Below are 115,343 nucleotides of genomic sequence, written 5' to 3'. Positions count from 1 at the left end.
ATCATTCTGAAGATATCTTACAGCATATTCCAAATTCAGAAAAAAGGAGGTTGTATAAGGGAAATTGAAAAAGTAACTATATGAAGATGATTATTTTAAATTTAGTACGAATCATTGGATTAGCCATTAAGAAAGTCGGATAAGCATCCGACTTTTTTAATTCTTTATTTCCACGGTCATTTTATCTACGGAAAGAAATTTCCTTTTCGCTCCCTGCATTTATCTTTTTAAATGATCTAATCAATAAAAAGTAAAACAGGATATTGAACAGAAGCCCGATGCTGAATTCTTTGAAATCGCTACCAGCCGCAGAATTTAAAAGATCTAATCCAGTCTTTTCCACCGCGAACTCAAACATGAGATTGAAAAAAAGGGCAATGATGAAAACCAGAACCGCCAGCCTGACTCCATGAACGAAAGACAGCGAAAAATATCTTTTTAGAAAATCTCTGTTATCACCTTTGGCATTGATCTTAAATGCCGTTCGCAGACCAAATACCATAATAAGAAAGCCCGTTACTATATCTGCTAATCTCCAGTACTTATCCTGGATGTCTGGACCATCATTATTGTTTAGTGCCAGCGAGAGGATTATAAAAAAGGCGAGTAAGTAGTAGTAACCGGTCTTTTCAGAAATTTCATTTCGAATTAATTTTTCCTCGAGACTCCTGATGTTAAACCATATCATACTTTTGTTATTGAATCTCCGCTGAGGTTAAGGTTTCTTGATTATGGTGAGTCCATAAAAGCATAACCTTTTTCACAGCGAAGCCTGTTGATAAATTGATAGGTAGGGATAGAGATTTTAAAATCCAGGCAAATTTGAAAATACCAGACCAGAAGCCAGCAAACCGACCCTACTCAATAAGCCAACCTCCAATTAGGCCCGGTATTTATAAAATGCTTTGAATTCTTTATATCTTCGACAAACAAGTAGGCCCTAAACAAGAATTGTTACATTTAAATCCGGCTAATTTTAAAATAATTCTGGAGAATCATAAAATAGGACTGGCAATCAAAGCCTTAGGTTTTTGGCTGAATTCGAAAAAATTTCTGGTTCTTTCCTCTCGCCCCGTTCCTGTAATGGGCAGTCCTGTTTCTATTTCCGGAAGAGGAAAAATGAATACTTTCTTTCTTGCAGCTGGTCACGAATTATTTTTTTGAAAGCCTGAATATTCCCTAAAATAAAGGCAGGTATTATGATTTAAATTTACTTTTTAAAATTAATAACCATCTTTATTAAGGAATATGTAATTCTGGCTGCTTCAAGAAAAAAATCTGTTTTTAAATGCTCCAAAAAGCTTTAGTTTTATTGGTTCAAATAAAACAGGTATTCAATACTATTATGGAGAACAACCGGCACTTTGTAATAGATTTCGATAGTACTTTTACTCAGGTGGAGGCCCTGGATGTACTTGGAGAGATCTCGTTGGCCAACAACCCGAATCGCAAACAAAAACTACAGGAACTAAAAGACCTTACAGACCTGGCCATGGGTGGTAAGCTGGCCTTCAGGGAATCCCTGGAAAAGAGGCTGGAGATCCTCGAAGCTAGCAAAGACGAGATTCCCGAATTGGTGGAGAGATTAAAGAAAAAAGTTTCCGTTTCCTTTGTGCGGAACGAAGAGTTCTTTACCGAATATAAAGACCGGATCTATATTATTTCCAATGGTTTTAAAGAGATCATAGTTCCTATTGTCAAAGAGCTTGGCGTAAAGGAGGAGAATGTCTATGCCAATACATTCGTGTTTGATGATGCCGGAAAAATTGCCGGTTTCGACCAGGACAATGTGCTGTCCTCGAATAATGGGAAAGTAGAATTACTGAAACAGCTGGACCTTAAAGGAGATGTGTATGTGATTGGTGATGGCTATAACGATTACGAGATTAAAGCCGCAGGTCTGGCCAATAAATTCTACGCCTTTACCGAAAATGTTGAACGTGGTGATATCCTGGATAAAGCAGATCATATCACTCCCAGTCTTGACGAATTCCTATACTTACATAAAATGAACAAAGCTATTTCCTATCCTAAGAATCGTATCAAAGTCCTGTTGCTGGAAAATGTACATGCAGACGCGGTAGCCATCATGAAAAATGAAGGCTATAATGTTACGACCATTTCGGGCGCGCTCGATGAAGAGGAGCTAGCCGAGAAGATCAAGGACGTGTCGGTACTAGGAATTAGGTCTAAGACCCAGCTTACCGCAAAGGTGCTCGAAAATGCAAACAGGCTGATCGCTGTTGGTGCTTTTTGCATAGGTACCAACCAGATAGACCTGGAAGGCTGCCTTAAAAAAGGAGTAGCAGTATTTAATGCTCCCTTCAGCAATACCCGTTCTGTGGTAGAGCTGGCCATTGGGGAGATCATTTTGCTTATGCGTAACCTGCCAGACAGGATCGCTGAAATGCATAATGGCACCTGGAACAAATCGGCCAAGGGAAGCTATGAGATTCGTGGAAAAAAACTTGGGATCGTGGGCTACGGTAATATAGGTTCACAGCTTTCGGTCGTTGCTGAAGCTATTGGCTTTGATGTGTATTATTACGACCTGGTAGAAAAACTTGCCCTTGGGAATGCCACTAAATGTAACAGCCTTAAGGAACTTTTTGAAAAAGTAGATATTGTGACCCTGCATGTTGATGGCCGAAAGGAGAATAAGAACATGATTGGTGAAAAGGAATTTGGCTGGATGAAAGAAGGCAGCATCTTTTTAAACCTTGCTCGTGGGCAGGTAGTAGATGTAGAAGCACTAAAGAAGAACCTTGCATCTGGTAAGATAAGAGGAGCGGGAGTAGATGTATTCCCTAAGGAGCCTAAAACCAACCAGGAGGAATTCGAATCGCCGCTAAGAGGCTTGCCTAACCTTATCCTTACTCCGCATATCGGGGGAAGCACCGAGGAGGCCCAGGAAAATATTGGCAATTTTGTTCCGGGTAAGATCATTAATTATATAAATACAGGAAGCACTACTAATTCGGTGAATTTCCCGAACCTGCAATTACCAATCCTGGAGAATGCCCACAGGCTTATTCATATTCACCACAATAAACCCGGGATCATTGCCCATATTAACAGGATCCTGGCGGCGCATGATATCAATATTGTAGGTCAATATTTAAAGACCAATGAAACCATAGGTTATGTGATCACAGATATCGACAAGGAGTATGCTGCAGATGTGATCAAGGAGCTTAAAGGAATCGAGGGAACGATCAGGTTTAGAGTTTTGTATTAATATTCTTATATAGATTTAAATTTCATTAGCTTTTTATTGTATTTCGTCGATGAAAAGCGTTAATAAACTATTAATAAGTATTTTATTGTCATCTTCCACTTTGGTTGTCGATTAGATAATTTCGGGACCTAAACCCCTTATCTAATAATTAAACCAAACAATGAAAAACCCGAATTTTTTTAAATACCTGCTTTTGTTGCAGGTATTTCTTTTTATCAACGGATGTTCAACCGATGAATCCGAAATTTCTGATGAATCCTTTTCAGAAATTAATTTTACCCTGAATCAGGCAGGTAATTACGAAGAGAACTTTGAAAGTGGCTTTAAATCTGCTTATGCTGGCGGCATGATAAGCTTGGACGGTGGTGACTGGTATTTTACAGATGCACTAACTGGAAGTTTAAATTCAGATCTTAAAAATGGAAATCAGTCTGTAAGAATGGTTTCTAATGCCGTGATCAGTATGAACTATGATCTACCTGAAGGAGCCAAGTCTTTAAGCCTTCAGTATGGAAAATTTGGTCGCGATAAACAAACCTCTTTTCAGGTTTATTACTCGTCAGATTCAGGTAGTTCCTGGCAAACTCTTGGGGATGAAATTTTAGTCAAAAAGTCATTCCTGGAAACGGCTAGCTTTTCACTGAATGCAGTTGGAAATGTAAGATTTGAGATCAGAAAAACCGACGGTTCAAATGAAAGGCTGAATATTGATGATATAGTGGTAGAACCGAATCCTGTAACTTCCACAGGAAATATCATTAATGTTACAGAGGATTATGAAGCTGGTTCAAAAGGAAGCTATTCTGCAGGAACTGTTGACCTTCCATCGGGGATTTGGTATTTGGAAGAGGCGCTGTTAGGTTCTCTGGATAATGATAGAAAAACCGGAACTAAATCTGTAAGAATTAGAGATTACGGTATTCTGGAAATGAATTATGATGTCCTTGGAGCTCAAACTGTAAGTTTTAATCACGCAGTTTACGGCACAGATGGTTCGAGTACCTGGGAATTCCAGATGAGTACAGACCAGGGAAGTAGCTGGATTTCTCTGGGAACTCAGAATTCAACTTCCACCAATCTTCAAACCGCAAATTTTGATATTAGTTCCTCTGAGAATGTTAGGTTTAGAATTGTAAAATTATCGGGAAGCGGTGACAGGATCAATATTGATGATTTTACGATCTATGGCACCGGGGAAACGGGAGAAGGAACCGGCGGAGGAAATCCTACCATTTCAGGAGCGGTTCATTTAACCATGGGAAATCCTTCAGCTGCAATAACCGATGTTAATTACCCAAATAATTATCTGTTGGAAAAGGAAGAATATGTCATGTCTTATAGTAGAGACAAAGGTACGGCGAACTGGGTAAGCTGGCACCTGGATGAAGCTTGGTTGGGAAGTGCTTCCAGGCAGGATGATTTTAGATCAGACAGCAGTTTACCTTCTTCATGGTATCAGGTTGGTGCTACAGATTATCAATATAGTGGATTTGATCGCGGGCATTTGTGTCCTTCGGCGGACAGGACATTATCTGTAGATGATAATTCTAATACTTTCTACATGACCAATATGATGCCACAGGCTCCAAGCAATAATAGATATGCCTGGGCCAATCTGGAGAGCTATTGCCGTTCCATGCTGGATGGAGGAAATGAGATTTACATCATTTCAGGAGGTTATGGCCTTGGAGGAGATGGCGCTAATGGATATGCTGAATACTTAGCCGGAGGTAAGATTCAGATACCTTCTAATACATGGAAAGTGATTATGATCATCCCTGATGGCACAGATGACGTTAACCGCGTTACAACTTCTACAAGAGTGATAGCTATAGATATGCCTAATAGCAATTCTGTAACATCAGACTGGACTCAGTATCTAACAACTGTAGATAATATTGAAGCTGCTACCGGTTACGACTTCTTTAACCTGGTACCAGATTCTATTGAAAACGTAATTGAATCCAATATCGACTCTATTTAAATACAACACAATTCACAACTTAGATAAGGTAAAAGCCACGCATTAGTCGTGGCTTTTTGCTTAACGATTAATTATACTTTTAAATAAACGGGCTTAATATTCAATAAGTTGATCTATGGTATATTTGGAATAAATAGCTAAGAAAGGGAGAAAAGGGTCAATTCTGAAATGAGAGTCACGGCCCTTTTTTTATTGGCTATCCTCATAAAATAACTTCTAGAAAAAATTTCAGAAAATTCTTACGTTGGGATTCCCTGTTATTAGGGTTTATATTGTTAAAGTAATATTAAATGACTGTTATTCAGAGTGCTGCATATTTCAGATAATTTATATTTGACGCCCCCCGATTCACTTCTTTTATTAACTCTTTTAATTTTCACAGGATGGATGAAATGCTTTTTTATTTCGTTGTGGGTGCTTCCTTAGTTATTGTATTAGGGATATGGATAAAATTACGTTTAGATAATTCTGAACAGGAAAAATTGATAAAGAAATATCTCTCAGATCTTTCTATTCTAAAAAGTAAGAATCGGTAACTTTTAAGATTTTGAATGGAAAAGGATTACTTCTAGCAAGTATTATAAAAACTTGAAGGTATGGGTTAATTTTGGGATTCATTTAACGTATAATTACCTGAAAATCATATATATTTACATAGTAATTATTGGTTAAACAATAGTTGCGAGGGGTAACTAAGAAATGGTTTAAATATTTTAGTTACCCTTTTTTTATGCACTTTTTCTAAAGCCTTCCAGCCTATCCCTTATTTCAAATCAAAAGCAATCCTCCTACATAAATTATTATTCCCACAACCATCATGATCAGGGTATAAGGTAATATTTCCCTGGCCTTAAGCCGGGTAATAGCCAGTAAGGGTAAAGCCCAGAAAGGTTGTAACATATTGGTGATCTGGTCTCCATAAGCAAAGGCCATGATGGCCTTATTTAAAGGAACACCAAGTTTAATGGCACTTTCCAGAACTATCGGTCCCTGTATGGCCCATTGCCCGCCGCCACTGGGAACAAATATGTTTACCAGGCCGGCACTGAAAAAGGTAAAAATTGGCAGACTGGTTTCTATTGCCATACTGCTGAAAAAACTGGCGATATCCCCAACCACACCTGTATCTTTCATGATTCCCATGATCCCGAAATATAATGGGAATTGAATAAGTATGGCCGCGGCTCCCAAAATAGCTTCATCTAGAGCTTTTAGGAATGAAACAAAAGACCGGTGAAGCAGGATACAGAGCCCGAGCATGAAAAAATTCAGCATATTAGGGGTCAGCCTGCCCGCCAGTAGTTCAGAATAATATGAGGCAAAGAAGGCGCCCAGCAGTAATAAAGCGAAAATGAGGCTGAGGTATTTTGAGTGATCCAGCTTTTCAGCGCCAGAGACCATTATACTTTTTTCCCTGTGCCTTGTCTTGGGTAGGTCTACCCTGCTTGTACCCGCACTTTTACTAATCAGCCATAGGACCAGTGGTATTAAAAGCAGCATTATTCCAAAAAGCGTCATATTCCAGTTCGAGAATATAGTGGTGTCTGTAGGGATGGCATCAGGTAACTGGCTTAGCAGGCCGGGATCGTAATTACCCGAAAATAAACTGGCTATATGTCCGTTTTCAGCCACCTTAAGAGGTGCGCTTCCGCTAATCCCGCCATGCCAGACCATTAATCCTACATAACCGGCCGCACCTACCAGGGGATAATTTATCTTAAAATTACGTTCCTGCGCAGCTTCTCCAACTTTCCTGGCCATAATGGCTCCAAAGATCAATCCCAGGCCCCAATTGAAGAAAGCGACGATCATAGTTGAAAAGGAAACCAGTATTACTGCGCTGGAATTTCCCGTAACCAGGTTAGTGAGCTTTTCTGTTAACCAGGCAGCAGGCTTACTTAACACCAGAACGTGACCAAGGACAAGAATTAGCATCATTTGCACAGCAAATACCAGCAGGCTTGGTTCCCACATTCCGTTTTGCCAGTAGGCGAGAATGTCCAGGAAATAACCGGTGTCCTGAGAACCGGTAAATACGAATGCCAGTAGGATGGTAATGAGGCTAAGTAGAACGGCCAGGGTGAAAGGGGCCGGGATCAGTTTTTTGAAAGCGTTCTCAATACTTTGGGTAATATTCATAAGATCAAATATCCAGAAATCTTATAAAACTCTAAAAATAAATTCAAAGTAAAATATTCTGTTTTTTAATAAAAACCCTAAGGATTATTCATCAAAATCCGGCAATTCATTTGTTTTTTGCGGCGAATGGCTTCCAGGGGCGGGCGAACGTCAAAAATTCAGCTTAAAGTGTTTAGAGACAGGCCTTTTCAGACTTCATATCTTTAATCATGCTATTCGTTATCAAACTTAGGCTAACCGGTTCATTCCCCCAGAAATAGGGCTTTTCTCCTGTAATTTAGTGGTGTTATTAATTCATTGATCAATTAATCAACAGTTAAATCATTAATCATTTTAAAAACATTCATCATGAAAACTTTAATTTTTTCTTTACTGTTAATCGCTGTGACATCTTTTGGTCACGCACAAGAAGTTACTCAACTTGAAGAGGCAAAAGTAGGATTCGGTTCCTTAGACTCTAAAATTACTCGCGACGGAGATTCCTTCTCATATGATGTAGAAGAGGCTTATGCCGGAGAATTTTCAAAGGATGCTATCGCGTTTATGCAAGCTAACTTTGATATCCAGGACTTTATCAATGCCACCGCAGGTGAAGGTTATACCTCTTATATTGTAACCTTTAAGAGTGGAGATGGATTCCTTTCCGCAGACTTTGACAAAGAAGGAAATCTTGTGAAAACATATCAAAAATTTCAAGATATCGCATTGCCTCTAGATGTAAGAAGAGAGGTTTATATGGCCAACAAAGGCTGGACTATGACATCTAACAAGTATATCGCTTCTGGAAAAGGAGACATTCTGGACAAGGAAGTGTACAAGATCAAGCTTGAGAATGGCAATCAAAAACGAACCATGAAATTAGATCCTAGAGCTACAGGTTCATCGGTAGCACTAAACAATTAAGAAGTTGTGAAATATTTAATTTAGTTGTTTGAATTATAGGAAAAGGCTATCAAATGAAAATTTTGATAGCCTTTCATGGGATAGGGAAAAACTGAAATTAAGAAATAAAAATGCTGAAACGAAGACTTCCAAATCCATGAAATTCAGATTTTTTCAGAAATAATCTTGAAATAGTTTTAAATTGGAAGTAACTAACTACAAAAAAATGATGAAAGCACTAGTTATCGATGATGAAGAACTCGCCAGGAGAAGAGTACTCAACCTGCTGGAAGATGTTGGAGAGATCGAAGTTATCGGAGAGTGTTCTAACGGGCGTACTGCCATAGAAAGGATAAATGCAGATAAACCCGACCTGATCTTCCTCGATATCAATATGAAAGATATGAATGGCTTCGAGGTACTAAAGCGGGTAGAGGTCGCCAATAAACCGGTAGTGATCTTCGTGACAGCTTACGATAATTATGCTTTAAAGGCCTTCGACGTAGAAGCTTTCGATTTTCTGCTGAAGCCTTTCAAAGATGAAAGATTTTATAAAACCATCGATAAAGTGCTTAAAACTACTAAGACCGAAGCGAACGAAAATTTTGAAAAACGAATGGTAGAATTTTTCCATGAGTATTCAAAAGGAGGAATTCAGCTGAACTCGGTTTCAAAGATTCCCATTAAACAGGGAAATAAGACTGCACTGGTAGATCCCAAGGAGATCATGTATATACAGGCTTCAGGATACTATGCCGAGATCTTCGTGAACTCCAAAAAATATGTACTGCGGGAATCCCTGAATAACCTGGAGGAGATCCTTGACGATAATGTCTTTATAAGGATACACAGGTCTACGATCGTTAACCTGAATTTTGTGGAGGAGATCATACATTCAGAATATTCAGAGATCGATGCAAAAATGACCGACGGGAAATTGCTGCATATCAGCAAATCCCATAAAAAGGAGTTTCTTGAAAAAATAGGAATCTAATGACACTCTCAAAACTAAAACAGAAGTATATCGATTTCAGGCTGGTTCTCCTGCTTGCAGGTTTCTATTTGTTATTTGACCTGGTGGTCATCGCCAAGATCGCCTATATGAGGGCCTATATGCCCGCAATGAAGGAAGAGTTATTTGTATGGAGCGATTTCCTGCTTAATAATCTGCTCTTCGATTATATCATCGTTATCGCCTATATGACCATGATCGCGATTAGCACCAAACGATTTTTGAATAAGAACTATTCATGGGTCAAGATCATTTCCATCCACACCATATTTTCCATCTTAATAGGGCTTATTATTCGTTTCCTATTTGATTCCTATTCCATACTAATTGGTAAGGTAAGCCTAGCGGAGTTTGACCTGCGCAGAAGTATCAATGCCTTCATTTATGTACTGGACCTCAATTTTCTTATATACTTTGCCATGGTGTTCATTATTTACACCTACTACTATCTAAGGCAGGTAAAAGAAGCGGAAAAACGACACTCCAAGCTGGAATCCCAATTGGTAAATACGAGAATGAAGATGCTTTCTTCGCAGTTGCAGCCGCATTTCCTTTTCAATACCCTGAATTCCATTGCCGTACTTACAGATATGGATAAGGAAAAGGCCAAGGACACCATCGCAGATCTTAGCGACTTTCTCAGGGAGATCCTTTACAACAGTGACAGGAACAGGATAAGTCTCGATGAGGAATTAAGGATTCTCGAATATTACCTGAATATCGTGAACGTAAGGTTCTCTGACCATCTAAGCATCAAAAAGGATATTAAGGAAGAGCTTCTGCTTAGAAAAGTACCGGCTATGTTATTGCAACCGGTGATAGAAAACTCTATTAAACATGGTTACTCTTACGATCATACCCACCTTAATGTACTGGTATCTGTTTACCAGGAAGACGATATGCTGGTCATTAAAGTAGAAAATGACGGAGCCCCCGTTTCCATGACCCATGCTGAACTTATGGAAAAAGGTGTAGGCCTTAAGAATATCAATGACAGGCTGCATAACCTTTACCAGGATAATTTCTTCTTTGAAATACGGAATAAGTCTAATGACGAAGGGGTTGAGACCATCATTAAGATTCCGGAATAGGACAAAATCAATATTTATTTTCTAAATGATGAGCCTAAAAAATTAAACCTTTTTTGGGTGTATATCCTATTGCAGTTCTATAATTTTTCAAGTAAATTAATAGAACTATTACTACCTGAGATGGGACGAATCAAAAAACCTAAATATTATCCCCCCAAGGAAGAAAGACTCAATATCCTGTCTCATGGGATAGGGTTCGCCCTGAGCATTCTTGCCCTGGTACTACTCATTCTTAAAGCCCGCAAACTGGGGGAGCAGGAACACCTGGTAAGTTTCAGTATTTTTGGAGCCAGTATGGTGCTGGTCTATGCCGCTTCTACTTTCTATCATAGCGCTAAGGCAAGCCGCCTGAGAATAAGACTTAATATCTTAGATCATGCCGCCATCTATATACTCATTGCCGGCACTTACACTCCCTATGGGCTGGTTACTCTGGCCGATAAATCTGGATATACTATTCTATGGATCGTCTGGCTAATGGCATTGGTTGGGGTCATCCTGAAATTATTCTATGCCGGGAGATACCAGCTATTATCTACCATCATGTATGTGGCTATGGGCTGGCTTATTATCTTCGCCATAAATCCGCTTCTGGAAAATCTTTCTGAAGCCGGCCTCTGGTGGTTGTTCGCCGGTGGCGTTTTTTATACGATTGGAGCCATCCTTTTTATGCAGAACAAGATTCCGTTTAATCATGCCATATTTCACATTTTTGTGCTTCTAGGAACCTTCGCTCATTTTATAAGTATTTATTTCTATATCTTACCAACTACCAGTTAATTTCGATCTGGTCTTAAACATTTCTAAACTGGAAGCTTAACCAACCAGAACCTATGGAATATTTTCTTATTACCACTCTTCTTGTATGCCTTGCGGCCGTGTTCAGCTTAATAAACGTTGAATTCGAAACTTCCCAATAGTCTGGGGCCAATGCTTATCACCTTTTTGTACTGATAGGAATGGAAATGCCTCTGGATGGTGATTTTATAATTGCTGGCCTGCTGACGATCCCAATTGTTCTTATATACAGATATGCCTCACTTTTACTGCGAATACAGTTTTTTAGAAAATTCTGGATTTTGTTCCCAATAACAACCTGATCATTACCTGGGGAGGTTTACTTGGAGGGATTTCCGTTGCCCTGGCTTTTAGCCTGAATTCTGAAATTCACCGGAAACTTTTCCTGATGACCATTTAATTTATCATGGTATTTTCTATTCTGATACAAGGTCTTAACCTGGGTAAAACCGTTGAAAAACTAACTTTATCAAAAAATTAAAATTTCACTCCCTTTGGTTGATACCAAAGGGAGTATTAGGATCATGCTTTCGGCTGAATATTCTGGTTAACCCTGAAAAAATTAGCAGGATCATATTTTGTTTTGATCTCTCTTAATTTTTCGTAATTATTTTTGAAGGAGGCTTTTATCCTTTCCTGGCCTTCTTCCATCATAAAATTGGAATAAGATCCACCCATAGAGAATGGATGCAGCGCATTCCAATATTCTTTGCACCAATCTGTAATGATTCTGGCATTTTCAGGATCTGGATCCACGCCCACAATAACACCAGCATATTTTGCGTCGCGATAGGCCCACGCGGTATCTTCTGGAGATACTCTTCCCGCAGCTCCGCTAATTGGATATAGATGCATTTGAGAAAGGCTGGTTGGAATCTTAGATCCAAAATCCTTATGTACTTTAGAAGCTTCAGGAGGAATTTTGTTAAAAAAATCACCGCGCCAGTACCATTGTAAACCTGTAGGCATAAGACCGTCAAAAAGGGTTTGGATCGCGGGATAAGGCATTTCACCAACATGCTCAAAAATAGGTTCAAGATCTCTTGCAGGCTGGATCAACCCATCAAATTTATCTGGGTCTCCGGTATAACACCATACCACTGCACAGAATTTCTTTTTATGAAGGAATTCTGGAAATGGATCTCCCGGGATCACCATAGTCGCAATAAATCCGTTCAGGTCATCTGGTTGTTCGTGAATAAAACCATCATACCATTTCATGATCTCTTCGGTACGTTCTATCGGCCATAAAGTGGGGCCGCCTATTACTGTTTTTAATTTGTGAGCCTGGAAAAGGAAGGAAGTAACTATACCAAAATTTCCTCCACCGCCTCTTACAGCCCAGAAAAGATCTTCATTCTGTTTTTTGTTTGCGGTCACTATGCTACCGTCTGCAAGCACCATATCTACTTCCAGCAGGTTATCTATGGTAAGTCCGAATTTTCGTGATAAATGTCCCACTCCGCCACCAAGGGTAAGACCACCTACACCTGTAGATGAAATTATCCCTGCGGGAACAGCCAGGCCGTAGGCATGCGTTGCGTGATCAACCTCACCCCATAGATTACCACCGCCTACTCTCACCGTGTTATTCGAGGTATCAACACGTACATTTTTCAATAAAGAAAGATCAATTACGAGCCCTTCATCACATATCCCCAGGCCGCCTCCGTTGTGACCTCCACCGCGAACAGCAGTAAGGATCTTATTTTTACGACCAAAATTTACAGCGGCTACCACATCTGCCACGTCCACGCATTTTGCGATCATCGCTGGCTTTTTACTGATCATGGCATTGTATACCTTACGGGCATCTTCATAATTAACATCACCTTCAAGGATGAGTTCTCCGCGAAAAGAATGTCGGAGTTCTTCCACCTTGGAGGTTTCCATTTTTAGCGTACTCATAATCTTTGATTTAGAAATTTTTGATTTGAATTTTAAAACCGGGGAGATACTTCCTGATGATACAGGTAATGGGGGTGTTACGAAGCGGGAAATTTTTATGGCAGGTTGCCTTTAACAGGCATGATTATTTGGTTATGCAAAGTTACTTAAATATGCTTTAAATACGGGTGAATCAGTGTTTTAAAAAGTGTTATTCTGGGAGTAAAAAACTTTTTAAGACCTCCCAGTTCTCTCCATCATGTCTGAAGAGAGAAATATCTCTGGCCAGAAAAGAAGCTTTATAATCCCTGTCTTTAAAATCTTCCCAAACTGCCGGAAATTCTGACCTTTTGAGGTCCCTGGTCGCAATGGTTAAATGAGGGTGCATCTTAGATGCGATCTCATGTTTTTTGAGATCTATGAAATTCAATATTAACTGCTGAAGATCGTCATGCAATCTTAAGTATGGTTCATGGTCTTCGACCTTGATGAATATAACCTGTTTGGAGAATCTGCCAAAGCCGTTCAATTTGGTTAGGAAGGCTTTGTGGTTAAGACAGAACTCATCTAATCTTTCAATCAGGATCTTCAACTCACTTTCAGATATTCTAAAGGGTATTTGCAGAGTGATATGTGCCGGTAATTTCAGCGCATGTTTTATCCCGTGTTTAGCCTTGATCTCTTCTTTAAAAGTTTCAACTTCCTTTCTAATGCTTTCAGGAGGCATAAGAGCAATGAAATAAAGGGGGGTTCTGGTTTTTGCAGACATTCTTTATCTTATTGCAATGATCCTTAGAGGACCGCCGCTTCCTCCTTTTAGCTTCATAGGCAAAGCAATAACCTGGAATCCGGTGGCCGGCAATTTCTCGAGATTTGCCACATTCTCAAACGCAGGCACGTTTTGCGTCATTAAAGCCACGTGTGTAGCAAAATTGGTAGATTGCCCATAATCTATACTAGCAGTATCCAGCCCTACGGCTTTAATATTTCTGTTCTTAATTAACCAATTCGCGGCTTCGGGAGAAAGACCTGGGAAGTGAAGTTTTTTAACCGCATCTGTTCCACGCTCATTTGTACCTAGATATTTTTTCGCATCGGGATAGAACTTTCCGAATCCGGTTTGGAATAGAATGATACTTTGCTGAGGTATTTCTGAATTTTCCTTTTCCCAGTTTTTAAGATCTTCGATACTAATCAGATAATCTGGGTTTTTCAAAGCTTTAGCCGAAACATCTATTTTAACCCCAGTGCCAATAAGGTTTTCGAGAGGGACCAGGTCTACGGTCTGCTTGTTTTCAGCGAAATGTATGGGAGCATCCATATGGGTTCCGCCATGCTCAGCCGTAGAAAAATTATTTGCCGAATAATAAAAGCCAGCATCGGTTTTTCCCTGGGCCACTTTTTCCAGTTGAAATTCTTTAGCGGTTACCCAATAAACACTTTCTTCAGAAAAGGCATGGGTAAGGTCGATGAACTCTCTTTCAGAAAGTGAATTGTCCTGACCAAAAATGTTTTGGAAAATTAAAATGCAGAGGAGGAAAGCAATAGTTTTCATAGTTCCGGTTTTTAGAACCATTAAATTAAGGATTCAATTCCAGTTAATTTCGGTATAAGAACCAATTCTTTTGGTGAAATCGGCCGGGTCCTCAGCATAGATAAGCTCACCTTTGGTCCTGGCATTCCTGCGGAGGATCTCACTGTATTGATGAGTTATGGCATCCATAAGCTCCTTTCTGGACTCATCATTACCTAGTATTTTTTCAGACCCGAGTTTTTGCCTAAAGACCATTAGATCATGATCATTTCCCAGGAAGTCTGCCAGTAAATGAATTTCAGCTTCCATGGTTTCGAAAAACTGTGGCCATGTTTCCTGAAGCAGCAAGGTCTGGTACCACAAGTATTTCACTCTCTTTCTCCACTCATGGAAATTCTCCTTGGAAGGATTGGCATAAGCGGTTTCCAGAGCTTTTTTTCCCCTCCCGTAAACCCTTTCTATACTGGGAAGGATGATCTGGATATCATTAGAGCTAACCGGCCATTTTACCAGGTCTTTTTGAGCATATTCCAGTTTTTCCACAAGATGTTCTGAAAAGAAGTTTTTTTTCTTGAGTTCTTTTTCCATCGCATCTCTTTCTTTTTCAAGTTGACTGCTAACGGGCTTGAAAAAATTTACATACAGAAACTGTCCATAGCGTTCCCGGAGCAGTTCTATGGTTTCCAAATGCGCCGTAAGATCCCTGAAATCTGAAAGCTCCCTGCCCAGGTCCCGGAAATATATATTGATGTGTTTATAATTTTCTTCACCCATCTCGTCACGTACTATTCTCGCCAGGGCACGAAGTTTTTTAAGCCGTTTCCTGATATCGTGCACGGCCTCGTGAATGTTCAGGTTCTCCAAAGAATACAGGCAGCCCTGTAGTTCTTCCGAAGCAATAGCAGTAATGTTCTTTTTTAGTGGAAGGCTTTTGTCCAGTTGATAGGTCATTTTCTCCAATTTGCTCTTAAGGTAATTATTAGGCAGGATAAATAATCTTAGTGTTTTATTAAAAATAATTAGGATTAAAATATTTCAAAACAATCATAATCAGATAATTACGTTAAATTTTTGTAAATTTATAATTAGTTTAAATCAAACAACTTCCCTACAAGTTTTCTAAAAATTCTATTATGAGACCATTTTTATTATTGGGTCTCTTTGTATCTATGGTTTTAGCAGGATGCTCAGGAGACGATGTTATCAATTCTCAAAAAGAGGATCAAAGTAAAATTGATCCAAATAGCCCGGCAGTTTTGACTGAGGATGGTTATGGAATTCATTTCCTTACCACGATTTCTAATTATTTTGCCAGAGATCTTGGCACTTTTGTATATAGAGGTGCATCCCTTAACGGTACCTGGGAGCATGAATATGATAATGATGACAGGTTGTTTAAGTCAACTTATTATGAAAATTATCCAAAAAGAATTCTCAAGGAGATAATTTATTCCAATTATTCTTCGGATAATCTGGAAATGGATATTAGAGTTAAGACTAACTACTACTCTTATTGGTTTACGACAACTTATAATCAGAATTTCAGACTTGTATTACATGGCGACTTCTCGGCAGACAGGCTGATTCGGGATCATGGTGATGGTCATTTAAGTTTTGATGAACTTACCCAAGATGGTTTCGTGACTAAAATGGGAGACTTTACCGGGAGCGGTTCAAAATTGTGGACCACTAATTATGAATATGATGAGGAGGGAAATGCAACTAAATATTATACAACTTACCACCAGTATTATATAGAAGATGCTTCTGTAGATTATAGCTATACTTCTTTTGGTGATCCGTATAGTTACTATTTTCATAATGAATTAGGAGCATTCAGTGAAGTTAAATATCATTATCGCCAAGATAAAACCCTTGAAAAACTAGAGGAAACTTTTGATTGGGGAGATGGAGACGCAGGAACTAAGCTTGTAATTTTTAATGAATCTGAAGCTTTGGAAAGTGAACTGATAAAATATGAAGATGGCTCAACCTTCAGTAAAGCTTTCGAAAGTGATATGATCATTGAAAAATATTACCGGCCGGGTGATATCCTGAGGAAAGTGATTAGGTATAGGGTAAGTGAAAACCATATCTGGTGTGAACAGGTTGAATATTACGATGAGGAAGGTAATTTAGAATATACTGAGTTCTATAACCAAAATGGAGATTTGGTAGAAACCATTTACGAATAAAACAAAAAAAGACAGCCAACTGGCTGTCTTTTTTAATTTTAAAGGCATAAGAATTTACTTTACATCAGTATTATCTTCGTTTTCCTCTACTTCAATATTTCCTACATATTCTACTTTTAATGCATCGTAGCCTCCGGAGCGAATACCTATAAGACCATATTTTTCCTGGCCCGGATTAATGATTTCTCCATTAAGGTTATACTCTTCTAATTCCTTTTTAAATTTCTTATTGGCTGAAGAAGCTCTTAATAGATTATAACCCGCCAGTCCAGGACCCAGGATGAGTCCAACAGGGAAAACACTTTCACTTGTGGTATACCCATTACGGGTTTCGGTTGTATAAATATTGGTAGGGGTAAGAGCAAGATAGAATAGATGATATGCTCCCTGTTGTTTTAGTTTGCTAAAAACTTTTTCCTGGGAAAGCAACATCACGCTTTTGCCATTTTCAAAACTGAGTTTAAAATCCCTGCCAAAAGTAAGCGGTTTGTCTGTATTGTTCTTAAGCCCTACGGCCACCAGTTTGATTCCGCTCTTTTTCTCTTTTTTAGCATATTTCTTTGGAAGAAGGTCATAACGATATTCCAGCGAGACTCCTTTTTCAGAAACATTTTGGGAATTGTAATCAAGGTTCTGGGGTTCGATCATTTTATAACCGGAGGCACAGCTCGTTAAATAGATCATTCCGAGTAAAGCTAAGGCTAGCTTATAAAACTTCATAGTAAATAGGTTTTGTTAAAAATTTTAACAAAAAAAGGAAAAACAAACGGTTAGTACTAAAAATAAATATTCTATTTTTAAAAATATTTCACAGGTGTTTTACTTTCAGGTAATTAGGTTTAGGGAAATGAGAAGTAAAGTGTCTATTTACTTTGTTTACGTTTTCGATCAATAATTTATACTAACCAGATGACCTCCCTACAGTCTTCGCAATTTTTATAAGATGAAAAGAAGATTGATTTTCTCCTGTTTAATTTCAATTATTTTATGTGCCTGTTCCAAAGATGATGATCCTAATCTGCAGGAGGAGCCACAAGGTACTCTTCAAGGTGTTTTTATTGATTCTCCTGTGTCTGGCCTTCGATATGAAACCGAAACACATTCGGGATATACCGACGAGAATGGAAAGTTTGATTATGAAGAGGGTGAGACGGTCACTTTCTTTGTAGGTGATATTAAACTGGGTAGTGCGCCGGCAGCTGAAGAAATTTCACCAATTTCAATTGCTTCAACCTTAGATGCTGATATAAATACCTTAGAGGTTCAAAACATAGCTGCCTTTTTACAAAGCCTGGATGAGGATGGGAACCCCGAAAATGGAATTCAAATTTCCCAGGAAGTGTCAAATGCAATTTCAGGAACAGAAATCGATTTTACTCAGCCACTAATTCAGATAATGGGTGAGATTATTCTCGAGTTGTTTCAGACTACAGGGATAAGCCTGAAGGCAGCATATCCGCAGGAGGCGGCGACACATCTTGCCGGTAGTCTGGGGTTAAATTTTGAGCCGGTTCCATCTTTCGCTTTTAATTTCTTACCAACTTTTACAAATTATTTTGGCAAAGATAATAACAGCTATGTCTACAAAGGAAGTTCGCTGGCATTAAATTGGATCCATGAATTTAATGATGAAGGAGTTTTGATAGGATCTACTGCTTACGAGAAATATCCAGACAGAGTTTTATTTAAATATAAGTTTTACAATTATGATAATTCATTATTAAAAGTTGACCTGGAAATTATCCGTTATAATTATAATAGCTACAGTGATCCATCCAGACAGTTTTTTACCATAAATTATAACGAAGAATTTATCATCCAGGAAGTAATTCCCCAGGAACTGACCTGGAACACTACAGTGTTTAAAGAACTAAATGATTCCAAATGGATAATTCGAGCTGAAGCTTACAATAGAGATGGCGATTTTAAGTATGAGGATAAATTTGATTATGATCAGGATGGAAACCTTCTCAATTTAACCAGAATCACCCCAAATGGAGATCAAATTTTTAGTGCAGACTATACCTATACTGCTTTTGGAGATCTTGAAACCTATAAGTATACTAATGCCGATGGTTTCAGAAATAGAATATACAACTATAGGGAAAACAAAACCTTAGAAAAATTTGAAAGTACCTTTTCTGGAGGTACAGATCAAATGGAATTTAATGAAGACGAGGGCTATCAGAATTGGACTTCCTGGTACGATGATGGCGAAACCATTATTTACACTTATGGAGAGGAAAAGGTGGAAATGGATTATTACAATGATGTTCTATATTACGTCTATTATTACAGGTTTGAGGAGGGATTTGGATATAGCGGGTACCCATATAAATGGGAGTGGTTTGAAGACGGAATTTTAAGGGAAAGATATACCCTAGATGAAAATTATAATCAGAAATCCTACGAGTATTTTTATGATAATGGAAATCTGGAATACAAGGATGTATATGACGAGGAGGGAAACTGGATTTATAGGGAATATTATGATGAAGATGGAAATCTTACAAACACCGAATATCAATAGAATAAAAAAGCAGCCATTTGGCTGCTTTTTTATTTATTTCAACTTAACTTATTTCCTTTCTGCCAGTTCTTTTGGGGCAGAGTCAAAATTTACTTCCACCTGGTGCCTGGTAAGATCTTCAAATGTTTCTCTTTCTCTTATCAAATGAGCTTTTCCATTATACCATAAAACTTCAGCAGGGCGATACCTGGAGTTAAAATTGCTGGCCATAGAGAAACAATAAGCCCCGGCATTGCTGAAACTAAGAATATCTCCTTCCCTTATCTCTGAGATCCTGCGGTTGTTACCGAAGGTATCGGTTTCACAGATATATCCTACCACGCTGTAAAACCTTGGTTTTGCCGTGGGATTGGAAATATTGCTGATCTCATGGTGAGACCCGTAAAACATGGGGCGAATCAAATGATTGAATCCCGTATCTATCCCGGCAAAAACGGTGGAGGTGGTTTGTTTGATCACGTTCACCCTGGCCAGGAACTTGCCAGATTCGCTTACCAGGTATTTACCCGGTTCGAAAGCAAGTGTAAGCTGCCTGCCGTATTCTTTACAGAAATTATTAAATCTTTCAGTTAACTGAGCACCCAGGTCTTCGATATCGGTTTCTATATCTCCTTCGCGGTATGGTACTTTAAATCCGCTGCCAAAATCTATGAATTCAAGTTCCTTAAAATGACGGGCAGCTTCAAAGAGAATTTCAGAAGCGTGAAGAAAAACACCAATATCCAGGATATCACTACCGGTGTGCATATGAATTCCGTTAATATGCATTCCCGTATTTTCAACTATTCTCAACAGGTGAGGCATCTGGTGAATACTAATCCCAAACTTCGAATCTATATGCCCAACAGAGATCTTTGAATTTCCACCGGCCATCACATGGGGATTTATACGGATGCAAACCGGGATCTCGGGATGCCTGCTACCAAATTGTTCCAGGATAGAGAGATTATCAATATTGATCTGGGCTCCCAGTTTTACTACCTCTTCAATTTCCTCCAGGGATACCCCATTAGGAGTGTAAATGATCTTTTCTGGAGCTACTCCCGCCTTTAGGCCAAGCTTTACTTCCTGTACAGAAACAGTGTCAAGTCCGCATCCAAGAGAATTCAGAAGCTTCAGAATAGATATATTAGAGAGGGCTTTAACGGCGTAGTGTATCCTAAGATCGTCAACCTTAAATGCGTTGGTAAGTCGTTTATATTGTGAGATGATCTTTTCCGCATCGTAGACATAGACCGGGCTTCCAAATTCTTCAGCAACCGAAAGTAGTTCCTTATTTGTCATTTCTAGTTTTAAATTTAGAGCAAAAATATATTTCTCAGCCTTTGTTAAATAAGGCATGTATCAAATATAACCGATTTATGTTATTTGTTAATTCTGAAAATTGAAAATTATGAACTGCTCATTTCCAGTTCCGGGCTGGCCTGTTTTCTAATATAAATAACGCCTATCCCGATAAGTATCCCGATCCCGGCCATGGCTGCTCCTACGTATTGGGCAGAAACTATTCCATGTCCATAAGCGATGGGAAGCCCTGCGAGGTAAGCTCCGCTGGCATTACCCATATTAAAGGCGCTCTGGTTAAGTGAGGAGCCCAGCATTTCAGACCCCCTGGCAGAATTGATGACCGCCATTTGTATAGGCGTGGCGATACAAAAAGCGATCACCGGGATAATAAAGGTCATCACTAAGACACCAATCTGATCATAAGCCAGGAAGGTATTGCTCAGTAAGGCAGTAACCATAAGGATCAGTGCTATAATTACCGCGTTTATAGGGCTAAACCACTCTGCCAGCTTTGCACCCAGAAAGTTTCCTGCCACCATCCCCAGACCGGCCAGGATCATGGCGTAGCTAACTATCTCCTCATTATGCCCGGCAACTTTTGTGATCAATGGGGCGATATAGCTGTACCAGGCAAAGAATCCGCCGGTTCCTATAGTAGTTAATAAGATGACCATCCATAGTTCAGGTTTTTTTAAGACCTGAAGGTCTTTTTTAAAACCATTAGATTCTGATGCTGGCAGATCGGGCATCCAGAATTTGATACTTAGCACAGCAAGCACCCCAACGATGCCCACCGCCAGGAAAGCTACTCCCCATTCAAAATTCTGTCCGAGCCAGGTTCCAAGAGGCACACCGATTACGTTAGCCACCGTTAACCCCGTGAACATCATAGCAATGGCCTGGGCATCCTTGCCGGGTTTCGCGAGCTTGCCTGCCACTACCGCGCCTATTCCGAAAAATGCTCCATGGGGCAGGCCAGAGAGGAACCTCGAGATCAATAACAGGCTATAGGAATTTGAAAAAGCGGAAAGGGTATTGAAAACGGTGAACCAGAGCATCAAGGCCAGAAGCACTTTTTGTGCCGGCCATTTATTTCCGAAAGCGGTTAGAAGTGGAGCACCTACAACAACACCTAGAGCATAGGCCGAGATAAAGTGACCTGCCCTGGGAATTGAAATATTCAGTGCTTCAGAAACTTCGGGTAGAATTCCCATTATCACGAATTCCGTCATTCCAATTCCAAATCCACCAATTGCCAGTGCCAGTAATGCCTTTTTCATCGCTCAAAAATTAAACGCACAATTTACAAGAGATCAATCTTTTACGGTAGGATTTAAGATTTTTTAACCGATAACCTTTTCGTTAGAATTCCTTAATGAAGAAAGGTCTCGATAGTATTGGATTCACCTGAGATGCCAAGCGTTAAGAAGCTCAAAAAAGATTGGTACAATAGTATGTATTTGTTACTTTTGCCTTCCATAATTAATACAGAAGAAATAGCTGATTATGAATATACACGAATATCAAGGAAAAGAGATTTTAAGCAGCTTCGGCGTTCGCATTCAGCGAGGGACGGTAGCAAGAAACGCTAAAGAAGCAGTAGATGCTGCGAAAGAACTAACCGAGCAAACCGGAACCGGGTGGCATGTGATCAAAGCACAGGTACACGCCGGAGGCCGTGGAAAAGGTGGTGGTGTTAAACTTGCAAAGAACCTTAAGGAAGTAGAAGAAATCGCAGGAGAGATCATCGGGATGAACCTGGTAACTCCGCAAACTTCTGCTGAAGGAAAGAAAGTACACCAGGTACTTGTTGCTGAAGATGTATACTATCCTGGAGATAGCGAGCCTGAAGAATACTATATGTCTGTTCTTCTTAATCGTGCTACTGGTCGTAACATGATCATGTATTCTACCGAAGGAGGTATGGATATCGAAACTGTTGCTGAAGAAACTCCAGACCTTATATTCACAGAAGAGATAGATCCTGCAACTGGACTTCTAGGTTTCCAGGCTCGTAGAATCGCGTTTAACCTTGGACTAAGCGGAACGGCATTTAAAGAAATGACCAAATTCGTGATGGCTCTTTACGAAGCTTTCGAAAAATCTGATTCTTCTTTATTCGAGATCAACCCGGTATTGAAAACAAGTGATGATAAGATCCTTGCTGTAGATGCCAAGGTGACCTTAGATGATAACGCGTTGTTCCGTCATAAGGACTATGCCGAAATGAGAGATATTCGAGAGGAGAACCCAACCGAAGTAGAGGCTAGAGAAGTTGGTCTTAACTATGTAGACCTTGATGGAAATGTAGGATGTATGGTAAATGGTGCTGGTCTTGCTATGGCTACCATGGACCTTATCAAGCAGGCAGGTGGTGAACCAGCGAACTTCCTTGATGTTGGAGGTACAGCCGATGCAAAAAGGGTAGAAGAAGCTTTCAGACTTATTCTTAAGGATGATAAAGTTGAAGCCATCCTGGTAAATATCTTTGGAGGTATTGTTCGTTGTGACCGTGTGGCGCAGGGGATCGTTGATGCCTCTAAGAATATGGGAGATGCGATGAACGTGCCAATTATTGTTCGTCTGCAAGGAACAAATGCAGATATCGCCAAGGAACTAATAGACAATAGCGGACTTAAAGTATATAGTGCGATCCAGTTCCAGGAAGCAGCAGATAAAGTTCAGGAAGTACTTTCATAGTTTTCCCTTAAAGCTTTAATAATTATAATTGAAAGCCCCGTGCGATGCACGGGGCTTTTTTTATTACTGTTACTGGGAACGTATTAGTATTGACTCTTCTAATTATTTATAAATCAAAATGTTAAAATGTAAATTAAAGTGTAACGAAGACTTTTTAAGCTCGTCTTTTAAATAGAACAACTAAGTAAATATTATGAAAAAGGTCCAGGTTTTACTCCTATTGGTCATTTTGGGTGCTATTGCGGGAAAAGTAAATTATGCACCTGCCCAGCAGGCAGATATCGCAGCCCTTTCTACAGAGACTAATCTGGAACATGTTCAACAGTTTTTCAAGTATAAAGTGAATCACATACAGTCTAATAAAGTATATAGAGTAAGAAGTTGCAGTATTGAGACGGCGGTTTGTTGCCACACCTGATTTCGAAGCCATCAGGCATAATCTAATGATAGAATTTTATCTAGGTTTAAATTTCACAATTCTTAAAAATTCATAAAACTTACTGATAACTAATTAATTATATCAATTAAATTTTGTTAAATGTAAAATGTATCTTTATATTTAAGTAAGTTTAATTAAGGATATTAAAGTCGTCTTCTCTTTATGTTCGTATGTGTTGAAATACTACTGTTAAATTTGAATTAGCCAAAATAAAATTTACAAACAAATTCACGCACACATATAGGGAAGATGGCTTTTTTAATTTAAGGGAAGTTATTTTTCAGGATACCAATCCATTAATTGGACTTCAATCGAATTGTCACCCCCATTCACCAGGCTTTTGAATTTCTCTACATCTGCAAGCCCGTTCTTACCACGATAGTGATATGGTATCACCTTTTTAGGTTTAAATGCCAACACTCCTTCCGCAGCTCTTTCTACCGGCATGGTGTAAGGCAGGTTCATCGGTATTAAGGCCACATCTATATTCTCCAGCTTTCTCATTTCAGGAATATCTTCAGTGTCTCCGGCGATATATAATCTTTCTCCGTTCTTTTCCAACACATATCCATTCCCACGTCCTTTCACGTGCATTGCATCATTAGACTGAGGTAGATTATACATTGGAATGGCTCTAATATTAAAACCAGAATGCTGAAGGGTTTCCCCATTATTCATTACTACAAGTTTATCCTGCAGTTCTTCAGGAAGTTCTTCCTGAACGGCCTTAGGCACTATGATCTTAGATTTGTCTGTTTGTACCGCCATTAAGGTTTCGGCGTTCATATGGTCCCCGTGAATATCTGTCACCAGAATGAAATCTGGTTTTTTTTGAGATTTAAAGGCTTCTGCGCCCCCAATAGGGTCTAGATAGAAGACAGCGTCTCCCCATTTCACCACCGCAGTTGCGTGAGAGATCGGGATGATCTCTATATTGGTAGCTTCAGATTTATTGATTTCTTCTTTCGTATTTTCAGCTAATTGAGGTTCTGCATTCTCCCCAGACTTTTTTTCGTTCTTACATGCTGTGAAAATAAGCACCACGGCGACAAGCGTAATCAGTCTTTTCATCATCTATATTTTACTTAAATGTAAAAAACCTTAAAGGCAGAAACCTTGCAATTAGTAAAGTTTTAGGAAAGGTTTAATTCCATTTTAATATCTCCCCTGGAGTAAGGCCCGTTTTCCTCGATCGGGATTTCTACGAAGCCCGATTTCTTATATAGGTGTATGGCATTTTCTAGTTTCCTGTTAGAATATATGATCAATTTTTCCCAGCCTTTTTTTCTTGAATATTCCAGGGTATGCTCCAGCAGTTTCTGGCCTATTTTCTTTCCGCGGAAGGCCGGCTTAACAGCCATCTTGGTAAGTTCAAAAGTGCCTTCCTCTATTTTCATTAGGGCTACACAACCAACTATCTCTTCTTCAAGTTCCACGAAAAAGATCATGCCGCCAGGTTCTATGATATGTTTTTTAGGATTTCCCAGTACCTCCCGGTCATGTGGTTCAACCCAAAAGAACTCTTCCAGCCAGTAAAGGTTCATTTCTTCAAAATCTTTGGCATACTTATCTTTCCAGGAAATTATTTGCATTAGAAAACGATTTTTGAAAAGTAAATGTAGCAGAAATTTGAAAATCATGGAATAGAGGACTCCTTTTCAATTTCCTGTATATTTATAAAGAATTAAAACTCCGGTATATGAGATCAGAAATTTTAAGCAAATTCAGTTACCTGTTAATCGTACTTTTCTTTATTTCCTGCAAGATCGGGCCAGACCCGGAGCAGGAGATCGAGCAGTTGGAAAAAGAAATTGAAATTCTCCCGCCAGATGAGCTGTACGGCGATCTTTTTTATGATGTTCAAACCAAGGAGATATTCGAGGATAGTAAAACCTTTGTAGACGTGGTCCCGCAATACAACGTAGGTCTCATCAGGCAGCGCTATAATATGCTGGACGATACGACCAGGGCCGTGGTTTCAGATTTTGTTGAACAACACTTTAATATGCCCGGGAACGATTTTGAATTTGAAAAGGATTCCTCAGATATTAATACTCATATTACCAAACTGTGGCAGGTATTAAAGAGACCTTCCGATGACCGGATTTCAGGGACTTTGATTCCTCTTCCGGAACCCTACATAGTTCCGGGTGGAAGGTTCAGGGAGATCTATTACTGGGACAGTTATTTCACCATGCTGGGCCTTGCTGAAGATGGTGAGCTAAAGACCATTGAAAACATGGTAAATAATTTCGCATTCCTGATTAATGAGTACGGCTTTATTCCTAACGGAAATCGTACCTATTACCTGGGCAGGTCACAACCTCCGTTTTTTGCCATGATGGTCAAGGTGCTTGCTGAAGCAAAAAATCAGAAAGTGCTGGCCGAATACCTGCCGGAACTGGAAAAGGAATACAATTTCTGGATGGACGGGGCTAAAGGCCTGGAGGATCAGGCCTATCGCAGGGTGGTTAGAATGCCCAATGGTGAGATCCTGAACCGCTACTGGGACGATAATGCCACTCCAAGGCCTGAAAGTTACCGCGAAGATATTGAGACTGCAGAAGCAGCCGTTTCCGCTAATCCTGAATTAACAAAAGAGGAGGTGTATCGTGACCTACGGGCCGGGGCAGAGTCTGGCTGGGATTTTTCCAGCAGGTGGTTGGAAAAGAATGAGCAGGGAAGATTTGACCTGGCAAGCATTCACACTACCCAGATCGTTCCGGTAGACCTAAATTCCCTGATGTATAACCTGGAAATGACCATAGCCCGTGCGGCAGGAATGGCCGGAGATTCAGAAAAATCAGAAAAATTCAGAAAACTTGCTGAAGACAGAAAACAAGCGGTCCTAAAATATCATTGGAATGAGAAGGAAGGCTTTTTTATGGATTACAATTTTGAAAGCTCTGAGCAAACCGACAGGTTTTCCCTGGCCGGGGTATACCCATTATTTTTTGAGATCGCAAACCAGCAGCAGGCTCAACAGGTATCAGCAAAGATCGAAAGCATTTTCCTAAAGCCGGGAGGCCTGGTTACCTCTCCTTATGATACCGGCCAGCAATGGGACGCTCCGAATGGCTGGGCTCCTTTGCAGTGGCTGGCATATAAAGGTTTAAAGAACTACGGTCTGGAAGATCTGGCAAATGAGGTGAAAAAGCGCTGGCTGAGTTTGAACAGGCAGGTATATGAAAGCACCTATAAAATGCTGGAAAAATATAATGTGGAAGACCTGAGTAAGAAAAGTGGCGGGGGCGAATATCCCACACAGGATGGATTTGGATGGACCAACGGGGTCTACCAGAAATTATCAGCCGATTAAATCATTGCCTTTTGAAAAATGAAATCTAAACAGCCAAGCAAAGGAACTCCGCTGGCAGATTCAGAATACCTGTTAGAGAAATTTCCCGGGAAGGGAGGCTGGACCTATGCTAAGATCCCTGAAATAAGCCAGGATAAGAACAATCCTTTTGGCTGGGTGCTGGTTAAGGGAAATATTGATGATTTTCAAATTAGAAATTTCAAGTTGATGCCCATGGGAGAGGGAAAGGTTTTTTTACCGGTTAAAACCGAGATCAGGAAAAAGATCGGGAAGCAGGCCGGAGATTATGTCAGGATCACCCTTTACCCTGATGATACTAACATTGAGATTCCAGAGGAGATTATCGATTGTTTTAAGGATGAACCGGAAGAAATAAAAAGGAAATTCATATCCCTTTCCGAAGGTCAGAAAAAGGCCTATCTGGATTGGATTTACGAGGCTAAAACCGATGATACCAAGGCGACAAGGATCCTGGAGATGATGGAAAAACTTCGGAGGAACCTGGGTTTTTATGACAAAACCTGATTGCTCATTTATTGCTCAATAAATTGAAATACAAGATTTTACCCTTCTCTGGGTATTGAACTGCTTTAAGTAGCTTTTTATTATTACTTCTAATTATAAAAACTTAATTATGAAGTTAAAAAGCTATTTATTTCTATTAACTGCCTGTCTTTTGCTTAGCTGCAGCGACGACGAGCAGGAGCAAATTGAGGAGCAGCAGGTTCAATTGCCTGAGGTTGTTACAGAAACCAATTCCAGTGAGGCAGTAGTTACGTTAACATCTATTGAAATTAAAGGTTCTATAGTAAAAACTGAAGATCCTTTGCAATCCTATGGTGTGGTTTGGTCTAATGATCCAGATCCTACAATAAATGACAATATTATTGAAGTCGATGTGGAAGCTCAAAATCTTCTGAAAACTCAGCAATCTGCAAATTCCAATTTAGAGTTCAGCGTTGTTGTAGACGATCTCGACCCCGGAAAAAACTATTATTTCAGAATATATGCGCAGAATGAGGCAGGGACAGCCTATGGGGAAGAATTAGCTATAGAGACTTTATCACTTGCTGGTACCAAATGGGACTTTCATTTTGTGCACTCTAACTCCCAGACAAGTGGGGTACAGGTGGAATGGGATGCAGTAGTGGAATTTTATGAAGATGGTACCGCCTTCTATACAGAACCCGCTTCCGGGGATATGTATGATTTTAATGGATTTTATAGTCTGGATGGAAATACTTTGACCTATAATCTAACGGGTGATCCAGAAAATACTGCCTATATTTTAAATGGTACAATTGAAAAGGATTCCATAACTGGAACCTTTTGGGAAGGCGAAGAAAATTTCACAGCTCAGAAACAATAAATGAAGTATCCGGGCCTCAGAAATTAATTTTAGCTTGGGACCCGGAGCTTTTTTAAGACAGAAAATCACTTATAAAATAGCTTAATGCCTTGGCCACCTGTGGAGCATTAGTTTCATCTGGTGCCGCTTCACAGATATGGAAATAGCAGCAGTCATCATTTTTTGATACTTTCCTGATAAAACTTCTTACCTGTTCTATATTAAATCCTGAAGGCGATTTTGCACTGCTGGGGAAATTGGCGATCGCATCGCAGTCCAGCTCAAAACCAAATTTTGAAGCGCCAATATTTTCCAGTTCTTTTGAGAAGGTATGAGATAAATCGCCGGGAGATTCCAGAAGTTCTTCCACCAACCTGTACTGAAGGTTCTCAGTAGCATCCATTTCTTTAAATATATATTCAGGGGTGTAATTCTTATGCAGCCCAAAAACACAATATTTATTTAGAAATCCGCCTTCTATGGCATAACTAAAACCATTCCCGCTGTGACGATGCTCCAGTTGCCTCAGGTCTGTATGGGCATCGATGTTCATTGCATTTATTGGGGTTTTAAGTGCTTTAGCAGCGCCCTTTATATTTCCGTACGCATTGTTATGTCCACCTCCTATGATCACCGGGACCTTACCAAGGGAAATGATCGCTTCCACCAGATCTGCGACCAGTAGGTCTAATTTTTTAACCAGGTCCCCAAGTTTTGGGAAATAATTGGGATCTGATTCATCCATCCAGGATGCTTTTTCCATTAGCTCCTCACAATCTAACTGACCAAGTAGGATAAGGTTTTCCGGATCGTTGAACCGGTTAACCTGAATATTAACCAGGGCATTTATAAGGCTTTCCCAGGCGCGGGAGGTTCCAGCTTTTCCATGGTTTGCGCGTACCCCGATATCCTCGGGAATACCAAAAATAACGTACTTCGCCGGATGGCTTGCCAGTTCATCAAAATTATCGATAAGCTGGATCTTTTCTCCAAATTTGGTCTCTCCCTTGCGTTTGGAGATCAGTTTCTCGAAATGCGACTTTTTATAAAGTTTTAGACCTTTCATCCTAAATTGCTTTTCCGTTGATATATACAGATTCTATAGAATTGGTTCCAAAAGCATAAGGAAGGTAGGTATAGGATGGGATCTTTTTTGTAAGGATAAAATTAGCCTTTTTCCCTTTTGTGATACTACCATGGGTTTCGCTCAGTTCCATAGCAAAGGCACCGTTTATGGTGGCGGCATTAATAGCCTCTTCCGGAGTCATCTTCATTTTGATGCAAGCAAGAGAGACCACCAGGTTCATATTTCCGCTGGGAGTGCTACCCGGGTTAAAATCTGTTGCCAGGGCTAATGGTAATCCTGCCTTAAGGATCTCCCTTGCCGGAGTATAAGGGATGCTCAAAAATAAGGAGCAGGAGGGAAGTGCTACAGGCATAGTTTCAGATCCTTTAAGGACCTCGATATCCTCATCTTCCATCACCTCCAGATGATCTACACTAAGGGCCTGATGTTCAACCCCAGCTTTTACCCCTCCAATAGCATTGAACTGATTCACGTGGATTTTGGGCTTGAGGCCATATTCTTTGGCCGCGCTCAAAAGCCTGTTGGTATCATCCACACTGAAATATCCTTTTTCGCAAAATATGTCGATATACTCGGCTAGTTTTTGTTCAGCAACCTTAGGTAATATTTCTTTTATAACCAGGTCCATATAGGCATCTGGTTTTTCCTTGTATTCTTTTGGAATGGCATGGGCACCTAAAAAGGTCGATTTCACCGGCAGATCATAATTTTCCCTTAGCTTTTTGATCACCCGGAGCATCTTTAATTCTGCTTCTTCGGTAAGACCGTAACCAGACTTGATCTCTACGGCCCCAGTACCTAATTGCATTACTTCTTCCAGGCGTTTGGCCGACTGTTCGTATACTTCATCTTCAGGGGTTTTCTGAAGTGTTTTGGCACTATTCAGGATTCCGCCACCGCGGTTGGCGATCTCCTCATAACTTAATCCGTTAATACGGTCTGCGAATTCAAGTTCCCGGTTACCCGCATAAACTATATGAGTATGAGAGTCGCACCAGGTTGGCAAAACGATCTTTCCCGTGGCATCTAGCTTTTCGTCTGCATCTAATTCAGGCAACTGATCCATAGGGCCAAAATCTGCGATCTTATCATTTTCAATAAGTAGCCAGGCGTTCTTAATTGAGGGCAGTTCCTTCATTTCGGCTCCAGAAACCTTAAGGATATTAGGTTCCCTTACCTGAAGTAATTCTTTGATATTGGTTAGTAGTAATTTCATTTTTTTGTGTTCAGTAATCGTTCAACAATTGCTAAAAAACAAAGATAAAAACTCGGGGAGGATATCTTCCTTTAAGACAAAATAATAAAAGCCATCAATTTGGAATTGATGGCCTTTGTTATATTATCGGTCTTTCTATAAGGTGAATTCTGCCAGCAGTTTCTGAACCTCGTAAATGTCAACCTTTTTGTTGAAGCGCTTGGAGATAGATGGATTCTGCTCCCCGGAGATCCAGATCTTTAATTCGGCATCCAGGTCGAAACTACCCGCCGTCTCTACGCTGAACCTGGTGATACTCTTGTAGAGTACAGAAAAATACTCCACCTTGTTACCGGTTAGACCCTGTACATCTATCAGGATCAGGCGTTTGTTGGTGAAGATGAAGGTGTCTCGAATTATCTTGAAGCCAGCTTCGATCTCTTCCGAAGGGATGAGCAGTTTACCATATTTCTCCTGAAGCTTTTCTGTTTCTATCGCTCCGGCATTTCCTAAAATAGAAGAGAGTATGCTCATATTAATTCTTTATAGATTTCATATCGATCACGAATCTGTATTTCACGTCAGAGTTCACTACGCGCTCGTAGGCCTCGTTGATGTTCTGCATGTCGATCATTTCGATATCTGAAACTATATCGTGCTCTCCACAAAAATCGAGCATTTCCTGGGTTTCCTTAATTCCTCCAATAAGAGAACCGGCAAGTCTTTTTCTGCCCATTACAAGTCCGCCGCCATGAACATCCACTTCATCGATCGCACCAACAAGGGTCATGGTCGCATCTCTCTTTAGCAGAGCAATATAAGGGTTAGTGTCGTGGCCTACAGGTACAGTATTCAGAATAAAATCGAAACTGCCCTGGTGCTTTTTCATTTGATCTTCATCTTTTGAAATTAGGACTTCATCTGCACCAAGTCTTTTGGCGTCTTCGGCCTTTGAAGGGGAAGTGGTGATCATCACCGTATGCGCTCCCAGGGCATGGGCAAATTTTATTCCCATATGGCCCAGGCCTCCAAGCCCAACAACACCAACTTTATCGCCTTTTTTTACATTCCATTGTCTAAGTGGCGACCAGGTGGTGATTCCGGCACACAACAGGGGTGCAACCGCAGCCGTATCAAGGTTCTCAGGTACTTTCAGTACGAATTTTTCCCTTACCACGACCATTTCTGAATATCCGCCGAAGGTATGTCCGCCCAGGTGTTTATCCTGCCCATTATAAGTGGCTACCATTCCATTTTCGCAATACTGCTCCAGGTCTTCCTTACAGGCATCACATTCCTGGCAGGAATCTACCATACAGCCCACGCCAACAAGGTCACCTTTCTTAAAGTTTTTAACTTCATCTCCAACCTCTACCACGTGACCAATGATCTCGTGACCCGGTACAACCGGATATTTACTGTTTCCCCAGTCATTTCTTACCTGGTGGATATCACTGTGACAAACTCCACAGTAGTCGATCTCTATCTTAACGTCATTGGGGAGAATGTCTCTCCTGTCAATGTTCATCGCTTCCAGGTCGGCGTCGCTCGCCTTGGCTCCGTATGCATTTACTTTCTTCATCATTTCAAATTTTATTAGTTTTAAAGTTACCGAAAATGAAGACACTCACAGTGACCGGGTGGAAGGTTTAACTTTAATTAACGTCTGTCTGAAAGCATATCTTCAGCGGGGGCCGGCGGGAATGACTTTAGCAGAATTCTTAGTACATTAGGGCTCAATTTTCTTAAAAACAGTTTATGAGCAAAAACATAGGGATCAATACCATTTGCACCCATACGGGAGAACTAGAAGATAAAGAATTCAAAGGAGCGGTTTCGCCATTGTATATGGCCACTTCTTATGCTTTTGAAGGTGTTGAGACCAAAAGATATCCAAGGTATTTTAATACGCCTAACCAGGTAGCACTTGCAAAAAAGATGGCCGCGCTCGAGCATGGCGAGGCTTCCCTGATCTTCGGGAGCGGGATGGCCGCGGTAAGTACCTCCCTGTTGGCATTTCTAAAAGCCGGTGACCACGTGGTTTTCCAGGATTCGTTATATGGCGGAACCAGCAACTTGGCTACCGAAGAATTTGAAAAGTTCGGCATTGAATACAGCTTTGCCAAAGATGCCAAAGCAGATTCTCTTAAAGCTGAAATAAAGGAAAATACTAAGGTGATCTATATCGAAACGCCTTCCAATCCATTGCTGAAGATCACAGACCTCGAGGCGGTGGCTAGCCTGGCCAGGGAACATAGACTGGTAAGTATGATAGATAATACCTTTGCCTCCCCGGTAAACCAGAACCCGATAGATTTTGGTATCGATGTGGTGATACATTCAGCCACCAAATATATGGGAGGGCATAGTGATATACTTGCCGGTACGGTGATTTCTTCTGAAGATAAGATCGAGAGGATCTTCCATATGGCCAAGAATTTTGGAGGAAGCCTGAGCGATTACACCGTTTGGCTTCTGGAGCGAAGTATCAAGACTATGGGCATAAGGGTAAAAGCGCAGAATGAGAATGCATTTAAACTTGCTGAATTTCTTACTGCTCACGATGCTGTTGCCAGGGTATATTATCCGGGCCTAAAAGATCATCCAGATCACGAGCTAGCCAAAAAGCAAATGTCTGGCTTCGGCGGAATGCTCTCATTCGAGCTTGAAGAATCTATCAACGTCTCGGCTTTTATGGAAAACCTGGAGCTTATAAAACCTTCTATGAGCCTGGCAGGAGTTGAAAGTACGATCCTTCTGCCTTCAAAAACCTCACATGGTTTGCTAAGCGAGGAGGAAAGGGCTAAACAGGGCATCAAGGAAAATCTTCTGAGGTTTTCTGTCGGAATCGAAGAGACCGAAGATCTTATTCATGACCTGTCCCAGGCAATTGAAAAAAGTAAATAATAAATCTGAAAATAACATTATGAAACTAGATATACTGGCCGTGGGCTCGCATCCCGATGACGTGGAACTTAGTTGTGCCGGGACCATCGCAAAAGAAGTAGACCGCGGTAAGAAAGTGGGTATCCTGGACCTTACCAGGGGAGAGCTGGGAACCAGGGGTACAGCCGAGATCAGGGACAAGGAAGCTACAGCGGCTGCCGAGATCCTTGGGGTTAAAATGAGGCATAACCTGGAATTCAGCGATGGTTTCTTTGAAAACAATACTGCGCATCAATTGGAAATCATCAAGGTGCTTAGAAAATACCGGCCAGAGATCGTCTTGTGCAACGCGGTCGAAGATAGACATATAGATCATGGTAAGGGAGCGAAATTGGTGAGCGATGCCTGTTTTTTAAGTGGTTTACGAAAAATAGAGACCATTCTCGACGGAAACAAACAGGCCGCCTGGAGACCAAAGCATGTGTATCACTACATACAGTGGAAAAATCTGAAACCGGATTTTGTGGTAGATATTTCCGGTTATATGGATAAAAAATTAGAATCGGTCATGGCTTACAGATCTCAGTTTTATAGCGAGAAAAATAATGAGCCGAATACCCCGATTTCGAGCAGTAACTTCCTGGATAGCATTACTTATCGTGCTCAGGATATGGGAAGGTTGATCTCTACAGATCATGCTGAAGGCTTTACTGCAGAGCGTCATGTGGCAGTAGATTCCATATTCGATCTTATTTAATTGAATTTTTTTCTTTGCCAGATTGTACAAATAACTTACATTTGCAACCGCTAATCAAATGGTGGTTGTAGCTCAGCTGGTTAGAGCGCCGGATTGTGGTTCCGGAGGTCGCCGGTTCGAAACCGGTCTTCCACCCAAAAGCAAAAGCTTCTCTTTTCAGAGAAGCTTTTTTTGTTTACACGCAACCTTTCCTACAATAGCTCATCTATTTACTGAACCAATCTTCTCAAAATGAAAAATTTAATTCTTCTTGTTTCTATTCTTTTATGTTTTGCCAGTTGCAGCAATGACGAATTTGAACTTAAGGTTAGCAACCTTACCATAGAAAAATTGGAAGGTACCTGGAAGCTTACCGAAACCTATATAAGTCCCGGAGGTGAGACTACCTGGCGCACTGTGGAAGATGGGATGGAATATGTCTTTAAAAACAATAATACTTTTCAGGCCTCAGAAGGAGAATGTCGGGAAGGGAATTACGAATTAGACCTGGAAAATGACTTATTGATCTTTAATTGCGAGGATTCATCTAATAGCGCACGTTCTTATAAATTAATTAAGTTAACCAGTTCCGAGCTCGAGATAAATTATATAGGATGTATAGAAGCCTGTATTCTCAGATTTAGAAAGCAATAAATTTAGCGTAGCCGTTCATAGTCCGGTATTGAAATGCTATTTTTGGAAAAATCATTCTACGCTATGAATTCCAGAGAAGATCAGCTTAAAGCATTCGACCGTTTATTGACCATCATGGATGAGCTCAGGGAACAATGTCCCTGGGACAGGAAACAGACCATGGAGTCTTTGAGACATCTTACCATAGAAGAGACCTATGAGCTTGGAGATGCGATCCTGGACAAGGATATGGACGAGATCAAAAAGGAGCTGGGAGATGTTTTACTACATCTGGTCTTTTACGCTAAAATTGGCAGCGAAACCAATGATTTCGATATTGCTGATGTAGCGAACAGCATTTGTGATAAACTCATAGATCGGCATCCACACATTTATGGGGATGTGAAGGTGGAGAACGAAGAAGATGTTAAGAAGAACTGGGAAAACCTAAAGCTGAAAGAAGGGAAGAAATCTGTGCTCGAAGGAGTGCCCAGATCTCTTCCGGCAATCGTGAAAGCGAACAGGATTCAGGATAAAGTGGCTGGAGTAGGCTTCGACTGGGAAGAACCACAGCAGGTATTTGAAAAACTAAAGGAAGAACTGGAAGAACTTCAGCACGAGGTAAACCTGGATAATAAGGACGAAATAGAAGCCGAATTTGGCGACGTCCTTTTTTCCATGGTGAATTATGCCCGTTTCCTTAAGGTAAACCCGGAAAATGCCCTTGAACGCACCAATAAGAAGTTCATTAAACGTTTCCAGTACCTGGAGGGAAAAGCTAAAGAGAATAAAAAGGCCCTGAAGGATATGACCCTGGCCGAAATGGATGTTTTCTGGAATGAGGCTAAGAAACAGTGATCAGGTAGAAAAGACTATATGATCCTTGAAAATATCTACCTGGGTGAAATCGAGGTTTTCCCGGATCCATTTCAAAGTGTCCTTTCTATAAAAAATCACATGGGTGGGATCGTTCTTATAATGCCAGGCCTCAAAGTTTCCCGAGTCATCCCATAAAGCAGTCTTGCAATATAATTTTCCGTTTTTCTTTAAAAGAGACCTCAAAAGCTTGAATTCTTTAAGAGGTTGCTGGAAATGTTCCATTACCTCGCAGCAAACTATAAAATCAAATTTTTCAGCCAGCACCTCCTGGTTGGGTTGAAAGTACGGGTCATAAAGCTTAATGCTGAATCCTTTTTTTTCCAGTTCATTAGTGATCACAGGGCCGGTACCACAGCCAAAATCCAGGCCGCTGGCATCTGGTTGAAAGTCCTGCTTTACATGTTCTACAATCGGGTTTACGAACTGAATGTACCTGGGGTCGGTAACATCGTTATTATGAAGGCTGTATCTGCGCTTTTCCTCTTCGGCTTCGAGAAAAAACTCGGGGGCAAGTAAAATTGCCCTGCAACCTGTACATTGTAGATAATCCCGGTCATTGGCAGATACAAACTTTAGGGTACTACAATTGCATAAACTGCAGGGCATGCTATTCTTAATAAAGTGATTTTATCTTCCTGAGCTTTTCTTCCCAGACCTCAAGATCGGCTTTATGGTTCTCTATGTTCTTGTGCACTTCCTGTACAAGCGGATTGTCGTCGTCTACATTAGAAAAGAACTGAAGGTTGTTTTCCAGCTGCCTAATTTCAGACTTGGTTTCTTCGATCTTCTTGGTTAAGAAATAATGCTCATTCCTTATTTTCTTATCATCATCTGCATCATCCAGGGCCTGCACTTTGTTCTCATACTTCATCATCTCGGCCTTGGTGTGGTCTACATCCATTTTCTTGAACAACTGGTCCAGGGCCTTGTTGAATTTGCCTTCGATAAAACGTTTGTTATAAGGTACTTTTCCTATTTCTTTCCAGTTATTGATCTGTTCCTTGATAATGGCCAGGTCTTCCTTTTTCTTTCCGGTAAGCTCTATGGACTTAACCTTGTCCAGGATCTCTTTTTTCTTTTCAAAAGCCTCGATCTCCTCCTTATTATCTTCATTTCGCTGTGCGTGCATGCGATCGAAGTAATGGTTGCAGGCTTTTTTGAACTGTTTCCAGACCTTATCGCTATCCTTGCGCGGTACATGGCCAATCTTTTTCCAGTCTGCCTGAATCTTCTTCATCAAAGGAGTTACGGTCTTAAAATCGTCGCTATCCTTATTGTCTTCTGCGATCTGTATAAGCTCCTTCTTTTTCTCAAGGTTTTCGTATTGCTGCTTTTTCAGGTTCTTGTAAAACGCGTTCTTTTTACGGTTAAATCGACGCACATTTTCCTTGAAGGCAGTCCAGGTTTCCTGGTTCTTGCTGCGTGGTACCTTACCGGCGCTGAAGAACTTTTCCCTTAGGGCCTCGATCTCTTTGATCATTTGCTGCCATTTGTTATGACTTTCGAAGTCCTGGTCTGCGATCTCTTTGATCTTCTCGATTATTTCCTGCTTACGCTCCCAGTTCTTTTCATACTCTTCATCAAGTTGGCTGAAATATTCCTGGCGTTTGTCGTGTATCTTTTTTGTTGCCGCACTAAACCTTTCCCAAATATCCTCACGATATTCTTTGGCTACAGGACCCAGTTCTTCCTTCCACATCTTGTGGAGCATCTGTAACTCCCTGAAAGCACGGTTCACATTGGTCTCCTGTGCCAGTTCTTCAGCACGGTCTATTACCTTGAGCTTTTGTTCCAGGTTATGTTTAAAGTCCATATCCCTGAACTCGCGGTTAAGGTGCAGAAAGTCATAGAAATTCTCTACATGATGGTGGTAGGTGTTCCAGACGTTATTGTAGCGGTCCCTTGGAATTGGTCCTGCTGTACGCCATTTTTCCTGAATCTCTTTAAAATGGTTATAGGTAGTGTTGATGTTCTCTTCTACATCTAACAGGCCTTTTAACTCTTCAATTAGCTCCAGCCTTTTATTGAGGTTCTCATTAAGATCTCTTTTCAGGCGCTTGTAGTAATTGTTACGTTGCTCTTTATAATCAAAATAAATGGAGCTGAAGCGTTTTTTTAAGGGAGTAGAGTAGTGGAAGTCTATAATATTCCCGCCATCGGCAAGGAATTCCTCTTTTTTCTCTTCCATTTCCTCATCGAACTTGGCGTTGAACTCTGCACGAATTTCTGCTACATGTTCCTTGATCGCCTGTATTTTCTCCTTTTTTAATAATTTTTCCAGTTCATCGGCCAGGGCTTCCTGGCTCATGGCATGATAATCCTTCTTCTCGATATCGTGCCTTTCATTAGCACTTTCATCCTCGCTGTCTTCAGCCACGGCGCTATCCATGTCTTCTTCATGGTTGCCAGAAGATTTCTTGTTCTCGTCAACCACCGCATCACCTATATCGCTGTCCAGGTCGTCATCCTCGTCTTCCTCATCTTGAGCGGCCGTTTTTTTAGCTTCAGATTCAGATACCATGGCATCTTCGTTATCTGTGGAATCTGAAATTTTCTTTTCAGATTTGTCTTTATCGTCAGATTTTTCCTCTAAAACTTCCGGTTCCTTGAAAAATGGATTTTCAGCTTCTTCCTTTTCCTCCAGGTCGGTATAAGGATCTTCGTCGGGATTCTCTTTTTCCTGAGCCTTTAATTTTGAAGTGGCCTTGCCTGAAGCCGATTCATCCAGCATGGCATCTTCATGGTCTGTAGACTCTATTTCGCCCTTGGCAGGCTCCTGTTTATTATCTGAAGGCTTTTCAGTAGTATCTTTAGGTTGGTCACTAACAGATCCTGCCGACATTTCTTTCCCGCTGTTTTCCGAGGTATTCTCTTTGGAGACCTTTTCGCTCTCCTGCTTCTTCAATTCCTCGGAAGAAAGCTCCTTTTTCTTATTCTCATTTTCTTGCTGTGACATATATTTCAATGTTAAGGTTCCTCAAAAATCTATTTAAGCTGAAAGATAACAACTCCCCTAAAATTGAACAAGGGATTGGTTTTATTTATGTGGCTTATAAAAGCTATTTATTGAAGGGATTAGCTATTCCAGATAGCCCAGGCTTTTTCTGCCTGCTGTTTAAGCATTTGCAGGCCGTTCAATGTAGTTGCACCTTTTTCTGCGGCAAGTCGCATAAGTTTGGTTTCCGAAGGATTGTAGATCAGGTCGAAGATAAGGTGGTTTTTACCAATATATTGGAATGGAATATCCGGGCATGCTTCTACATTGGGGAAGGTTCCCAGGGGGGTAGAGTTCACAATAAGTTTGTATTGGTCAAGAATATCCCTACCAAGTTGCTGGTAAGAGAACTGGTCATTTTCCGCAGTCCTGGATACGAACTTATGATCGATATTCAAAAGTTCCAGGGCATAGGCCACGGCTTTAGAGGCACCACCGGTACCCAGTATGAGCGCGCCGGAATGTTGAGGTTGCAAATGAGGTTTAAGAGCCTCCATAAAACCCCAGTAGTCTGTGTTGAAACCGGTAAGTGAGCCATCCTTTTCAAATTTAATGGTATTCACTGCCTTGATCCTGCTAGAATGCTCGTCCAGCCTGTCCAGGTAGGGAATGACCTGTTCTTTATAAGGAATGGTCACGTTCATTCCTGAGATCTCTTTATTCTGGATCACTTCCGGAAATCTTTCTATGCTGGGAATATCAAAATTCAGGTATTCTGCATCGATATTTTCCCTGCTGAATTTTTCAGAAAAATATTTTCTGGAAAAAGAGTAGTCAATATTTTTTCCAAGGAGTCCGAATGTTCTCATTTTGCTGAATTTCGATTTTCGTACCAGGCCAGGCCTAAAACTATGAATATTCCTATCAGAATAAAAAATATGGCCAGCCAGGTCTCTGAAGAATGGAATTCGGGCAGGTAGCGGTCGTAATTGTCTATGATCCTATTTCCCTCACGATCTATCAGGATCTCTCCCTTCTTGTTCATTTTATAGATCTTTTCTTTCCAGGGCCAGACCACGCCCAGGGAACCGGTAATAAAACCAATGATGACGGCAAAGGTTTCTTTTTTACGTTTTTTAAGCACATAACCCAATAGGTGAGACAGCGAAACCAGTCCGGCCAGAGAACCGGCGGCAAATACCACCAGAACCTGTAGCATTCGTAACCTTTCAGAATTATCAAGAAAGCTGAAATCCAGCAGGATCACTTCCGCAATAGTATCATATAGCGCGTTGACCGAATCCACCAGTAACAAAACATAATTTCCTAGCAGGATTAGGATAAAACTACCCGAAAGTCCGGGAAGGGTCATCCCCGAAACGCTGATCATCCCGCAAACGAAAACGAACCAAAGATTGTCATTCTCCCGCGCCGGTTCCAGGAAGCTAATTCCTATCCCGCATATCACGCCCAGGACGGCGAAGATCACCGAGTTCTTGTCCCACTCATCAAAGTCTTTACTAATGTAGTAGATGGAACCTATGATCATTCCGAAGAACGCGGCCCAGACATACAGTTCGTAATGAACTATAAGGTAATCCAGGATCTTGGAAACGCTAAAATAGCTTATGAGCATTCCCAGGATAAGCAGTCCCAGGAATTTACCGTTAAGATATCGAAACAGACTTTTGAACCTGCCCGAAATAAGAAGTTTAAATGCTTTTAGATTTACTTTCTGCAGGGAATAGATGAATTCTTCATAAAAACCTGCTACGAACGCTACCACACCGCCAGAAACCCCCGGTACCTTGTTGGCGGCTCCCATGGCAAGACCCTTAAGCACAAGCAGGATCTTATCGGTAAACGTTCTAGTTTGCTGCATCTGCCGGATCGGAATGATTATTGGCGACTAATTCCAGAATAAGGATCAAAAGAAAACCGGCAAACATAAGTAAGATCGCCCATAAGGTTTGAGGATCCCCATTAAAATTCCCCGGTAATACCGAGGCTTCCTTAAGTACCACTTCCTTGTCTCCATAGACAGCGGTTTCCAGCACCTCTTTCCAGGGCCAGATCTTGTTGAGTGATCCCGCAATAAAACCGGTGAGAACAGCAAGGGTGATATTGCTATAATGTTCAAAAAGCCATTTGAGAACCTTGGAAAAGGTAAGCAGGCCAAAGATCGCCCCCAGGCCAACAATGCCCAGGGTCTTAATATCGAAATCATGGGCCGCTTCAGTAACAGATTTATATGCGCCCAGTAACACCAGGATAAAAGCTCCGGAAATTCCCGGAAGTATCATCGCACATACCGCTATGGCGCCGGCAAAGAACAGGAAAAGGTAGCTCGAATTAGTTGACATGGGCGGCAGGCTAACGATATAGTAAGCAACCGCAGCACCTATCAAAAGGGCCAGGATGATCTTAAAATTCCATTTAGGGATCTGTTTTGCGACAAACCAGATGCTGGCGACTACCAAACCAAAGAAGAAGGACCAGATAAGCACGGGATGGTTTTCCAGCAGGTAATTGGTTAGGCGCATCACCGTGAAAATACTTATCAAAATTCCGGAAAATAGCGCCAGTATAAAATTACCATTTAGTTCTTTCCACATAGAAGAAAAGCCTTCTTCTTTCCAGGTGGTTAAAAGGGACGGGTTCACCCCACTAATGGTGGTGATCAATTCTTCATAGATCCCCGAAATAAAAGCGATCGTACCTCCAGACACGCCGGGCACAACATCTGCGGCGCCCATGGCCATTCCTTTAAAAGTTACTTTGAGGTAATCCAAAAAACTTCGCTGCATCTTCTTTTTTTGTGATTTCGCCCAAAGGTAGCAAAATTACTAAGAGAGCTTTACGAAGGAATTTATAATTTGTCGCACGCTTTTGCGCTCGAAGATATTAGGGAATAACTCCTCGATGATAATGTAATATTCTGAATCTATTTTCAGGGCATTGTTGAGGTGGAAGTAGCCTTTCTCCCCTTTATTGGTAGAAAAGAAAAGTCCCGCCAGGCGGTATTCTATCTCTGCCGTGTTCGGGTAAAATTCCAGGGCCTGTATCATACTGGTGATAGCGGTTTCATATTCTCCGAGCCCGATAAGGATATCACATCTCCTTATCCAGGTCTCAAGCTCATAATTGCCCAGTTCCAGGCTTTTTTTGTAACCCTGTTCAGCTTCCTCATAAAAGTTAAGGCGGCTGTTGATCTTGGCATATCGCTTCCAGTACAGCACATTCTCTTCATCTATGTTGATAGCCTTGTTGATGTAATAAAGCGCTTTCTGAAAGTTCAGCTTTTTGATATAGAAATCGGTGATCGCGATCCAGCCTTTATCCAGCAAGGGATCCTCGTGAACCGTTTGCTTGTAGTTCTTCAACGCGAAATCGTCGCATCCCAGTTTCTCGAAACATTTACCAATTCTCAGGTAGGCGAAAGAAGTAGGGTCTTCCAGCTCCAGGGTGATATTATAGTTCTCGATAGCCTCGTTGTAGCGTTTCAGCTTTTCCAGGACCTTTCCTTTTTCAAGGTAGGCACCTACGAACCTGTCGTCACTGATTATGGCAAAATCGAAGGCAGCCAGGGCCTTGTTGTATTCTTTAAGGTCAAAATATTGTTTACCTACCTGGTGCCAGGCCACCTCGCAGTAAGGGTTCTTATCCAGGTACATGTTCAGGTATTCTATAGCTTCGGTCTTCTGCTCAAGAAAATCGAAACAATACATCACATTATAAAGTGCCGAATAATCCTCATCATCGGCCTCCAGGCACTTCATAAAACTGTATTTTGCATTTTCGAAATCTTCCAGGAACAGGTATTCCATCCCTATGAGATTGAATATTTCTGCATCCTCCAGGGTGATCTCCAGGGCGGCCTCAAGCATTTTGATAGCTTCGGCGTGCATATCCTTTTTAGAGTAGATCTGGGCTTTCTGAATGTATATCTCCTCATTAGAAGATTCCAGTTCTTTTAGTTCGTTGAGAATACCGTCTGCCAATTCCAGTTTATCCTCAAAGACCAGGATCTCCACCTTGAACAGTTTTAGGTTCACAGATGCAGGATGCTGGGCAAGTCCCATCTTCACAGCTTTTTTAGCCAGGGAGATCTTACCGTTTTCTAGATAGTAATGAATAATATTTTCAAACTCGTTAGAATCGAAGAATAAAACATCGTTTGTCTTAAGCATGGATTCGAACCTGGCAAGTGAGAAATTATCTTCTTCGTTATGGCTTAACTGCATAAGAGAGGGATTAAGGGATTTCTACTGTACTAAAGTTAAAAATGATTAAAGGCGATTTGGGAATTGCGTTTTATTGTTGTTAACAAAATAATTAACACTCCTTGTCTTCCTTCTCAATTTCAGTGAGTATGTCAACAATAATGCCACAACCTTTCAATATTTCTTCATCAGAGATGGTTAGCGGCGGAGTAAGCCTCACTGCTCGTTTTTCATAGAGCAGCCAGAATAGGATAAGCTGGTTTTCCTTGGCCCTGAGAACCAGTTTATCGGCAATTTCGGCAGATTTTAGGATGAGGGCCAGCATTAATCCCTTTCCTCTAATTTCTTCGATAAGAGGATGCTGTAAGTTTTTTCTGAATAAATTTTCTTTCCGCAGGCTATCTTCCATCAGCCCTGTTTCGGTAATTTCCTGTAAGGTGGCGAGTGCGGCGGCGGCGATCAAGGGATTTCCGCCAAAGGTGGTGATATGCCCAAGTTTAGGATTATCCATTAAAAGGTCCATCAGGTCCTCTGAAGCCGAAAATGCTCCTATGGGCAGGCCGCCTCCCATACCTTTGCCCATGGCAACGATATCTGGCACCACTCCGAAATTTTCAAATCCGAAGAGCTTGCCGGTACGGCCAAAGCCTGGCTGAATCTCGTCCAGGATGAGCAGTGCGCCAACTTCTTCACATCTTTGTTTTACCTTTTTCAGGTAATCTCCTTCCGGCATGATAAATCCCGCGCCTCCCTGAATGGTTTCCAGGATCACGGCGGCAGTTCTTTCGGAGATCTTTAAAAGATCTGCTTCATTATTGAATTCAATAAAAGAAATATCCCCTACCAGGGGGCGGAAGGGCTTCACCCTTTCTTCGAAATCCATAAGGCTAAGGGAGCCCATGGTATTGCCGTGATAGGCTTTTTTTGCAGCTATGATCTTAGATCTATTTGTAGCACGCCTGGCCAGTTTCATCGCGCCTTCGATAGCTTCGGTACCCGAATTTACCAGGTAGGTTTTGCTTAAGGGATCGGGTAGATGTTCTGAAAGCAACCTGGCAAGGGCCACCGCGGGTTGCTGGGCATACTCGCCATAGACCATCACGTGCAGGTATTTATCTGCCTGTGACTTTATGGCAGCAACTACCCGGGGATGAGAATGCCCGAGGCTGCAGGCAGAAACTCCCGCAACAAAATCCAGGTGTTCTTTTCCATCGGTAGTGATAATATAGCTGCCTTTTGCGTGGGAGACCTCTAAAGCAAGTGGATGCGGAGTAGTTTGGGCCTGGTATTTTAAAAAATCCTTTCTCAAAACTTTTCCTATTCTTTTGCTTTAATACTATCTGTGGCCGGCGGATCATTTTTGATAGAATCCTTCTGAACCTCTTGCTTTGTCTTGAGGCTGTCTAGGTCCTGGTTTTTCAGGACTTTGGGGTCTAACCTTGAATTCTCATTCAGGAGCGGGTCGTCATCCTCCCTTTCATCAAAGAACTCATCCGGTTCATCGGGTAAGGGAATTCCTTTGATCTTAGGTAGTTTTAAAGGTGGGTCTCCTTCAAAAAGGCTCTCCTTGCTGGTAATACGTTCTTCGCCACGCCAGTTGAAGCCTTGCAATTGGCGAGCATTGGGAGGGAAGTCTTCTTCAGGAGTAAGAGTTCCATCTACCTGATTGTAATAATAAATATCCTGTATCTGCTGTTCGTTGAAGAAGATCTCCACTGAACTGGCCAGCGTCTTATTAATTCCAATAAGATCGCTATCCTCGTTACGCATATAATTAAGCGTCTCCGTATTCTTATTAATAACCACTTTCTGCAGCTCATTATCTACAAAATAACCGGTTAGTTCTTTTCCCCTGAGCTGATTATAACCTTCGATCGTATCTTTTTGAATAAGAAAGGCATTGTCGAAGACCAGTAAGGAATCCAGCTGCTCGGTTTTGGTATTGCTCTGCAGGTGAATGCTATCGCCAGACATCTGGTTTTCGCCAGACCAGAGCACCGGTTTGCCATTTCCAAACCTGCTCATGTTTATAAGCTTGGTAAGTCCCGATTTTTGATCGGAATAGATAGAATCACTTCTACCGCTCATCGGGTTTTCCCCGGTTTGGTCTTCCTTAAAGATGCGTACATCGTAATATCCGCGGATGATCCTTTTTTCGGGCTTGCCAGTAATCATGATGGTGTCACTGTGAATAAATAGGGTGTCACGATCCTGAAGGCTTGCAGCCATAGCGCGTTTGGTTATGAAAACCGAATCCTTGTCCCGGTAAACCTCTGCATAATGCCCGGTGACGCGACTGTCGTTTATGGTGTCTATAACCCTGATATTATTGGTTGCAGAAGCAAAGCTTTTTCCCCGGTTAAAATAAAGACTGTCGCCTTTTAAAATCCTGTTATCGTAATTGATCTGTGAATTCTTTACAAAGTAGCCATTATCTGCCCGGGTATCATAAAACCCTCGTTCACAGTAAACCGTGCTGGTCTCACTCTCGATGGTGGATGGTCCGTATAAATAGGCATGCCCGCTTTCTGAATAAAAATCCAGCTGTTCAGAATTGATGGTGTATTCAGGATTGGTTACCACGACCTGGTTCACAAAACTGTATTTGTCCTGGTCCATATAATACCTGCCAACGGTACTGGTAAGTACACTGGCGGTATCGGTGACCTTTCCGCCACTTCTGTAATATGCCTGTTGTTTGATCCTGTCGAAGAAAAGACTATCCGTTTCCAGGGTGGTTTGTGGCCTTTCCATTCTTACATTCCCGCTGGCGAAGGCGAACTCGGTATTGCCGTTGTATTCAGCATAATTACTGGTCATACGAACACTATCGCCCTGCTGCATCCTAATGTTCCCGTAAGCCTTAAAGAAATTGGCATTCTTATAAAAAACTGCATTATCGCACCATACTTCAATACCATCATGATCAAAATATACCTGGTTGTCCACTTTACTAAGAATAAGGGCTCCAGGATATCTTTGTTCGTTCTTTAAAGTTCGGTCTGAATCATAATTGATCTCCTGGTTTTGCTGGGCCAGGACCTGTATGCTGCAAACGAGAAAAAAAACTATTATAGAATATGGTCTTAACAAGCTGAAATTTTTTTCAAAAGTAATGAAATTAGAAGTATCAGTTTTCAATTTTAAGAGATACCGGGTTTTATTACTAATCTTCAACGTTTCTTAAATATTCTTAATGTAATCAGTGAAAGCATAAAGCTTTCTCAAATTAAGGCGTTTTAAGATAAACTTAACTACCACATTAAAACCAAGGCTGGTTTCTAATCGTAAGTTTCAATGGAAACTAAAATTTTAATTATGAAAAAACCCTTAGTCAAGGTGGATGTGTTAGATGCATCTTCCGAAAAATCGAAAAACAATTCGCGAAGGAAGTTCATTAAATTGGGGGGACTGGGAATAGCCGGGACCAGCTTTTTACTGTACGGCTGTAGTGAAGAAGAATTTAATCCCGGAGGAAGCCCAGATATGCCAGACCCAACACCAGATCCAGATCCAGGTATGGAAGTATTCGATCTTGGTAGCGGTGATGTAGGAATTCTGAATTATGCCTACGCCCTGGAACAACTGGAAGCAGCATTCTACACGCAGGTACGCGCTGGAGCATATTATGCCGGTGCACCACAAGAGGAAAAGGATCTTTTTGATGACCTATATAATCACGAGGTAATTCATAGAGATTTTTTCAAAGCTGCGATCACATCAGTAGCTGGGGAAGAAAATACGCTTCCTGACCTCGAATTTGATGTTTCTTCAATAGATTTTGATAGTAGAGATTCAGTTCTTGCAACTGCTATGGCATTAGAAGATACCGGAGTAGGAGCCTATAATGGTGCCGGGGATAGAATTGCAGATGCTACCTATCTAACCCTCGCCGGAAAAATCGTTTCTGTCGAGGCAAGACATGCTTCAGCGATACGGTCCCTGATTAATCCAGATTCCGCAGATTTTGCCGGGGATGATATAGTTAATCCTGAAAATGGACTGGACGTGGCTTACGATCCTTCTGAAGTGTTTGATATTGCAGGTGACTTTATCGTTACTGAATTTACAGCAAACAATTTACCGGAACCAATGACCGGAGCATAATCTACTAACATCAAAAAAGACATTATGAGTATTATAAAATTATTAGATGAATTTTCATCTGAAAAATTAACCACAAAATCATCTTCAAGAAGAGAGATGTTCAATACGCTTGGCTCTTTTGGGAAAAAGGCAGCAGCAGCTGCAGTACCGTTTGGTCTGGCAACTTCCGGAAAAGCAAAAGCGGCTACAGCTGCTTTTTTTCAGGAGAATTCTGCAGTCGATGCTTTACAATTAGCACTTACACTAGAATATCTCGAAGCTGAATTCTATATAAAAGCTTTAGAATCTGGAGTGTTAACAGCAGGACGTGCAGAAACTGTTTATATGCAAATTTCTAAGCACGAATCTGCTCACGTAGATTTTCTACGTGCAGGACTGGAAGGTGCAGGGGCAACTCCTGTTGATTCACCAACTTTCGATTTTACTGCCGGTGGAGCTTTTGATCCGTTTAATGATAATGGAATAGGTCAGGAAACGGCTTATGCCCAATTACTGGCATTGGCTCAGGCATTTGAAGATACTGGAGTAAGAGCTTATAAGGGACAGGCTGGAAATCTAATGGGAACTGCTTTCCTTGAACCTGCACTTCAGATACATTCTGTTGAAGCGAGACATGCTTCTGAAATCAGAAGAATCAGAGGCCTTGAAGGTTGGATTACCGGAAGTATGAGAGGTGATGGTATGCCAGAAGCAACTCAGGCGGTTTATGATGGAGAAGAGAATGTGATGCAGGGCGGAGTTAACGTAACCGGGCTAAATTTTGCAGACCCTATTGTAGGTGATGTGACAGAGGCAGTTACTCAGGCTTTTGATGAGCCAATGAGTGCAGAGACTGCAACAGCTATTGCAAGCCTGTTCATAGTTTCAGATGAATAGAAGAACAATATAAGTTCAATAAAAAAAGGCTGCCAGATGGCAGCCTTTTTTTAATTAGGGGATAATATAAATTATCTCTTGATAGTTTGTTTCCTGTCTGGACCAACCGAAACGATGGTGATAGGAGTTTCAAGTTCTTTTTCAAGAAAATCCACATAATCGTTAAATTCTTTCGGTAGTGACTCGGCATCGGTCATCTTTGTAAGATCTTCTTTCCAGCCCTTTACTTCAGTATAAACCGGTTGAAGGTTTTCTGGTTCAATATTATATGGCAGGTGGGTGATCTCTTCACCTTTATATTTATATGCGGTACATACCTTTAGCGTATCAAAACCGCTAAGCACGTCCCCTTTCATCATTATAAGCTGGGTAATCCCATTCACCTGTACGGCATATTTCAGCGCTACAAGGTCAAGCCATCCACAACGTCTTTTTCTTCCGGTAGTGGCTCCAAATTCGTTACCTATACGGCCCATTTTTTCTCCCACCTCGTCAAAAAGTTCAGTTGGGAAAGGTCCGCTACCAACCCTGGTAGTATAAGCTTTAAAAATTCCAAAGGCTTCACCTATTTCCCTCGGAGCAACACCAAGACCTGTGCAGGCACCGGCAGCGGTAGTGTTCGAAGAGGTCACGAAAGGATAGGTTCCAAAATCTATATCCAGTAAGGATCCCTGGGCACCTTCGGCAAGTATACTTTTGCCATCTTTCATCGCCTGGTGTAAATATTCCTCGCTGTCTATAAAAGTTAGTTCTTTTAAGGTTTCCACGGCGGTCCAGAACTCTTTTTCCAGTTCTTTCAGGTTATACTGTATTTCGACGTCGTAGAAAGCGATCATTTTCTCATGCTTATCTGCAAGGGCACGATATCTTTCTTTCCAGTCTTCCAGCTCAAGATCTCCAACTCTTAAACCATTTCTTCCGGTCTTGTCCATATAAGTTGGGCCAATCCCTTTAAGCGTAGACCCGATCTTTGCCTTACCTTTGGAAGCTTCAGAAGCAGCATCCAGCAGCCTGTGCGTTGGAAGGATGAGATGTGCTTTTCTAGAAATAAGCAGTTTAGACCTGTAATCGATATTGTGTTTGGCCAGGTTGTCCAGCTCTTTTTTAAAGATCACCGGGTCTATAACCACCCCGTTCCCCACCAGGTTCACGCTATTATCGTGAAAAATACCTGAAGGGATCGTGTGTAAAACATGTTTCTGACCGTCGAATTCTAAAGTGTGCCCTGCGTTGGGACCTCCCTGAAAACGCGCAATAATATCGTATTTTGAGGTAAGGACGTCGACGATTTTGCCTTTTCCTTCATCACCCCATTGAAGACCTAGTAGTAAATCTACTGCCATGAATTTTTAACTTAATTGGTTGATTTTTTGTTTCCGTAGAAGTATAGTGAATGTTTTTTGATCTCGATATCGAATACCTCTTCGATGGTCTGCTTGATACTCTGGATCCTGGGATCGCAAAATTCAATAACCTCGCCGGTATCGGTGAGTATAACGTGATCGTGCTGACGGTCAAAATAAGACTTTTCGTATTGCGCCTGATTCTGGCCAAACTGATGTTTTCTTACCAGCCCGCACTCCAGCAACAGCTCAATGGTATTGTAAAGAGTGGCGCGGCTAACACGGTATTTCTTGTTTTTCATTTTAATGTAGAGGGATTCTATATCAAAATGATCATCAGAATTATAAATCTCCTGAAGTATAGCGAACCTCTCCGGGGTTTTCCGGTGTCCCTTCTCCTCAAGATATTTAGTGAATACATTTTTTACGACCGCCTGATCGTTTTTATTTACGACTTTTTTGCTCATAATTTGCTTTGCAAAGGTAAAAGTTTATTCACGGGTAACCTTGTCTATCCCGTTAATTTTTTTGAGCCTTTGGATGATGGTATTCAGAATATTATTGTTCTTTACCACCAGGGTGATCCTTCCGCTGAATACCCCGTCTGAACTGTCAAAATTCAGGTTTTTCATGTTCACATGCATGTTGCTGGAGATCTCCTGCGTGATCTCGCTCACCAACCCGAGATTATCTATACCATGTAATTTTATTACTGCCTTGAAATCCTGCTGTGAACTGTCTATCCATTTCGCCTGAATGATCCGGTAAGCGTAATTGCTTTGTAACTGTAGGGCATTGGGACAATCCTTCTTMTGTACCTTGATCCCATCGTTCACCGAAATGAACCCGAAAACATTGTCTCCCGGAATAGGGTTGCAACAATTGGAAAGCTTGTATTCCAGTTTTTCTTCTTCCTTACCGAAGACCAGCTGATCGTATTTGGCCGTGATCTCGTCTTTATTAAGGTCTGAGGCCACCTGAGGCTTTTTGATCTTACTTTTAAAATAGCTCACCAGGGAATTGCTTCTCGAAGAAGCGAAATCCTTAAGCATCTGGTTGTCGATCTTGCCAATGCCAACCCTGTAGAACAGGTCCAGGCTGGTTTTAAGGTTAAAGAATACAACCAGTTCATTGATGGATTTCTCATTGAACTGTATCTTCTGTGCCTTTAACTTTCTGGCCAGGATAGCCTTTCCTTCTTCGGCGATCTCCTTTTTCTCTTCTTTTAGGGAAGATTTTATCTTCGCCCTGGCTCTGGCCGTATTGGCATAATCCAGCCRGTTAATATTCGGCTTGGCATTTTCTGAAGTAATGATCTCAACCTGGTCGCCGCTTTTGAGCTCGTGGCTTAGCGGTACCAGTTTGTTGTTAACCCTTGCACCTCTGGTATGCAGGCCAATTTCTGTATGTATACTAAAGGCGAAATCCAGGGGAGTGGAACCCTTAGGTAAGGATTTTAGATCTCCCTGTGGAGTGAAAACGAAGATCTCCTTGGAATATAAATTCAGTTTGAACTGTTCCACAAAATCTACGGCATTCACATCGGGGCTCTCCAGTGCTTCCTGTAAACGGGTCACCCATTCCTCGAATCCGCGTTCTTCTTTGTTGTCCTTGTTACCCTGTTTGTATTTGTAATGAGCCGCATATCCCTTTTCAGCGATCTCGTTCATGCGCTCACTTCTAATCTGTACTTCCACCCACCTGCCTTTAGGTCCCATCACCGTAATGTGCAGGGCCTCATAACCGGTAGATTTTGGAGAGGAGATCCAGTCCCTGAGCCTTGTAGGGTTGGGGCGGAAGTGATCTGTAACTATAGAATATATCTTCCAGGCAAGAAATTTTTCCTGGCTGGGTTCGCTCTTGTAAATGATCCTGATGGCAAACTTATCGTAGATCTCGTCAAAACTAATGTTCTGCGCCTTGATCTTTCTGTTGATGGAATAAATGGATTTTGGCCTTCCCTTGATCTCATAATCCAGGTCTTCCTTGTCCAGCGAATCCTGGATCACCTTGCTGAAAACCTTAATATATTCATCCTGATCTTCCTTGCTTTCCTTGATCTTGGTGAGAATATCCTGGTATACTTCCGGTTCGGTATATTTCAGGCCAAGGTCTTCCAGTTCGGTCTTGATATTATAAAGACCAATACGATGGGCCAGAGGAGCGTAGATATATAAGGTTTCTGAAGCGATCTTCACCTGCTTGTCTGGCCGCATGGCGTCCATGGTTTGCATATTATGCAACCTGTCTGCGATCTTAATAATGATCACCCTTACGTCATCGTTAAGGGTAAGCAGCATTTTCCTGAAATTTTCAGCCTGCAGGGATACATCCTTATCCTTTTTTAGATTGGAGATCTTGGTAAGACCATCTACGATTTTGGCAACCGTCTCCCCAAACATATTCCTTAGGTCTTCCAGGGAATAGGCAGTATCTTCAACCACATCATGCAGTAATGCTGCAGCAATCGATGTCGCATCAAGGCCAATCTCTGATGCGACGATCTTGGCCACCGCAATAGGATGAAAGATATAGGCTTCACCAGATTTTCTTCTCTGGTCTTTATGCGCATCCACAGCCGTATCAAAAGCCTTCCTGATCAATTTCTTATCGTCTTCAGAAAGGGTTTGATAACTTATACGCAGCAGCTCCTTATACTGCCTGGCGATCTGTTTATTTTCTTTTGCTATAGCTGCCTCTGTCATAGGTTAAAAATACAATTAAGATTCAAAGCAAACAACTAAAATCCGGCCTTCAGATTTCGGTATCGCTGCAATAGACTGGGGTGGGAAAAATGTACAAAAATATAGGCTTTATGCGGGGTTAGATTGCTTAAAGTATTTTTGGATAACTTCTTCAAACTGGAGATCAGCGAGTCTCCGCGATAGGTCTTTTTTGCGTAATTATCTGCCTGGTATTCAAATCTCCTGGAGATATAATTCATTATCAATCCAGTAATTTCTGAAATTGGGCTGTACAATATTCCGAAAGCTACCAGGCCGATATGAAAACTCGGTTGATCGACGCCCAGAGCTTCAGAAAGTAAAGGATTCCCCACAAAAAGTGATAGCAGCCACAGGGTGAATCCGGTAGTAAGAATAGATGCCACCAGGTTTATGATTATGTGGTTCTTTTTGTAATGCCCCACCTCGTGCGCCAGTACTGCCACTATCTCTTCTTCTTCCAGGTCGTTTATCAGGGTGTCGTAAAGGGTGATCCTTTTTTCGCTTCCAAATCCTGAAAAATAGGCATTGGCCTTGGTACTTCTTTTAGATCCGTCTATCACAAAAATATTGTCAAGTTGGAATCCTACACTCCGGGCATATTCCTCGATCTTGGTGCGTAAGGAACCATCTTCCAACGGGCTTTGTTTGTTGAAAAGCGGTACGATTAGTTTTGCGTAGAACATATTCATAAAGACCGAAAATACTGCGATAAGGATCCAGGCGTACCACCAGAAATCCTCTCCCGCGAACTGGTAGAACCAGACGATAAGCGCTAAAATTCCGCCGCCAATAACTGCAGTCATGGCCAGGCCTTTAAGCTTATCCAGGAAAAATGTCTTTTTTGTGGTCTTATTGAAACCGTATTTTTCTTCGATCACAAAAGTGCTGTACCAGGAAAATGGGGTCATAAGTATATCGCTTCCCAGCATGATAATGCCGAAAAAGATCAGGGCGATCAAAATTGAATTATCACTAATACTCCTGGCGATCTGGTCCACCCAGGCGAATCCATCAAAAATAATGAATCCTAAGGTGAGCAGTACAGAAAATGTGCTTGAAAGGAGTCCGAACTTAAAGCGCTCTTTCTTGTAATTCTGCGACTTTTCATATTCTTCGGTATCATAAACATCTTCCAGCTCTTCAGGAATGGGGTCATCAAAATGTTTGGCATTTAGGGCATCCAGGATCTTGTCGATCACAAAATCGATGATGATAATAGCGATAATGATATAATATAGGCTTTCTGGTGTCAAATTTCCTTGGTTTATTAAGGTTGAAGGCTGCGTTGTCTTTTAGCTTCAAAAATAAGAATTCCGCAGGCCACAGAAACATTTATGGAATCGATCTCCCCGTGCATGGGAATTATGATGTTCTGGGTAGAATTTTTCAGCCATTCCTCACTAAGCCCCGTGGCTTCGGTGCCCATGACGATAGCGGAGGCCTGCCTGAAGTTTACCTCATGATAAGATTTGGAGGCCTGCAATGCGGCGGCATAGACCGGTATCTTTTTGTTTTTGAGGAATTCGATGATCTCTGAAGTACTACCGGTAGCGATATTATTGGTAAAAAGGCAGCCAACGCTGCTTCTTATGATATTTGGATTGTAAAGGTCTGTCTTGGGATTGGCGATGATTACGGCATCCACTGCAGCAGCGTCTGCTGTTCTTAACATGGCGCCAATATTTCCGGGTTTTTCCGGCGCTTCGGCTACCAGGATAAGCGGGTGTTTTGTTTCAAACTCCAGTTCTTCCAGTTTGTTTTCCCGGCTTTGGAAAACCGCTATCAAACCTTCGGTACTGCCTCGATAAGCGATCTTATCGTAAACTTCATGGCTTATTTCGGTGATCGCAGCAGGATTTTGGGTGTTGGATTTCGAGATCTTGACCACTTCCTGCAGGTCTATTAATTCAGGAACAAAGTAGAGGTGAAGGGGTGTGTAGCCTCCCTTGATGGCCAGGGAGATCTCCCTTTGACCTTCAACCACAAATGCTCTTTCTTTCCTGCGATTGCGAGACTTCTCCTGTAGCTGGAGCAACCACTTTATTTCCTTGTTCTGCGCGCTGGTGATCTGTTTAAACATAGGCGTAAAAGTACGTAGATAATAAGCATAAAAAAAGTTCCCTGAAAACCTCAGGATGTATTGCCTTAAACTATTTCAGCTTCTTCTAAAAGATATATTGATCTAAAGAAGAAGCTGAAAATGGATTTTGCAGGATTTTGAAAATCCTATGGAGAACTTTCAGAATCGGTAGGAATTTCTTCTTTACCGGATTGATCCTTATACTTTTTGGAATATCTTTTCCAAAGTTCGGTTTGGTGGGTTTCAAGGCTGATCTCCCTGCCATCTATATAAGCATGGGAAAGTATATTGCCTCGCATGTCCAGCGCATCTCCTTCAGAAATGAAAAGCGTTGCCGATTTCCCTTTTTCCAGGCTGCCGTAATTTTCGTCAATGCCCAGGATCTTTGCCGTGTTAAGAGTTATAAGTTTCAGGGCATCTTCCTTGTCCATCCCAAAAGCAGCCGCGGTACCGGCATAGAATGGCAGGTTCCTGGAATTCATTCTTTCCATTTGTCCGCTACCTTCAATGGCTACCAGAACACCTTCTTCATATAGCTTTCCGGCTAACTTATAAGAATAGTCATAATCTTCATGAGCTTCTTCTGGCACGCTGTGCGGGCGACCAACCAGAACTGGGATATTGTTGTTTTTCAGGGCTTCGGCTACCCCGGTAGAATAATATCCGCCTACAATGACCATATGTGGCAGGTTCTGATCTTTTTTGAACTGTATCGCGTCCAGGATTGCTTTTTCCTCATTTGCGTGGACGAAAACTTTTTTCTCTCCGCCAAATACCGTCTCCATGGCAAGGTATGGCAGGTTTTTATAATCCCTGTCGCCGTCTAGGTAAGCTTTTGCTGAAGCGAAAAAATCTGAAAGCTCCTGAACATTTTCTACATAACTCTTATTTGGTTTTAAGTTAGGATCTTCACCTCTCCATTTGCTTCCTCTTTTGTAGGTGTCTGGCCAGTTGATATGCAGGCCGTCGTCCTCTTTTACCACAGCATCTTCCCAGTTCCATGCATCGAACTGAACGATAGATGAAGTACCGGAGATCCTGCCGCCTCTTGGAACGATCTGGCCTAGAAGCACTCCGTTAGGCCTCATGGATTCAACGATCTTACTTTCGGCATTATAGGCGATCAAGCTTCTGATATTGGGCAGCATTTCTCCCATTTCATCCTCATCCTGGGTGGCCTTAACCGCAGCGATCTCTACCAGACCCAGGGTTGAATTTGGAGCGATAAAGCCAGGGTAAACATGTTTACCCTTTGCGTCTATGATCTTTCCCGGGTATTGTCTTTTGGTAAGATTGGCCGCGATCACCTCGATTAGTTTTCCGTTTTCGAAAATAACAAGGCTGTTCTCGATCACTTCCCCGTTACCCAGGTGGGCGGTAGCACCAACTATGGTCACCGCTTCGGTTTGTTTGCCCGCAGGTGTTTGCTGGGCCAGGCTTTTTCCTGAAATTACCAGGAAAGCCATTAATATATAAGTATTTAAAGTTTTCATTTTCTGCTAGTTTTATTTTACCGCTTCTAAAAGGTCACAATGAACTCTCTGCTTTTCTTTCTTTTCTACCGGCTGCGTTTTTACACCCTTGTTCTTCTCTTTTAGCATCTGGCCAATAAGTTCGTTGCGTTCTTTCTGGATCTGCTTTCTCAGTTCTTTATCTTTTTCAATATCAAAATAGAAAGTTCCTTCGATCATGGTCTTTTCTGGCTTGGCATAGATAGAAAGCGGGTGGTCGTTCCAAAGTACAAGATCGGCCTGTTTCCCGGTTTTGATACTTCCTACAAGTTCGTCCACATGTAGCAACTTGGCCGGGTTTATGGTCACCATTTTCCAGGCTTCCTCTTCGCTCATTCCACCATACTTTATGGTTTTAGCCGCTTCCTGATTAAGCCTGCGGCTCATTTCGGGATCGTCACTATTAATGGCCACGGTTAGCCCCACATCGTTCATAATGGCAGCGTTATAAGGAATCGCATCGTTCACTTCGTATTTGTAAGCCCACCAGTCTGAAAAAGTAGAGGCGCCAACCCCGTGTTCCTTCATTTTGTCGGCCACTTTATATCCTTCCAGGATATGAGTGAAGGTATTGATATTAAAATCGAAATTTTCAGCAACTTTCATCAACATGTTGATTTCGCTTTGTATGTAAGAGTGTGAAGTGACAAATCTTTCTCCATTAAGGATCTCTACCAGGGTTTCCATTTCCAGGTCTTTTCTGAAGTCATCATCCCCTTTAGAAGATTCGTAGGCCCTGGCCCGGCTGAAATAATCGGTAAACACCTGTTCTACACCCATCCTGGTTTGTGGAAATCTTGAGCCACTCCAGTTAGATTGTTTTACATTCTCCCCAAGGGCGAATTTTATGAATGGCGGTGCCTGCTCAAAGATCATATCCTCGGCCGAAGCTCCCCATTTTAACTTCAGGATCGCCGACCTTCCTCCAATAGGGTTGGCCGAACCATGTAAAAGCTGGATGGTGGTCACCCCTCCGGCAAGGTTCCTGTAAATATTGATATCTGTAGGATCTACTACATCTTCCATCTGCACTTCAGCTGAAGAGTTGTGCCCGGCCTCGTTGATGGCAGAGGCAGCGATGTGAGAGTGTTCGTCCACGATCCCGGCAGTAAGGTGTTTACCGGTCGCGTCTATCACCCTGGCTCCACCTGCGCTTAAACCCTGGCCAACCTTCACGATCTCGCCATTTTTGACCAAAACATCGGTATTTTCTAGAACGCCTTCATCTTCACTGGTCCAAACGGTGGCATTTTTGAAGAGAACATTTTCCTGTTCTGGTCTTGTTCTGAAACCATAGGCTACATTCGGATAGCTAAGAGGCATTATTTCACGATGCTTTTCATCCTTTTTGTCTATATCTGTTTTATCTGTAGACTTGTTCTTTGCTTTTGTAGCCCGGAAAGTCGTTTCCTTCCCGTTAGGCAGGATTGCCTTTCCGGAAATGTTTTCTGTCTTTGCCGGCACATTGGCAACCAGCCTAATAAAATCGGCCCTTGAAGTATCTGTTGAAGATAACAGCAGGTTCATCCAGTTATTATCAAAGCTCAGCTTGGATCCAATCTTTGTTTCTCCTAGTTTCACCTCGGCCTTAGGACTGGAGATCTCTCCTTTTATCTCCAGCTCATAGGTTTTTCCATCTACCAGAAGCTCATAATTCCCGGTAATATTGGTCACGTCCTTGCTGTTCAGGATCTTTTTCTCTCCCTGGACCCAGTTTTCGTATAAGGTGGTCTCTTTGTCGAAATAATCTCCTGAAGTGATAAGGAAGTTGGCCCAGGCTCCTTTTTTGATTACTCCAATTTTTCCTTCCTGCCCAATGGTCTTTGCCGGAACTGTGGTTAGAGCGGCAAGGGCAGCTTCTTTGGTTAAACCGAATTCGATCGCCTGCAGCAGGTTCTTCTTAAAATCTTTTTCAGTATCTATGGAATGAGTGGTTAGGCTGAAGGGGACCTTATTTTCTGAAAGCCTTTTCAGGTTTGAAGGTGCCTGGTTCCATTCCCTCATTTCTTCCAGGCTCAGCTGGTTAGCAAGAAAAGGGTCTTCTACATCGTAAGCCTCAGGGAATTTCAGTGGAACTATAAAAGTAGCATTGGTGGTTTTTACCTGCTCCAGCCTTTGATACTCGTTACCGCTTCCCAGGATCACGTACTGTACCCCAAATTCATCACCTATTTTATCTGCACGGAATTCGTTCAGAAGATCATCGCTGGCGAAGATCTGTACCAGGTCCTTATTCTGGTTAAAAGCTTCCAGTGCCAGGTCTTTATTATCTGAATTTCCCTTGGCGTACCATTCGGCATCCAGGTAAACCTGGCGGATTAGTGCCATAGCGCCCATAATAGAAGTAGGGTAGGACTGTCGGGATTGTACGCTCTTATCGAAAGAAAAATACTGGGACGAATTCTCGTTTATTATCCTGTCACCTTCACTTACTTCTGGAGTAAGTGCCACGAGCATCCCCGAACCACGAATGATCCCGTCTGCAACGTGGGTATTTACCACCCCGAAACCTGCTTTTTGAAGCTTCTCGGCCTCCTTGGCGTCATAGCTAAAATGATCTACCGCGTCTGTATCTGGTTTTATATGATCGTTCCAGTAAAATCCTTCACGCGTGGCATCATATTGCGGGCTGTAGCCGCCATTGGCCTTCTCAGGCTTTTTGATTCCAAAATCGCTGTAAAGGTCAATGAACGAAGGATAAACTTCCTTTCCCTGCAGGTCTATGACCACGCTATTCTTAGGGATGTCTATCGACTTCCCTACGGCAGTGATCTTTCCCTCCTTGATAGCGAACATGCCATTTTCTATCAGGGCCTGGGGATCTACATGTATACGCGCATTTTTAAAAACGGTGTAATTGGTGTTGCGGGTTTTAACACCATCGTTCTTAGGGAAGTATTCCTGGGCCTGCATCGAACAAATACCAAGGAATAATCCTAAGATCAGTAATTTATATTTCATAGAAATGTCTGGGTTAAATTTAAATATGAAATGCTCAAAAATTTGAAGGCCTTAAAGTAATAAAAATAGATTAAAACGTCTTGAGCTAAAGAGCGTTTCGTGTGTCATCGAAATAATTCACCAATAACGCCACTACATAACTGTAACTTTTCATCCCATCCTGCTGGTTGTTCACGATAAGGTAGCGGTTATAGGTGGCCTTGAAGATAGGTTCAAAAGGATTCTGATGTCTTAACCAAAACTCATCTACTTCCCGGTAATTCTTAATAATGCCGGGGTTTATGCTTGCGATAAGTTCTTCAGCCTTGGTTTTATCCCGCCGATAGAGTTCGCTCAGGCAATAGCTCAGGGCAAAGGTATATCCGGAATACCTGAAATGGATATTTGGATGATTCATGGTCACCAGGCAGGCGATGAAATTAGCCTCGTTCTCCTTGGCAAAGCCCAGCTGGTGCCCAACCTCGTGACTGGCCGTGGTCGCTATCTTGTACGGCAGGATGATAGTATTTACCTGTGCCTCGTTGGTAAGCGGGTTAAGGTAACCGTTAAAACCCATATAGGTGAGGGGCAGGCTGAAAATAGACCTTTTCAGGGCCTCACCCTCATAGGTTAATTCGGGGTAATCTTTCTCGATGTTCTTATATCCGTCTAAAGTGATCTCGAACAATTCCCTTTTACTGAAGTCATAGTCGACCTTAATAGAGTCATTGCCAACGATCTCCAGATGAATTTCGTTGGATTTATCGATCAGAGTTTCCGTAAGTCTGATAAGTTTTTCAGTAGTATAATCATTTTCTATCTCCAGGCTTTTATGCAGGGGCAGCCGGTAATAATTGAAGCCCCAGAACAGGTGAAAGCAAAAATAGATGACCGATAGGCTGGCCAGGGTATCTGTGATCCAGATTTTTGGATATCTGAACCTCTGGGAAATTCTTCTTACCAGCCAGGCGATTGCCAGGAGGATAAGAGCTGCATATAACAGGTCGCCAAGAGAAAAAGGAATAATGCCCAGGCTGTACCTCATTACTTTTGAGATCACTGGATAAAGTCCCTGGGAATAGTATCTTTCTACAAATTCTGAATAACCCGAAAGCAAATTTATTCCAATGATCTGGACCGGGAAAAGTATGGCGAGCAGTAGAATTGATTTTCTCTTCACGTCCTAAAAATACAAATATTCAGCAGGCCGCAAATTTTAGAAATCATTAAATTCGAATACCTTTGTGGGAATACCAAAAATCAGATCAATGAATGAAGAAATAAGGGAGCTGGAGCCCAAAGTCTTATGGAATAAATTTGCCGATCTTAACGCCATACCCAGGCCTTCAAAAAAGGAGGAAAGGGTGATAGAGTTCATTAAGAATTTCGGAAACAAGCTTAACCTGAAAACTGAAGTAGACAGTGTAGGGAACGTGGTGATCTATAAACCGGCTACAAAAGGGATGGAGAGCCGAAAGAAGATCGTCCTGCAGGCTCACCTGGATATGGTTCACCAGAAGAACAATGATACAGATTTCGATTTTGATACGCAGGGGATAGAGATGTATGTAGATGGTGACTGGGTTCGCGCGAAGGGAACCACCCTTGGGGCAGATAACGGTCTTGGGGTAGCCACCATGATGGCGATCCTGGAAAGCGATACTATCGAACATCCGGCTATCGAGGCTTTGTTCACCATAGACGAAGAAACAGGCATGACCGGAGCTAAAGGTCTGAGTCCAGACCTTCTGGAAGGAGACATCCTGCTAAACCTGGATACTGAGGAAGACGATGAGATTGGTATTGGTTGTGCAGGCGGGGTAGACATCACCGCCACCAAAAAATATGAAGAGGAAAAAATGCCTGATACCTATCGTTCTTATTCCTTAAAAGTAAAAGGATTGATGGGCGGACACTCCGGGATGGATATTATCAAAGGCCTGGGGAATGCCAATAAAATGATGAACCGGCTTCTGGTAAATACTTCTGAAGACCTGAAAATGCGTATCTCAGAGATCAACGGTGGCGGACTCAGGAATGCCATTCCAAGAGAAAGTGAAGCCATTGTAGCCGTTCCAGATACCGAAGAGGAAAGTTTTAAAAAGGAGATCGAGGCCCGGGCTGCCGGGATAAAAGCTGAATATGCTTCGCTGGAACCAAACCTGAGCATAGACCTGCAGAAGATCACCACTCAGAACCAGATCATGGACCTTAGATCACAAAGGGAAGTTTTGCTTGCCCTTGCCGCGGCACATAACGGGGTTTACAGGATGAGTCCTGAAATTGAAGGCCTGGTGGAAGCCTCTAATAACATTGCCAATGTGACCCTTAAGGAAGGGGAAGTTCATGTGAAATGTTTAACCAGGAGTTCTGTGGAGTCCAGTAAAGATGACCTGGCGACCTCATTAAGGTCGGTATTCGAACTGGCAGGATTTGAAGTGAAACTGTCTGGGGAATATCCTGGCTGGGCACCGAACAGCGATTCTGCGATCCTCAAGACCCTGGATGAGATCTACCAGAAAATGAATGGCGAGAAAGCTGATATCGCAGCCTGCCATGCCGGATTGGAATGCGGGATCATTGGCAGCCATTACCCAAATATGGATATGATCTCTTTTGGGCCTACCATTAGGGGAGCGCATTCTCCAGATGAAAGAGCAAGTATTTCATCTGCCCAGAAATACTGGAAATTTCTATTGGAAGTTTTAAAGAATATCCCTGAAAATTAGAATGCAGTAAACATAGAATTAAAAAAGCCCTCAGTTTTGCTGAGGGCTTTTTTAATATCTCAATGGATGTGATTATTTGGTTTCTTCACCAGCCATATCCACTAATTTTATTCTGAAGATAAGATCGGTATTTGGAGGGATCACACCGCCGGCACCTCTTTCTCCATAGGCAAGGTGGCTAGGAATAAACACGACCGCTTCATCACCTACCTGCATTTGCTGAATTCCTTCTTTAAATCCTGGGATCATTGGGGCATCTGGACCATAGATCATGGTTGAGGAACCATAACCTCCCTGGGCGGCTCTTCTTTCGTTGAATACCTTGAATTCTTTGGCCAGCTCCTCTTTATTCGTGTCGAATAAGGTACCATCGGCAAAGTAACCTTCATAATCTACCAGGATCTTCTGGCCATTTTTCGGTTTTTCGCCATCGCCTTTATTTTCGAAGTATATTTTCAATCCGCTCTCTAAAGAGTCTGCTTTCTCTTCAATTGCCTTGAACTCCTCGGCTTTTTTAGCGGCCATTTCCTGCATTTTCCTGGCTTCGGCTTCTTTTTCAGCTTCGATATTTGCCAGTTCTTCTTCAAAAACTTTTGGTGCATCAAAGTTCTTGGCGGCGCTACCTTTTCTAATGATGTTCAGTTCGTTGATGGTCACATCCTTCACAGGTTTGTCACGAGGTCCTGTTTCAACTTTTCCAATTGAATCAACTACGTCCTGACCTTTTACGATCTTTCCGAATACGGTATGTCTTCCATCCAGCTGCTGTACCGGCGCAAGAGTGATAAAGAACTGGCTGCCGTTGGTACCCGGTCCCGCATTGGCCATAGAAAGAATACCTTTTGAATCGTGACTTAGGCTGTCTACGAACTCATCAGGGAATTTGTAGCCCGGGCCGCCGCTACCTGTCCCGGTAGGGTCACCCCCCTGGATCATAAATCCGTCGATCACCCGGTGGAAAATGATCCCGTCATAATACTTCTTTTCTTTATAAGTACTATCGGCCATTTTGCTGTTGCCTTCCGCCAGGGAAACAAAATTGGCTACGGTCATGGGAGTTTCTTCAAAATATAGTTCAGCAACTATTGGTCCCATGGAGGTATTGAATTCGGCGTACATGCCATCCTCCAGTTCAGGGTACTCCTCGTTGCAGGCAATAAGAGACATTGCCATCGTTAATAGTAAAAATAAGCTCTTTGTTTTCATTTGTCTAAATTTATTTTTCTTTTGGTCAGGTATAATCAAGGCCATAGCTGAATTTATAAGCAGCGCGGCCTACTATTTTAATTTTTAGTATCTGATTCTTTTATTTCCCTTAGGGTCACTTTTGCCGTGATAGGTACATTGCTGCCAATCCTGTCCTGGTCTCCGTAATAGCCAAAAGCCTTATGGGACGGAAAAAGGAAGGTAACCGTTTCTCCTTCTTTCATAAGCTTAAGGCCCTGGCGCAAACCGGTAAAAAGCTTTTCCTTATCCATGGCATATTCCCTGGTGGCCTTTTCACCTTCCGCATAGATCGGCTCTCCTTCGATGGTAGAGATGCTGTAATCAAAGATGACGATATCCCCGAATTCAGGGGTTTCTGTATTGGTGCTGTCTGTAGACTTATTATTGTAATAATACCAGAATCCATCGGCTGAGGTAAGAAATTCAGTATCGGTATCCTCGCCCATCACCTGCTTGATATAATCCTCTTCCTTGGCGATCATTTCCTTATTCCTTTCTACCGACTCGTCTATATAAGAACCGCTGTTCTGGGATACGGGATACCTTGCTTCCGGCGATTTACAGGAAGCCACAGAGAGCAGAATAATGATTACAATTGATAGTCTCATATTGAAAGTTCTTCTTTGTATTCCGGTAATATCTTGTTGAATTTAACGATGGTGTCGTTAAGGGACAGGTCGCTTTTTCCGCCGGCAGCATTTATGTGGCCGCCACCTTCAAAATGGGCCCGGGCAAATTTATTCACATTGAAATCACCTTTAGAGCGGAAAGACATTTTAATGATGCTCTCGTTCGCTTTTTCTATAAAAATGACCGCGAAAATTATTCCATCCAGGGAAAGACCGTAATTCACAAATCCTTCGGTATCTCCTTTTTTGAAATTATGCCTGTCCAGTTCTTCCTGGGAAAGGCTTATATAAGCAGTTCTTAGATCCTTGTTCACTTTGAGGTTCTGAAGGGCCGTACCCAATAACTGCAGCTTGTTTTCTGAATTGGTGTCGTAGATATTATTGTGTATCTGGGCGTTATCTGCACCCTTATCAATAAGGTCTGCGATCACCCTGTGCGTGTCGCTGGAGGTCGAGCTAAAGCGAAAGGATCCGGTATCGGTCATAATACCTGTATAAAGACAGGTCGCGATCTCCGGGGTGATCTTTTTGCTCGCCCTTAGTTTGTCGATGAACTTATAGACCATCTCGCAGGTGGAGCTCATTTTCGAATCACTATAAGTATAATGTGCATAATCTGAAGGTTCCTGGTGATGGTCTATCATCACGAAAACTGCATCAGATTCCAGCAGCGCTTCCTGCATTAGGCCGCACCTGGAAAGATCATTGAAATCCAGGGTAAAAACGATCTCGGCTTCCGCAATTAGGCCGTTAGATCTTTCGGTCTCATTTTCATAAATGATCACCTCGTCATTACCGGGTAACCACTTTAAAAAATGCGGATAATCGTTAGGAGCGATCACCGTCGCTTTGTGTCCCTTGTCTTTCAGGAAATGCCATAAACCCAGGGTAGAGCCCATCGCATCACCATCGGGGCCTTTGTGGGGGACAATAACTATATTTTCTGCTTTGGCCAGTTCAGCCGTTATTTCGAGTATTCTGTTGTCTATCATATTCGAGGCTAAATATACAATTTAATACTACTTAAGAAATATTGGAAGCTTTAAATTTGTGCTCCTAAAACCGACCTATGAAGAATTTATTTAAGCTTTTACCTGTATTTTTCATGGTACTTTCCTGCGGAAGTTCCTCTACCTTAAATAGCGAAAAGCAAGGAGATCTTGTCATCGCTTTTGGAAGCTGTAACCGGGAAGATTCACCCCAGGCCCTGTGGGATGATATTCTGAAAAACGACCCGGATGTTTTTCTGTGGGGTGGGGATAATATTTATTCAGATACCGATGATGCCAAGGTGATGAAGGCGGCTTACGAGCTTCAGAGGAATAATAAAGGCTACCAGAAACTACTGAACAGGGTGCCGGTTTACGGAATCTGGGATGATCATGATTACGGGCTCAATGACGGCGGAAAGGAATGGCATTTTAAAGAAAAGAGCCAGCAGTTGTTCCTGGATTTTATGGAGGTGCCGCAGAACAGTCCGCGTCGAAGCAGGGAAGGGGTTTATCACGCTGAGGTTTTTGAAACTGAAAAAGGGAAAGTAAAGGTATTTATGCTAGACACCCGTTATTTCCGCGACCCGCTGGCGAAAAGCGAAGATCCTAACAGGCGATACGAAGCTTCTGAAGGTGCGATTTTGGGAGAGCAGCAGTGGGAGTGGCTGGAAAACGGACTCCGGGATTCCGAAGCCGATTTTAACGTCATCCTCTCCAGTATCCAGGTGCTTTCGGCGGAACACGGATTTGAAAAATGGGGGAATTTCCCTTCAGAAGTAGAGAGATTAAAGGAATTGATCGTTTCTTCAGAGGCCAGGAATGTGATCCTGTTGAGCGGGGATCGTCATATTTCAGAATTTTCAGCAACAGAGGTAGAGGGATTAGACTATCCCCTGGTAGATTTCACTTCCAGCGGACTCACCCATACCTACGAGGAATTCAGCGGAGAGCCCAATAAATACAGAGTAGGAGAGGTGGTGAACGATAAGAGTTTTGGCCTTTTGAAGTTCGATTTTGATAAGAACAGGCTTCGCATGGAAATGCGGGGTAATCGCAACAAACTCCTGCAGGATTATGTGCTTGAATTCCAGTAGGCGAACATAAAAGCTTAAAGGGCTTGTATATGGAAAGGAATTATTTATTTTTGCACCAAATTTAAAAACCATACAATGGCAGGAAATAGAACATTCACCATGATTAAGCCAGATGCAGTAGAGAACGGGCATATTGGTGGAATACTAGACCAGATCACCGCTTCAGGATTTAGAATCGTAGCGATGAAGCTTACTCAAATGACTCAGAGAGATGCTGAGACTTTTTATGCAATCCATAAAGAGCGTCCATTTTTCGGAGAATTAGTAGAATTCATGACTCGTGGTCCTATCGTTGCAGCGATCCTTGAAAAAGACAATGCTGTAGAAGATTTCAGGACTCTTATTGGAGCTACAAACCCGGAAGAGGCTGCTGAAGGAACTATCAGAAAAAAATACGCGAAGAGTATTGGAGAAAATGCCGTTCACGGAAGTGATAGCGATGAGAACGCACAGATTGAAGGTGCTTTCCATTTTGCAGGTAGAGAGATGTTCTAAGAGAACCATTTCAATAATATCAAGAGAACCGGGTTTTTTAACCCGGTTTTTTTTATGTCTGAATTTTGGTGAACCGGAGATGCTGAAACGAGTTCAGCATGACTAGTCATTCTGATGCCGGCAGTTGTCTATAGGATTCGGAAGCCTAAAGGTTTTTTTTAGATAAGGCTACCTAAGATTCTGAAATGAATTCAGCATGTCGGAACTCTTACTTAGAGTCGTTAACCTGTCCCTTAGTTTTGGGAGTTCTCGGGGCTAATTATCCGATTTTCTAATAATCTATTTTATCAGCGGCTCCTTTTTAAATACCGATTTCAGGATATACCGCCCATTCTGGTCCTTGTCCAGCCGGGGAGAAAGCACCAGGGTGATCACCGCCGCGGCGATCATCAGGTATAAATGTTGCAATCCTGGCAGGAGCAACCCAATAAGATACCTGCTAAGTGAAAATATCGTAATGAATGAGATGAAATAGATGAGGAATACCTTTACATTATGCTTCATAAAAAGCTGAAATTTATATAATTATACTTATCTCAATACTAGTTTGGTGATAAGTTCCTGCCCCATTTCTTCGTTGAGGTTCCTGATGATCTTTTCCTTGCCGTAGCTTAATTCCTCCCGAAGTACCGAAGAACTTAACTGCACGTACAGCACGTCGTTCTTTAATTTGAGGTTGGTAGTGTACTTTTCTATGGCCGGGCCCATCTGGCTGTTCCAGACATCCCTTACTTTTACCTGGTTTAATCCTTTTTTATCCAGTTTATTTTCATCTACGAAACTCTTGAGCAGATCGCCCAGTTTCATTTCCTCATTCTTGCGTCTCTTCATCGTCTTGGCTTAATAAAGGTTCATATCGTTGGTAGTAGTATTTTTTATCGTCACGGTTAAGAATGACCAGCTCCTCTTCATTCGCTTCAAGTACCTCTTCTTTCCACTGGTCAAAAGGAGTGGAGTAATATAGCATTAACCTGTTGTCTTCGATTTTTGCGGAAATCCTTTCCGGTTCATTTGGTGCTTTTATAAAACCGCCGTCAATCTTTGGTTTCAGCTTTCTTCTGAATCCTGCAGAATCGCTTACTTCTATATAATCAATATATGGACTTATACCATATTCTATCACCGAATCTTTTTCAACTTCCACTTTTTCTATCTGCCAGTAACCATTTAGGTGCTGTAATTGTTCCTTTGGGTCGCTGTCTGAACAGGAAATTAGGCTGATTATAGATAATATGAATAAGAGTTTTTTCAAAGCTTAAAGATTTTATAGGATTGATTGCTGCTTTTTACCACCTTTTCGGTACGGTCTGCATGGGTGTCGCTCAGGAAGATCTGCCCTAACTGGTCTGTCGCTACCAGTGCAACTATATGGGCCACACGGTTCTCATCCAGTTTATCAAAGATGTCATCCAGCAACAGGATAGGGTTCACCTCGCTTATCTGCTTGATAAAATCGAATTGTGCCAGCTTTAGGGCGATCAGAAATGATTTCTGCTGTCCCTGCGATCCGAATTTTTTAATGGGATGCCCCGCGATCTCAAAGCTAAGGTCGTCCTTGTGGGTGCCCACCGAAGTATATTGCAGGTTCATATCCTTTTGCAGGTTCTCTTCTAGCAAGCTGGAAAGGGAAGAATCAAAAAGCTGACTCTTGTAATTAATATGAACCTCTTCCTTATTATTGGTGATATCGGCATACCTTTTATTGAAGATGGGTATGAATTCTTTTAAGAATTCTTTTCTTTTCTCGAAAAGGTCCTGTCCCAGGTTGCTCATCTGTAAGTTATAGACTTCGAGCGTATCTCTCTCAAAGGTATTGTTGGCGGCAAAATATTTTAGAAGCGAGTTTCGCTGGGAAACCAGCTTGGTGTATTGCAATAATTTGTTCAGGTAAACCTGGTCGCTTTGCGAGATCACCCCGTCCATGAATTTCCTTCTGGTTTCAGAACCTTCTATGATCAGGTCGCGGTCTGCAGGCGAAATGATCACCGTAGGTATAAAACCTATGTGATCGCTTACCTTTTCATAGATTTTATTATTTCTCTTAATGATCTTTTTCTGACCTTTTTTAGCACTGGCCAGGATCTTTTCAGATTTCTCGTTTTTAACAAACTCACCCTCAACTACAAAAAAGTCGGAGTCGTGGTTGATGTTCTGGGATGTGATAGGGTTAAAATAGCTTTTACCAAAGGAGAGAAGATAGATGCTGTCCAGCACGTTCGTTTTTCCAACTCCGTTATTTCCAACCAGGCAGTTGATCTTTTCGTCGAAATCAAATTCAGCCGTCTTAAGGTTTTTGTAGTTAAGCAGGCTAAGATTTTTTAAATGCATAAATCGCTGTGTTTCAGCTGGAAATTCAGTAATTGTTTAAAGCTATTTTCGGCTTCAAAAGGACCCGAAATTATATAAAAAATACAAATAATTTATCTTTTAATTTTCACAAAAAATTCTATTTTTGCCACGCATTAACAAATTTTTATGGCAACGTATAAGAAAAGAGGATACAAGCCTTCCAACAAGGAGGAAAAAGAACAAGTAGCAGAACAGGAATCTACCACTGCAGAGGTTTTTAATACTTTAGATGAAGGTGCTAGTAGAACCGAAACATGGGTAGCCGATAACCAGAAGTATATCTACATCATTGTAGGTGTAGCCATAGTTGCTGTTCTGGGATATTTGGGTTATAACCGTTTTATTCTTGAGCCAAAGCAGAACGAGGCCGCCAACGAAATGGCCCAGGCTCAGGGCTATATGGCTTCAGCTTTAAGAGCAAATGGAGCCCAAAGCGATTCTCTTTACAATCTTGCTCTGAATGGTGGGGAAGGGAAATACGGTTTCCTTGATATCATAGATAACTACGGTGGGACAGATGCGGCCAACCTGGCACATTACAATGCCGGATTCGCTTATCTAAGAACCGGGAAATACCAGGAAGCCATAGAGCAACTGGAAGCTTTTAGCAGTGATGATGAGATATTCTCTGCCCTGGCTACCGGAGGAATTGGAGATGCATTCATGCAATTGGAGCAACCTGAAGAGGCTTTGGGTTATTATGAAAAGGCTGCTGAAATGAGGTCTAATTCATTCACTACTCCAAGATTTTTATTAAAAGCTGCGATCACCGCTATTCAGATAGGTGAAGCAGATGCGGCTGAAGAATACCTTTTGGAAATAGAAGATGAGTATTCTGAAGCACCAGAGGCTGAGAAGGTGCCAATCTACCTTGGTCAGGCTCGCGCTATGAAAAACTAATATATGGCTACAGAAGGTAAGAACCTTTCACAATACGATAAAGACACGATCCCAAACGCGAAAGACTTTCGGTTTGGGATCGTTGTTTCTGAGTGGAACGACGAAATTACAGAAGGACTTTTCCAGGGTGCATTCGATGCCTGGATAGAGAATGGGGTGAAAAAAGAAAACATCGTTCGCTGGAACGTTCCCGGCAGCTTTGAACTTATTTACGGCTGCAAGAAGCTGGGCGAAAGTTTTGAAATGCTCGATGCCATTATCGCCGTGGGTAGTGTGATCCAGGGGGAGACCAAGCATTTCGACTTCGTTTGTGAGGGGGTGACCCAGGGTATCAAGGACCTGAACATACAAACCGATATCCCGGTGATCTTTTGTGTGCTTACAGATAATAATATTGAGCAATCCCGCGCCCGTAGTGGTGGAAAGCACGGTAACAAAGGAACCGAAGCGGCCATCGCAGCCATTAAAATGGCGCAGTTAAGGAAGGATGCTAAATTCTATAAGGGTTAGTACTGCCCGGTAATTGGTCTTTAGAACGGCATTGTTATTGCTGCCATTATTAATAACCTCAGGCTTCGGATTTTTGAAGCATTTTGAGTAAATTTGGGATCAGCAAACATTCTACAGTTTTGAAAATCAATTTTAACAAAATCAGGAAGAATACCCGGTATAACTATACCCCGCGTTATTACAAGGGCAAGGATACCGGTAATATCTATGATTTTGATAATAAATTCAATAAATATAAAGAAGCCACCAATGCTATAGATTTTGGTTCCCACTGGGCAGATGCACGTAAAGAAAGCCGTAATCGTGGAAACCGAAGCATTAATCGCAGGGTTGTTTATATCATCATAATTTTACTTTTCATTTGTCTGTGGATATTAGACTTTGATTTGTCCATTTTCTCGAATCCCCGTTAAATGAGTAACGTAATACAATTGTTGCCCGATCATGTTGCCAACCAGATCGCTGCGGGTGAAGTGGTGCAACGTCCGGCCTCGGTAATAAAAGAACTTCTCGAAAATTCAATAGACGCAAAAGCAAGCCGTATCCAGGTGGTTATCAAGGATGCCGGGAAAACGCTTGTTCAGGTGATAGACGACGGTGTGGGAATGAACCTTACCGACGCTCGAATGAGCTTTGAAAGGCATGCCACCTCCAAGATCAAGCTTGCAGATGACCTGTTTTCCCTTAGAACCAAAGGATTCAGGGGAGAAGCCCTGGCATCTATTGCGGCGATCGCCCATGTGGAACTGAAGACCAGGACCGAGGAAGATGAAGTGGGTACCTGCCTGAAGGTGGAAGGATCCCAGGTAGTTTCGCAGGATCCCTGCGTGACCCCTAAAGGGACCTGTATCTCGGTAAAAAACCTTTTTTATAACATTCCCGCCAGGCGTAATTTCCTGAAATCTGATAACGTGGAAACACGCCATATCATTGATGAATTTCAGAGGGTAGCCCTGGCACATCCCGATATCAGCTTTTCACTTACGCATAACGGCAACGAGCTATTTCAGCTGCCGGTGGCCAGTTCAAGGCAGCGAATCACCAATATACTTGGCGGTAAGACCAACGAAAAACTGGTACCTGTGGAAGAGGATACCGAGATCGTAAAGGTTTCCGGGTTCGTAGGCAAGCCTGAATTTGCTAAAAAGAGCAGGGGAGAACAGTTTTTCTTTGTTAACAACAGATTCATCAAAAGCCCTTATCTTAATCATGCGGTGGTGGCGGCCTATGAAGGCCTGCTGAAGGAGAAAAGCTATCCCACTTATTTCCTATACCTGGAAGTTGATCCTAAATCTATAGATATCAACATTCACCCCACCAAGACCGAGATCAAGTTCGATGATGAACATGCGTTATATGCCATCCTGAAAAGCTCCATCAAGCACAGCCTGGGGCAGTTCAATGTTTCACCCATGCTGGATTTTGAAAGAGATGCCGAACTGGATACGCCATATGAATACAAGGATAAAGAAGTGAGGGTGCCTGAAGTGGAAGTAGATCGTAACTTCAATCCTTTTCAGAATGAAAGCAGCCCTAAAAACAATTATTCGGGTGGAAGCACTGGCTATAAGCGTGACCGGCAACCGGAATGGGAAAGCCTTTATTCCGGCATGCAGGCAGAAACCGAAACAGAGGTAGACGTTCGCCAGATTGAGTTCGAAAGTGAAGAGGTGACCGGGAATCTTTTCGGTGCCAAAGAAGAGCAAACCGAGAAGTCTACCTTCCAGGTTCAGAAGAAATATATAGTTTCTACGTTGAAGAGCGGAATCCTGGTCATAGACCAGCACAGGGCCCATACGCGGGTCTTATATGAAGAACTGCTTAAAAATATAACTGTCTCATCTGCAGTTAGTCAGCAATTATTATTTCCTCTAAGACTTCAATTCAATCACCATGAGGTGGAGATGCTGAAGGAGATCAAGGAATCACTGGAGCAGACCGGATTTATATTTTCTGAGATCAAAAAGGACGAGGTAGAGATCACCGGTATTCCTACGCTAATTTCAGAAAGCGAAGTGGAAATTCTGCTGGAGCAGCTTATCGCCGATTTTGAGAAGGATGTGCCCGATAATGGATTTTCTCAAACCGACCTGCTGGCAAAGTCACTCGCCAATTCCATGGCGGTACGTTCGGGAACACTGCTGAACTCTGCCGAGCAACAACATATTGTAAATAGATTATTTGCCTGTAAAGAACCGGCACTTAGTCCTTTTAATAAAACCGTGTTCACTACCTTGAGCGTAGATGAACTTGATAAAAAATTCGCCTGATGGGAAGAATGACCGAAACCGTAAAGGTTCTCTTGATAATAAACGTTATATTCTTTATAGGAAGCCAGTTAATTGGCGACGTTGCATATGAGTATTTCGCTTTATGGTTCGTGAAGAATCCCAATTTCCAGGTTTGGCAGATCATTACGCATATGTTCATGCATGGAGGGTTGATGCATATACTTTTCAATATGTATGCCCTGTGGGCCTTTGGTAGCCCTATTGAACAAATGCTGGGGCAGAAGCGCTTTCTTTTCTTCTATTTTTCAGCGGGGATAGGAGCAGCTTTTTTACATACTCTGGTGAATTTTTATGCCTATCAGAAAGGATTTAACGGACTGCTGGAGCTGGGCTGGACCCCGCCGGAAGTGATGAGCTTCATCGAGCAGGCCTATTCTTCCAATCGCTTCAGGATTCCTGAGGGCATGGACGAAGGCACGCTTAGGTCTATGTTACAGGCCTTCGCCAATCCTGCGGTGGGAGCATCGGGAGCAATATACGGTATCCTGGTAGCGTTTGGGATGATGTTCCCTAACGTGGAACTATTTTTACTATTTGTTCCGGTACCAATTAAAGCCAAGTATTTTATTCCCGGATTAATTGCCTTAGATTTGTTTTCCGGCTTCACCGGATATTCGATCTTTGGAGGTTCGATCGCGCATTTTGCCCACGTGGGGGGCGCGTTATTCGGCTTCTTAATGATGTATTACTGGAAAAAGAATCAGTTTAACGACAATCGCTGGTATTGATGAAATCATCAGACAGGTTAAGATATAAGATCCAGACCGCTACGGTCACCGAAAAGCTCATTGCGATCAATGTGCTGGTCTTTATATTGTTCTTCCTGCTGAAGACCATAGCCTATCTTTTTCAGCTTCCGTCAGACTTCCTGCTGGAGTGGTTCGTGTTCCCAAAGGAACCCATGGAATTTTTGATCAAGCCATGGTCTATCATCACCTATTCCTTTTTACATAGCGGAATCTGGCATATACTGTCGAATATGCTCATCCTGTATTTTTCGGGTATCTATTTTCTGAATTATTTCTCTCCAAAACGATTGCTCAATTATTATTTTCTGGGGGTGATCATAGGAGCACTGGTATATATGCTTAGTTATAATCTTTTCCCAGCCTTTCAGGGCACGGGCAGGTCTTATCTAATGGGAGCTTCGGCCGGGGTTATGGCTGTCCTTATCGGGATCGCCTCGCATATCCCGAATATGAGGGTGAGATTAATGCTAATAGGGAGCGTGAAGTTCTGGTGGATCGCTGCATTTCTTGTAGTCATAGATATCATTCAGATCCCCATGGGTAATGCCGGGGGGCACCTGGCGCATTTAGGAGGAGCTGCCTTAGGTTATCTGTATACCAATCAGCTTCAGAAAGGTAATGATATTGGTAAATGGTTCGAGAACCTGATGGATTCCATCGCTTCCATTTTCAAGCAAAAAGAGCGTAAGGCCAGGATGAAAACGGTACACCGCACCGGGAAGACCGCCCCTAAAAAGCAAACATCAACCAGGAGTAAATTTGATAAGGACGATAAGCAGAAAAAGGTTGATGCGATCCTGGACAAGATCAGTAAAAGCGGTTATGAAAGTCTGAGTAAGGCAGAAAAGGACTTTTTATTCCAGGCCGGTAAAGAGGATTAAATGAAGAAATTAAGCCTGTTCGATAAATTCATCTTTATCTTAAATTCGCTTGCGGCTACCGCACTCCTGTTTTCCTATCTTTTACCGCATATTCCGCCTAAATCATTTCCATTACTTTCGGTTTTGAGCCTGGGCGTTCCTGTATTGATCATCCTGAATACGATCTTTCTGCTCTACTGGATACTCCGGTTAAAAAGGCAGATGCTGCTTTCCTTGCTGGTACTTTTGCTAGGATATAATTATATCACCGGTTTTGTAAAGTTTTCAGGGTCTGAAACAGATGAGGCTAATAGTTCAGATTTTTCCCTGATGAGCTATAATGTGCGAATGTTCAATGCCTACGAATGGTCTGAAAGAAAGGATATTCCTGAAAAGATCACTGGTTTTATCCGGGAAAATGATCCCGATGTGCTATGTGTACAGGAGCACTACGTGGGAGCGGCCTCCTTGGCCAGGATCTATCCCTACGAGTATATAAAACTGAAGGGCAAGAACTCTGAATTTGGCTCGGCGATATTCTCAAAATATCCCATTATAGATCGGGGCTCACTGGATTTCCCGCATGACGGGAATAACAACGCCATTTATACCGACTTGGTGATCAATAAGAAAGATACGGTTCGTATCGTAAATGTGCATTTCCAGTCCTTGAATATCAAACCTGGAATAGACGACCTGCAAAAGGAAGATTCCAAGAAGTTGCTGGGCAGGATTGGTTACGGCTTTTCACTGCAACAGGAACAGGCCGAAATGCTTTTGGAGCATCTTAAAAAATCACCTTACCGGGTAATTATTGCCGGCGATTTCAATAACACCAGTTTTTCGTATATCTATGATCTTATCAAGCAGGATGGTAGATTTAACGATGCTTTCCTGGAGGCGGGAAGCGGCTTCGGTAAAAGCTTTAAGCTGGATTATTTTCCCCTGCGCATAGACTTCCTTCTTGTTGAAAACGGAATGAAGATAAATGAGTTCAGAAAGTTCGAGGTGGATTATTCAGATCACTACCCGGTCTTAACCAAGATCGGACTTTAGGTCCTGGGCTTCCAGGTAGCTAATAGCGGCATTACCCTCATTGAATATCAGGTCCAGGATACACAAATTTGGTAAGAAACCGGCTTTCGAGTCGAAAACCTGGGTGTATTCAGAGTTTTTAAAACCGGCATCAGATTTGGCGTTAACGAGATTCCTTAAGTCCAGTTTATCTTCCGGCTTTAGAATGTATTCCTCTGTCTTTTCGAAATCCCATTCCAGCTGCAGGCAGTCTGCCACGAACTCCATGCAATCGTAATTAAAGTCCATCAGGAACTTATATTCCTTATGATATAGCGGATAAAGCTCATCTTCGTAGAACTCAAAAAAGGGAGAGGTCTGGTAAGATGATTTAAAAGCCCTCCAGTGCTGTGTTTGCCAGTTGAATTCGTTCTCTACCTGCACGTCCCTGTATTTCTGGTGGCCTTTGGTGTCCAGCCCCAGAGCAGCCCTGTGTTTAATAGGAATGTTCAGGGATAACCTGCCATTGGCGTCATAGATATACATCCTGTTCCTGTAGGTCTGTTTCTGGTAATTATCATCGTTCTCGAAAAAAACCTTTTCAGCTTTCGCAAAAGCTACCCACTGGCTAATTGGCCCGAAATAGGAGGGATGTAATAGCACCAGTTTCATGAATCTAGGCTTCTTCTTTACGTTTCTTGAAATATTTCCATCCGAAGAAAATAACCACCACGATAAGGAAATAGGGAAGGAATGAAGTTGGTTCACCATCACCCTTAACCGTGGTAAAGACCCTTTCCCACCTGATCTTGTCGAAACCGCTGGCATTAGAATCCCAGCTCAGCCAGATGAATACAGGTTTCCCAACAATATGATTTTCGGGTACGTAGCCCCAGGTGCGGCTGTCTTCAGAATTATTTCGGTTATCACCCATCATCCAGTAGTAGTTCTGTTTAAAGGTGTAAGAATCTACAGGCTGGCCGTTCAGCAGAACCTGGGTTCCATTGATGCTAAGTTTATTCTCCATACCCATTTCGTCTCCCTCATAGGTCTCAATGATCTCCTTGTAAAAAGCCATGCTTTGTGGAGTGAGCTCTACTGTAGCTCCTTTCTTCGGAATATAGATAGGCCCGAAATTATCATTGTTCCAGCTGCGCTTGCCATCATTCGGGAATAGGCTGGCTTTTTTAACCCCTGCAGAGTCCACGTATCTTCTTATGGAAGCTACATTCGGATGGTTCTTGAATCTTTCGTAATTTTCATCGGAAAGCGACTGTATAAAGAATCCGTTGTTTTCCAGGTAACCAAAACCGTCGGTAATGTCATAACGCTTATAAAGAACCTGTGGATTGAATCTTTGGCCCTTGGTGGTTCCTATATATGAAAACTGGGGTTTGGCGCGATCTGGCAGTTCCAGTTGTTTTCCATTGATATGCACGTAACCGTCTACTACAGAAAGTGAATCACCGGGAACCCCTACGGCTCTTTTTACATAATTCGACTTTTTATCGATAGGTTTTTTATAATGTTTGCCCGACCTGTCGAAAAACTTCCGCACGGTGTCTACCGGCCAGTTGAAAACCACGATGTCGTTGCGCTCCACATTTTCAAAACCGGGAAATCTCAGGTAGGGGATCTGTGGTTTATTTAAATAAGATTTTACTCCCAGCACTGGGATGGTATCATGTACCATAGGAAAAGCTACCGCAGTTCCCGGGATCCTGGCGCCATAATGGAATTTGCTCACGAAGAGAAAGTCACCTACCAATAAAGTTTTTTCGAGGGAAGAAGTCGGTATGGTAAAAGGCTGCATAAAGTAAGTATGCACAATGGTTGCCGCGATCACTGCGAACAGAATAGAGCTCACCCATTCACCTACTTCGGTTCTTGGCTTAAGGTCACGATCTGCGATATAGGCATCGTTGGTGGCGTAATTCACGTAATAGATATAAAATCCTAGGGTGAGTATCACCGCAAATGTTTCGGCGGTAGAATTACGTCCAAAACTCCTTATGGTTTCTACCCATATCACCGGGATAATGATCAGGTTTACTATTGGTATGAACATGAGGATAACCCACCATTTAGGCCGGTTGATGATCTGCATTAAAACGATCGCGTTATAAACTGGTACGGCGGCTTCCCAGGCTTTTCTTCCAGCTCTTTGGTATAATTTCCAGGTTCCAAGAAAATGTACTACCTGGATAAGCAGGAAAAAGATAAACCATTCGGTAAAAGTCATATTTTAGATTCTTTACGGTATAAGGCTCAGATCGCCCGGAAATGTTACATTTTAATTATTAAAAAGCTCTGAAAGCACATCTTTCATGGTGAATATCCCTTGTTTGCCTTTGAGGTATTCAGCGGCAACCACGGCACCAAGGGCAAATCCCTGCCTGGATTTCGCGGTATGCTTAATTTCGATACTGTCTATAGGAGAATCGTAGGTCACGGTATGTGTGCCCGGTACGTTTTCCTCTCTTTTGGCGTAGATTGGGATTTCATCCTCATCTGCATCATCCAGTTGCCAGCCTTTAAGTTTTGAGTTTTCCTCTATGATCTGCTGGGCCAGGGTAATAGCTGTTCCACTGGGAGCATCCAGCTTCTGGGTGTGATGTATCTCTTCGATATCGACCTTGTAATCTTCAAGGCCCTGCATCATGCCGGCCAGTTTTTTGTTCAGTTCAAAGAAAACGTTCACTCCTAAACTGAAATTAGAAGCATAGATAAAAGCCGAATCCTCTTCCTTACAGATCTTACGGGCCTTTTCGTAATTATCGAGCCAACCTGTTGTCCCGCTTACCACGGGGATATTATGTTTAAAGCAGGTGGTGATGTTCTTGAATGCCGCCTTGGGAATACTGAAGTCTATAGCGACATCTATCTTAGACCCGTCCAGCTCATGATTATCTATATCATCGCTAACTTTTAAAACAACCTCATGCCCGCGTTGTTCTGCGATCTCCTCGATGGTCTTACCCATTCTTCCGTAACCTAAAAGCGCAATTTTCATCTTAGAAATTATAATTTAATGTAAGTCCGTAATTGGTTTTGCCTGAAAGCGCATCGAAATCGAAATTTGGCTTTACAGACAGGTCTTCGTCAACGTTAAACTGCCGCAAGTGAGCTTCAACGTTAGCATCTATGATATTCAGGACATAGATCCCGACCGTGACCAGGATGGATATCTCCTTGTTTTTCTGGTAGAACTCCTGTGCCCGTATAAGTCCGTCATTGGTGATCCGGGTATTTCCGTCTACGGTGAATTCGTCTGGTCTGCCGGCTAGCCTGTTTTTATAGGCCTCCCGGTATCTGTCGTATTGCTTGTCATTTTCCAGGTAAAAATAAACCCCGGTAGCCAGGCCGGCGTAGGCGATAGGGATCTTCCAGTAACTGCCATTATAGGCCTGTCCCAAACCCGGAAGCACAGCAGAATAAAATGCTGCTTTGGCCGGGGCGAGGGCATTATAGGGTTCGTAGTCTTTTTCCCTTTGTTCTTTTTTCAGTTCCCTTTTTGATCTGCCTTCCTGGCTAACCAGTAGGGAATCCTGTTGCGCTGAAGCTATGGAAGCGATCAGCAGGAAAAAGAACAGGAAAAGATTAAGATTAGGCCTCACCTCGAATTAGTTTTTTGATCCTTTCGAAGTCTTCTTCCGAAGAAAATGGGATAGTTAGTTTTCCGCTGCCTTTTTTGGTGACCTTCACATCTACCTTGGTGCCAAGGTATTCGTTGAATTCCTTGATGCCTTTTTTATAGGTTTTAGGCACAGCAGGCTTTTTAGTAGCAGAGGTTTGCTTTCCACCAGAATTCAGTTCTCGAACCAGGTTTTCGGTTTCTCTAACCGAAAGGGATTTCTGGATGATCTTTTCGTAAATATCGAGCTGTTTTTGCGGATCATCTATATTGATAAGCGCACGACCGTGGCCCATGCTTAAAAAACCATCTCTCATCCCGGTCTGGATGATAGGGTCAAGTTTTAATAGTCTCAGGTAGTTGGCGATGGTAGAACGGTTCTTCCCAATGCGCTCGCTTAACTGCTCCTGGGTGAGGTTGATCTCGTCGATCAGGCGTTGGTAAGACAGGGAGATCTCGATAGGATCAAGGTCCTGTCTCTGGATATTTTCTACCAAGGCCATTTCCAGGGATTCCTGGTCATTAGCTATCCTGATATAGGCGGGGATGGTTTCCAGTCCCACCAGTTTGGAGGCCCTGAACCTTCTTTCTCCAGATACCAGCTGGTACTTGTCAAAATCCAGTTTTCTAACCGTAATAGGCTGAATAACTCCCAGCTCACGGATAGAAGAAGCCAGTTCTTTCAGGGATTCCTCGTTAAAACTTGTTCTTGGCTGAAATGGGTTGACTTCAATAGAAGATAGTTCCAGTTCAACTATATGGCCAACCAGTTTGTCGGCATTTTTATCTTCAGCAGATTTAATATCATTATCGGGATCCTTTAACAGGGCCGAAAGTCCTCTTCCTAATGCTTGTTTTCTGGTCGCCTTCGCCATTTGTATTAGTTTTTCTTGATGATTTCATGTGCCAGGCTCAGGTAGTTGCTGGCTCCTTTGCTCGAAGCATCATAATTGATGATGCTTTCCCCGTAACTCGGCGCTTCACTTAAACGCACATTTCGTTGAATGATTGTTTCAAAGACCATTTCATCAAAATGTTTCTTCACTTCTTCTACCACCTGGTTAGAAAGCCTTAACCTAGAGTCGTACATGGTTAACAGCAGGCCTTCGATATCCAGTTTGTTATTATGTATCTTCTGTACACTTTTTATGGTGTTCAATAGCTTTCCAAGTCCTTCCAGCGCAAAATACTCGCATTGTATCGGGATAATCACAGAGTCTGAAGCTGTAAGTGCGTTCAGTGTAAGCAATCCCAGGGAAGGAGCGCAGTCTATCAGGATAAAGTCGTACATGTCTCTTAAAGGCTCGATAGCTTTCTTGAGCATGGACTCCCTGTTCTCCTGGTCTACCAGTTCAATTTCAATGGCTACAAGATCTATATGTGCCGGGATGATGTCCAGGTTGGGAGAGCTGGTTTTCTGAATGGCTTCTTCAGCTTTTATGGAGTGCTCCAGCAACTGGTAGGTTCCATTTTCCACTTCTTCAACATCTATGCCCAGGCCTGAGGTAGCATTGGCCTGAGGATCGGCGTCAATCAATAATATCTTTTTTTCCAGAACCCCAAGCGAAGCCGCGAGGTTCACAGATGTTGTGGTTTTTCCCACGCCTCCCTTTTGGTTGGCAATAGCAATGATTTTACCCATTAAAAGTGTCTGATTTTTGAAAGGTAAAAATACAATTTATTATAGGTTTAGAAAATGAAATTGTTAACAGCTTGCCGATATTGTTAATATTCTAACTGCATAGTTTAAAGAGCTATATAATAGCCAAGTTGAAGGGCGTAGCCTTTCGTCTCGAAAAACGCTTCTCCATCATTATGTTGAAAAATATTGGCATTGAAAGTTAGTCCCGATTTGTTGGTCAATTTATAATTCATACCTGCTTCGGCTGAAAAAGTTAGAGGGAAAGAGTTCGGAAAACTTACCCCAAGGTCTATCAGATAGTCGGTATTTCCATCAGAATCTGAAACTCTAAGCATTCGCTCACCCTGATCTTTCAAAAAAAAGGACTTATTGGCGAAAACCCCTATATACGGATTCAATTTCGAGGTGGAAGGCAGGAAACTATATCTAAGGGAAAGGTCGAAAGCAATCATTTCGTAGTCTATGATGGCCCGGTCGAACCTTTGCCTAAGGTATTCTGCTTCACCTCCCTTATCAGAATAATTGATCCCAAGCGCCACCTGAAAATGAGATTTTGTGAAAGTAGGAATAAATATCAGCTCCATTCCCAGGTCCATTCCTGTTTGATAGCCAAAATCTCCTGTTAAAGATTGGTTATTTGTGCTAATGGTAGTGAAGTTGGCACCTCCCATAAAGGCAATCCTGAATTCCGGTTTTTTCTCAATTTCTTCAGCTATGTAAGTTAGCTTGTTTTTACATTCGTTGTATGCCTTCAGTGTTTTGGAAATACTGCGAATATTAAACTTGGTATTATTTAAATATTCAGGCTGACAATCTTTTAGAAGTAAAGAAAGAGTTCCGAGATATTGCTTGGTTTCCTGATTATAAGTTTTACCACTATTAGAAGCCTTTTTAGATTTCATGCTCAATTCTTGCTCACCATGCACGGGATGAGAAACGAAATAACGTTCGTCTCTGGTTTCATCCTTTAGGTGAAATAAATCGGCATATCCGCCTATTAACTTTTGCTGAAAATAATTCTGATCTCCAATGGTCCTGGTTGAATAAATAAACTTTCGGTCTTTTGAAACTATACTGTCAACCTTCTGAGGCTTAATAGTCTCAGGTTTGGATTCGGTTTTTTGACGATAGTTTATTTCTGAATAGTCATTTATTCTATTAAAATTAATGTAAGCTGATTGTATTGATTGATCTTTAAAATAAATAGTGGCATTTGGGGAGATTTGCTTTTGTGCCATGCTGTTTAGGCATAATAGCATAACTCCCCATAAGATTAATTGGTTTCTCACAGGTGGGGGGGTATCTTAAATGCTTAAAGGCTAAAATTATTTTTTTTGGCTTTTTATCATCTGCTCTAACATATCCCACATTTCTTCAGGAACTGCTTCCAGTAAATTGAACTGACCGGCGCCTTTCAGCCATTCTCCTCCATCTATCGTGATTACTTCCCCATTCAGATATGCTGAAAAGTCCGAAACCAGGTATGCCGCAAGATTTGCGAGCTCTTGGTGGTCACCCACGCGCTTTAGCGGAACTTTTTTAGCCAGATCGAATTTTTCTTTCAGATCGCCAGGTAGCAACCTGTCCCAGGCTCCTTTAGTTGGGAATGGTCCGGGTGCGATCGCGTTAGACCTGATGCCATATTTGGCCCATTCTACAGCCAGAGACCTGGTCATGGCCAAAACTCCAGCTTTTGCGGTAGCACTAGGTACTACATAGGCCGATCCGGTCCAGGCGTAGGTAGTTACGATGTTCAAAATGGTCTTATTCTCTTCTTTTTTGTCGATCCAGTGTTTCCCAAGGGCAAGCGTACAATTCTTGCTTCCTTTCAACACGATGTCTATGATAGTATCAAAAGCATTGGCGCTCAACCTTTCGGTAGGAGAAATGAAGTTACCCGCGGCATTGTTCAGAAGTATATCCACAGAACCGAATTCCTTAACCACGGCATCACGCATGGCTTCTACCTGGTCGTAGTGCCTTACATCGCATTGTACCGCGAAACAGCTTCCGCCGGTATCTTCTTCCAGCTCTTTCGCTGTATTCTGAAGTTTTTCAAGATTTCTCGAGGTGATGGCAACCTTAGCTCCCAGTTCAAGGAAGTATCTGGTCATTGATTTTCCCAGTCCGCTACCTCCTCCGGTTACGATAATATTCTTTCCTTTAAGTGCATCGTCCCGAAGCATTTTTTTCTTTAAGTCCATATCTTGGTTGGTTTTATGTCTTTATTCGTCTATTAATATTTCAAGTAATTGTATCGCTGCGTCACTGATCTTGGTTCCCGGACCAAAAACGGCGACTGCACCGGCATCAAATAGATACTGATAATCCTGTGAAGGGATCACTCCGCCCACGATCACCATGATATCCTCTCGTCCTAATTTCTTCAGTTCATCTATGACCTGAGGCACGAGGGTTTTATGTCCTGCGGCCAATGAAGAAACTCCCAGGATGTGCACATCATTTTCTACTGCCTGTTGGGCTGCTTCGGCAGGGGTCTGGAAAAGCGGACCTATATCCACATCGAAGCCCAGGTCGGCGTATCCGGTCGCGACTACCTTGGCACCGCGATCGTGTCCATCCTGACCCATTTTCGCGATCATAATCCTTGGCCTGCGGCCTTCCATTTCGGCGAATTTATCGGCCATTTCCCTGGCCTTATTGAAGGAGCTGTTGTCTTTCATTTCTTTTGAATATACCCCGCTAAAGGATTGAATCTTGGCCTTGTACCTGCCATATACATCCTCAAGCGCATTGCTTATCTCGCCCAAACTGGCTCTTTCCCTGGCAGCATCTACTGCTAATGCCAGTAAATTGCCATTTTCATCCTTGGCTGCCTTTCTAAGATTATCCAGGGTTTGTTGTACTTTTTCCTCGTTCCTTTCTGCCCTTATTTTTTCAAGTCTTGCTAACTGCTGGCGTCTAACGGTTTGGTTGTCTACCTCCAGGGTGACCAGCTCTTCTTCTTTATCGAGTCGATATTTGTTCACCCCAACGATCACATCGGTCTCGCTGTCTATTCGAGCCTGTTTTTTGGCGGCGGCTTCCTCAATCCTCATTTTTGGGATTCCTGCTTCAATAGCCTTGGTCATTCCTCCTAGCTCTTCTACTTCTTCAATGAGTTTCCAGGCTTTTTGGGCGATCTCTTCGGTTAGCTTTTCAACGTAAAAACTTCCGGCCCAGGGATCCACTGTTTTGGTAATATTGGTTTCCTGCTGAAGGTACAGCTGGGTGTTCCTGGCTATTCTTGCGGAAAAATCGGTTGGCAGGGCAATGGCTTCATCTAGAGCGTTCGTGTGTAAGCTCTGGGTTCCGCCGAAGGCCGCCGCGGCAGCTTCGATACAGGTCCTGGCAACATTGTTGAACGGATCCTGCTCGGTCAAACTCCATCCACTGGTCTGGGAATGAGTTCTCAATGATAGTGATTTTGGGTTCTTGGGGTTGAACTGTTTTACCAGTTTTGCCCAAAGCATTCTTCCGGCGCGCATTTTCGCGATCTCCATAAAATGGTTCATCCCAATTGCCCAGAAAAAGGATAGCCTTGGCGCGAAACTGTCGATATCCATCCCCGCATCCAGTCCTTTTCTTATGTATTCAAGTCCGTCAGCCAAAGTATAGGCCAGCTCAATATCGCAGGTAGCCCCAGCTTCCTGCATATGGTAGCCTGAAATACTGATGCTGTTGAATTTCGGCATATTCTGGGAGGTGTATTCGAATATGTCTGAAATGATCTTCATGGAAGGTGTAGGAGGGTAGATGTACGTATTTCTCACCATGAACTCCTTCAAAATATCATTCTGAATGGTTCCCGAAAGCTGTTCCGGCTTCACACCCTGTTCTTCCGCAGCGACGATATAAAAGGCCATGATAGGCAATACTGCTCCGTTCATGGTCATGGAAACCGACATTTTATCCAGCGGGATCTGGTCGAACAATATTTTCATGTCTTCGACCGAGTCGATCGCAACTCCTGCCTTTCCAACATCGCCAACGACGCGCTCATGATCTGAATCATAACCGCGATGGGTAGGAAGATCGAATGCTACAGAAAGTCCTTTCTGCCCGGCAGCAAGGTTCCTTCTGTAAAAAGCATTGCTTTCTTCTGCCGTTGAAAATCCTGCATATTGGCGGATGGTCCACGGACGGCTCACATACATGGTACTATAAGGTCCGCGCAGGTAGGGCGGGATCCCAGCTGCGAAATTCAGATGTTCCGCTTCAGAAATATCTTCTATAGAATAGGAGGTTTTTATCTCTATCTCTTCGGGAGTGGTAAAAGTCTGCTTTTCCGATTCAGGTTTTCTGGTAGAAAATTCCTTATTGGCTAGCTTTATATTTTGAAGATCTTTGCGTTGCATAAATCTTGATTTTATTGGGTTGGCTGGCTTTGTTTTTCTTCTTCTAATCGCTTCTGTTCTTTTTCTTCACTCAGCCTTTTTTCAAGTATAGGTTCAAGTAAGGTCTTTCTTGGATTTCTCTTTAAGAATGGGAATAACTCAATATCGTCTTGCATCCGGTCTTCGGGATTTTCGAATTTATTGGTCCCAATAAGTACCAGTTCTCCGCTATCGAATTTTTCCTGCTCTTCTTTAGCACTTTCCTTTATTTTCCTCTGGATGACGCCTGCCTTGAGCTCCTTTAAGAATCCGCCACCTTTTTCGATCTCTTTGAATATCTCCAGGGCCTTTTCGGCCAGTTGTCTGGTAAGGGTTTCCACATAATAAGTTCCCTCGGCAACGTTGCCTACCTTATCCAGGTAGCTTTCATTTCTCATGATAAGCAGCTGGTTTCTGGCAATGCGATCCCCAAACTCATTGTCTTTATGGTAGATAGCATCGTAAGGCATATTGCAAACAGCGTCGGCCCCGCCCAGGATCGCGCTCATACTTTCAGTAGTAGTGCGAAGCAGGTTCACGTTAAAATCGTATAAAGTCTTGGTTCGTTTGGTGGATTCTGTTACGATATGGCATTCGGTATTGAAACCGAATTCCGTAGCAATGGTCGCAAACAGCCAGCGCAGTGCCCTGATCTTTGAAATTTCAAAGAAATAATCTGAACCTAGCGATACTGTAAACTGGAATTTGAATTTTTTCTTTTGGTCTTCAGAAAGGTCCATTTCAGAAAAGTGGTTCAGGTACTCGGCTAGCTGCCCCACGCTATAGGCCAGTTGTTGGGGAATATTAGCTCCGGCGTTCTGAAAAAGCGATAAGTTGATGCTAACTACAGAGGCGAAATTCTTCGAATCCTGCACGATGCGGTCAAGCTGTTCATGGTCGTCCTTCAGGTTGTTGAACCAGTTCCCGGTACGGGCAAGTTTTCCTATAATATCGGTTTGCAGGAAAACTTTATAAGACTTTACTTCCAGGAAGCTGTCAAGTTTTTTTACGAAATCGGCATCGATGAATTCCGGTTTAAGGTAGATGGGCAGACCTTCCGGAAGACCTTGAAAAAGTACAGCGAAATCGATTTCTTTTTCGGGTAAAATGAACCAGATAGCTTCGGTCCCTTTCTGAAGTTTATTAAGCGCCTTTTCATTAGCGTTCTCGGCCGAGGTGATAAAGATTTTCTCGCAGATGTTCCAGTGAGCGGGATTCGAAACCTTCAGTGTATCCTCGATATCTTCAGAAGAATAGAAGGGTTTAATATCGATGCCATGCAGGGTTTGGGTGACCAGTTTTTCGTTATAATCGGCTCCCTTAAGATCTGCCTGAATCTTCTGTTTCCATTGTTTTGCAGAAACTTCTTCAAATTCCTGAAATAACAATTGTTTCATTTTCGTTGGTTTTGGTTGGAAAGTTGGCGAAAATTTAATCTATGGTGTCATATTCTATAATATAGATGTCTTCATTCGGTCGTTTCATATAGTACTTCTGCCGGGCGAACTTCTCGAGTTCCACAGAATCCTGAAGCTTTTTTATGACCGCCTTGTCTTTCGCGATTTCCTTTTGATAATATTCTTTGTTGTCCTGCAGTTCTTCGATCTCCTGATCCAGTTCGTGATGGATAAACCATGAATTGGTATCCAAAAAGAACATCCATATGCCGAAAACCAGCATTATCAGCACATATTTATTGCTGATGATTCTGAACCAGGGTTTTCTGCGCAGGTCTTTAAATTTCATGAGCTTTAAAGATACAAAATTAGGTTAAGCGATCTTTGATTATCGTTTGAACGATATCAACAGCCACCGTATTGTAACGATTGGTAGGGATTATAATATCTGCGAATTCCTTGGTTGGTTCTATAAACTGCTGATGCATTGGTTTTAGCGTCGTTTGGTAGCGCCAAAGTACTTCTTCCAGGTCGCGTCCGCGATCGGCAATATCGCGTTTCAACCTCCTAATTAATCGCTCGTCACTATCTGCATGTACGTAGATCTTGATATCAAAAAGTTCCCTGATCTCAGGATGGGTAAGGATTAGGATACCTTCTACGATCACCACTTTTCGCGGCTGGATCTCTACGAATTCCCCGGTACGATTATGCTCTTTAAAGGAATATACCGGTTGCTGAATGCTTTTTCCCGCCCTTAAACTTTCCAGGTGCTCTCCAAGCAGTTCAAAATCTATGGATTTTGGATGATCAAAGTTTATCTTTTTTCTATCCTCGAAACTAAGGTGGGTAGTATCCTGATAATATGAGTCTTGTGAGATCACATCTACTTCCTCGTGTTTCAACTCGTCTATGATCTGGTTAACAACCGTGGTCTTTCCGCTACCGGTTCCACCGGCAATACCAATTATAAGCATGTTCCTAAAATTTCGGCAAAGGTAATATTAGTTTTTAAAAAGCATTTGCAGAATTGCAGACCAATTTTAGCACAAAACGAAATCTTCAGAATTAAAAAAGCCGGACATTTTTGCGTGTCCGGCTTTAATTTATTTGCAAATCCTTATTCAGATTTCTTTTCGATGGCGGCTACTTCTTCTACAGTTACCATTTCATCAATATTATTGCTCCAGGAGTTCATAATGTAGTTCATGGCATCAGCCACTTCCTGGTCGCTTAATCCCATAGGGGTCATTACATTATCGTATTTTTCTCCATTTACCTCGATAGGCCCCTGCATACCATATTTTACACCCCTGATGCTTTCCTCTCTTTTTTCGGTAAGCCAGTTTGAGCCATCGAGTGGAGGATAGGTGCCTGCAATTCCTTTACCGGTTGGTAAATGGCAGGTCACACAAAGTTCGTTATAGATCTTTTTTCCTCTTTCGATACTTGCAGTGAGCGGTGTCTTTTCACTCGATTTTTCTGAAGATGGGATCACGTACGATTCTTCATCGGCTTCAGCGTCCTTTTCTTTTTTATCAGATTTACAGGCTACCATGGCAGCAGCCAGTCCAAAAATAAAAAGCAGTTTTTTCATATTATTGTTTGTTAGTAAGTTTAGCGATTCCTTTTCCTTCTATGGCCACATAGATGTTTCCATCAGGTCCCTGTCTTACATCTCTCATTCTTCCCACACCATCCAGCAATTTAGTTCTTTTGGTGATCTTTTTTCCGTCCAGGTTTAATAGTTCCAGGTACTGGAATTTTAATGATCCTGCCAGAAGGTTTCCTTTAAGTTCGGGGAATTTGTCTGAAGTTACATAAGCAAATCCACTAGGCGCGATAGAAGGTAGCCAGTAGAAGATCGGGTCTTCCATACCCGGTTTCGATCTTTCATCGGTAATAGGCGTGCCGTCATAATTTTCTCCATAAGTTACCACGGGCCATCCATAATTAGCTCCCTTTTTTACCACATTGATCTCATCGCCACCCTTTGGGCCATGTTCGTGCACCCAGATCTCATTGGTTTCAGGATTAAAGATCATTCCCTGTGGATTACGATGACCATAAGAGTATATAGCTTCAACAGCATTTTCCTGACCAACGAATGGATTATCTGAAGGCACACTACCATCATCATTCAGTCTATATACCTTACCATTGTCGCGGGTGATGTCCTGTGGGTTCACATCACGTGCTCCACGCTCCCCGGCACTGAAATACAGATAACCTTCATTATCGAAGGCGATCCTAGAACCAAAATGCTGACCTTTGGTAGTATTTGGAGATGCTTTATATAGAACTTGCTTGTTAGTTAATTTATCACCCTCAAGTTTTGCCCTCATAAGCGCAGTGTTTCCGCCATCACCTTCACCTTCTTTTGAAGAATAGGTAAAGTAGATCCAGCCATTACTCTCGTAATCTGGGTGAAGTACTACATCCAGTAATCCTCCCTGTCCACGATCATAAACATCTGGCGCACCCTGGATTTTTGTTTTCTTTCCGTCTTTAAAGTGAATGATCTCACCTTTTTTCTCGGTGATTAGCATGCTTCCATCTGGCAGAAAAGTAAACCCCCATGGAATGTCAAGGTCTTCAACAACTAATTCATAAGAATATTTATCTGAACTTTCCGCATCAATAGGGTCGGGCACCCCGGTTGGTTCCTGGGTCTGTTCCCCGGAAGGTTTTTCAAGGTTTTCTTCTTTTTGAACGGTATCTGAATCATTTCCGTTTTCACCACAGGAAATGAGGCTCAAGGCCATTCCTGATACCAATAAAAATTTCTTCATAGCATTTAAATAATAGGGTCTAATAAGTATTAAGTAAACTAAGATATAAAAAATTAAAAGTTTTCATTGTGGGAGATTAATAATTCTTATATTTGCCGCCCAATTATGGTTGAAAAGCCATTTCGGGGTGTAGCGTAGCCCGGTTATCGCGTCCCGCCTGAAGCGGGAAGGCCGCCGAAACGTAAGACTTAAAAGATGTTTGTTTACATTCTTTATAGTGAAAAAAGTTCTAGATATTATGTAGGTCAGACTGCAGATATCGATGAAAGATTAAAAAGACACAATTCAGGGAGAGTGAATTCTACTAAAAGTGGATATCCCTGGAAAATTGTTTTGCAAATAGAAGTTGATAATCGCTCTGAAGCTATGAATTTGGAGAAAAAGATTAAAAAACGAGGAGCAAAACGGTATATTGATGACCATCGGGGTGTAGCGTAGCCCGGTTATCGCGCCTGCTTTGGGAGCAGGAGGCCGCAGGTTCGAATCCTGCCACCCCGACCATAAAAATCCAATCACACACCGTGGTTGGATTTTTTGTTTGGAGAAAATCGAAGTTTACTTCAGATTGAAAACAAACAAAAAGACAAAGGGCGAAGCCTGATTGGATTTTGGTGAGCACAAATACCAAACTCAGGATCATGCAGGTACTAGAATTGATAAAACGAGAAAGCCTATCGATTTGTGACAGGCTTTCTTCTTTCTGATATTTGATCTTATCGCTATAGGCCTAAACTTAAATATCCTTTTTTCTGAAGTTCGAAGTTATAGAGAATCCCGTTTTCGACGATTTTTATGTCTGAAGGAACTTTTTCAATATCCACTTCAAATTTATTCAGGGAAAAGCCACAGGCTACCAGTTGAACTCCGATCTTATCTACCATGGTTCTGAATTTATCGATCTTTTCTGGCTTGGTAATATCTTCAATAGTTTTTCCACAAATGATTACCTGGAATTCTCCGAATCTGTCCCCGTCTTTCTCTTTCAGATTTTCAGCCGTTAGTAAGATCGGTTTCAATTGGGTAAGCTTTTTTGTTAGTACAACATAGTTATATGAACTGTCATGTTGGGCCTTTGCTTCATTTCCTGCAAAGACACTTAGTAAAATTATAATACTGCTATAAATAATCGTTTTCATTCTATTTGATTTTAAAAAGTTGATCGGTGTCGTTCATTACAAAAAATAAAAGACCACCAAGAATTGCTATGTTTTTGAAAAGTGGTCCAAGCGTGTTTATCTGACCCACCTGAACAGACAGCGTTATGGGGATTAATACTAGTAGTAATATGATTGCCGCCCACCGGGTTTTATATCCTATAAGAAATAGGAAACCTGCTGCCAGCATTACGATTCCGGAGAGGATGACCAGCCATTCGGGGTCACCAAAGAAATAGGCGATTCCCTTGAAACTGGCCTGTTCAAGCCGGCGGACTGTTTTCCCGGTATTCAGCAAATGATTTCCACCTGCGACCAAGAAAATACCGCTAACCAGAATTCGCAATAACTGTATGGAACGACGATTAATTTGGATCTTATTCGTCATTATGCGTGATTTAAATTAATAAAAGTGATGAAGCAACTTTCAGGATAGCTTCAATAAATTGAGGGTAGTTCACGCAATTTTTGGGGGAGGGGAATGTTGCTCAGGATAGAACAGGTAGTCATTTGAAATAATACCCAGCTTTTTCAAAGAAATTTGTTTAGGAAAAGCTATGGACCATTCAAAAGAAACTTTATTATAATAAGAATTGCATAAATGAGCTATTTGAAATATCTGGTGGTGAGCTGTTGTATCCTTACCAGAAAATGAAGGTTTTTTGCTCTCTGTGGCTCTCTTTTTCTTACAATTCGGGTTCACGATCGTTATGCTTCCTTCAGAGATCACATTCAGTAAATGAGCCTCTACGATAATAAGTTTTCCCAGGAAGAGAAAGATTAGTGAAGTTGATATAATGATCCTGGCTAGCATGGAAGCGAATATAAATTTTCCACAGCGGGTTGAATGTAACCTAGGTTACTAAAAGTTGATGATAAAAAAAGGCCATTTAATTAAAAATGGCCTTTCAAATTCAGCTAATCGAATTTAACTACTTCCAACCCCCTCCTAGGTTCTTGTATAAAGTTACCCGGGCTAAAAGTTGGTCCTTTCTGGTTTCCACCAGTTCCATTCTGGATTCCAGAGATTCTCTTTGGGTAAGCAGCACCTCTAGATAATCTGCCCTTGCCGACCTGAATAATTTATTGGTCAGTTCAATAGATTCGGTGAGTGCTTCAACCTGCTGCTCTTTCAATTCATAGCTTTTCCTCAGGTTTTCTATCCTGGAAACTCCATTCTTAACCTCGATAAAAGCATTCAGAATGGTCTTTTCATATTCGAAAATTGCCTGTAGCTGCCGGTCGTTTGCCGTGGCGTATTCAGCCTTGATCGCATTCCGGTTAATAAGTGGGGCGACCATGTCTCCGGCAAGATAGTATAGCAGAGATTCGGGGGTAGAGGTCAGGAATTTTGTGCTGAAAGCTTCCAGTCCTACTCCCGCGTTGATGGCGAAAGAAGGATAGAAATTGGCCCGCGCTACCCTGGTGTCCAGTTTGGCTGCGGCCAGCTCAAATTCTGCCTGCCGTATATCCGGACGATTCTGTAACAGCTGAGAGGGAATCCCCGTGGAAATGCTATCCATTTTCTTTTCGAGGAAATCATTCGAACTCCTTTGTATAGGCTTAGGAGTTCTTCCTATCAGGAAATTCAGTTTATTCTCGGTTTCGGTGATCTCCTGTTTCACCTCGTACAATTCACTCTGATTTTTCAAAACTTCAGCCTGGAATCTTCTTACTCCAAGTTCGGTAGCTTTTGCCGCCTGCTTCTGAAGTTTCAATGTTTTAAGGGCGTTAGCCTGAATCTCCAGGTTCTGCTCTATGATCGCCAGTTCATTATCCAGGGCCTGAAGCTCGTAGTAAGATTCCGCGATCTCAGAAATGAGATTGGTGATCATAAAGTTCTTTCCTTCTACCGTAGACAGGTATTCCATCACCGCTGCCTTTTTCGAATTACGAAGTTTCTTCCATACATCGATCTCCCAGGAGGCAAAAGCTCCCACCGAATATCCCGGCAGAGGCTCCGGAAATTCCTCTCCGGGTCTAATGTCTGTATTGGCATCGCTGGCACCCTGGCTGGTATAACGACCCACTTTCTCAACTTCGGCAGCTGCGCCAATGTTTACAGAAGGCAGATATTCTCCTTTCCTGGCCCTGATCTCGTTTTTGGCCATGGATACCTGCTGCAGCATGATATTCAGTTCCTGGTTGTTCACCAGCGCAGTATCTATCAAAGCTATCAATTGAGGGTCCTGAAAGAATTCTCTCCAGTTGAGGTTCGCAGTGTTCAAAGTATCCTTGCTCTGAATTTCCCCAAACTTATCGGGTAGAGCGGTCTTTTCTTCCCTAACATCCCTGGTGGGCACACAGCCGTAAATTGAAATTACGGCCAGTGCTCCAAGAAGGAATACTTTGGTGTATCTGAGTTTATAAAGCCTAAACATGTTCTTCCTCTTTTTTCATTAGTTTTTTCAGTTTCTTGTTCATCTTCCTTAATCGGCTTCTAATCTGGCCTTCTCCATCTTTATTTCTGAAGAATTCCTCGCTCATCGGCTCATCATGTTCATCCCTGATAAGGCTCTTGCCATCGGCCATTTTTCCGAAGATGTAATAAAGGCCGGGGATAATCAGCACCCCGAACAGGGTACCCAGCAACATTCCACCCATGGCCGAACCTCCAATGGTTCGGTTCCCTATGGCGCCGGCACCGGTAGCGATCACCAATGGAATAAGTCCCGCGATAAAGGCGAACGAAGTCATGAGGATAGGACGGAAACGCATCCGCGCACCTTCGATAGCTGCCTCGAGAACCGTGGCTCCTTCACGACGCTTCAACACTGCGAATTCCACGATCAACACGGCGTTCTTACCAAGGAGACCAATAAGCATGATCATCCCGATCTGGGCATATACGTCATTAGAAAGTCCCATTAACTTCAGCAATAAGAAGGAACCGAAGATCCCTATGGGCAGAGAAAGTAATACGGCCAGCGGCAACAGGAAACTTTCGTATTGCGCAGCCAGCACGAAGTACACGAAAATGAGCACGATGATGAAAATATACAGCGCGTCATTTCCACGATTGGCTTCATCATAAGAAAGTCCTTCCCAGGCGATATCATAACCACGCGGAAGTTTTTCCTTAGCCACTTCACGAATAGCCTGGATGGCATCTGCACTGGTGTAACCTTTAGCCGGTAAACCACGTATAGCCGCGGAATTATAAAGGTTATACCTGGTGATCTCGTTAGGCCCGAGTTTTTTCTCCAGTTTCATAAAAGCAGAGTAGGGCACCATTTCTCCTTCTTCATTCTTCACATAAAGTTGCTCCAGGTCTTTCGGCATGGCTCGGTATTCCGGAGCGGCTTGGGTATAGACCTTGAAGAACCTACCATATTTAATGAAGCCCTGTTCATAAGTACTACCAATAAGAATGTTCAGGTTTTCCATGGCCTTACCAATGGAAACACCTTTTTGCATGGCTGCCTTATTATTGATCTGGAGTTCATACTGCGGATAATTTGCCGCAAAAAAGGTGAACAATCCGCTTAGCTCTTTTCGTTCGCCAAGCGCTTCGAGGAAGTCGTTATTGATCCTTTCGAATTCCTGGTAATCGGTGGAGTTGGTCTTGTCGAGCAATCTCAGGGAGAAACCTCCCGAAGAACCAAAACCTGGTACCGCCGGCGGTTCAAAAAATTCGATCACCGCACCCAGGTCTTTAGATTCTTCCTCGAGTTCTTCCATGATCTCGTGAACCGAATGCTGTCTCTCGCTCCAGGGTTTAAGGTTGATCAAACAGGTACCGGCGTTGGAACCACGACCTTCGGTCATGATCTCGTACCCGGCAAGGGATGAAACAGATTCCACGCCTTCGATCTCTTCACTGATCTTCATCAGCTTCTGGGCTACTTCATTCGTACGCTCCAAAGTCGCCCCCGGAGGGGTTTGTACGATGGCGTAGATCATTCCCTGGTCTTCATTCGGAATAAAACCTGAAGGCAATACCTTATTGGTTACGAATATCCCGGCGCAAAAGGCCAGCAAAATTCCGAAAGTAAGTACCCTTCGGTTTACGATATACTTAAGGAAGCCTACATATCTGCCGGTCAATCTTTCAAATCCTCGGTTAAACCAGTCTATGAACCTGTTTATAGGCGATTTTTTTCTTGGTTTTCCGTGGTTATTCTTCAGCAACATGGCGCAAAGAACAGGGGTAAGGGTTAGCGCCACCACTGCCGAAATAACAATAGCTCCGGCCATGGTGATAGAGAACTGTCGGTAAAATACTCCTACCGGTCCAGACATGAACGAGATGGGGATAAATACCGATACCATGACCATAGTGATCGCCAGGATAGCTCCTCCAATTTCTCCAAGCGCCTCAACGGCTGCCTGGTAAGGGGTGAGGTTCTTTTCTTCCATTTTGAGGTGGACGGCTTCTACCACCACAATAGCGTCATCTACCACGATCCCGATGGCCAGAACCAGCGCAAACAGGGTGATGAGGTTGATGGAGAGGCCAAATAGCTGCATCACGAAGAATGCCCCGATAAGCGATACCGGCACCGCGATAATAGGGATCAAAGTTGATCTCCAGTCACCAAGGAATAAGAATACCACGATGGCAACCAGGATAAATGCATCCCTAAGAGTGTGCAGCACCTGTTCTATCGAAGCGTCCAGGAAGTTGGAAACATCATAACTTATCTCGTAATCTACGCCTGGAGGCAGGTCCTGTTTAAGTTCTTTCAGTTTCTCCTTAACGTCTTTGATCACATCGCTACCATTACTCCCAAAGGTTTGCTTGAGAACTATAGATGCCGAAGGTTTCCCGTCAAGGTTGGAGTAAATATCAAAGAACTCACTTCCCAGTTCCACATTGGCCACATCTCCGAGACTTACTGTTTGTCCTTCTTCATTAGAAGTAATGATGATATCCTCGTATTCTTCGGGTTCACTGTAGCGATCGCGATAGGTGAGCACATATTCCAGCGCCTGGGCGCTTTTCCCGGAACTTCTCCCGATCCTACCCGGCCGGGCCAGGATACTCTGGTCTTCCATGGCTTCCAGGATCTCTTCCGCAGAAATATTGTAAGCCCGCATTCTGTCCGGTTTCAGCCAGACGCGCATGGCATACTTTCTACTTCCCAGGATCTGTGCATTGGCGATCCCTTTGATCCGCTGGATTTCAGGAACAATTCGAGTGTAAGCATAATTATAGAGGAACTTCTCATCGGTATCCTTATTCTTACTGTACAGGTTCACGTACATAAGCATACTCGGCTGTACCGGGGTGATGATCACACCTTCCCGCTGCACCAGCTCGGGGAGTAAAGGCATGACCTGGTCTACCCGGGTCTTGACCCGGACCACCGCATCATTGGGATCTACTCCCGGTTCAAAGATCACTCTTAGCGTTCCTTCCCCAGCACTGGTGGCGTCGGAAGCTATATATCGCATATCCTGTACCCCGTTTATCGCCGTTTCCAGCGGAATGAGGGTAGATTTTACCAGTACATCTGCACTTGACCCCGGGTAAGCGATAAAGATATTTACGGTTGTAGGGGCGATCTGCGGAAACTGCGAAATAGGCAGTTGCTTGATGGCCAGCGTACCAATAAATACGATCATCACCGAGATCACGATGGCGAGTACCGGTCTTTTTATAAACTTTTTAAACATTTTCTAAAGATTTAGGGTTTTACTCGGCGTAAATATCCAGGTGGGCCAGAACCGTTTCAGGCTCCTTAAGGTCGTAACTGATCTCCTCACCATCCTTTACCAGGCGGATTCCTTCCAACAGGATCTTGTCATCTGGTTTAAGCCCATCTTCTACTACGAACAGGTGCTGGATTTCAGATCCTATCTTGATCTCCTTTTGCCTTACGACATTATCCTCGCCAACTACGAAAACATATTTTTTGTCCAGTACCTCGAAAGTTGCTTTCTGGGGGATTAGCAGGGCATGTTGCAGGGGAATGTTCATCAGGATATTCCCGGTTTCACCGTTCCTTAGAATTCCATCGGGATTTGGGAAAGTGGCACGAAAGGCGATATTTCCGGTCTCATTATCGAATTCACCCTCTATGGTTTCTACGATCCCGGACTGATTGAACTTCCGGTTGTTAGCTAATAAAAGTTCAACTTCCTTTTTCTTATCGCGATCGGCACTCATGATGTAATCCAAGTATTCAGCCTCTTTTACGTTGAAGTATACCCACATCTTTTCGTTGTCTGAAAGCGTAGTAAGTAATTCACCTTCCTCAAGCATACTGCCTTCCCGAACATGCAGGTGGTCCATGATACCATCGAAGGGAGCCCTTATGTTGGTGAAACCAAGGTGGGTTTCGGCCAGGGCAACTTCGGCTTTTGCCTTGTCGTAGTTAACCTTGGCCAGGGCTAATTCGTTAGGTGAAACCACATCACTATCTGCCAGCAGCTTGGTGTTTTCATATTCTATGGAAGCGGCTTCTGCTTCAGCTTTAGATTTCTGAAGTTCTGCCTGGTAGATATTGGGCATGATCTGAAACATCAACTGTCCTTTTTTAACAAAATCACCTTCATCTACCAGGATGCTTTTCAGGTAACCTTTTTCCATGGCCCTTAGTTCGATATGCCTGATGGAATGGATCTGGGCGAGGTATTCTTTGGTGATCGAAGTATCCTTGTAAACAGGATTGGTAACCTCGTAGGTTCTCTCTTCATGTTTCTCTTCTGCGTGAGAATTGCAGCCGATATTGAACAATACGGCAATTAGACCAATAAAAATTGGGACTTTCTTCATAATTAAATGAATTTTATAATTGAAATTGAAAAGTGCTGGGGCGGTCAAATGAAGACATGACGCGCCATATCGTTCTCAAATGCCTTTGAGAACAATGTTATCGCATACCCTGGGTATGCCTGAAGTCGTAAATTCTAAATTCGAAAAAACTCGAACTGTATATGCCTTTTGCTCAGGCCAGTTCTAATAGGTGCAGTGGAAAACCTGGAAAATAAAGATTTGCCAAGGTTCGTTTCCCAGAGGAAAACATAGAAAAAGACAGCGAAGACATTGCCTGCGAATAATAAAAGATTCTTTTTGGCTGCTTTGGAAAGCATTTCCAGCTCCTCACTTTCAGTAAGCTCAATAAAAACTTTTTCGTAATCTGAATTTTGAATAGGGGCAGGGTGTACCTGGAATTCAGCATTTGAATTTTCGCTAAGGTGAATCTCTTCTACCTCATTGAAATTATAGTTAGCATCGAAAAAGGAATTCGCGTGAAGAAGTGCAAATCCACTTATCAGGATAAATACTAACGAAAGAAAATATTTTTCAAATGCGTTTTTCATTCGGCGTGCAAAAGTATTCTGCAATCATAATACTCGCAAGGAAGTAGTGTTAAATTCATGTAATTTTAGAGATTATGATCTCGAATTGTCTTTATGAAGCTTAAGAATTTCAGATAGGTAGAATCTGGGAATAATGATGCATTCAATTCAGGAAATGGAATGCTTCTAAAAACATCATTTAAAGGGGAAAATTGTTGGATTTATTTTAAAATCAATGATGTAAGACATTGATAATAAGGTTTTTATTTAAGTGTTAACTAAGATTATTTAGTGATCAGAATTATAAGCATCAACCTTTTTAAGGGAATTTAATCCTCAGGTGATTGAAGATCAGTTGCTTGATTTTGAATTTAGGAGGAGCTTCCTCAATGATATATTTGATATTCAAAGAGTCAGATTTTTTTCATTCATTTGTATGCCTTCTCTAAGCAGCCCTTTGAAAGGCACTTCGAAAATATCAGCCTCATATTGACCTACTATGAAATCATTCTCTAAGAAAGCTAGGAACAGCTTTGAAAATAAATTTTGGAAAGCCACCAGTGAATTTGCCATTTTGGCCCTGATTTTCCTGGGATTTCTTATCGTTCTTAGTGCGGTAGAGGTATGGATGGGGATCTCCAGGCATAGTGTTGATGAAGGTTTTTTCAGCCTGTGGAGCTGGAGTATACTGGAAGACCTTAAATTTCTATTCGCTTATCTGCTCCCGGTTTACCTGGTCTACGTGGGATTCTATCTATTGATTTCAAAAATAATTACCGGTGCTTTTAAGGCATTTATCATCTTGTTCTTTGCCATGGAGCTCATGCTGGTATTCTATTTTAATACCACCTTGCTAATGCTGGGAAGTGATCTTTTTGGTTATTCCTTGCAGGAGATCACTCAAACTGTTGGAGCTTCTGGAAGCATTAAATTGATCCCTATCCTGGTTTTTATAGGTTTTACCGTTGTTCTTGGCTTCTCCCTTTTTAAGTTACCCCGTAAGCTGAAGCCAGGCCGGTGGGTGGCACTTGCATTCCCCATAATTTCATTGGTCTTCCTGATCTCAGGCATTTCTGAAATTAATGACAGCAGCGAACTTTCTACAGATTTTGCAAGAAACTTGGTTAAGAATAAGTCAGATTATTTTTATGCCGCGGCTTATGAGCATTTTAATCCGGAACTGTATGAGCCTGATATTTATTCAGAAAGTTATCTGGGTGATTTTATCAACCAGTTTGCCCAGGCGGAGCCCGTTGATTATGTCGAGGAAGGAGAATTTCCGTTTTTGCGCAGGGAGCTGAACAGGGATGTGCTTTCCCCATTTTTTGAGAAAGGTGAGAAGGCTCCCAATATTGTTATTATTACTGTAGAAGGTCTGGGAAGGGCATTTTCTAATAAAGGCGCTTACCTGGGGAATTTTACTCCTTTTTTGGATTCGCTTTCACGTAAAAGCCTTTACTGGCCTAACTTTTTGAGTAACGGTGGGCGAACTTTTGCTGTTCTGCCATCGCTTCTTGGTTCCCTGCCATTTGCCGATAACGGGTTCATGGAAATGCAGGCGGAAATGCCTCAGCAAATGTCTCTGCTTAACTTATTGAAGAACAATTCATACGAGACCTCTTTCTATTACGGTGGAAATTCTGAATTCGATAAAATGGAGACCTATCTTAGAATGAATAATGTAGACCATATTCTTGATGAGGATGATTTCCCCGCGGGCTATAAGAAGATCCCAGCTTCAGCTACAGGATTTACCTGGGGATATGGGGACAAGGAACTATTCCGGTATTACTTTAAAAGCAAACAGGAGACTTCTTCTAAACCTGGCCTGGATTTTCTGTTAACAGTAAGCATGCACAGCCCATTCATTATTGATGAAACCGAAAAGTATAACCAGAAATTTGAAGAAAAACTCGAGGCATTCGGTTTTAGCGAAGAAAAAAAGAAAGATTATAGAAATTATAAAAAACAGTACAGTAGTATTCTTTTTGCAGACGATGCACTGAAGAATTTCATCCATGCTTACAGCAAAAAAGAGGAATTTGAGAATACTATTTTTATCATTACCGGGGACCACCGAATTCCCGAGATTCCCATGGCCTCTAAACTGGACCGTTATCACGTGCCTATGATCATCTATTCTCCGCTGCTGAAAAGGACCGGAGAATTCGAAGCTGTTTCTTCTCATTTTGACCTGGCCCCAAGCCTGGTATCATTCCTGAAGAATAATTACGGCCTGAAGGCGCCGCAAATAAACAGTTTTGTGGGCAGGGGACTGGATACAACCAGAAGCTTTCAGAATATTAATAATATCCCGCTAAAGCAAACCAAAACAGAACTAAGGGATTTCGTAATGGGAGAATATCATTTGAACGGAGAAGACCTGTTTAGAATCAACCGCGATTTCAGGGAAACGATGGTTAAGGATGAGGTTAAAAAAGAGGAATTAAAAAGCGCTTTTAACCAGTTCAAAAGAAAGAATTCTGATATAATCAGAGGTAAAAAACTGATCCCGGATTCTATTGCCAGGAAATATTTAAAATAGGATCTAAATTTCTTGTTTTTGGTAATCCTCCAGGATATTGCTGAGAAGTGGTTTGTAGAAATTCCAGAAGAAACTACCCCTTTCCATAACATTTCTCTGGTCATAGAAAAAGTTTTTGAAGAAGCCTATCCATTTAAAATAGGAACTTTCCAGGGGCACCGGATTATCAGCAAAGTCACCTGAAAAATAAAAGAACCTGTATTCATCATCCAGGTGCCTGGTCACCGCCGGGAAAGTTACGGGAATATTATTTTTTCTAAGCTCTTCCTTTCCCTTTGAATTCACTTCAATATCAAAACGGGAAACCACCTGGTTCACCTGGGTATTGGGAACCATGATATCGAACCAAAAGGGATATTTAATGCTTTCGGGAAGATCGTATAGGTCCTGGAACTCTCTTCCGGTTAAAATATGTGGCATAGAGCGCTCCAGGTGAGTACTTTCTTCAAGGATCACGACCTCGTCCTGTTCATTTACAAAAGCGATCCCAGATTTTTTAAAGGGCCAGTCGCCACGGTGACTTCTCTTATAGTTCCTTACCAGCCATGCCGGAATCTCCTTGTTTTCCCTAATGTCAAGGTTATTAAAATACCTGGCCGTCCATCCGGTCCATTTAAGCTGAAAAAGTTGCTCGAAACTTTTCCTGTTCTCCCTTTCGGTAGGTGAGCCAATGGTGTTGAATTCGGTAATGATGAGCTTTCCTTTTTCCTTCATAAGTTTCAGGAGTTCCAAATCCTTATCGCTTAAGCCACCATAGAGTATTCCGGAGCGTTCATTGACGTCTCCATCATGAAACCATTCATTGTTGTAGATGCCGTAGGTGTCGGTAAAATAGACCAGGTCGGCATCATTGCTAAGCTGGTTGAGTTTGGAGTAAGAAAACCTCTCCAGGCCTTTAAGTTTATACTTCTCATTCTCCCTGGGAAAGAAACCAAAATAATCCTGGCTTACCTTATAGGCTTTATCTGAAGTTTTCGTGTATTTTTCATGGTTCAAAACCCAGTTAAGGGAGATATGTTCCTGACCTTTTTGGGTAAGAACGGTTTTATCTATAATGGCCAGCACCAGTTTAGTATTGGGAGTTAGCAGCCAGGCCAGCCACATAAACAGCGGAATGGCGATGATTAGAAAAATGAATCCTCTTGAAAGCTTCTTTCTCATTTAGAACCTCTTAAAATATCCCACTCCAACTGAAAACTGGTTGCCACGGGTTTCAGGTGCATATTCCTGGTCTTCCAGGCTGGCATTTACAAAAAACACGTTGGTGCTTTTAATGCTCACGCGATATCCCAGGCTAATGTTGTTAGACCTGAGCTTATAGGTCTCATCGCCGGCATAAAGGATATTGTTGGCATTATCGTCTGGGTCTACTCCCGTACCCACGCTAAGGCTTAAAAAGTCATTCGCTCCTGCAATATAGTAACGAATGTTCAGGGAATAAGAATGGGAAACGTTGTCATTATCTGGCGTAATAAAGGTTCTCGCGTTCAGCCAGAAATTGCTGATATATTTTCCTACTGAAGCCGTATAGATCCATGTTTTCTCGTCGAAACTAAGCATCCTGAAGCCCACTTCGCCTTCAAAGGCGGCGGGAAGGTTGGCAAACAGTGATGCGCCGGCACGATATTCGGGGAAGATGCTGCCACTACTGGCTATCCCACCACTCAAATAAGCGTAAAAGGTGTCTGAAATACTTGGATAAGCGTCTATATTGAACTGGGTTCCGTTAGACTGAAAACGATTTGCGTAATTCACCCGACCAATTACAGAGCCTATTTTTGTACTCCTGGAAAAATCCACACTGGCCAGGTGCCAGGGATCATCGAACCTGTTGTCGAAATATACATATTCATAATCTACACCCACCTGGTTCCTTGAGGAAACATTCCTTATAGATTCGCCCAGCGAACGTGCCTGGCTTAATTTAGGATTGATCTTAAGTAAGCGGTCTACGGTCTTCCCGGCTTCAGAATACATTTGCAGGTCTTTTTCCAGTCGCGCTTTTAAGAGTAAAAGGTCTTCAGACCTTGAATGTTTTTCCAGCCCGTTATTTACGATTTCGAGCGCCTTCTTCGAATTATCGTTCCAGTATTCCAGGCTGGCGTAGGCCAGGGAGGCATCTTCATGCCCGGGATTTTCTTCCAGAACCTGCTGAAAAGCTTTTCTGGCTTCCGCATTTTTATCACTCCAGGTATACAGCCTTCCCAAAAAGATCCTTACGTCAGCATAAGCCGGGCTTTTTTCAAGTGCCAATTTGGTAAGCTTTATGGCTTTGGGATAATCATCTTCATCAAAAGCTGCCGTTCTTGCCGCAGTGAATAATTCATCTGTGGTTAGTTCCTCCTGGGCCATTATTGGGCAGGAATAAATGGAAATCATCAGAAAAAAGATAAGCAGGGGGGCAATTTTGATCTTCATAATTTGGGGTTGTTGCTTTTTAACGGGATTTATATGCACTTCAAAAATTAACGAAATTCATACGATTCGGGTTTTAATGCAGCCTGGAGATCCCGGTTAAAAGTGCCCGCAATATAATAGCTTTAAGGAAATTGAGGCGAATAAGAGTTTAAAAATATTTTAATTTTCAGCCGAGAATTTTTGAAATAATAAATCCAATTAACGTATTCTTGCGTAAGTTTTAACCCACGATCAGAGGCAGTTGGAAAAACAATTTTCTGGAAGGATTTTTCTTTCTTGATTTATGCAAAAAATGGGATAAATGGCCTTATTTTTCTATAAAATGTATGATTTCCTATTGGATTTGTTATATTTCAAAGTAAATATGACCTGATGAGAAAAGTGCTGGTAATTCAGGAGGATATAATTATCCTAAAGATACTGGAAAGGCTGGTGAAGCTCAACAACTTTGAATGTAGGGCAATTAGGTCGCTCGATGCTCTTAATATTGAGGATCAGCAAACCAATTATGATTTCATAATAACAGATATTTTGTTTGAAGGCATTGCCCCGCTGGAATTTGTAGCCCAGATACAGGAGATCCTTCTGCATAAGAACTTATTGATCGTAACGAACATGGGACAGGATAAAATAAAACAGGAGATTTTCGCATTGCGGGATATTACCGGGTTTTATGCTGTGCCCATAGACCTTGACGAGATCGAAGCAATTATACAGGCTTACTAATGGATGAAACAACTATACTTTATTTTATAGCTGTTGTTTTTTCGATCCTTGTGATCTACTGGATCTCTATCGCAGTTAGTCTTACTTACCGCAGGAACAGGACCGCCCGCCTGGAAAAGATAGAAATTACCTTTGCCGATATTGTGAGCAGGTACCTTTATGAGGATCCTAAAAAGCCTTTGACCCTTACGGAAATTACCCGAACCCTGAGGAATGTGGGGATTAAGGAAAAGAATAAAAATAATATCCAGTTCCTTATCAGGCTTATGATACGAACCCAGAGAACTATCGTGGGAAGTAACTTTTATAAGCTGCAGAGGCTTTATACCCAGATCCCGCCTTACGGAGTTTCGGTTAAAAAGATCTCCAGCTGGAACTGGTACAGGCAGGCAAGGGGGATTAGGGAACTATATGAAATGAACCAGTCCCAGTATTTTGATGAGATATTTAAATACAGGAACGACAAGAATATCTATGTAAGACGGGAAGCCCAGATCGCGCTGGTAGTTTTCCTTGGCTGGGAAAGCTTACGTTTTCTACCTTACCTGAAAAGAAATATGACCCTGTGGCAACAGATCAAGATCGTGGAAAAGCTTTACGATCTTTACCCTAAGCCAGAATTAAAATGGCTGCACCGTGCCTATAAAACTGACAGGCTATTCGGTATAAAATTACTAATGCGCATCATCAGGAAATATGAACTGCATGCCGAAACCGGTTACATCGTAGATAACCTGAACCATGAAGATTACGAAGTTCGGGAAACTGCCATTTATTGTATCAAAACCTTTGCGGTCTCTTCTTCTACCATGGAGTACATTAAGAACCTTTATGACGATATCCCAGATGCCACTCAGCAGGGACAGTTACTGGACTATATCTACCAAAATTCTGAAATAGACCTGGATTTTTATATGAGGCAATTATATGGAACCAATGATGACCTGAAACTGAGTATCGCCGAGATCCTCTGGAACAATGGTTATAAGGAGAAGGTGCAGGAATTCTACTATGAGCAATATCCAAACTCAGTGCTGAATGTGGGATAGTGCAGAAAGCTTTTTTGGCAGTTATTATATCTACTGGATAAGTGTCTTCCTGTTCATTGGATACGGTGCCAGTCTGGTGACCCTTTATCTTTCAGGTATTATCCTGGCAAGGAGATCTATTAAGCGAACCAAGCAAAGATCTATTTTCCTAAGGGAAGAGGATATAGTAAGTGCCACCGATATTCCTTCAGTGACCGTGATCGCACCGGCCTATAATGAAGGTCTTACCATCATAGAAAATGTAAAATCCTTGCTTTCCATTCAGTATCCGTATTATGAGCTTATACTTGTAAATGATGGGAGTAAAGATGATTCCCTGGAAAAACTGATCGAGGAATTCGACCTGGAGCAACAGGATGCAACCTTTATTACCCAGCCTATTCCTACGGCTTCGGTAAAACATATCTATAAAAGCCGGAAAAAGAAATACACTCACCTAACGGTGATCGATAAGAACAATGGGGGAAAGGCCGATTCCATCAATGCCGGGGTGAATTTCGCTACTACAGAATTGGTGATCTTTACCGATGTTGACTGTATCATTGAACAGGACGCTATTCTGAAAATGGTGCGTCCTTACCTGGAAGAAGATGACAAGGAGATCATTGGTTGCGGTGGGGGTATAGGTATCGCCAACGATTCGGTGATCAAGAACGGGATCCTGGCTGAACTTAGGTTGCCATCCAGGCTTATCCCTATGAACCAGGTGGTGGAATACATTCGTGCTTTCCTTTTGGGAAGAATGGCCTGGAGTGAGGTTAACGGCCTAATGCTAATTTCCGGGGCCTTTGGGATGTATCCCAGGAAAAGAGTGATCGAGGTAGGCGGATTCAATCCTAAAACAGTGGGTGAAGACCTGGAACTTTGCATACGTCTAAGAAAACATATGGAAGAAAAGAAAATTCCATATAAGGTGGTGTACCTTCCAGAAACATTATGCTGGACCGAAGCTCCTTCAGATTATAATATACTGATACGGCAGAGGGATCGCTGGGCAAGAGGTTTGTGGGAAACCATCAGTCTGCACAAAGATCTTTTCTTTAACAGGAAATACAGCAAAATGGGGATGCTATATTATCCTTACTGGCTTTTCTTTGAGTTCGGTGCTCCTATCGTGGAATTTCTCGGGGTGATCTGTATCATCGCCTTTGGTTTGCTGGGCTGGATACATTGGCCATTCGCCATTCTGCTTTCTTTTGCCGCCTACCTGGTAGGATGTGTCTTTTCTACCATCGCAATATTCATGTATGTAAAAAGTTTTGATCATTACACCAAACCCAAACAGGTAGTGGAATTATTACTTGCTGCTTACCTGGAGCCCTTCTATTACCACCCGCTTTTGCTTTTCGGGCAGATGAAAGGTTATTACAAGAAACTATTTGATATTACTTCAGGTTGGGGGACCATGACCAGAAAGGGATTTAAGATCACTAAATCCTGAAGCAAAATTTATCCGAAATTTCACTAATTTTCAGGGATAACAACATCAGTTATGAAAGCCCTGATAATCCTATTCCTATTTGTGCTACTTCCTGAAATGTTCCTGGCACAGCATTATGAATCTTTTGCTACCGAAGATGGAAGGATCTCCTATCAAACCTTCGGCACAGGTGAGCCGCTTTTGATCATCAATGGCGGTCCGGGTATGAATAGTCATGGTTTTGCTGCTCTGGCCAAAATACTTTCAGAAAGTAACAAGAGTATTATTTATGACCAGAGGGGTACGGGAAGATCTAAACTGAAAGAACCCGGGACATCTACCCTAAGCCTGGAACTAATGCTGGATGATATTGAAGCCTTGCGAGAGCACCTGGATTTTGAACAGTGGATCATCCTGGGGCATTCTTTTGGAGGAATGCTGGCCTATGCCTATGCCGCAAAATATCCCCACCGGGTAAAAGCGATGATACAGTCACATTCCGGCGGAATGGACCTGGAGATCACAGATAGTTTCGATATCCTGTCCAGGCTAGACCAGACCGAACGGGATTCTTTAACCTATTATTCCACCAGGATAAGCCTGGGAGATACGTCCAGGGAAATGGCTCTGAAGCGCGCCAGGTTTCTGGCTGCGGCTTATTTATACGATAAAAGTCTTGCACCCAGGATCGCTGAAAGGCTTACCCAGGGCAATAACCTTATCAATACCATCTTATGGAACGATCTGGCCAGGATAGGATTTGATGTGACTGAAGAAATGAGCAGGTTCAGTAAACCGGTCCTGATCCTTACCGGAAAAAACGAGGTCGCGCCGGTACATATCGCTGAAAAAGCACATGCTACCCTTCCAGATTCCAAACTGGTGGTAATGCCCAGGTGCGGGCATTATGGCTGGCTGGAAAGACCGGATATCTACCTGCGGGAGGTAAAAGACTTTTTAAAGAGCAACTCGGTATAAGTTTATTTTGAAAATTAAAATAAAGCGGTTTAATTTGCAGCCAACTTGGGGATAGCCCTTCGTCCACGCCCAGGGCGGGCTGCTCCAAAGAAGCTTAAACTTCTATAAACTATAACTGGGCGTATTTTATTCGGGATGTGGCGCAGTCTGGTAGCGTATACGCATGGGGTGCGTGGGGTCGCTGGTTCGAATCCAGTCATCCCGACAATCAAAAAAGTGGTGCTTTTGCATCACTTTTTTTCTTTTAAGGAGCAAAGCCCTTTTGTTTAATCCAAGATCTTTCCATCTTCCATTCTAATGATCCGGTCGGTTTTTGCGGCAAAATCCTCGTCGTGCGTGACTACAAGCAGGGATAAGCCCTGATCATTGCTTAACTCCCTGAATATATTAAAAACAATTTCTGAATTATAGGTATCCAGGTTACCCGTAGGTTCATCTCCCATGATGATCATTGGTTCATTGATAAGCGACCTGGCAATAGCTACTCTTTGTTTTTCTCCTCCAGAAATTCGGGAAGCTTTTTTCATTGCTAGTCCTTCTATACCCAGTATCCTGAGTTTTTCGATCGCGTCATGTTCAATTTCGGGAAGATCTTTTCGTGCCAGCTTCCTGGCGGGCAGCATTACGTTTTCCAGTACTGTAAATTCCGGAAGCAAGTAATGGAACTGGAATACAAAGCCTATATGTTCATTACGGATTCGAGACAATTCATTTGAAGCCTGCCCTGTAATAAGCTGGTCATTAAGCCAGAGCTCACCCTCATAATCTGTATCCATGGTAGAAAGAATGTATAAAAGTGTAGATTTTCCGCAGCCGGACTTTCCCATGATGGACACAAATTCACCGGGCTCCACTTTAAAATTGATATCCCTAAGTACATGGAAAAGCACAGGCTTTTTAAAATACTTGTTTATATTTCTAGTTTCCAGCAGCCTCTTCATATCTAGTTTTATTGTCTCCTGATGATATCTACGGGATCTATTTTTTTTGCTCTATGCGAGGGTAAATAACCCGCCAGGAATGTCGATATTAGCGCGAAACCTATTCCTATCAGGTAGAACCAGGGATCGTAATTAATTGGATAGGTCTTGATGGTGGGCAGGGCTTCTGTTTGAAAAGGGATGTTATCTATTACTCTGGAAAGGATATAACCTATCAGCAATCCCAGTAAGCCACCAATGAAACCGATAAGCATCGCCTGACTCATAAAGATCATTTGGACGTCCTTACCCGAAAACCCGGTAGCTTTAAGGATCGCGATATCGTTCATTTTTTCATATATAAGCATATTCAGGATATTATAGATGCCAAAGCCGGCTACGATGAGTAGGGTAATAGAAACAGCATAAGTTATGAGGTTTCTTATGGTAGAGCCGGTTTCGAACTGGGCATTGGCCGTATTTATATCTACGGCCTCCAGCCTGAACTGTTCTTGGATCTTGTTGGCAAGTATCGGAGCATAATCTATGTCTTTAAGCTTTACGTTGATATCGGTTATATAATTTTCAGGTTCTCCCAGAATTCGCTGTACCGTCTTAATGGAAGCGAAACTCTGTATATTGTCCAGGTCAGCAATGCCGCTTTGGAAGATCCCAGCGACCTTTAGCGGGAAACTTCCCCCTTTAACTGTGCTTATCTGCAGCCTGTCGCCAATGGATATAGCTAGCTTTTTGGCTACTCCGGCTCCCAGGAAAATAGCATTATCAACATTTTCCAGGGACTGGGGTTCACCCTCTATAAGATAATCCCCAAAATTGAAATAACGTACTTCCTGCATGGCATCGATCCCGGTTAAATTGCCGCCAAGTTCTATGGAACCTGAAATATAAAAGATTTGAGTTTTAACCTGGGGGATGGCAGCAAGCACCGGTTCTTCTTTCTCTATGAGATCAATTATTGGCAGGGCATTGTGGATCTTTTTCTGTGTCTGCCTTGGTTTGATGGAATGGATCATTTTAAGGCTATTCTCAAATTCTGAAAAAAGATCTGCCGGCTGATCTTCCGAGGCCTGAATCTCATTATAGATATGCACGTGAGGGGTTTGATTCAGAATAAGGCTGTCCAGCATCTGGTTTAAACCCGTCATAAAACCAACCAGGCTAATATAGGAGCCGATACCAAAAGTGACTCCCAGGGCTGCGATAGCCGTTTGTCGGAACTTGCTCAGCAAATGTGTCCTGGCAATACTCAGTATTAAATTCCAGTTGGTCATGGAGAAGGTCTATAGATCCAGGTGTCTTTAGTAATGCCCGAAAGGATTTCCACCATTTCCAGGTTTTCCATCCCAACCTGTACTTTAATCATCCCATCGTCGGTGCTTACCTTTGAGTCTTCAATGAGATAGTCGCGGGGAATGCTCAGGGTGTTCTCTTTCTGGCCTATAAGAATATTAGCTTCGCCCGATAGGCCAGGGTAGAGGGTGGGAGGTATATCTGTAAATCTAGCCTCTACCTTAAAGGTTTGGTTCATTTGGTCTTTTTTCGGATATATTTTATGAATAACCGCTTTAAAAACCTCATTTTCGTAAGCGTCTAATACAACAAAACACTGCTGGCCTTTTTGCAGTTTTACGATATCTACTTCGTCTACCAGCATCTCTATCACAAAAACCGAAGCACTACCCAGGCTGGCAATGGGCTCTATGGTGGTCACGCTCTCACCCTTTTTCTTATATAAAGCATAGACCATCCCGTTGATCTTTGAGGTTATAGTATAATCCTCGGTGATTATCAGGGAATTCTTATAATTGTTATAGGCCTGTTGCAGTTGGGTCTCCAGTTCGTTCCTGGTTCTACTGTATTTGTTCTGAAGTAACTCAAGCTGATTTTTCGATAATTCGTATTCTAGCTTTTTTTGTTCATAAGTGACCTTAGAACCAATTTCCTGCTGCCAGAGCTTTTCCTGCCTCTTAAAGTAAATGGAATCATTATTTAGTTTTAACCTGGCGGTCTCGATCTCTTCCTTAATTCCGCTTAGAATGGTACTGTTACCGCTAAGGTTCTTTTTAGCCAGATCATAAGCAAGCAGGGCATTTTTGGTATTCAGCCGGGGATTGCTGTTTATGATCTGGAGGAGGGGTTGTCCAGGTTCTACTGTATCTCCTTCTACCACAAATTCCTTTTCCAGGATACCATTTACTGCCGAAAAAACCTCGTAAAGGCTGTCTGGCTGTATATTTACCGAGGCATAAACAAACTCAGAGATGGGGCCAAAAGTAGGTTTGATCTTATCCCTGGGTTTATCGCAGGAAAAGATCAGAAGGCAAAGCAATATTGCGGGGATAAACCGACACATCTGTATCCTATTTCCCTCAAATTTCAAATATTAATCGGTCATTAAGAATGATCGATATCATATTTAGCCTTAATCCAGCTAAGCTTTAATGGCAGGAAGAAACGGATTGTTCTTAAATCTATCCAATTCCTCTGTACGAAATTCAGGTAATTTTCAAACTACTATATCCCTGCCCGTTCCGGGTAAGTTTTATTTGAGTGGATATACGCTCTTTTAGAGAATCCACATGACTTATGATCCCAATGGTTTTAGAGCTTTCTGCCTGTAGTTTTTCCAGGGTGTCCAGGGTTTGATCAAGGGTTTCCGGATCCAGGGTTCCGAAGCCTTCATCAATGAACAGGCTGTTGATCTCAACATTCTTAGAGGCTAGATCAGATAAAGCCAAAGCCATACTGAGACTTAGAATAAAGGTCTCCCCGCCAGACAATGTTTTTACCGATCTGCGCTGCCCGCCCATATGTTCATCGATGGCAACCAGGCCGTCGTCTTCCTCCGGTACGGGTTTGTCGATGAGGTAACGGTCGTTAAGATCCTGTAAACGCAGGTTCGCCAGTTTTAATAATTGCGAAAGGGTAAGGTCCTGCGCGAAATCATTGAATTGTTTCCCCTTGGAATCTCCAATGAGTTCATTAAGCAGCCTCCATCGTTTGGTTTGTTTTTCCTTTTCTGCGATCTGTTCCTGCAGGTCTTTCATCCTTTTAAGGCGTTCCTGCTGATTTTTAAGCTTACGCTCCAGTTCTTTGCATTCATTGCTCAGGCTGGTGAAAAGTGTATTCCTTTCTTCCAGTTGCTTCAGCAGCTTTTCTTTTTCGGTCTCGGAACCCAGTTTTTTTAGCCTTTCCAATTGCTCGTAAAGCAGTTTTATTGATGCTCTGGAATCATCGATGAGTTTAGAGATCTGTTGCTTTTCGTGGCGAAGTTTCGAGGCCTCAGCTTCCGGCATCAAGGCTTTCCATGCTCCTTCTATATTTTCAAAATCGGTATTAGCCACGAATTGCTCTAAATGCTGTTCTGTTTTTGAGATCTGGTTAGCGAGATCTGAAATCTGCTTTTCATTTTCCCCGGCTCTTTCCTGGTAATGTGAAAAATTCTCTCGCAGTTTTATCCACGTATTGGAGATCTGCTGTACATCGTTTTGAATGTTGTTCCCGGTGTAGATAGCATCGAGTTCTTTTTTTAATGCTTTTCCGTGGCTCACGATATCCTTCAATTCTTTCGCTAACGGAATACTATTTTTGATCGCCCTGGATTTTTTTACCTGGTTTTCGAGTTCAGAAATTGCTTCTAATCTTGCTTCCAGTTGTTCTGCGACTAGCTCTATTTCTTTTCGGGAGTCAATGTTTTCAAACTGTTTATAATTGTTCGAAAATGCAGCCCTGCTTTTTTCCTGTTCCTGCTGAAGTTTTTGCAGTTTTTCCTGTAAGTCATTCCGTCGCTTTTGCAGGCTGGAGAATTCCGCTTCTAGCTGATGAAGCTCTTTGTCTGCTGACTGTGACCTTGCTTTCAATTCAGAAATTTCCTTTTCCAGGTCATTGTCTTGAAGATCCAGCTCATGCGCATAGGGATGATGCTCTGAACCGCAGAGTGGGCAGGCTTCTCCATCTTTCAGTTTCTTTCTAAGATCTTCCAGGCTGGCCTTCATCAACTCGAGCTCTTTCTTCTGTTCAGCATTCTGAAGTTGGAGTCTAAGTGATTCTGAAACAGTTTTTTTATCTTTTATTTTTTCCGGAAGTTGCTCAAAAATCTTTTCATCTTTTTCCAGCTCTTTCCTGGTATTCTGCAATTCTGAATTCAGATTTTCAATATTCAGAAATGCATTTGCAGCTTCGCGGGCAGTTTTGATCCCTGACCTTGTTTTTTGCTGAAGTTCATTTAGGTCTGCAGCTGATTCAATTTTTAAATCCTGGCTGATTGCCGTTTTTTTCTTTTCAGAATTCTCTAATTCTGAAGTGAGCATAGCTAAGGAACCTTGCAGGTCCTGCTCATTAAAATTGATCCCGGTATCACGAAGTTCAGATAAAAGCTGGTCTTTTTTCGCGGTATAGGAATTAAGCTTGTTTTTTCTTGTCTCCTGCAGCCCGAGAACTTTTTCCCTGAAGGAATTTAGTTTTTCAGAAATGCTCTCAGCGGTTACCGATTCACCAACCAGGTCTGAGCTTTGTTTTAATAACTTCGACTGTTGCTCCAGATTTGCTTTTTTAGCCGTTGAGATCTTTTCTTTTGTTTCGCGTGCATCCTTCAGATTATTTCTTAACTGGTTCCACGCTCTTAACTGGTCTGCTTCTGCCTGTACCTTTTCATGCTGTTTTAATGGGAATCCGTGTTCAGCGTCGAATTTCTTTAATTCTTCGGTAGCCGTTGTTTCAATCTGTTTCTGTTTAAGGATCTCCTTTTCCTGGGTCTCAATATCATCCTTTAGCTGGATCGCTTTTTTGAACTTTTCGATCTCTTTCTGATGAGTTTCACACTGACTTGCCTTCAGTTTAAGATCAGCTTCATGTTGATCGATAATTTCATCTTCCAGCAGGTCGTTTTGGATGACCCTTATCTCATTTTGTTGCTCCTGTATCTCGCGATTTGCTTCTTTATTCTTTTCAAAAGCCTTGATACCGAGCTGGCGATATATGCCGGTACCTGTTATTTTTTCAAGTAATTCACCGCGCTCCTCTTTTTTCGCTTTCAGAAACTGAGCGAATTCACCCTGGGCCAGTAAAACCGCTTTGATGAACTGATCATAATTGAGTCCTATCAATTCCTCGTTTTTGTTCGGAACCATGGACTTTTTAAGGTCCAGCAACTTTCCTGAATGATGATCATGGATCTCCATCTCATAATCGTTCAGGTTACCATTTCTATTGATCTCGATGGTCCATTGCGAGCTGTAAATACCATTATTACATTCATAAGTAACCCTGGCCATGGAATTTTTCTGGTTGCGGGTAAGGATCGCCCCTTTGCTCTGGATCTCATTTTTGGTGATCTTACCCAAACGAGGCACATGATTGAAAAGGGCCAGGGAAATGACATCCAGAATACTGCTCTTTCCGCTGCCGGTTGGGCCGGTAATGGCGAAAAGAGAATTAGTAAGAAAAGGTTCCTGGCTGAAATCTATCTGGTGAAAACCTTTCAGGGAATTGATATTCTCGAATTCTACTTTCAGGATCTTCATTTATTCAGCGGTATTTTCAGATTGTACTTCTTCCAGGATCTCATCAAAAACGGCGAGAATTTCATTCCTATCTTCATCAGAATATTCATGATGGGCAATTAGTTCCGTAAACACATCTTTCGGTTTAAGATCTTCCAGTTTCTGCTCATTCTTATAAAGTTCTGCCGCACCTTTTACCCGGTTCTTAAATTGCACCCTTTGCTTCACGATCTCGAAACCTTCCCGTTTAAAATCGTTCACCATGCTATCCAGCGCATAGATCTTTTGTGCATCATACTGGTTTTCTACCAGGTCGACTTCGATAAGAGAAATGAGTTCAGATCTTTTTTCAAGGCTGTTTAATTTTAACTGAAGTTCCTCCAGATTTCCGCTTAGCCTTATCAATTGCCTGAAGTTCGGCAGGTTGATACTTTCAGGTTCATAACCTTTTTCGGTATCAAGAACCAGCACCCGTTTTTCATCTGTTCTTTCGGAAAATGAAAGTGGAATAGGGGAGCCGCTGTACAATACGGGTATACCTGCATTTACCCGCTGTGGTTTATGGATATGGCCCAGAGCAACATATTTGAAATACTCACCGAATTGCGAAGCCTGGAAAGCGGCCAGGTTTCCTATTTGAATATCCCGCTCACTTTCTGAAGATTCAATACCCGCGGTATATAAATGCCCCATGGCGATCACCGGGATATCAGGATATTTTTCCTGACAAATTTCCGCAGCCGAATGGAATATATTTTTAATTCCTTCCCTGATGGCTTCCAGCCTGTCTTCATAATTGCTGGCTCCGGCACCCGATCTAAGATCTGCATCCCTTAGGTAAGGGATCGCGGCCACCACCAGCTCAATTTCCTTATTCTTGCCATAAACCGGAACCAGGGTTTCTTCGAGGTCTGCAGGTAAACCACCAATTACTTCCATGTCCAGGGCCTTCATCAGCTCTCTGGGAGCGTCAAGCATAGAAGGGGAATCATGATTACCACCGGTGGCTATGATCTTACAATTTAGCTTTTGAAGCTTGATCAAAGCCTGGTAATATTGTTTCCTGGCTTCCGAAGAAGGATTGGCCAGGTCGAAAATATCACCTGATATGAGCAGCACATCGATATGTTCTGATCTTATATATTCAATGAGCCAGTTGATGAAAAGATCAAAATCTTCACTAAGCTCGTGTTTATGTAGTTTTTTACCAATATGCCAGTCGGCAGTGTGGAGTATTTTCATGTTTTTGGAACTTACCCTGCAAAGTAATTAAGTTTTAACGCCATTTCAAGTCGTCTTAAATAATTTATCTACATATTATCCCGACTAGAACCGTATTAATGTATAAATCACAATACGCCCTGAAAGTTCAGGACGTATTGCTTCTTTTTCATAGCATATATGGGGGCGAGCTTTTAATACATTGGGGTAACAGTTACCTTGATTATATCGCTGATCTCTGGATAGTTATATCCGTCATCAACCACTCTTACTACACCATCTTCAACAATACCGGTATCAGGGCCAGATTGTCTTGGCGCCTGGTTTGGTCCGACTCCGGGTTCTTCATTTACTTCGGTTCCCGCATCCCACAGGGAAAGGTACATGGTCACATCACCAGAAATAGGTTGCTTAACATCATCGAATAGTGGAATACCCTGGGCATCTGGCCCAATGAACAGGTCGTTAGACTGTATGAACATGGTGGCGAAATTAAGGTAATCGTTATGTTTCGCTTCCACATAGAACTCATATGCACCTCCGGGAAAGATAGGAGCAGGGCCTGCTGCATCTACGGGGGTGTTAAAGATCCCATGGGAGCGAACCTTGGCATCGTTCATCAGGTTTTCATAAAGCTCACCCGGGCTTCCGTCTTCAGCAATGGCTTCAAGGCCTTCGCCGTAATCTGTTTCTCCGGCAGTAAATAATGCTGCGGAATTTTTCTTTTGTACCAGGTAGATTCCCGGAGAAAAAGGAGTGGTAAAAGTTCCTTCTTCGGTCACATTTTCGATAACTACTTTAAATGTTGTGAAAGCGTCATTTTCCTGTCCTTTTTCACTTTGAAGGTCGGCAGTCGAAATTTCGGTGATCTCTTCATTATCTGTGGAACAGCTAATAAAAGCAAAGGCTACTGCTAAAGCTAAAAATTGTAATCGTCTCATAACTAATGATTTTAATGGTTAAACATCTTAATACAAACTTAGCCCTGAGTTATCACGATTCTGTAACAGGAAAATATGCTTTGTATAACGTTCTGAAAATCTGATTTTTATAAATCGTTTTATATGTCTTTTTGTACTGAACCAATTTTACAGAAATTTCCCGATGTGATAATTTCGTGATGTTTATTTGACTGAACTTCAGTAATTTGGTGGTAAATAAATGGCTTATGACCAATATTTTAGTTGTTGAAGACGATAAACACATCGCAGAACTTATCTCGGTGAATCTAAAGGATGACCTTACCGAGGTACATTGTTCCTATAATGGGAACGAGGGTTACCTGGAAGCAACAAATTCAGATTACGATCTCATTATTCTCGACCTAATGCTGCCAGGAAAAAAAGGGATGGATATTTGCCGGGACCTGCGCGCTTCCAATATCAATACTCCGGTTTTAATGCTCACCAGTAAAAGCGATGAGATCGATAAAATACTGGGACTGGAATCCGGAGCCGATGATTATATCACCAAGCCATTTAGCATCAGGGAATTTCAGGCAAGGGTAAAGGCTATTTTAAGGAGAAGACAGCTGGATGCCGAACAGGAACAGGATTCCCAAAAACCCGAGGTGTTTGTAAAAGACCTTTATATTCAGCAGGAAATGCGCAAGGTAGAGCTGGATGGAGAGCGCATCAATCTCACCCCGAAAGAATTCGAATTGCTTTGTCTCTTAGCCAATAATCCCGGAAAGACCTACAGCCGTGCCGAACTTTTACATCAGATCTGGGGTTATGAATTCGAAGGTTATGAGCATACCGTGAATTCACATATAAACAGGTTGCGTGGGAAGCTCGAAAAGGATGCCAGCGATCCTGAATATATTTTAACTACCTGGGGCGTGGGCTATAGATTTACAGAAGATTGAAGCTATGAAAACTAAGAATACACTTTTCTATCAGATTGCCGGGATCCTAATCCTG

Annotated in this window: 104 protein-coding genes and 3 tRNA genes (1 of these 107 only partly in view); 40 read left to right on the top strand and 67 right to left on the bottom strand. The window is 42.2% G+C overall.

Going from position 1 to position 115,343, the window contains the following annotated elements:
* Window positions 1-181: 181 nt before the first annotated feature.
* Window positions 182-688 carry a hypothetical protein gene (locus FLP08_RS13595; protein WP_156277466.1) on the bottom strand — a complete coding sequence of 169 codons (507 nt, stop codon included), beginning with the start codon at window positions 686-688 and terminating at the stop codon, window positions 182-184.
* Window positions 689-1,345: 657 nt separating this feature from the next.
* Here FLP08_RS13595 and serA point away from each other — a divergent pair.
* Both serA and FLP08_RS13585 read left to right on the top strand, forming a co-directional pair.
* Window positions 1,346-3,238, top strand: a complete 1,893-nt coding sequence (gene serA, locus FLP08_RS13590) for a phosphoglycerate dehydrogenase (protein WP_156277580.1) — start codon at window positions 1,346-1,348, stop codon at window positions 3,236-3,238.
* 160 nt (window positions 3,239-3,398) lie between these two features.
* Window positions 3,399-5,222, top strand: coding sequence for a DNA/RNA non-specific endonuclease (locus FLP08_RS13585; protein ID WP_156277465.1), 1,824 nt, complete (start codon window positions 3,399-3,401; stop codon window positions 5,220-5,222).
* 768 nt (window positions 5,223-5,990) lie between these two features.
* On the opposite strand, the gene FLP08_RS13580 is transcribed toward FLP08_RS13585, so the two are convergent.
* Window positions 5,991-7,361: a short-chain fatty acid transporter gene (locus tag FLP08_RS13580; protein ID WP_156277463.1), complete on the bottom strand. Its 1,371-nt coding sequence runs from the start codon at window positions 7,359-7,361 to the stop codon at window positions 5,991-5,993.
* 348 nt (window positions 7,362-7,709) lie between these two features.
* Between FLP08_RS13580 and FLP08_RS13575 the strand changes: the two genes are divergently transcribed.
* The 4 genes from FLP08_RS13575 (at window position 7,710) to trhA (ending at window position 11,126) form a co-directional block, all read left to right on the top strand.
* Complete coding sequence (locus FLP08_RS13575; RefSeq protein ID WP_156277461.1) at window positions 7,710-8,264, top strand: hypothetical protein; 555 nt, start codon at window positions 7,710-7,712, stop codon at window positions 8,262-8,264.
* A 205-nt stretch (window positions 8,265-8,469) separates the two neighbouring features.
* Complete coding sequence (locus FLP08_RS13570) at window positions 8,470-9,237, top strand: LytR/AlgR family response regulator transcription factor (RefSeq protein ID WP_238388500.1); 768 nt, start codon at window positions 8,470-8,472, stop codon at window positions 9,235-9,237.
* Window positions 9,237-10,346 carry a sensor histidine kinase gene (locus FLP08_RS13565; RefSeq protein ID WP_156277459.1) on the top strand — a complete coding sequence of 370 codons (1,110 nt, stop codon included), beginning with the start codon at window positions 9,237-9,239 and terminating at the stop codon, window positions 10,344-10,346. The genes FLP08_RS13570 and FLP08_RS13565 overlap by 1 nt, the downstream gene beginning before the upstream one ends.
* Before the next feature lie 120 nt (window positions 10,347-10,466).
* Window positions 10,467-11,126: a PAQR family membrane homeostasis protein TrhA gene (gene trhA / locus FLP08_RS13560; protein ID WP_156277576.1), complete on the top strand. Its 660-nt coding sequence runs from the start codon at window positions 10,467-10,469 to the stop codon at window positions 11,124-11,126.
* A gap of 540 nt (window positions 11,127-11,666) precedes the next feature.
* On the opposite strand, the gene FLP08_RS13555 is transcribed toward trhA, so the two are convergent.
* The 4 genes from FLP08_RS13555 to FLP08_RS13540 all read right to left on the bottom strand — a co-directional run bounded on the left by FLP08_RS13555 (window position 11,667) and on the right by FLP08_RS13540 (window position 15,516).
* Entirely contained in the window at window positions 11,667-13,052 is a 1,386-nt protein-coding gene (locus tag FLP08_RS13555; RefSeq protein ID WP_156277457.1) for an FAD-binding oxidoreductase, read from the bottom strand.
* Window positions 13,053-13,242: 190 nt separating this feature from the next.
* On the bottom strand, window positions 13,243-13,800 hold the full coding sequence (locus tag FLP08_RS13550; protein WP_156277455.1) for a 2'-5' RNA ligase family protein: 558 nt from the start codon (window positions 13,798-13,800) through the stop codon (window positions 13,243-13,245).
* A 3-nt stretch (window positions 13,801-13,803) separates the two neighbouring features.
* Window positions 13,804-14,586: a cyclase family protein gene (locus FLP08_RS13545; protein ID WP_156277453.1), complete on the bottom strand. Its 783-nt coding sequence runs from the start codon at window positions 14,584-14,586 to the stop codon at window positions 13,804-13,806.
* 33 nt (window positions 14,587-14,619) lie between these two features.
* Complete coding sequence (locus FLP08_RS13540; protein ID WP_156277451.1) at window positions 14,620-15,516, bottom strand: CHAD domain-containing protein; 897 nt, start codon at window positions 15,514-15,516, stop codon at window positions 14,620-14,622.
* Between the two features lie 182 nt (window positions 15,517-15,698).
* Between FLP08_RS13540 and FLP08_RS13535 the strand changes: the two genes are divergently transcribed.
* Entirely contained in the window at window positions 15,699-16,760 is a 1,062-nt protein-coding gene (locus tag FLP08_RS13535; RefSeq protein WP_156277449.1) for a hypothetical protein, read from the top strand.
* A 54-nt stretch (window positions 16,761-16,814) separates the two neighbouring features.
* Here FLP08_RS13535 and FLP08_RS13530 read toward each other — a convergent pair whose 3' ends face one another.
* Window positions 16,815-17,480 carry a hypothetical protein gene (locus FLP08_RS13530; RefSeq protein ID WP_156277447.1) on the bottom strand — a complete coding sequence of 222 codons (666 nt, stop codon included), beginning with the start codon at window positions 17,478-17,480 and terminating at the stop codon, window positions 16,815-16,817.
* 223 nt (window positions 17,481-17,703) lie between these two features.
* Here FLP08_RS13530 and FLP08_RS13525 point away from each other — a divergent pair, with 223 nt between their 5' ends.
* Window positions 17,704-19,290, top strand: coding sequence for a toxin-antitoxin system YwqK family antitoxin (locus FLP08_RS13525; RefSeq protein ID WP_156277445.1), 1,587 nt, complete (start codon window positions 17,704-17,706; stop codon window positions 19,288-19,290).
* 48 nt (window positions 19,291-19,338) lie between these two features.
* On the opposite strand, the gene lysA is transcribed toward FLP08_RS13525, so the two are convergent.
* Entirely contained in the window at window positions 19,339-20,574 is a 1,236-nt protein-coding gene (gene lysA, locus FLP08_RS13520; RefSeq protein WP_156277443.1) for a diaminopimelate decarboxylase, read from the bottom strand.
* Window positions 20,575-20,681: 107 nt separating this feature from the next.
* Window positions 20,682-21,857, bottom strand: coding sequence for an MFS transporter (locus tag FLP08_RS13515; RefSeq protein WP_156277441.1), 1,176 nt, complete (start codon window positions 21,855-21,857; stop codon window positions 20,682-20,684).
* A 226-nt stretch (window positions 21,858-22,083) separates the two neighbouring features.
* Between FLP08_RS13515 and sucC the strand changes: the two genes are divergently transcribed.
* Window positions 22,084-23,277 carry an ADP-forming succinate--CoA ligase subunit beta gene (sucC, locus tag FLP08_RS13510; protein WP_156277439.1) on the top strand — a complete coding sequence of 398 codons (1,194 nt, stop codon included), beginning with the start codon at window positions 22,084-22,086 and terminating at the stop codon, window positions 23,275-23,277.
* A gap of 193 nt (window positions 23,278-23,470) precedes the next feature.
* Window positions 23,471-23,695, top strand: coding sequence for a hypothetical protein (locus tag FLP08_RS13505; RefSeq protein WP_156277437.1), 225 nt, complete (start codon window positions 23,471-23,473; stop codon window positions 23,693-23,695).
* Window positions 23,696-23,989: 294 nt separating this feature from the next.
* Here the strand turns inward: FLP08_RS13505 and FLP08_RS13500 are convergent, their stop codons facing one another.
* Complete coding sequence (locus tag FLP08_RS13500) at window positions 23,990-24,790, bottom strand: MBL fold metallo-hydrolase (protein WP_341485021.1); 801 nt, start codon at window positions 24,788-24,790, stop codon at window positions 23,990-23,992.
* Window positions 24,791-24,849: 59 nt separating this feature from the next.
* Window positions 24,850-25,308, bottom strand: a complete 459-nt coding sequence (locus FLP08_RS13495) for a GNAT family N-acetyltransferase (RefSeq protein WP_156277435.1) — start codon at window positions 25,306-25,308, stop codon at window positions 24,850-24,852.
* A 107-nt stretch (window positions 25,309-25,415) separates the two neighbouring features.
* On the opposite strand from FLP08_RS13495, the gene treF reads away from it, so the two are divergent.
* The 3 genes from treF (at window position 25,416) to FLP08_RS13480 (ending at window position 28,404) form a co-directional block, all read left to right on the top strand.
* The gene (gene treF, locus FLP08_RS13490) at window positions 25,416-27,035 is read left to right on the top strand and encodes an alpha,alpha-trehalase TreF (protein WP_156277433.1); all 1,620 of its coding nucleotides are present in this window, start codon (window positions 25,416-25,418) and stop codon (window positions 27,033-27,035) included.
* 18 nt (window positions 27,036-27,053) lie between these two features.
* Window positions 27,054-27,560, top strand: coding sequence for a YdeI/OmpD-associated family protein (locus tag FLP08_RS13485; protein ID WP_156277431.1), 507 nt, complete (start codon window positions 27,054-27,056; stop codon window positions 27,558-27,560).
* Window positions 27,561-27,669: 109 nt separating this feature from the next.
* A complete protein-coding gene (locus tag FLP08_RS13480) occupies window positions 27,670-28,404 on the top strand; it encodes a fibronectin type III domain-containing protein (protein WP_156277429.1) in 735 nt (244 codons plus the stop codon).
* Between the two features lie 52 nt (window positions 28,405-28,456).
* Here FLP08_RS13480 and FLP08_RS13475 read toward each other — a convergent pair whose 3' ends face one another.
* From FLP08_RS13475 to FLP08_RS13460, 4 genes are all read right to left on the bottom strand, one after another.
* Window positions 28,457-29,449 carry a formimidoylglutamase gene (locus tag FLP08_RS13475; protein WP_156277428.1) on the bottom strand — a complete coding sequence of 331 codons (993 nt, stop codon included), beginning with the start codon at window positions 29,447-29,449 and terminating at the stop codon, window positions 28,457-28,459.
* 1 nt (window position 29,450) lies between these two features.
* Window positions 29,451-30,686 carry an imidazolonepropionase gene (gene hutI / locus FLP08_RS13470; protein WP_156277426.1) on the bottom strand — a complete coding sequence of 412 codons (1,236 nt, stop codon included), beginning with the start codon at window positions 30,684-30,686 and terminating at the stop codon, window positions 29,451-29,453.
* A 135-nt stretch (window positions 30,687-30,821) separates the two neighbouring features.
* Window positions 30,822-31,199 carry a PH domain-containing protein gene (locus FLP08_RS13465; protein WP_156277424.1) on the bottom strand — a complete coding sequence of 126 codons (378 nt, stop codon included), beginning with the start codon at window positions 31,197-31,199 and terminating at the stop codon, window positions 30,822-30,824.
* A 1-nt stretch (window position 31,200) separates the two neighbouring features.
* Window positions 31,201-32,247, bottom strand: coding sequence for an NAD(P)-dependent alcohol dehydrogenase (locus tag FLP08_RS13460; RefSeq protein ID WP_156277572.1), 1,047 nt, complete (start codon window positions 32,245-32,247; stop codon window positions 31,201-31,203).
* A 176-nt stretch (window positions 32,248-32,423) separates the two neighbouring features.
* Between FLP08_RS13460 and FLP08_RS13455 the strand changes: the two genes are divergently transcribed.
* From FLP08_RS13455 to mazG, 5 genes are all read left to right on the top strand, one after another.
* Complete coding sequence (locus tag FLP08_RS13455; RefSeq protein WP_156277422.1) at window positions 32,424-33,572, top strand: trans-sulfuration enzyme family protein; 1,149 nt, start codon at window positions 32,424-32,426, stop codon at window positions 33,570-33,572.
* Window positions 33,573-33,591: 19 nt separating this feature from the next.
* Window positions 33,592-34,308: a bacillithiol biosynthesis deacetylase BshB1 gene (gene bshB1 / locus FLP08_RS13450; protein ID WP_156277420.1), complete on the top strand. Its 717-nt coding sequence runs from the start codon at window positions 33,592-33,594 to the stop codon at window positions 34,306-34,308.
* Window positions 34,309-34,368: 60 nt separating this feature from the next.
* Window positions 34,369-34,444 (top strand) — tRNA-His (locus FLP08_RS13445).
* A gap of 95 nt (window positions 34,445-34,539) precedes the next feature.
* Window positions 34,540-34,941, top strand: a complete 402-nt coding sequence (locus tag FLP08_RS13440) for a lipocalin-like domain-containing protein (RefSeq protein ID WP_156277418.1) — start codon at window positions 34,540-34,542, stop codon at window positions 34,939-34,941.
* Window positions 34,942-35,004: 63 nt separating this feature from the next.
* Window positions 35,005-35,778, top strand: coding sequence for a nucleoside triphosphate pyrophosphohydrolase (mazG, locus tag FLP08_RS13435; RefSeq protein WP_156277416.1), 774 nt, complete (start codon window positions 35,005-35,007; stop codon window positions 35,776-35,778).
* On the opposite strand, the gene FLP08_RS13430 is transcribed toward mazG, so the two are convergent.
* From FLP08_RS13430 to FLP08_RS13395, 8 genes are all read right to left on the bottom strand, one after another.
* Complete coding sequence (locus tag FLP08_RS13430) at window positions 35,779-36,405, bottom strand: class I SAM-dependent methyltransferase (RefSeq protein ID WP_156277414.1); 627 nt, start codon at window positions 36,403-36,405, stop codon at window positions 35,779-35,781.
* A gap of 7 nt (window positions 36,406-36,412) precedes the next feature.
* The gene (locus FLP08_RS13425; protein ID WP_156277412.1) at window positions 36,413-38,755 is read right to left on the bottom strand and encodes a DUF349 domain-containing protein; all 2,343 of its coding nucleotides are present in this window, start codon (window positions 38,753-38,755) and stop codon (window positions 36,413-36,415) included.
* Window positions 38,756-38,874: 119 nt separating this feature from the next.
* Window positions 38,875-39,603 carry a shikimate dehydrogenase family protein gene (locus tag FLP08_RS13420; RefSeq protein ID WP_156277410.1) on the bottom strand — a complete coding sequence of 243 codons (729 nt, stop codon included), beginning with the start codon at window positions 39,601-39,603 and terminating at the stop codon, window positions 38,875-38,877.
* Window positions 39,600-40,616, bottom strand: coding sequence for a DUF368 domain-containing protein (locus FLP08_RS13415; RefSeq protein WP_156277408.1), 1,017 nt, complete (start codon window positions 40,614-40,616; stop codon window positions 39,600-39,602). Before FLP08_RS13415 ends, FLP08_RS13420 begins: the two co-directional genes overlap by 4 nt.
* Window positions 40,603-41,541 carry a DUF368 domain-containing protein gene (locus tag FLP08_RS13410; RefSeq protein WP_156277406.1) on the bottom strand — a complete coding sequence of 313 codons (939 nt, stop codon included), beginning with the start codon at window positions 41,539-41,541 and terminating at the stop codon, window positions 40,603-40,605. The genes FLP08_RS13415 and FLP08_RS13410 overlap by 14 nt, the downstream gene beginning before the upstream one ends.
* Window positions 41,542-41,580: 39 nt before the next feature.
* On the bottom strand, window positions 41,581-42,978 hold the full coding sequence (locus tag FLP08_RS13405; RefSeq protein ID WP_156277404.1) for a tetratricopeptide repeat protein: 1,398 nt from the start codon (window positions 42,976-42,978) through the stop codon (window positions 41,581-41,583).
* A 91-nt stretch (window positions 42,979-43,069) separates the two neighbouring features.
* On the bottom strand, window positions 43,070-44,266 hold the full coding sequence (locus FLP08_RS13400; RefSeq protein ID WP_156277402.1) for an aspartate aminotransferase family protein: 1,197 nt from the start codon (window positions 44,264-44,266) through the stop codon (window positions 43,070-43,072).
* Window positions 44,267-44,274: 8 nt separating this feature from the next.
* A complete protein-coding gene (locus FLP08_RS13395) occupies window positions 44,275-46,098 on the bottom strand; it encodes an OstA-like protein (protein ID WP_238388499.1) in 1,824 nt (607 codons plus the stop codon).
* Window positions 46,099-46,275: 177 nt separating this feature from the next.
* On the opposite strand from FLP08_RS13395, the gene FLP08_RS13390 reads away from it, so the two are divergent.
* Entirely contained in the window at window positions 46,276-47,064 is a 789-nt protein-coding gene (locus FLP08_RS13390) for a ferritin-like domain-containing protein (protein WP_156277400.1), read from the top strand.
* Window positions 47,065-47,088: 24 nt separating this feature from the next.
* A complete protein-coding gene (locus tag FLP08_RS13385; RefSeq protein ID WP_156277398.1) occupies window positions 47,089-47,940 on the top strand; it encodes a ferritin-like domain-containing protein in 852 nt (283 codons plus the stop codon).
* A 71-nt stretch (window positions 47,941-48,011) separates the two neighbouring features.
* Here FLP08_RS13385 and FLP08_RS13380 read toward each other — a convergent pair whose 3' ends face one another.
* The 8 genes from FLP08_RS13380 to FLP08_RS13345 form a co-directional block, all read right to left on the bottom strand.
* Entirely contained in the window at window positions 48,012-49,283 is a 1,272-nt protein-coding gene (locus FLP08_RS13380; protein ID WP_156277396.1) for an adenylosuccinate synthase, read from the bottom strand.
* An 11-nt stretch (window positions 49,284-49,294) separates the two neighbouring features.
* A complete protein-coding gene (locus FLP08_RS13375) occupies window positions 49,295-49,750 on the bottom strand; it encodes a Fur family transcriptional regulator (protein ID WP_107012696.1) in 456 nt (151 codons plus the stop codon).
* Between the two features lie 24 nt (window positions 49,751-49,774).
* Window positions 49,775-51,988, bottom strand: a complete 2,214-nt coding sequence (locus FLP08_RS13370; protein ID WP_156277394.1) for a RelA/SpoT family protein — start codon at window positions 51,986-51,988, stop codon at window positions 49,775-49,777.
* Window positions 51,989-52,023: 35 nt separating this feature from the next.
* On the bottom strand, window positions 52,024-53,262 hold the full coding sequence (locus FLP08_RS13365; RefSeq protein ID WP_156277392.1) for a M48 family metallopeptidase: 1,239 nt from the start codon (window positions 53,260-53,262) through the stop codon (window positions 52,024-52,026).
* 14 nt (window positions 53,263-53,276) lie between these two features.
* Window positions 53,277-54,089: a TrmH family RNA methyltransferase gene (locus FLP08_RS13360; protein WP_156277390.1), complete on the bottom strand. Its 813-nt coding sequence runs from the start codon at window positions 54,087-54,089 to the stop codon at window positions 53,277-53,279.
* 146 nt (window positions 54,090-54,235) lie between these two features.
* Window positions 54,236-55,582 (bottom strand): amidohydrolase family protein, encoded by a 1,347-nt coding sequence (locus FLP08_RS13355; RefSeq protein ID WP_156277388.1) that lies wholly within the window; start codon window positions 55,580-55,582, stop codon window positions 54,236-54,238.
* A gap of 12 nt (window positions 55,583-55,594) precedes the next feature.
* On the bottom strand, window positions 55,595-58,561 hold the full coding sequence (locus FLP08_RS13350) for an amidohydrolase family protein (RefSeq protein WP_156277386.1): 2,967 nt from the start codon (window positions 58,559-58,561) through the stop codon (window positions 55,595-55,597).
* Between the two features lie 85 nt (window positions 58,562-58,646).
* Window positions 58,647-59,720, bottom strand: a complete 1,074-nt coding sequence (locus FLP08_RS13345) for a DUF3810 family protein (protein WP_162431072.1) — start codon at window positions 59,718-59,720, stop codon at window positions 58,647-58,649.
* A gap of 88 nt (window positions 59,721-59,808) precedes the next feature.
* Between FLP08_RS13345 and FLP08_RS13340 the strand changes: the two genes are divergently transcribed.
* A complete protein-coding gene (locus tag FLP08_RS13340; protein WP_156277384.1) occupies window positions 59,809-61,269 on the top strand; it encodes an aminoacyl-histidine dipeptidase in 1,461 nt (486 codons plus the stop codon).
* A 72-nt stretch (window positions 61,270-61,341) separates the two neighbouring features.
* Here the strand turns inward: FLP08_RS13340 and FLP08_RS13335 are convergent, their stop codons facing one another.
* The 3 genes from FLP08_RS13335 to FLP08_RS13325 form a co-directional block, all read right to left on the bottom strand.
* Window positions 61,342-62,475, bottom strand: coding sequence for a peptidylprolyl isomerase (locus tag FLP08_RS13335; protein ID WP_156277382.1), 1,134 nt, complete (start codon window positions 62,473-62,475; stop codon window positions 61,342-61,344).
* 77 nt (window positions 62,476-62,552) lie between these two features.
* Complete coding sequence (gene gldI, locus FLP08_RS13330; RefSeq protein WP_156277380.1) at window positions 62,553-63,104, bottom strand: gliding motility-associated peptidyl-prolyl isomerase GldI; 552 nt, start codon at window positions 63,102-63,104, stop codon at window positions 62,553-62,555.
* On the bottom strand, window positions 63,101-64,117 hold the full coding sequence (locus FLP08_RS13325; RefSeq protein WP_156277378.1) for a DHH family phosphoesterase: 1,017 nt from the start codon (window positions 64,115-64,117) through the stop codon (window positions 63,101-63,103). Before FLP08_RS13325 ends, gldI begins: the two co-directional genes overlap by 4 nt.
* Window positions 64,118-64,194: 77 nt before the next feature.
* On the opposite strand from FLP08_RS13325, the gene FLP08_RS13320 reads away from it, so the two are divergent.
* The gene (locus FLP08_RS13320) at window positions 64,195-65,211 is read left to right on the top strand and encodes an alkaline phosphatase D family protein (protein WP_156277376.1); all 1,017 of its coding nucleotides are present in this window, start codon (window positions 64,195-64,197) and stop codon (window positions 65,209-65,211) included.
* A gap of 75 nt (window positions 65,212-65,286) precedes the next feature.
* On the top strand, window positions 65,287-65,706 hold the full coding sequence (locus FLP08_RS13315; protein WP_156277374.1) for a nucleoside-diphosphate kinase: 420 nt from the start codon (window positions 65,287-65,289) through the stop codon (window positions 65,704-65,706).
* A 279-nt stretch (window positions 65,707-65,985) separates the two neighbouring features.
* Here FLP08_RS13315 and FLP08_RS13310 read toward each other — a convergent pair whose 3' ends face one another.
* Genes FLP08_RS13310 through recF form a run of 4 tightly spaced genes read right to left on the bottom strand, consistent with a single transcriptional unit; the run spans window position 65,986 to window position 68,034 of the window.
* Entirely contained in the window at window positions 65,986-66,210 is a 225-nt protein-coding gene (locus FLP08_RS13310; protein WP_156277372.1) for a hypothetical protein, read from the bottom strand.
* A 27-nt stretch (window positions 66,211-66,237) separates the two neighbouring features.
* Window positions 66,238-66,537: a DciA family protein gene (locus FLP08_RS13305; RefSeq protein WP_156277370.1), complete on the bottom strand. Its 300-nt coding sequence runs from the start codon at window positions 66,535-66,537 to the stop codon at window positions 66,238-66,240.
* Entirely contained in the window at window positions 66,518-66,958 is a 441-nt protein-coding gene (locus FLP08_RS13300; protein WP_156277368.1) for a lipocalin family protein, read from the bottom strand. Before FLP08_RS13300 ends, FLP08_RS13305 begins: the two co-directional genes overlap by 20 nt.
* Window positions 66,955-68,034 (bottom strand): DNA replication/repair protein RecF, encoded by a 1,080-nt coding sequence (gene recF, locus FLP08_RS13295; RefSeq protein WP_156277367.1) that lies wholly within the window; start codon window positions 68,032-68,034, stop codon window positions 66,955-66,957. The genes FLP08_RS13300 and recF overlap by 4 nt, the downstream gene beginning before the upstream one ends.
* A 147-nt stretch (window positions 68,035-68,181) precedes the next feature.
* Here recF and FLP08_RS13290 point away from each other — a divergent pair, with 147 nt between their 5' ends.
* The 7 genes from FLP08_RS13290 to FLP08_RS13260 all read left to right on the top strand — a co-directional run bounded on the left by FLP08_RS13290 (window position 68,182) and on the right by FLP08_RS13260 (window position 74,421).
* Window positions 68,182-68,955: a tetratricopeptide repeat protein gene (locus FLP08_RS13290; RefSeq protein WP_156277366.1), complete on the top strand. Its 774-nt coding sequence runs from the start codon at window positions 68,182-68,184 to the stop codon at window positions 68,953-68,955.
* Window positions 68,956-68,958: 3 nt separating this feature from the next.
* Complete coding sequence (gene ribH / locus FLP08_RS13285; RefSeq protein WP_156277365.1) at window positions 68,959-69,465, top strand: 6,7-dimethyl-8-ribityllumazine synthase; 507 nt, start codon at window positions 68,959-68,961, stop codon at window positions 69,463-69,465.
* 119 nt (window positions 69,466-69,584) lie between these two features.
* Window positions 69,585-69,878 carry a hypothetical protein gene (locus FLP08_RS13280; RefSeq protein WP_202912774.1) on the top strand — a complete coding sequence of 98 codons (294 nt, stop codon included), beginning with the start codon at window positions 69,585-69,587 and terminating at the stop codon, window positions 69,876-69,878.
* Window positions 69,879-71,735 carry a DNA mismatch repair endonuclease MutL gene (gene mutL, locus FLP08_RS13275; protein WP_156277363.1) on the top strand — a complete coding sequence of 619 codons (1,857 nt, stop codon included), beginning with the start codon at window positions 69,879-69,881 and terminating at the stop codon, window positions 71,733-71,735.
* Window positions 71,735-72,484 (top strand): rhomboid family intramembrane serine protease, encoded by a 750-nt coding sequence (locus tag FLP08_RS13270; RefSeq protein ID WP_156277362.1) that lies wholly within the window; start codon window positions 71,735-71,737, stop codon window positions 72,482-72,484. Before mutL ends, FLP08_RS13270 begins: the two co-directional genes overlap by 1 nt.
* Window positions 72,484-73,386 (top strand): rhomboid family intramembrane serine protease, encoded by a 903-nt coding sequence (locus tag FLP08_RS13265; RefSeq protein ID WP_156277361.1) that lies wholly within the window; start codon window positions 72,484-72,486, stop codon window positions 73,384-73,386. The genes FLP08_RS13270 and FLP08_RS13265 overlap by 1 nt, the downstream gene beginning before the upstream one ends.
* Window positions 73,387-74,421 (top strand): endonuclease/exonuclease/phosphatase family protein, encoded by a 1,035-nt coding sequence (locus FLP08_RS13260; protein WP_156277359.1) that lies wholly within the window; start codon window positions 73,387-73,389, stop codon window positions 74,419-74,421.
* On the opposite strand, the gene FLP08_RS13255 is transcribed toward FLP08_RS13260, so the two are convergent.
* The 14 genes from FLP08_RS13255 to FLP08_RS13190 form a co-directional block, all read right to left on the bottom strand.
* Complete coding sequence (locus FLP08_RS13255) at window positions 74,401-75,051, bottom strand: WbqC family protein (protein WP_156277357.1); 651 nt, start codon at window positions 75,049-75,051, stop codon at window positions 74,401-74,403. The genes FLP08_RS13260 and FLP08_RS13255 overlap by 21 nt on opposite strands.
* Window positions 75,052-75,055: 4 nt before the next feature.
* Window positions 75,056-76,621, bottom strand: coding sequence for a signal peptidase I (gene lepB / locus FLP08_RS13250; protein WP_156277355.1), 1,566 nt, complete (start codon window positions 76,619-76,621; stop codon window positions 75,056-75,058).
* A 51-nt stretch (window positions 76,622-76,672) separates the two neighbouring features.
* Window positions 76,673-77,392: a 4-hydroxy-tetrahydrodipicolinate reductase gene (gene dapB, locus FLP08_RS13245; RefSeq protein WP_156277353.1), complete on the bottom strand. Its 720-nt coding sequence runs from the start codon at window positions 77,390-77,392 to the stop codon at window positions 76,673-76,675.
* A 1-nt stretch (window position 77,393) separates the two neighbouring features.
* Window positions 77,394-77,996 (bottom strand): DUF5683 domain-containing protein, encoded by a 603-nt coding sequence (locus FLP08_RS13240; RefSeq protein WP_341485018.1) that lies wholly within the window; start codon window positions 77,994-77,996, stop codon window positions 77,394-77,396.
* Window positions 77,986-78,888 carry a ParB/RepB/Spo0J family partition protein gene (locus tag FLP08_RS13235; protein WP_156277351.1) on the bottom strand — a complete coding sequence of 301 codons (903 nt, stop codon included), beginning with the start codon at window positions 78,886-78,888 and terminating at the stop codon, window positions 77,986-77,988. The genes FLP08_RS13240 and FLP08_RS13235 overlap by 11 nt, the downstream gene beginning before the upstream one ends.
* 5 nt (window positions 78,889-78,893) lie before the next feature.
* Entirely contained in the window at window positions 78,894-79,655 is a 762-nt protein-coding gene (locus FLP08_RS13230) for a ParA family protein (protein ID WP_156277349.1), read from the bottom strand.
* Between the two features lie 104 nt (window positions 79,656-79,759).
* Window positions 79,760-80,893, bottom strand: coding sequence for a hypothetical protein (locus tag FLP08_RS13225; protein WP_156277347.1), 1,134 nt, complete (start codon window positions 80,891-80,893; stop codon window positions 79,760-79,762).
* A gap of 87 nt (window positions 80,894-80,980) precedes the next feature.
* The gene (locus FLP08_RS13220; RefSeq protein ID WP_156277345.1) at window positions 80,981-81,859 is read right to left on the bottom strand and encodes an SDR family oxidoreductase; all 879 of its coding nucleotides are present in this window, start codon (window positions 81,857-81,859) and stop codon (window positions 80,981-80,983) included.
* A 21-nt stretch (window positions 81,860-81,880) separates the two neighbouring features.
* Entirely contained in the window at window positions 81,881-84,013 is a 2,133-nt protein-coding gene (scpA, locus tag FLP08_RS13215) for a methylmalonyl-CoA mutase (protein ID WP_156277343.1), read from the bottom strand.
* Between the two features lie 11 nt (window positions 84,014-84,024).
* Window positions 84,025-85,428 (bottom strand): methylmalonyl-CoA mutase subunit beta, encoded by a 1,404-nt coding sequence (locus FLP08_RS13210; protein WP_156277341.1) that lies wholly within the window; start codon window positions 85,426-85,428, stop codon window positions 84,025-84,027.
* A 34-nt stretch (window positions 85,429-85,462) separates the two neighbouring features.
* Complete coding sequence (locus FLP08_RS13205) at window positions 85,463-85,777, bottom strand: FtsB family cell division protein (RefSeq protein WP_156277339.1); 315 nt, start codon at window positions 85,775-85,777, stop codon at window positions 85,463-85,465.
* A 19-nt stretch (window positions 85,778-85,796) separates the two neighbouring features.
* Complete coding sequence (gene udk / locus FLP08_RS13200) at window positions 85,797-86,405, bottom strand: uridine kinase (protein ID WP_156277337.1); 609 nt, start codon at window positions 86,403-86,405, stop codon at window positions 85,797-85,799.
* Window positions 86,406-86,548: 143 nt separating this feature from the next.
* On the bottom strand, window positions 86,549-87,025 hold the full coding sequence (locus FLP08_RS13195) for a c-type cytochrome (RefSeq protein WP_156277335.1): 477 nt from the start codon (window positions 87,023-87,025) through the stop codon (window positions 86,549-86,551).
* A gap of 1 nt (window position 87,026) precedes the next feature.
* Complete coding sequence (locus FLP08_RS13190) at window positions 87,027-88,220, bottom strand: PQQ-dependent sugar dehydrogenase (protein ID WP_156277333.1); 1,194 nt, start codon at window positions 88,218-88,220, stop codon at window positions 87,027-87,029.
* Between the two features lie 195 nt (window positions 88,221-88,415).
* On the opposite strand from FLP08_RS13190, the gene FLP08_RS13185 reads away from it, so the two are divergent.
* Both FLP08_RS13185 and FLP08_RS13180 read left to right on the top strand, forming a co-directional pair.
* Window positions 88,416-88,658, top strand: coding sequence for a GIY-YIG nuclease family protein (locus FLP08_RS13185; protein ID WP_108172039.1), 243 nt, complete (start codon window positions 88,416-88,418; stop codon window positions 88,656-88,658).
* A tRNA-Pro gene (locus FLP08_RS13180) sits at window positions 88,644-88,721 on the top strand. The genes FLP08_RS13185 and FLP08_RS13180 overlap by 15 nt, the downstream gene beginning before the upstream one ends.
* Before the next feature lie 218 nt (window positions 88,722-88,939).
* Here the strand turns inward: FLP08_RS13180 and FLP08_RS13175 are convergent.
* The 7 genes from FLP08_RS13175 to FLP08_RS13145 form a co-directional block, all read right to left on the bottom strand.
* Window positions 88,940-89,356, bottom strand: coding sequence for a DsrE family protein (locus FLP08_RS13175; RefSeq protein WP_156277331.1), 417 nt, complete (start codon window positions 89,354-89,356; stop codon window positions 88,940-88,942).
* Between the two features lies 1 nt (window position 89,357).
* Window positions 89,358-89,762: a DoxX family protein gene (locus tag FLP08_RS13170; protein ID WP_156277329.1), complete on the bottom strand. Its 405-nt coding sequence runs from the start codon at window positions 89,760-89,762 to the stop codon at window positions 89,358-89,360.
* A 69-nt stretch (window positions 89,763-89,831) separates the two neighbouring features.
* Entirely contained in the window at window positions 89,832-90,188 is a 357-nt protein-coding gene (locus FLP08_RS13165; RefSeq protein WP_156277327.1) for a hypothetical protein, read from the bottom strand.
* 118 nt (window positions 90,189-90,306) lie between these two features.
* Window positions 90,307-91,755 carry a TolC family protein gene (locus tag FLP08_RS13160; protein WP_156277325.1) on the bottom strand — a complete coding sequence of 483 codons (1,449 nt, stop codon included), beginning with the start codon at window positions 91,753-91,755 and terminating at the stop codon, window positions 90,307-90,309.
* The gene (locus FLP08_RS13155; protein ID WP_156277323.1) at window positions 91,748-94,993 is read right to left on the bottom strand and encodes an efflux RND transporter permease subunit; all 3,246 of its coding nucleotides are present in this window, start codon (window positions 94,991-94,993) and stop codon (window positions 91,748-91,750) included. Before FLP08_RS13155 ends, FLP08_RS13160 begins: the two co-directional genes overlap by 8 nt.
* A gap of 19 nt (window positions 94,994-95,012) precedes the next feature.
* On the bottom strand, window positions 95,013-96,095 hold the full coding sequence (locus tag FLP08_RS13150) for an efflux RND transporter periplasmic adaptor subunit (protein WP_156277321.1): 1,083 nt from the start codon (window positions 96,093-96,095) through the stop codon (window positions 95,013-95,015).
* Window positions 96,096-96,229: 134 nt separating this feature from the next.
* Window positions 96,230-96,643 carry a hypothetical protein gene (locus FLP08_RS13145; RefSeq protein WP_156277319.1) on the bottom strand — a complete coding sequence of 138 codons (414 nt, stop codon included), beginning with the start codon at window positions 96,641-96,643 and terminating at the stop codon, window positions 96,230-96,232.
* A gap of 478 nt (window positions 96,644-97,121) precedes the next feature.
* Between FLP08_RS13145 and FLP08_RS13140 the strand changes: the two genes are divergently transcribed.
* Window positions 97,122-99,167: an LTA synthase family protein gene (locus tag FLP08_RS13140; protein WP_156277317.1), complete on the top strand. Its 2,046-nt coding sequence runs from the start codon at window positions 97,122-97,124 to the stop codon at window positions 99,165-99,167.
* Between the two features lie 3 nt (window positions 99,168-99,170).
* Here the strand turns inward: FLP08_RS13140 and FLP08_RS13135 are convergent, their stop codons facing one another.
* Both FLP08_RS13135 and FLP08_RS13130 read right to left on the bottom strand, forming a co-directional pair.
* Complete coding sequence (locus FLP08_RS13135) at window positions 99,171-100,328, bottom strand: hypothetical protein (protein WP_156277315.1); 1,158 nt, start codon at window positions 100,326-100,328, stop codon at window positions 99,171-99,173.
* Entirely contained in the window at window positions 100,329-101,585 is a 1,257-nt protein-coding gene (locus tag FLP08_RS13130; protein WP_156277313.1) for a YaiO family outer membrane beta-barrel protein, read from the bottom strand.
* 372 nt (window positions 101,586-101,957) lie between these two features.
* On the opposite strand from FLP08_RS13130, the gene FLP08_RS13125 reads away from it, so the two are divergent.
* The 5 genes from FLP08_RS13125 (at window position 101,958) to FLP08_RS13105 (ending at window position 105,963) form a co-directional block, all read left to right on the top strand.
* Entirely contained in the window at window positions 101,958-102,311 is a 354-nt protein-coding gene (locus FLP08_RS13125) for a DNA-binding transcriptional response regulator (protein WP_156277311.1), read from the top strand.
* On the top strand, window positions 102,311-103,360 hold the full coding sequence (locus tag FLP08_RS13120) for a hypothetical protein (RefSeq protein ID WP_156277309.1): 1,050 nt from the start codon (window positions 102,311-102,313) through the stop codon (window positions 103,358-103,360). The genes FLP08_RS13125 and FLP08_RS13120 overlap by 1 nt, the downstream gene beginning before the upstream one ends.
* Window positions 103,350-104,801, top strand: a complete 1,452-nt coding sequence (locus tag FLP08_RS13115) for a glycosyltransferase family 2 protein (RefSeq protein WP_156277307.1) — start codon at window positions 103,350-103,352, stop codon at window positions 104,799-104,801. The genes FLP08_RS13120 and FLP08_RS13115 overlap by 11 nt, the downstream gene beginning before the upstream one ends.
* Before the next feature lie 51 nt (window positions 104,802-104,852).
* Complete coding sequence (locus tag FLP08_RS13110; protein ID WP_156277305.1) at window positions 104,853-105,758, top strand: alpha/beta fold hydrolase; 906 nt, start codon at window positions 104,853-104,855, stop codon at window positions 105,756-105,758.
* A 131-nt stretch (window positions 105,759-105,889) separates the two neighbouring features.
* Window positions 105,890-105,963 (top strand) — tRNA-Pro (locus tag FLP08_RS13105).
* 61 nt (window positions 105,964-106,024) lie between these two features.
* On the opposite strand, the gene FLP08_RS13100 is transcribed toward FLP08_RS13105, so the two are convergent.
* The 6 genes from FLP08_RS13100 to FLP08_RS13075 form a co-directional block, all read right to left on the bottom strand.
* On the bottom strand, window positions 106,025-106,699 hold the full coding sequence (locus FLP08_RS13100) for an ABC transporter ATP-binding protein (RefSeq protein WP_156277304.1): 675 nt from the start codon (window positions 106,697-106,699) through the stop codon (window positions 106,025-106,027).
* Between the two features lie 8 nt (window positions 106,700-106,707).
* A complete protein-coding gene (locus FLP08_RS13095) occupies window positions 106,708-107,970 on the bottom strand; it encodes an ABC transporter permease (RefSeq protein WP_156277303.1) in 1,263 nt (420 codons plus the stop codon).
* On the bottom strand, window positions 107,967-109,052 hold the full coding sequence (locus FLP08_RS13090) for an efflux RND transporter periplasmic adaptor subunit (RefSeq protein WP_156277301.1): 1,086 nt from the start codon (window positions 109,050-109,052) through the stop codon (window positions 107,967-107,969). The genes FLP08_RS13095 and FLP08_RS13090 overlap by 4 nt, the downstream gene beginning before the upstream one ends.
* Before the next feature lie 142 nt (window positions 109,053-109,194).
* Window positions 109,195-112,221, bottom strand: coding sequence for an AAA family ATPase (locus FLP08_RS13085; RefSeq protein WP_156277299.1), 3,027 nt, complete (start codon window positions 112,219-112,221; stop codon window positions 109,195-109,197).
* Window positions 112,222-113,442: an exonuclease SbcCD subunit D C-terminal domain-containing protein gene (locus tag FLP08_RS13080; protein WP_156277297.1), complete on the bottom strand. Its 1,221-nt coding sequence runs from the start codon at window positions 113,440-113,442 to the stop codon at window positions 112,222-112,224.
* A 173-nt stretch (window positions 113,443-113,615) separates the two neighbouring features.
* Window positions 113,616-114,362 (bottom strand): spondin domain-containing protein, encoded by a 747-nt coding sequence (locus FLP08_RS13075; RefSeq protein WP_156277295.1) that lies wholly within the window; start codon window positions 114,360-114,362, stop codon window positions 113,616-113,618.
* Window positions 114,363-114,589: 227 nt separating this feature from the next.
* Between FLP08_RS13075 and FLP08_RS13070 the strand changes: the two genes are divergently transcribed.
* Both FLP08_RS13070 and FLP08_RS13065 read left to right on the top strand, forming a co-directional pair.
* Window positions 114,590-115,288 (top strand): response regulator transcription factor, encoded by a 699-nt coding sequence (locus FLP08_RS13070; RefSeq protein WP_156277293.1) that lies wholly within the window; start codon window positions 114,590-114,592, stop codon window positions 115,286-115,288.
* 4 nt (window positions 115,289-115,292) lie between these two features.
* Window positions 115,293-115,343, top strand: partial view of a HAMP domain-containing sensor histidine kinase gene (locus FLP08_RS13065; RefSeq protein ID WP_156277291.1) — the 5' portion only. Its footprint extends 1,428 nt past the window's final position; 51 of the gene's 1,479 nt are visible here — the first part of the coding sequence; its start codon is at window positions 115,293-115,295; its stop codon lies off the right edge, out of view.

The sequence above is a fragment of the Christiangramia aestuarii genome (assembly GCF_009735585.1).
Lineage (GTDB): Bacteria > Bacteroidota > Bacteroidia > Flavobacteriales > Flavobacteriaceae > Christiangramia > Christiangramia aestuarii.
The sequence above is the reverse complement of the archived record's forward strand: the minus strand, read 5'-3'. Positions and strand labels throughout refer to the sequence as shown.

What these genes read in the sequence shown, in the direction of transcription:
- FLP08_RS13595 (WP_156277466.1), bottom strand. Translation starts at nt 688, where the DNA reads ATGATATGGTTTAACATCAGGAGTCTCGAGGAAAAATTAATTCGAAAT.
- serA (WP_156277580.1), top strand. Translation starts at nt 1,346, where the DNA reads ATGGAGAACAACCGGCACTTTGTAATAGATTTCGATAGTACTTTTACT.
- FLP08_RS13585 (WP_156277465.1), top strand. Translation starts at nt 3,399, where the DNA reads ATGAAAAACCCGAATTTTTTTAAATACCTGCTTTTGTTGCAGGTATTT.
- FLP08_RS13580 (WP_156277463.1), bottom strand. Translation starts at nt 7,361, where the DNA reads ATGAATATTACCCAAAGTATTGAGAACGCTTTCAAAAAACTGATCCCG.
- FLP08_RS13575 (WP_156277461.1), top strand. Translation starts at nt 7,710, where the DNA reads ATGAAAACTTTAATTTTTTCTTTACTGTTAATCGCTGTGACATCTTTT.
- FLP08_RS13570 (WP_238388500.1), top strand. Translation starts at nt 8,470, where the DNA reads ATGATGAAAGCACTAGTTATCGATGATGAAGAACTCGCCAGGAGAAGA.
- FLP08_RS13565 (WP_156277459.1), top strand. Translation starts at nt 9,237, where the DNA reads ATGACACTCTCAAAACTAAAACAGAAGTATATCGATTTCAGGCTGGTT.
- trhA (WP_156277576.1), top strand. Translation starts at nt 10,467, where the DNA reads ATGGGACGAATCAAAAAACCTAAATATTATCCCCCCAAGGAAGAAAGA.
- FLP08_RS13555 (WP_156277457.1), bottom strand. Translation starts at nt 13,052, where the DNA reads ATGAGTACGCTAAAAATGGAAACCTCCAAGGTGGAAGAACTCCGACAT.
- FLP08_RS13550 (WP_156277455.1), bottom strand. Translation starts at nt 13,800, where the DNA reads ATGTCTGCAAAAACCAGAACCCCCCTTTATTTCATTGCTCTTATGCCT.
- FLP08_RS13545 (WP_156277453.1), bottom strand. Translation starts at nt 14,586, where the DNA reads ATGAAAACTATTGCTTTCCTCCTCTGCATTTTAATTTTCCAAAACATT.
- FLP08_RS13540 (WP_156277451.1), bottom strand. Translation starts at nt 15,516, where the DNA reads ATGACCTATCAACTGGACAAAAGCCTTCCACTAAAAAAGAACATTACT.
- FLP08_RS13535 (WP_156277449.1), top strand. Translation starts at nt 15,699, where the DNA reads ATGAGACCATTTTTATTATTGGGTCTCTTTGTATCTATGGTTTTAGCA.
- FLP08_RS13530 (WP_156277447.1), bottom strand. Translation starts at nt 17,480, where the DNA reads ATGAAGTTTTATAAGCTAGCCTTAGCTTTACTCGGAATGATCTATTTA.
- FLP08_RS13525 (WP_156277445.1), top strand. Translation starts at nt 17,704, where the DNA reads ATGAAAAGAAGATTGATTTTCTCCTGTTTAATTTCAATTATTTTATGT.
- lysA (WP_156277443.1), bottom strand. Translation starts at nt 20,574, where the DNA reads ATGACAAATAAGGAACTACTTTCGGTTGCTGAAGAATTTGGAAGCCCG.
- FLP08_RS13515 (WP_156277441.1), bottom strand. Translation starts at nt 21,857, where the DNA reads ATGAAAAAGGCATTACTGGCACTGGCAATTGGTGGATTTGGAATTGGA.
- sucC (WP_156277439.1), top strand. Translation starts at nt 22,084, where the DNA reads ATGAATATACACGAATATCAAGGAAAAGAGATTTTAAGCAGCTTCGGC.
- FLP08_RS13505 (WP_156277437.1), top strand. Translation starts at nt 23,471, where the DNA reads ATGAAAAAGGTCCAGGTTTTACTCCTATTGGTCATTTTGGGTGCTATT.
- FLP08_RS13500 (WP_341485021.1), bottom strand. Translation starts at nt 24,790, where the DNA reads ATGATGAAAAGACTGATTACGCTTGTCGCCGTGGTGCTTATTTTCACA.
- FLP08_RS13495 (WP_156277435.1), bottom strand. Translation starts at nt 25,308, where the DNA reads ATGCAAATAATTTCCTGGAAAGATAAGTATGCCAAAGATTTTGAAGAA.
- treF (WP_156277433.1), top strand. Translation starts at nt 25,416, where the DNA reads ATGAGATCAGAAATTTTAAGCAAATTCAGTTACCTGTTAATCGTACTT.
- FLP08_RS13485 (WP_156277431.1), top strand. Translation starts at nt 27,054, where the DNA reads ATGAAATCTAAACAGCCAAGCAAAGGAACTCCGCTGGCAGATTCAGAA.
- FLP08_RS13480 (WP_156277429.1), top strand. Translation starts at nt 27,670, where the DNA reads ATGAAGTTAAAAAGCTATTTATTTCTATTAACTGCCTGTCTTTTGCTT.
- FLP08_RS13475 (WP_156277428.1), bottom strand. Translation starts at nt 29,449, where the DNA reads ATGAAAGGTCTAAAACTTTATAAAAAGTCGCATTTCGAGAAACTGATC.
- hutI (WP_156277426.1), bottom strand. Translation starts at nt 30,686, where the DNA reads ATGAAATTACTACTAACCAATATCAAAGAATTACTTCAGGTAAGGGAA.
- FLP08_RS13465 (WP_156277424.1), bottom strand. Translation starts at nt 31,199, where the DNA reads ATGAGCATACTCTCTTCTATTTTAGGAAATGCCGGAGCGATAGAAACA.
- FLP08_RS13460 (WP_156277572.1), bottom strand. Translation starts at nt 32,247, where the DNA reads ATGAAGAAAGTAAATGCATACGGAGCCAAGGCGAGCGACGCCGACCTG.
- FLP08_RS13455 (WP_156277422.1), top strand. Translation starts at nt 32,424, where the DNA reads ATGAGCAAAAACATAGGGATCAATACCATTTGCACCCATACGGGAGAA.
- bshB1 (WP_156277420.1), top strand. Translation starts at nt 33,592, where the DNA reads ATGAAACTAGATATACTGGCCGTGGGCTCGCATCCCGATGACGTGGAA.
- FLP08_RS13440 (WP_156277418.1), top strand. Translation starts at nt 34,540, where the DNA reads ATGAAAAATTTAATTCTTCTTGTTTCTATTCTTTTATGTTTTGCCAGT.
- mazG (WP_156277416.1), top strand. Translation starts at nt 35,005, where the DNA reads ATGAATTCCAGAGAAGATCAGCTTAAAGCATTCGACCGTTTATTGACC.
- FLP08_RS13430 (WP_156277414.1), bottom strand. Translation starts at nt 36,405, where the DNA reads ATGCCCTGCAGTTTATGCAATTGTAGTACCCTAAAGTTTGTATCTGCC.
- FLP08_RS13425 (WP_156277412.1), bottom strand. Translation starts at nt 38,755, where the DNA reads ATGTCACAGCAAGAAAATGAGAATAAGAAAAAGGAGCTTTCTTCCGAG.
- FLP08_RS13420 (WP_156277410.1), bottom strand. Translation starts at nt 39,603, where the DNA reads ATGAGAACATTCGGACTCCTTGGAAAAAATATTGACTACTCTTTTTCC.
- FLP08_RS13415 (WP_156277408.1), bottom strand. Translation starts at nt 40,616, where the DNA reads ATGCAGCAAACTAGAACGTTTACCGATAAGATCCTGCTTGTGCTTAAG.
- FLP08_RS13410 (WP_156277406.1), bottom strand. Translation starts at nt 41,541, where the DNA reads ATGCAGCGAAGTTTTTTGGATTACCTCAAAGTAACTTTTAAAGGAATG.
- FLP08_RS13405 (WP_156277404.1), bottom strand. Translation starts at nt 42,978, where the DNA reads ATGCAGTTAAGCCATAACGAAGAAGATAATTTCTCACTTGCCAGGTTC.
- FLP08_RS13390 (WP_156277400.1), top strand. Translation starts at nt 46,276, where the DNA reads ATGAAAAAACCCTTAGTCAAGGTGGATGTGTTAGATGCATCTTCCGAA.
- FLP08_RS13385 (WP_156277398.1), top strand. Translation starts at nt 47,089, where the DNA reads ATGAGTATTATAAAATTATTAGATGAATTTTCATCTGAAAAATTAACC.
- FLP08_RS13380 (WP_156277396.1), bottom strand. Translation starts at nt 49,283, where the DNA reads ATGGCAGTAGATTTACTACTAGGTCTTCAATGGGGTGATGAAGGAAAA.
- FLP08_RS13375 (WP_107012696.1), bottom strand. Translation starts at nt 49,750, where the DNA reads ATGAGCAAAAAAGTCGTAAATAAAAACGATCAGGCGGTCGTAAAAAAT.
- FLP08_RS13360 (WP_156277390.1), bottom strand. Translation starts at nt 54,089, where the DNA reads ATGTTTAAACAGATCACCAGCGCGCAGAACAAGGAAATAAAGTGGTTG.
- FLP08_RS13355 (WP_156277388.1), bottom strand. Translation starts at nt 55,582, where the DNA reads ATGAAAACTTTAAATACTTATATATTAATGGCTTTCCTGGTAATTTCA.
- FLP08_RS13350 (WP_156277386.1), bottom strand. Translation starts at nt 58,561, where the DNA reads ATGAAATATAAATTACTGATCTTAGGATTATTCCTTGGTATTTGTTCG.
- FLP08_RS13340 (WP_156277384.1), top strand. Translation starts at nt 59,809, where the DNA reads ATGAATGAAGAAATAAGGGAGCTGGAGCCCAAAGTCTTATGGAATAAA.
- FLP08_RS13335 (WP_156277382.1), bottom strand. Translation starts at nt 62,475, where the DNA reads ATGAAAACAAAGAGCTTATTTTTACTATTAACGATGGCAATGTCTCTT.
- gldI (WP_156277380.1), bottom strand. Translation starts at nt 63,104, where the DNA reads ATGAGACTATCAATTGTAATCATTATTCTGCTCTCTGTGGCTTCCTGT.
- FLP08_RS13325 (WP_156277378.1), bottom strand. Translation starts at nt 64,117, where the DNA reads ATGATAGACAACAGAATACTCGAAATAACGGCTGAACTGGCCAAAGCA.
- FLP08_RS13320 (WP_156277376.1), top strand. Translation starts at nt 64,195, where the DNA reads ATGAAGAATTTATTTAAGCTTTTACCTGTATTTTTCATGGTACTTTCC.
- FLP08_RS13315 (WP_156277374.1), top strand. Translation starts at nt 65,287, where the DNA reads ATGGCAGGAAATAGAACATTCACCATGATTAAGCCAGATGCAGTAGAG.
- FLP08_RS13310 (WP_156277372.1), bottom strand. Translation starts at nt 66,210, where the DNA reads ATGAAGCATAATGTAAAGGTATTCCTCATCTATTTCATCTCATTCATT.
- FLP08_RS13305 (WP_156277370.1), bottom strand. Translation starts at nt 66,537, where the DNA reads ATGAAGAGACGCAAGAATGAGGAAATGAAACTGGGCGATCTGCTCAAG.
- recF (WP_156277367.1), bottom strand. Translation starts at nt 68,034, where the DNA reads ATGCATTTAAAAAATCTTAGCCTGCTTAACTACAAAAACCTTAAGACG.
- FLP08_RS13290 (WP_156277366.1), top strand. Translation starts at nt 68,182, where the DNA reads ATGGCAACGTATAAGAAAAGAGGATACAAGCCTTCCAACAAGGAGGAA.
- ribH (WP_156277365.1), top strand. Translation starts at nt 68,959, where the DNA reads ATGGCTACAGAAGGTAAGAACCTTTCACAATACGATAAAGACACGATC.
- mutL (WP_156277363.1), top strand. Translation starts at nt 69,879, where the DNA reads ATGAGTAACGTAATACAATTGTTGCCCGATCATGTTGCCAACCAGATC.
- FLP08_RS13270 (WP_156277362.1), top strand. Translation starts at nt 71,735, where the DNA reads ATGGGAAGAATGACCGAAACCGTAAAGGTTCTCTTGATAATAAACGTT.
- FLP08_RS13265 (WP_156277361.1), top strand. Translation starts at nt 72,484, where the DNA reads ATGAAATCATCAGACAGGTTAAGATATAAGATCCAGACCGCTACGGTC.
- FLP08_RS13260 (WP_156277359.1), top strand. Translation starts at nt 73,387, where the DNA reads ATGAAGAAATTAAGCCTGTTCGATAAATTCATCTTTATCTTAAATTCG.
- FLP08_RS13255 (WP_156277357.1), bottom strand. Translation starts at nt 75,051, where the DNA reads ATGAAACTGGTGCTATTACATCCCTCCTATTTCGGGCCAATTAGCCAG.
- lepB (WP_156277355.1), bottom strand. Translation starts at nt 76,621, where the DNA reads ATGACTTTTACCGAATGGTTTATCTTTTTCCTGCTTATCCAGGTAGTA.
- dapB (WP_156277353.1), bottom strand. Translation starts at nt 77,392, where the DNA reads ATGAAAATTGCGCTTTTAGGTTACGGAAGAATGGGTAAGACCATCGAG.
- FLP08_RS13235 (WP_156277351.1), bottom strand. Translation starts at nt 78,888, where the DNA reads ATGGCGAAGGCGACCAGAAAACAAGCATTAGGAAGAGGACTTTCGGCC.
- FLP08_RS13230 (WP_156277349.1), bottom strand. Translation starts at nt 79,655, where the DNA reads ATGGGTAAAATCATTGCTATTGCCAACCAAAAGGGAGGCGTGGGAAAA.
- FLP08_RS13225 (WP_156277347.1), bottom strand. Translation starts at nt 80,893, where the DNA reads ATGGCACAAAAGCAAATCTCCCCAAATGCCACTATTTATTTTAAAGAT.
- FLP08_RS13220 (WP_156277345.1), bottom strand. Translation starts at nt 81,859, where the DNA reads ATGGACTTAAAGAAAAAAATGCTTCGGGACGATGCACTTAAAGGAAAG.
- scpA (WP_156277343.1), bottom strand. Translation starts at nt 84,013, where the DNA reads ATGCAACGCAAAGATCTTCAAAATATAAAGCTAGCCAATAAGGAATTT.
- FLP08_RS13210 (WP_156277341.1), bottom strand. Translation starts at nt 85,428, where the DNA reads ATGAAACAATTGTTATTTCAGGAATTTGAAGAAGTTTCTGCAAAACAA.
- FLP08_RS13205 (WP_156277339.1), bottom strand. Translation starts at nt 85,777, where the DNA reads ATGAAATTTAAAGACCTGCGCAGAAAACCCTGGTTCAGAATCATCAGC.
- udk (WP_156277337.1), bottom strand. Translation starts at nt 86,405, where the DNA reads ATGCTTATAATTGGTATTGCCGGTGGAACCGGTAGCGGAAAGACCACG.
- FLP08_RS13195 (WP_156277335.1), bottom strand. Translation starts at nt 87,025, where the DNA reads ATGAAAAAACTGCTTTTTATTTTTGGACTGGCTGCTGCCATGGTAGCC.
- FLP08_RS13190 (WP_156277333.1), bottom strand. Translation starts at nt 88,220, where the DNA reads ATGAAGAAATTTTTATTGGTATCAGGAATGGCCTTGAGCCTCATTTCC.
- FLP08_RS13185 (WP_108172039.1), top strand. Translation starts at nt 88,416, where the DNA reads ATGTTTGTTTACATTCTTTATAGTGAAAAAAGTTCTAGATATTATGTA.
- FLP08_RS13175 (WP_156277331.1), bottom strand. Translation starts at nt 89,356, where the DNA reads ATGAAAACGATTATTTATAGCAGTATTATAATTTTACTAAGTGTCTTT.
- FLP08_RS13170 (WP_156277329.1), bottom strand. Translation starts at nt 89,762, where the DNA reads ATGACGAATAAGATCCAAATTAATCGTCGTTCCATACAGTTATTGCGA.
- FLP08_RS13165 (WP_156277327.1), bottom strand. Translation starts at nt 90,188, where the DNA reads ATGCTAGCCAGGATCATTATATCAACTTCACTAATCTTTCTCTTCCTG.
- FLP08_RS13160 (WP_156277325.1), bottom strand. Translation starts at nt 91,755, where the DNA reads ATGTTTAGGCTTTATAAACTCAGATACACCAAAGTATTCCTTCTTGGA.
- FLP08_RS13155 (WP_156277323.1), bottom strand. Translation starts at nt 94,993, where the DNA reads ATGTTTAAAAAGTTTATAAAAAGACCGGTACTCGCCATCGTGATCTCG.
- FLP08_RS13150 (WP_156277321.1), bottom strand. Translation starts at nt 96,095, where the DNA reads ATGAAGAAAGTCCCAATTTTTATTGGTCTAATTGCCGTATTGTTCAAT.
- FLP08_RS13145 (WP_156277319.1), bottom strand. Translation starts at nt 96,643, where the DNA reads ATGAAAAACGCATTTGAAAAATATTTTCTTTCGTTAGTATTTATCCTG.
- FLP08_RS13140 (WP_156277317.1), top strand. Translation starts at nt 97,122, where the DNA reads ATGAAATCATTCTCTAAGAAAGCTAGGAACAGCTTTGAAAATAAATTT.
- FLP08_RS13135 (WP_156277315.1), bottom strand. Translation starts at nt 100,328, where the DNA reads ATGAGAAAGAAGCTTTCAAGAGGATTCATTTTTCTAATCATCGCCATT.
- FLP08_RS13130 (WP_156277313.1), bottom strand. Translation starts at nt 101,585, where the DNA reads ATGAAGATCAAAATTGCCCCCCTGCTTATCTTTTTTCTGATGATTTCC.
- FLP08_RS13125 (WP_156277311.1), top strand. Translation starts at nt 101,958, where the DNA reads ATGAGAAAAGTGCTGGTAATTCAGGAGGATATAATTATCCTAAAGATA.
- FLP08_RS13120 (WP_156277309.1), top strand. Translation starts at nt 102,311, where the DNA reads ATGGATGAAACAACTATACTTTATTTTATAGCTGTTGTTTTTTCGATC.
- FLP08_RS13115 (WP_156277307.1), top strand. Translation starts at nt 103,350, where the DNA reads ATGTGGGATAGTGCAGAAAGCTTTTTTGGCAGTTATTATATCTACTGG.
- FLP08_RS13110 (WP_156277305.1), top strand. Translation starts at nt 104,853, where the DNA reads ATGAAAGCCCTGATAATCCTATTCCTATTTGTGCTACTTCCTGAAATG.
- FLP08_RS13100 (WP_156277304.1), bottom strand. Translation starts at nt 106,699, where the DNA reads ATGAAGAGGCTGCTGGAAACTAGAAATATAAACAAGTATTTTAAAAAG.
- FLP08_RS13095 (WP_156277303.1), bottom strand. Translation starts at nt 107,970, where the DNA reads ATGACCAACTGGAATTTAATACTGAGTATTGCCAGGACACATTTGCTG.
- FLP08_RS13090 (WP_156277301.1), bottom strand. Translation starts at nt 109,052, where the DNA reads ATGTGTCGGTTTATCCCCGCAATATTGCTTTGCCTTCTGATCTTTTCC.
- FLP08_RS13085 (WP_156277299.1), bottom strand. Translation starts at nt 112,221, where the DNA reads ATGAAGATCCTGAAAGTAGAATTCGAGAATATCAATTCCCTGAAAGGT.
- FLP08_RS13080 (WP_156277297.1), bottom strand. Translation starts at nt 113,442, where the DNA reads ATGAAAATACTCCACACTGCCGACTGGCATATTGGTAAAAAACTACAT.
- FLP08_RS13075 (WP_156277295.1), bottom strand. Translation starts at nt 114,362, where the DNA reads ATGAGACGATTACAATTTTTAGCTTTAGCAGTAGCCTTTGCTTTTATT.
- FLP08_RS13070 (WP_156277293.1), top strand. Translation starts at nt 114,590, where the DNA reads ATGACCAATATTTTAGTTGTTGAAGACGATAAACACATCGCAGAACTT.